At 63.3% G+C, this 112,227-nt stretch carries 108 protein-coding genes, 1 tRNA gene and 2 pseudogenes (2 of these 111 running past the window's edge); 59 read left to right on the top strand and 52 right to left on the bottom strand.

Annotation, left to right across the window (positions count from 1 at the left end; genetic code table 11):
* Both AC3CB8_RS27345 and AC3CB8_RS27350 read right to left on the bottom strand, forming a co-directional pair.
* Positions 1-375, bottom strand: the 5' portion of a protein-coding gene (locus AC3CB8_RS27345; protein ID WP_023770306.1) for a CoA pyrophosphatase. The gene continues 258 nt to the left of window position 1, outside the view; 375 of the gene's 633 nt are visible here — the first part of the coding sequence; the start codon lies at positions 373-375; the stop codon falls past the left edge of the window.
* Positions 375-1,004 carry a DUF1285 domain-containing protein gene (locus AC3CB8_RS27350; RefSeq protein WP_023770307.1) on the bottom strand — a complete coding sequence of 210 codons (630 nt, stop codon included), beginning with the start codon at positions 1,002-1,004 and terminating at the stop codon, positions 375-377. The genes AC3CB8_RS27345 and AC3CB8_RS27350 overlap by 1 nt, the downstream gene beginning before the upstream one ends.
* Positions 1,005-1,162: 158 nt before the next feature.
* Between AC3CB8_RS27350 and AC3CB8_RS27355 the strand changes: the two genes are divergently transcribed.
* From AC3CB8_RS27355 to AC3CB8_RS27370, 4 genes are read left to right on the top strand one after another with little or no spacing between them, the layout of a single operon-like run.
* Positions 1,163-2,167, top strand: a complete 1,005-nt coding sequence (locus AC3CB8_RS27355) for an AAA family ATPase (protein WP_023770308.1) — start codon at positions 1,163-1,165, stop codon at positions 2,165-2,167.
* Positions 2,167-3,132: a DUF58 domain-containing protein gene (locus AC3CB8_RS27360; protein WP_352551856.1), complete on the top strand. Its 966-nt coding sequence runs from the start codon at positions 2,167-2,169 to the stop codon at positions 3,130-3,132. Before AC3CB8_RS27355 ends, AC3CB8_RS27360 begins: the two co-directional genes overlap by 1 nt.
* The gene (locus AC3CB8_RS27365) at positions 3,129-5,951 is read left to right on the top strand and encodes a DUF4159 domain-containing protein (protein WP_023770310.1); all 2,823 of its coding nucleotides are present in this window, start codon (positions 3,129-3,131) and stop codon (positions 5,949-5,951) included. Before AC3CB8_RS27360 ends, AC3CB8_RS27365 begins: the two co-directional genes overlap by 4 nt.
* A gap of 57 nt (positions 5,952-6,008) precedes the next feature.
* Positions 6,009-8,081 (top strand): hypothetical protein, encoded by a 2,073-nt coding sequence (locus AC3CB8_RS27370; protein ID WP_352727216.1) that lies wholly within the window; start codon positions 6,009-6,011, stop codon positions 8,079-8,081.
* Positions 8,082-8,179: 98 nt separating this feature from the next.
* Here the strand turns inward: AC3CB8_RS27370 and clpS are convergent, their stop codons facing one another.
* The 4 genes from clpS to AC3CB8_RS27390 form a co-directional block, all read right to left on the bottom strand.
* Positions 8,180-8,485 carry an ATP-dependent Clp protease adapter ClpS gene (gene clpS, locus AC3CB8_RS27375; protein WP_352567259.1) on the bottom strand — a complete coding sequence of 102 codons (306 nt, stop codon included), beginning with the start codon at positions 8,483-8,485 and terminating at the stop codon, positions 8,180-8,182.
* A 130-nt stretch (positions 8,486-8,615) separates the two neighbouring features.
* Positions 8,616-8,930 carry a hypothetical protein gene (locus tag AC3CB8_RS27380; protein ID WP_023770313.1) on the bottom strand — a complete coding sequence of 105 codons (315 nt, stop codon included), beginning with the start codon at positions 8,928-8,930 and terminating at the stop codon, positions 8,616-8,618.
* Positions 8,931-9,096: 166 nt separating this feature from the next.
* A complete protein-coding gene (locus tag AC3CB8_RS27385; protein WP_023770314.1) occupies positions 9,097-9,390 on the bottom strand; it encodes a hypothetical protein in 294 nt (97 codons plus the stop codon).
* A gap of 38 nt (positions 9,391-9,428) precedes the next feature.
* Positions 9,429-9,728 (bottom strand): hypothetical protein, encoded by a 300-nt coding sequence (locus AC3CB8_RS27390; protein WP_023781409.1) that lies wholly within the window; start codon positions 9,726-9,728, stop codon positions 9,429-9,431.
* Positions 9,729-10,007: 279 nt separating this feature from the next.
* On the opposite strand from AC3CB8_RS27390, the gene AC3CB8_RS27395 reads away from it, so the two are divergent.
* Together AC3CB8_RS27395 and AC3CB8_RS27400 are read left to right on the top strand one after the other, a co-directional pair.
* Entirely contained in the window at positions 10,008-10,724 is a 717-nt protein-coding gene (locus AC3CB8_RS27395; RefSeq protein WP_023770316.1) for a response regulator, read from the top strand.
* The gene (locus AC3CB8_RS27400; protein WP_023781408.1) at positions 10,721-12,130 is read left to right on the top strand and encodes an ATP-binding protein; all 1,410 of its coding nucleotides are present in this window, start codon (positions 10,721-10,723) and stop codon (positions 12,128-12,130) included. Before AC3CB8_RS27395 ends, AC3CB8_RS27400 begins: the two co-directional genes overlap by 4 nt.
* 102 nt (positions 12,131-12,232) lie before the next feature.
* On the opposite strand, the gene choV is transcribed toward AC3CB8_RS27400, so the two are convergent.
* The 3 genes from choV to AC3CB8_RS27415 form a co-directional block, all read right to left on the bottom strand.
* Positions 12,233-13,414 carry a choline ABC transporter ATP-binding protein gene (choV, locus tag AC3CB8_RS27405; RefSeq protein WP_023770318.1) on the bottom strand — a complete coding sequence of 394 codons (1,182 nt, stop codon included), beginning with the start codon at positions 13,412-13,414 and terminating at the stop codon, positions 12,233-12,235.
* Complete coding sequence (choW, locus tag AC3CB8_RS27410) at positions 13,411-14,265, bottom strand: choline ABC transporter permease subunit (protein WP_023770319.1); 855 nt, start codon at positions 14,263-14,265, stop codon at positions 13,411-13,413. Before choW ends, choV begins: the two co-directional genes overlap by 4 nt.
* Positions 14,266-14,401: 136 nt before the next feature.
* On the bottom strand, positions 14,402-15,337 hold the full coding sequence (locus tag AC3CB8_RS27415; RefSeq protein WP_023770320.1) for a choline ABC transporter substrate-binding protein: 936 nt from the start codon (positions 15,335-15,337) through the stop codon (positions 14,402-14,404).
* A 262-nt stretch (positions 15,338-15,599) separates the two neighbouring features.
* Here AC3CB8_RS27415 and AC3CB8_RS27420 point away from each other — a divergent pair, with 262 nt between their 5' ends.
* The 8 genes from AC3CB8_RS27420 to AC3CB8_RS27455 all read left to right on the top strand — a co-directional run bounded on the left by AC3CB8_RS27420 (position 15,600) and on the right by AC3CB8_RS27455 (position 25,917).
* Positions 15,600-16,211, top strand: coding sequence for a thymidine kinase (locus AC3CB8_RS27420; RefSeq protein ID WP_140665126.1), 612 nt, complete (start codon positions 15,600-15,602; stop codon positions 16,209-16,211).
* A 129-nt stretch (positions 16,212-16,340) separates the two neighbouring features.
* On the top strand, positions 16,341-16,730 hold the full coding sequence (locus AC3CB8_RS27425; protein ID WP_023770321.1) for a c-type cytochrome: 390 nt from the start codon (positions 16,341-16,343) through the stop codon (positions 16,728-16,730).
* A 319-nt stretch (positions 16,731-17,049) separates the two neighbouring features.
* Positions 17,050-18,138, top strand: a complete 1,089-nt coding sequence (locus AC3CB8_RS27430) for a hypothetical protein (RefSeq protein ID WP_352566659.1) — start codon at positions 17,050-17,052, stop codon at positions 18,136-18,138.
* Between the two features lie 40 nt (positions 18,139-18,178).
* Positions 18,179-19,324: a hypothetical protein gene (locus AC3CB8_RS27435; protein WP_023794068.1), complete on the top strand. Its 1,146-nt coding sequence runs from the start codon at positions 18,179-18,181 to the stop codon at positions 19,322-19,324.
* A gap of 24 nt (positions 19,325-19,348) precedes the next feature.
* Positions 19,349-21,259: an AAA family ATPase gene (locus AC3CB8_RS27440; protein ID WP_352566656.1), complete on the top strand. Its 1,911-nt coding sequence runs from the start codon at positions 19,349-19,351 to the stop codon at positions 21,257-21,259.
* Positions 21,260-21,396: 137 nt separating this feature from the next.
* Positions 21,397-22,698, top strand: a complete 1,302-nt coding sequence (locus AC3CB8_RS27445; RefSeq protein WP_352566654.1) for a DUF6638 family protein — start codon at positions 21,397-21,399, stop codon at positions 22,696-22,698.
* 103 nt (positions 22,699-22,801) lie between these two features.
* The gene (locus tag AC3CB8_RS27450) at positions 22,802-23,926 is read left to right on the top strand and encodes a DUF2333 family protein (RefSeq protein ID WP_023770324.1); all 1,125 of its coding nucleotides are present in this window, start codon (positions 22,802-22,804) and stop codon (positions 23,924-23,926) included.
* A gap of 311 nt (positions 23,927-24,237) precedes the next feature.
* Positions 24,238-25,917, top strand: coding sequence for a formate--tetrahydrofolate ligase (locus AC3CB8_RS27455; RefSeq protein ID WP_023794064.1), 1,680 nt, complete (start codon positions 24,238-24,240; stop codon positions 25,915-25,917).
* A gap of 63 nt (positions 25,918-25,980) precedes the next feature.
* Here AC3CB8_RS27455 and AC3CB8_RS27460 read toward each other — a convergent pair whose 3' ends face one another.
* Positions 25,981-26,625, bottom strand: coding sequence for a cysteine hydrolase family protein (locus tag AC3CB8_RS27460; protein WP_023770326.1), 645 nt, complete (start codon positions 26,623-26,625; stop codon positions 25,981-25,983).
* 125 nt (positions 26,626-26,750) lie between these two features.
* Here AC3CB8_RS27460 and AC3CB8_RS27465 point away from each other — a divergent pair, with 125 nt between their 5' ends.
* On the top strand, positions 26,751-27,779 hold the full coding sequence (locus tag AC3CB8_RS27465; protein WP_352566652.1) for a GlxA family transcriptional regulator: 1,029 nt from the start codon (positions 26,751-26,753) through the stop codon (positions 27,777-27,779).
* Here AC3CB8_RS27465 and AC3CB8_RS27470 read toward each other — a convergent pair.
* Positions 27,766-28,323 (bottom strand): sugar O-acetyltransferase, encoded by a 558-nt coding sequence (locus tag AC3CB8_RS27470; RefSeq protein WP_023781399.1) that lies wholly within the window; start codon positions 28,321-28,323, stop codon positions 27,766-27,768. The two genes, AC3CB8_RS27465 and AC3CB8_RS27470, sit on opposite strands and share 14 nt — an antisense overlap.
* 214 nt (positions 28,324-28,537) lie before the next feature.
* On the opposite strand from AC3CB8_RS27470, the gene AC3CB8_RS27475 reads away from it, so the two are divergent.
* The 12 genes from AC3CB8_RS27475 (at position 28,538) to AC3CB8_RS27530 (ending at position 40,532) form a co-directional block, all read left to right on the top strand.
* On the top strand, positions 28,538-29,185 hold the full coding sequence (locus tag AC3CB8_RS27475; protein WP_023770329.1) for a glutathione S-transferase family protein: 648 nt from the start codon (positions 28,538-28,540) through the stop codon (positions 29,183-29,185).
* A 112-nt stretch (positions 29,186-29,297) separates the two neighbouring features.
* Positions 29,298-29,759 (top strand): membrane protein, encoded by a 462-nt coding sequence (locus tag AC3CB8_RS27480; protein ID WP_023770330.1) that lies wholly within the window; start codon positions 29,298-29,300, stop codon positions 29,757-29,759.
* A 26-nt stretch (positions 29,760-29,785) separates the two neighbouring features.
* Positions 29,786-31,162 (top strand): FAD-containing oxidoreductase, encoded by a 1,377-nt coding sequence (locus AC3CB8_RS27485; protein WP_352566669.1) that lies wholly within the window; start codon positions 29,786-29,788, stop codon positions 31,160-31,162.
* A gap of 207 nt (positions 31,163-31,369) precedes the next feature.
* Positions 31,370-31,468: a pyrroloquinoline quinone precursor peptide PqqA gene (locus AC3CB8_RS27490; protein ID WP_488377357.1), complete on the top strand. Its 99-nt coding sequence runs from the start codon at positions 31,370-31,372 to the stop codon at positions 31,466-31,468.
* Positions 31,469-31,586: 118 nt separating this feature from the next.
* The gene (gene pqqB / locus AC3CB8_RS27495) at positions 31,587-32,522 is read left to right on the top strand and encodes a pyrroloquinoline quinone biosynthesis protein PqqB (RefSeq protein WP_352566649.1); all 936 of its coding nucleotides are present in this window, start codon (positions 31,587-31,589) and stop codon (positions 32,520-32,522) included.
* Positions 32,519-33,277 carry a pyrroloquinoline-quinone synthase PqqC gene (pqqC, locus tag AC3CB8_RS27500; RefSeq protein ID WP_352566647.1) on the top strand — a complete coding sequence of 253 codons (759 nt, stop codon included), beginning with the start codon at positions 32,519-32,521 and terminating at the stop codon, positions 33,275-33,277. Before pqqB ends, pqqC begins: the two co-directional genes overlap by 4 nt.
* Complete coding sequence (gene pqqD / locus AC3CB8_RS27505; RefSeq protein WP_023781395.1) at positions 33,274-33,570, top strand: pyrroloquinoline quinone biosynthesis peptide chaperone PqqD; 297 nt, start codon at positions 33,274-33,276, stop codon at positions 33,568-33,570. The genes pqqC and pqqD overlap by 4 nt, the downstream gene beginning before the upstream one ends.
* Positions 33,567-34,688, top strand: a complete 1,122-nt coding sequence (pqqE, locus tag AC3CB8_RS27510; RefSeq protein ID WP_352566645.1) for a pyrroloquinoline quinone biosynthesis protein PqqE — start codon at positions 33,567-33,569, stop codon at positions 34,686-34,688. Before pqqD ends, pqqE begins: the two co-directional genes overlap by 4 nt.
* Before the next feature lie 161 nt (positions 34,689-34,849).
* Positions 34,850-36,025: an MFS transporter gene (locus tag AC3CB8_RS27515; RefSeq protein ID WP_023781393.1), complete on the top strand. Its 1,176-nt coding sequence runs from the start codon at positions 34,850-34,852 to the stop codon at positions 36,023-36,025.
* Between the two features lie 87 nt (positions 36,026-36,112).
* Positions 36,113-37,168 (top strand): M14 family metallopeptidase, encoded by a 1,056-nt coding sequence (locus AC3CB8_RS27520; RefSeq protein WP_352566642.1) that lies wholly within the window; start codon positions 36,113-36,115, stop codon positions 37,166-37,168.
* A gap of 221 nt (positions 37,169-37,389) precedes the next feature.
* Complete coding sequence (locus AC3CB8_RS27525) at positions 37,390-39,579, top strand: anthranilate synthase (RefSeq protein ID WP_023770339.1); 2,190 nt, start codon at positions 37,390-37,392, stop codon at positions 39,577-39,579.
* A 5-nt stretch (positions 39,580-39,584) separates the two neighbouring features.
* Entirely contained in the window at positions 39,585-40,532 is a 948-nt protein-coding gene (locus AC3CB8_RS27530; RefSeq protein ID WP_023781390.1) for a cation diffusion facilitator family transporter, read from the top strand.
* 282 nt (positions 40,533-40,814) lie between these two features.
* On the opposite strand, the gene AC3CB8_RS27535 is transcribed toward AC3CB8_RS27530, so the two are convergent.
* Positions 40,815-41,912 (bottom strand): hypothetical protein, encoded by a 1,098-nt coding sequence (locus AC3CB8_RS27535; RefSeq protein ID WP_352595536.1) that lies wholly within the window; start codon positions 41,910-41,912, stop codon positions 40,815-40,817.
* 101 nt (positions 41,913-42,013) lie between these two features.
* Between AC3CB8_RS27535 and AC3CB8_RS27540 the strand changes: the two genes are divergently transcribed.
* From AC3CB8_RS27540 to AC3CB8_RS27555, 4 genes are all read left to right on the top strand, one after another.
* Entirely contained in the window at positions 42,014-42,451 is a 438-nt protein-coding gene (locus tag AC3CB8_RS27540) for a DsrE family protein (RefSeq protein WP_352566637.1), read from the top strand.
* A gap of 71 nt (positions 42,452-42,522) precedes the next feature.
* Complete coding sequence (locus AC3CB8_RS27545; RefSeq protein ID WP_023781387.1) at positions 42,523-43,308, top strand: SDR family NAD(P)-dependent oxidoreductase; 786 nt, start codon at positions 42,523-42,525, stop codon at positions 43,306-43,308.
* Positions 43,309-43,366: 58 nt separating this feature from the next.
* Positions 43,367-43,675, top strand: coding sequence for a putative quinol monooxygenase (locus tag AC3CB8_RS27550; protein WP_023770344.1), 309 nt, complete (start codon positions 43,367-43,369; stop codon positions 43,673-43,675).
* Between the two features lie 79 nt (positions 43,676-43,754).
* A complete protein-coding gene (locus AC3CB8_RS27555; protein ID WP_352566635.1) occupies positions 43,755-44,861 on the top strand; it encodes an AbrB family transcriptional regulator in 1,107 nt (368 codons plus the stop codon).
* Positions 44,862-44,881: 20 nt separating this feature from the next.
* Here the strand turns inward: AC3CB8_RS27555 and AC3CB8_RS27560 are convergent, their stop codons facing one another.
* On the bottom strand, positions 44,882-45,769 hold the full coding sequence (locus AC3CB8_RS27560; RefSeq protein WP_352566667.1) for a LysR family transcriptional regulator: 888 nt from the start codon (positions 45,767-45,769) through the stop codon (positions 44,882-44,884).
* Positions 45,770-45,915: 146 nt separating this feature from the next.
* Between AC3CB8_RS27560 and AC3CB8_RS27565 the strand changes: the two genes are divergently transcribed.
* On the top strand, positions 45,916-47,451 hold the full coding sequence (locus tag AC3CB8_RS27565; RefSeq protein WP_023770347.1) for an MFS transporter: 1,536 nt from the start codon (positions 45,916-45,918) through the stop codon (positions 47,449-47,451).
* A gap of 39 nt (positions 47,452-47,490) precedes the next feature.
* Here the strand turns inward: AC3CB8_RS27565 and AC3CB8_RS27570 are convergent, their stop codons facing one another.
* Both AC3CB8_RS27570 and AC3CB8_RS27575 read right to left on the bottom strand, forming a co-directional pair.
* Entirely contained in the window at positions 47,491-48,267 is a 777-nt protein-coding gene (locus tag AC3CB8_RS27570) for an esterase family protein (RefSeq protein ID WP_023770348.1), read from the bottom strand.
* 3 nt (positions 48,268-48,270) lie between these two features.
* Complete coding sequence (locus AC3CB8_RS27575) at positions 48,271-49,437, bottom strand: ATP-grasp domain-containing protein (protein ID WP_352566633.1); 1,167 nt, start codon at positions 49,435-49,437, stop codon at positions 48,271-48,273.
* A 401-nt stretch (positions 49,438-49,838) separates the two neighbouring features.
* Between AC3CB8_RS27575 and leuA the strand changes: the two genes are divergently transcribed.
* The 4 genes from leuA (at position 49,839) to AC3CB8_RS27595 (ending at position 55,350) form a co-directional block, all read left to right on the top strand.
* A complete protein-coding gene (gene leuA, locus AC3CB8_RS27580; protein WP_352566631.1) occupies positions 49,839-51,578 on the top strand; it encodes a 2-isopropylmalate synthase in 1,740 nt (579 codons plus the stop codon).
* Positions 51,579-51,827: 249 nt separating this feature from the next.
* Positions 51,828-53,603, top strand: a complete 1,776-nt coding sequence (locus AC3CB8_RS27585; RefSeq protein WP_023781379.1) for a tetratricopeptide repeat protein — start codon at positions 51,828-51,830, stop codon at positions 53,601-53,603.
* Positions 53,604-53,824: 221 nt separating this feature from the next.
* A complete protein-coding gene (locus AC3CB8_RS27590) occupies positions 53,825-54,625 on the top strand; it encodes an alpha/beta fold hydrolase (RefSeq protein WP_352552004.1) in 801 nt (266 codons plus the stop codon).
* 110 nt (positions 54,626-54,735) lie between these two features.
* Positions 54,736-55,350 (top strand): hypothetical protein, encoded by a 615-nt coding sequence (locus AC3CB8_RS27595; protein ID WP_352566629.1) that lies wholly within the window; start codon positions 54,736-54,738, stop codon positions 55,348-55,350.
* On the opposite strand, the gene AC3CB8_RS27600 is transcribed toward AC3CB8_RS27595, so the two are convergent.
* Positions 55,334-56,263 carry a metallophosphoesterase family protein gene (locus tag AC3CB8_RS27600; protein ID WP_023770355.1) on the bottom strand — a complete coding sequence of 310 codons (930 nt, stop codon included), beginning with the start codon at positions 56,261-56,263 and terminating at the stop codon, positions 55,334-55,336. The two genes, AC3CB8_RS27595 and AC3CB8_RS27600, sit on opposite strands and share 17 nt — an antisense overlap.
* 53 nt (positions 56,264-56,316) lie before the next feature.
* Between AC3CB8_RS27600 and AC3CB8_RS27605 the strand changes: the two genes are divergently transcribed.
* Positions 56,317-56,814, top strand: a complete 498-nt coding sequence (locus AC3CB8_RS27605) for an NUDIX domain-containing protein (RefSeq protein ID WP_023770356.1) — start codon at positions 56,317-56,319, stop codon at positions 56,812-56,814.
* Here the strand turns inward: AC3CB8_RS27605 and AC3CB8_RS27610 are convergent, their stop codons facing one another.
* Positions 56,815-57,807 carry a glutathione S-transferase family protein gene (locus AC3CB8_RS27610; RefSeq protein ID WP_023770357.1) on the bottom strand — a complete coding sequence of 331 codons (993 nt, stop codon included), beginning with the start codon at positions 57,805-57,807 and terminating at the stop codon, positions 56,815-56,817.
* Between the two features lie 267 nt (positions 57,808-58,074).
* Here AC3CB8_RS27610 and AC3CB8_RS27615 point away from each other — a divergent pair, with 267 nt between their 5' ends.
* The 5 genes from AC3CB8_RS27615 (at position 58,075) to AC3CB8_RS27635 (ending at position 61,727) form a co-directional block, all read left to right on the top strand.
* Positions 58,075-58,599, top strand: a complete 525-nt coding sequence (locus AC3CB8_RS27615) for a GNAT family N-acetyltransferase (protein ID WP_031240082.1) — start codon at positions 58,075-58,077, stop codon at positions 58,597-58,599.
* A gap of 83 nt (positions 58,600-58,682) precedes the next feature.
* The gene (locus tag AC3CB8_RS27620) at positions 58,683-59,444 is read left to right on the top strand and encodes a 3-hydroxyacyl-CoA dehydrogenase (protein WP_023770358.1); all 762 of its coding nucleotides are present in this window, start codon (positions 58,683-58,685) and stop codon (positions 59,442-59,444) included.
* 109 nt (positions 59,445-59,553) lie between these two features.
* Positions 59,554-60,315, top strand: a complete 762-nt coding sequence (locus AC3CB8_RS27625) for a HugZ family pyridoxamine 5'-phosphate oxidase (protein WP_023781374.1) — start codon at positions 59,554-59,556, stop codon at positions 60,313-60,315.
* Positions 60,316-60,486: 171 nt separating this feature from the next.
* A complete protein-coding gene (locus tag AC3CB8_RS27630) occupies positions 60,487-60,831 on the top strand; it encodes an ArsR/SmtB family transcription factor (RefSeq protein WP_352566665.1) in 345 nt (114 codons plus the stop codon).
* Between the two features lie 101 nt (positions 60,832-60,932).
* Positions 60,933-61,727 carry a TrmH family RNA methyltransferase gene (locus AC3CB8_RS27635; protein ID WP_023794032.1) on the top strand — a complete coding sequence of 265 codons (795 nt, stop codon included), beginning with the start codon at positions 60,933-60,935 and terminating at the stop codon, positions 61,725-61,727.
* A gap of 46 nt (positions 61,728-61,773) precedes the next feature.
* On the opposite strand, the gene AC3CB8_RS27640 is transcribed toward AC3CB8_RS27635, so the two are convergent.
* Together AC3CB8_RS27640 and AC3CB8_RS27645 are read right to left on the bottom strand one after the other, a co-directional pair.
* Positions 61,774-62,928 (bottom strand): coiled-coil domain-containing protein, encoded by a 1,155-nt coding sequence (locus tag AC3CB8_RS27640; protein WP_352566625.1) that lies wholly within the window; start codon positions 62,926-62,928, stop codon positions 61,774-61,776.
* Positions 62,929-63,084: 156 nt separating this feature from the next.
* Positions 63,085-63,621 (bottom strand): DUF1134 domain-containing protein, encoded by a 537-nt coding sequence (locus AC3CB8_RS27645; protein ID WP_224530344.1) that lies wholly within the window; start codon positions 63,619-63,621, stop codon positions 63,085-63,087.
* Between the two features lie 386 nt (positions 63,622-64,007).
* On the opposite strand from AC3CB8_RS27645, the gene chpT reads away from it, so the two are divergent.
* Positions 64,008-64,637, top strand: a complete 630-nt coding sequence (gene chpT, locus AC3CB8_RS27650) for a histidine phosphotransferase ChpT (protein ID WP_023770362.1) — start codon at positions 64,008-64,010, stop codon at positions 64,635-64,637.
* 246 nt (positions 64,638-64,883) lie between these two features.
* Positions 64,884-65,252, top strand: coding sequence for a response regulator (locus tag AC3CB8_RS27655; RefSeq protein WP_023770363.1), 369 nt, complete (start codon positions 64,884-64,886; stop codon positions 65,250-65,252).
* Between the two features lie 121 nt (positions 65,253-65,373).
* Here the strand turns inward: AC3CB8_RS27655 and ctrA are convergent, their stop codons facing one another.
* Positions 65,374-66,069 (bottom strand): response regulator transcription factor CtrA, encoded by a 696-nt coding sequence (gene ctrA, locus AC3CB8_RS27660; protein ID WP_006203583.1) that lies wholly within the window; start codon positions 66,067-66,069, stop codon positions 65,374-65,376.
* Between the two features lie 450 nt (positions 66,070-66,519).
* Between ctrA and AC3CB8_RS27665 the strand changes: the two genes are divergently transcribed.
* Positions 66,520-66,897: a flagellar export protein FliJ gene (locus AC3CB8_RS27665; protein WP_023770364.1), complete on the top strand. Its 378-nt coding sequence runs from the start codon at positions 66,520-66,522 to the stop codon at positions 66,895-66,897.
* Positions 66,898-67,001: 104 nt separating this feature from the next.
* On the opposite strand, the gene AC3CB8_RS27670 is transcribed toward AC3CB8_RS27665, so the two are convergent.
* Complete coding sequence (locus tag AC3CB8_RS27670) at positions 67,002-67,169, bottom strand: winged helix-turn-helix transcriptional regulator (protein WP_352595589.1); 168 nt, start codon at positions 67,167-67,169, stop codon at positions 67,002-67,004.
* A 26-nt stretch (positions 67,170-67,195) separates the two neighbouring features.
* Here AC3CB8_RS27670 and AC3CB8_RS27675 point away from each other — a divergent pair.
* A pseudogene (locus tag AC3CB8_RS27675) lies at positions 67,196-67,387 on the top strand (zinc-binding dehydrogenase); the annotation flags it as partial.
* Between the two features lie 61 nt (positions 67,388-67,448).
* Here AC3CB8_RS27675 and sciP read toward each other — a convergent pair.
* On the bottom strand, positions 67,449-67,724 hold the full coding sequence (sciP, locus tag AC3CB8_RS27680) for a CtrA inhibitor SciP (RefSeq protein WP_006203587.1): 276 nt from the start codon (positions 67,722-67,724) through the stop codon (positions 67,449-67,451).
* Between the two features lie 283 nt (positions 67,725-68,007).
* On the opposite strand from sciP, the gene mnmA reads away from it, so the two are divergent.
* Positions 68,008-69,198, top strand: a complete 1,191-nt coding sequence (mnmA, locus tag AC3CB8_RS27685) for a tRNA 2-thiouridine(34) synthase MnmA (RefSeq protein ID WP_023770366.1) — start codon at positions 68,008-68,010, stop codon at positions 69,196-69,198.
* Positions 69,199-69,259: 61 nt separating this feature from the next.
* Here the strand turns inward: mnmA and AC3CB8_RS27690 are convergent, their stop codons facing one another.
* Positions 69,260-70,225 carry a Gfo/Idh/MocA family protein gene (locus tag AC3CB8_RS27690; RefSeq protein ID WP_023770367.1) on the bottom strand — a complete coding sequence of 322 codons (966 nt, stop codon included), beginning with the start codon at positions 70,223-70,225 and terminating at the stop codon, positions 69,260-69,262.
* 239 nt (positions 70,226-70,464) lie between these two features.
* On the opposite strand from AC3CB8_RS27690, the gene AC3CB8_RS27695 reads away from it, so the two are divergent.
* Positions 70,465-70,541 (top strand) — tRNA-Met (locus AC3CB8_RS27695).
* Between the two features lie 720 nt (positions 70,542-71,261).
* Here AC3CB8_RS27695 and AC3CB8_RS27700 read toward each other — a convergent pair.
* A complete protein-coding gene (locus AC3CB8_RS27700) occupies positions 71,262-71,507 on the bottom strand; it encodes a hypothetical protein (protein WP_245273805.1) in 246 nt (81 codons plus the stop codon).
* 469 nt (positions 71,508-71,976) lie between these two features.
* On the opposite strand from AC3CB8_RS27700, the gene AC3CB8_RS27705 reads away from it, so the two are divergent.
* Both AC3CB8_RS27705 and AC3CB8_RS27710 read left to right on the top strand, forming a co-directional pair.
* Positions 71,977-72,633, top strand: coding sequence for an outer membrane protein (locus tag AC3CB8_RS27705; RefSeq protein ID WP_023770370.1), 657 nt, complete (start codon positions 71,977-71,979; stop codon positions 72,631-72,633).
* A gap of 379 nt (positions 72,634-73,012) precedes the next feature.
* Positions 73,013-73,447, top strand: coding sequence for a hypothetical protein (locus AC3CB8_RS27710; protein ID WP_023770371.1), 435 nt, complete (start codon positions 73,013-73,015; stop codon positions 73,445-73,447).
* 1,408 nt (positions 73,448-74,855) lie between these two features.
* On the opposite strand, the gene AC3CB8_RS27715 is transcribed toward AC3CB8_RS27710, so the two are convergent.
* Complete coding sequence (locus tag AC3CB8_RS27715) at positions 74,856-75,596, bottom strand: hypothetical protein (RefSeq protein WP_084056166.1); 741 nt, start codon at positions 75,594-75,596, stop codon at positions 74,856-74,858.
* Positions 75,597-75,915: 319 nt separating this feature from the next.
* Between AC3CB8_RS27715 and AC3CB8_RS27720 the strand changes: the two genes are divergently transcribed.
* Positions 75,916-76,179 (top strand): DUF982 domain-containing protein, encoded by a 264-nt coding sequence (locus AC3CB8_RS27720; protein ID WP_156939343.1) that lies wholly within the window; start codon positions 75,916-75,918, stop codon positions 76,177-76,179.
* Positions 76,180-76,703: 524 nt separating this feature from the next.
* Here AC3CB8_RS27720 and fghA read toward each other — a convergent pair.
* The 9 genes and pseudogenes from fghA to AC3CB8_RS27765 form a co-directional block, all read right to left on the bottom strand.
* Positions 76,704-77,540, bottom strand: coding sequence for an S-formylglutathione hydrolase (fghA, locus tag AC3CB8_RS27725; protein WP_023781367.1), 837 nt, complete (start codon positions 77,538-77,540; stop codon positions 76,704-76,706).
* Between the two features lie 150 nt (positions 77,541-77,690).
* Positions 77,691-78,012, bottom strand: a pseudogene (locus AC3CB8_RS27730) (hypothetical protein); the annotation flags it as partial.
* A 63-nt stretch (positions 78,013-78,075) separates the two neighbouring features.
* Positions 78,076-78,822 (bottom strand): pyridoxal 4-dehydrogenase, SDR-type, encoded by a 747-nt coding sequence (gene pldH, locus AC3CB8_RS27735; RefSeq protein WP_023770375.1) that lies wholly within the window; start codon positions 78,820-78,822, stop codon positions 78,076-78,078.
* A 38-nt stretch (positions 78,823-78,860) separates the two neighbouring features.
* A complete protein-coding gene (gene ppaT, locus AC3CB8_RS27740) occupies positions 78,861-80,039 on the bottom strand; it encodes a pyridoxamine--pyruvate transaminase (protein ID WP_352563760.1) in 1,179 nt (392 codons plus the stop codon).
* Positions 80,040-80,066: 27 nt separating this feature from the next.
* A complete protein-coding gene (gene pldA / locus AC3CB8_RS27745) occupies positions 80,067-80,873 on the bottom strand; it encodes a 4-pyridoxolactonase (RefSeq protein ID WP_023770377.1) in 807 nt (268 codons plus the stop codon).
* Positions 80,874-80,921: 48 nt separating this feature from the next.
* Entirely contained in the window at positions 80,922-81,857 is a 936-nt protein-coding gene (locus AC3CB8_RS27750) for a putative B6 ABC transporter permease subunit 1 (RefSeq protein ID WP_352547732.1), read from the bottom strand.
* Positions 81,858-81,860: 3 nt separating this feature from the next.
* Positions 81,861-82,958, bottom strand: a complete 1,098-nt coding sequence (locus AC3CB8_RS27755; RefSeq protein WP_023770379.1) for a putative B6 ABC transporter permease subunit 2 — start codon at positions 82,956-82,958, stop codon at positions 81,861-81,863.
* Positions 82,955-84,523 carry a putative B6 ABC transporter ATP-binding protein gene (locus AC3CB8_RS27760; protein WP_023770380.1) on the bottom strand — a complete coding sequence of 523 codons (1,569 nt, stop codon included), beginning with the start codon at positions 84,521-84,523 and terminating at the stop codon, positions 82,955-82,957. Before AC3CB8_RS27760 ends, AC3CB8_RS27755 begins: the two co-directional genes overlap by 4 nt.
* Before the next feature lie 77 nt (positions 84,524-84,600).
* Positions 84,601-85,629, bottom strand: a complete 1,029-nt coding sequence (locus AC3CB8_RS27765; protein ID WP_031240072.1) for a putative B6 ABC transporter substrate-binding protein — start codon at positions 85,627-85,629, stop codon at positions 84,601-84,603.
* Positions 85,630-85,728: 99 nt separating this feature from the next.
* On the opposite strand from AC3CB8_RS27765, the gene AC3CB8_RS27770 reads away from it, so the two are divergent.
* The gene (locus tag AC3CB8_RS27770) at positions 85,729-86,154 is read left to right on the top strand and encodes a hypothetical protein (protein WP_023781364.1); all 426 of its coding nucleotides are present in this window, start codon (positions 85,729-85,731) and stop codon (positions 86,152-86,154) included.
* Positions 86,155-86,189: 35 nt separating this feature from the next.
* Here AC3CB8_RS27770 and AC3CB8_RS27775 read toward each other — a convergent pair whose 3' ends face one another.
* The 10 genes from AC3CB8_RS27775 to AC3CB8_RS27820 form a co-directional block, all read right to left on the bottom strand.
* On the bottom strand, positions 86,190-87,200 hold the full coding sequence (locus tag AC3CB8_RS27775; protein ID WP_023770383.1) for an ABC transporter substrate-binding protein: 1,011 nt from the start codon (positions 87,198-87,200) through the stop codon (positions 86,190-86,192).
* Positions 87,201-87,234: 34 nt separating this feature from the next.
* Positions 87,235-88,050 (bottom strand): ABC transporter permease, encoded by an 816-nt coding sequence (locus AC3CB8_RS27780; RefSeq protein WP_023770384.1) that lies wholly within the window; start codon positions 88,048-88,050, stop codon positions 87,235-87,237.
* On the bottom strand, positions 88,047-88,877 hold the full coding sequence (locus tag AC3CB8_RS27785) for an ABC transporter ATP-binding protein (RefSeq protein WP_352563759.1): 831 nt from the start codon (positions 88,875-88,877) through the stop codon (positions 88,047-88,049). The genes AC3CB8_RS27780 and AC3CB8_RS27785 overlap by 4 nt, the downstream gene beginning before the upstream one ends.
* A 60-nt stretch (positions 88,878-88,937) precedes the next feature.
* Positions 88,938-89,867 carry a 5-formyl-3-hydroxy-2-methylpyridine 4-carboxylate 5-dehydrogenase gene (fhmpcd1, locus tag AC3CB8_RS27790; RefSeq protein ID WP_023770386.1) on the bottom strand — a complete coding sequence of 310 codons (930 nt, stop codon included), beginning with the start codon at positions 89,865-89,867 and terminating at the stop codon, positions 88,938-88,940.
* Positions 89,867-91,504: a GMC family oxidoreductase gene (locus AC3CB8_RS27795; protein ID WP_352563781.1), complete on the bottom strand. Its 1,638-nt coding sequence runs from the start codon at positions 91,502-91,504 to the stop codon at positions 89,867-89,869. Before AC3CB8_RS27795 ends, fhmpcd1 begins: the two co-directional genes overlap by 1 nt.
* A gap of 113 nt (positions 91,505-91,617) precedes the next feature.
* Positions 91,618-92,340: a class II aldolase/adducin family protein gene (locus AC3CB8_RS27800; protein ID WP_352547742.1), complete on the bottom strand. Its 723-nt coding sequence runs from the start codon at positions 92,338-92,340 to the stop codon at positions 91,618-91,620.
* Positions 92,341-92,412: 72 nt separating this feature from the next.
* Positions 92,413-92,871 (bottom strand): YbhB/YbcL family Raf kinase inhibitor-like protein, encoded by a 459-nt coding sequence (locus AC3CB8_RS27805; RefSeq protein ID WP_015315976.1) that lies wholly within the window; start codon positions 92,869-92,871, stop codon positions 92,413-92,415.
* Positions 92,872-92,901: 30 nt separating this feature from the next.
* Positions 92,902-93,492, bottom strand: coding sequence for an amino acid synthesis family protein (locus tag AC3CB8_RS27810; protein ID WP_023770390.1), 591 nt, complete (start codon positions 93,490-93,492; stop codon positions 92,902-92,904).
* 67 nt (positions 93,493-93,559) lie between these two features.
* Positions 93,560-94,699 (bottom strand): FAD-dependent oxidoreductase, encoded by a 1,140-nt coding sequence (locus AC3CB8_RS27815; RefSeq protein ID WP_352563758.1) that lies wholly within the window; start codon positions 94,697-94,699, stop codon positions 93,560-93,562.
* Positions 94,700-94,743: 44 nt separating this feature from the next.
* Positions 94,744-95,580 (bottom strand): alpha/beta fold hydrolase, encoded by an 837-nt coding sequence (locus tag AC3CB8_RS27820; RefSeq protein WP_023770392.1) that lies wholly within the window; start codon positions 95,578-95,580, stop codon positions 94,744-94,746.
* Between the two features lie 169 nt (positions 95,581-95,749).
* Between AC3CB8_RS27820 and AC3CB8_RS27825 the strand changes: the two genes are divergently transcribed.
* The 3 genes from AC3CB8_RS27825 to AC3CB8_RS27835 all read left to right on the top strand — a co-directional run bounded on the left by AC3CB8_RS27825 (position 95,750) and on the right by AC3CB8_RS27835 (position 99,577).
* A complete protein-coding gene (locus AC3CB8_RS27825; protein WP_023770393.1) occupies positions 95,750-96,421 on the top strand; it encodes a GntR family transcriptional regulator in 672 nt (223 codons plus the stop codon).
* 153 nt (positions 96,422-96,574) lie between these two features.
* A complete protein-coding gene (locus AC3CB8_RS27830; protein ID WP_023794001.1) occupies positions 96,575-98,122 on the top strand; it encodes a GMC family oxidoreductase in 1,548 nt (515 codons plus the stop codon).
* A gap of 144 nt (positions 98,123-98,266) precedes the next feature.
* Complete coding sequence (locus tag AC3CB8_RS27835; protein ID WP_352563757.1) at positions 98,267-99,577, top strand: Nramp family divalent metal transporter; 1,311 nt, start codon at positions 98,267-98,269, stop codon at positions 99,575-99,577.
* Between the two features lie 125 nt (positions 99,578-99,702).
* Here the strand turns inward: AC3CB8_RS27835 and AC3CB8_RS27840 are convergent, their stop codons facing one another.
* The 8 genes from AC3CB8_RS27840 to AC3CB8_RS27875 all read right to left on the bottom strand — a co-directional run bounded on the left by AC3CB8_RS27840 (position 99,703) and on the right by AC3CB8_RS27875 (position 108,492).
* The gene (locus tag AC3CB8_RS27840) at positions 99,703-100,248 is read right to left on the bottom strand and encodes an invasion associated locus B family protein (RefSeq protein ID WP_352563756.1); all 546 of its coding nucleotides are present in this window, start codon (positions 100,246-100,248) and stop codon (positions 99,703-99,705) included.
* Between the two features lie 74 nt (positions 100,249-100,322).
* The gene (locus AC3CB8_RS27845) at positions 100,323-100,784 is read right to left on the bottom strand and encodes a DUF4189 domain-containing protein (protein ID WP_023770397.1); all 462 of its coding nucleotides are present in this window, start codon (positions 100,782-100,784) and stop codon (positions 100,323-100,325) included.
* 46 nt (positions 100,785-100,830) lie between these two features.
* Positions 100,831-101,499, bottom strand: a complete 669-nt coding sequence (locus tag AC3CB8_RS27850) for a hypothetical protein (RefSeq protein ID WP_352563755.1) — start codon at positions 101,497-101,499, stop codon at positions 100,831-100,833.
* A 13-nt stretch (positions 101,500-101,512) separates the two neighbouring features.
* Positions 101,513-102,061 carry an invasion associated locus B family protein gene (locus AC3CB8_RS27855; protein ID WP_023770399.1) on the bottom strand — a complete coding sequence of 183 codons (549 nt, stop codon included), beginning with the start codon at positions 102,059-102,061 and terminating at the stop codon, positions 101,513-101,515.
* A gap of 91 nt (positions 102,062-102,152) precedes the next feature.
* Entirely contained in the window at positions 102,153-106,964 is a 4,812-nt protein-coding gene (locus AC3CB8_RS27860; RefSeq protein ID WP_352595541.1) for a YadA-like family protein, read from the bottom strand.
* 187 nt (positions 106,965-107,151) lie between these two features.
* Positions 107,152-107,571, bottom strand: a complete 420-nt coding sequence (locus AC3CB8_RS27865; protein ID WP_352563753.1) for a helix-turn-helix transcriptional regulator — start codon at positions 107,569-107,571, stop codon at positions 107,152-107,154.
* A gap of 479 nt (positions 107,572-108,050) precedes the next feature.
* Positions 108,051-108,260, bottom strand: a complete 210-nt coding sequence (locus AC3CB8_RS27870) for a hypothetical protein (RefSeq protein ID WP_352563752.1) — start codon at positions 108,258-108,260, stop codon at positions 108,051-108,053.
* A 37-nt stretch (positions 108,261-108,297) separates the two neighbouring features.
* Positions 108,298-108,492 carry a hypothetical protein gene (locus tag AC3CB8_RS27875; RefSeq protein WP_023770403.1) on the bottom strand — a complete coding sequence of 65 codons (195 nt, stop codon included), beginning with the start codon at positions 108,490-108,492 and terminating at the stop codon, positions 108,298-108,300.
* Between the two features lie 661 nt (positions 108,493-109,153).
* Between AC3CB8_RS27875 and AC3CB8_RS27880 the strand changes: the two genes are divergently transcribed.
* From AC3CB8_RS27880 to AC3CB8_RS27895, 4 genes are all read left to right on the top strand, one after another.
* A complete protein-coding gene (locus AC3CB8_RS27880) occupies positions 109,154-110,617 on the top strand; it encodes a phospholipase D-like domain-containing protein (RefSeq protein WP_023770405.1) in 1,464 nt (487 codons plus the stop codon).
* A 138-nt stretch (positions 110,618-110,755) separates the two neighbouring features.
* Entirely contained in the window at positions 110,756-111,556 is an 801-nt protein-coding gene (locus tag AC3CB8_RS27885) for an endonuclease/exonuclease/phosphatase family protein (protein WP_023770406.1), read from the top strand.
* Positions 111,557-111,666: 110 nt separating this feature from the next.
* The gene (locus tag AC3CB8_RS27890; protein WP_023770407.1) at positions 111,667-111,984 is read left to right on the top strand and encodes a hypothetical protein; all 318 of its coding nucleotides are present in this window, start codon (positions 111,667-111,669) and stop codon (positions 111,982-111,984) included.
* A 120-nt stretch (positions 111,985-112,104) separates the two neighbouring features.
* Positions 112,105-112,227: the start of an ANTAR domain-containing response regulator gene (locus AC3CB8_RS27895; RefSeq protein ID WP_023770408.1), read on the top strand. 480 nt of this gene lie beyond the right edge of the window; the window shows 123 of its 603 coding nt (coding positions 1-123); it begins with the start codon at positions 112,105-112,107; its stop codon lies off the right edge, out of view.

Consider the following 112,227-nt stretch of genomic DNA (forward strand, 5'->3'; position numbering starts at 1 on the left):
GACGTAATCGGGCATCCGGCCGATGATCTCGATGCGATCCTTGCCAAGGCCGATCTCCTCGAAGGTCTCGCGCAGCGCCGCCGCCTCCGGGCTTGCGTCGGTCGCATCGATCGTGCCGCCCGGGAAAGCCACTTGCCCGGAATGATTGCGGAGTTTTTCGGCTCGTTTGGTCAGCAGAACCGTCGCCTCGCCGTCATGGTCGACCACCGGAACCAGCACGGCAGCGTTGCGCAGCGGCTTGCCAGGGTTAAGGCGCGGATGGCCGGGATTGAAGCGGTGATCGCCATAGTCGCCCCCGGCATGCGCCTCCGGCTGCGCGGCAAAGCGCGCGCGAAAATCCGCCGACGAAAACGGCGCCGGAGAGACCTGGTCCATCATGCGCTCAACCGCTTCAACTGATCGGCCGGCATGATCGGAAACACGGCGTTCTTGGAGCGCACCGAAAACATCGTCCTGCCGTCGATTTCGATCTCCTCGCCATGCCCGACCAACTCGTACATGACCGGCCGCGCCACAAGCGCCTCCAGCCTGCCGCGCACCAGCACATAGGGCTTCAAACCGCCGGTCCCGTTCTCGTCGACGAAGCGCAGCGGCCGCTCCGGTCCGGCCTCGATCACGTCGCCGACATTGGTGCGAAAGGTGATGACCTGATCCTCGCCTTCGCCCGAAACATCGATCTCGACGGCGACGAAAGGCGCATCGGCGACGCGGATGCCGACTTTTTCTACCGGCGTCACCAGATAGGTCCTGCCGTCGGCGTCCTTGCGCAGCACGGAGGAGAAAAGCTGCACCAGCGGCATCCGGCCGATCGGCGTGCCCAGGTAAAACCAGGTGCCGTCGGCCTTGATTTCCATGTCGAGATCGCCGCAAAAGTCGGGATTCCAGCGCTCGACCGGCGCCGCGCCCTTGCCGGCGCGGGCCGCGCGCGAGATCAACGCCTCGAGGCCCCGAGCCTCGGTGGCCTGCGTAAGGCTTTGTTGGCGATGTTCGTGGTGTTCGCTCATCGTCACGAAATAGTCACTGTTGTTCCGCTTGTCAGCCTAAGTCTGTGATTTAAGTTCAACCATAGGCGCCCCGCGAGGCCGAATCGCGGCAGCCTATGGTATGGTGCGGGCCAGCATTTCCAAACCATGGCATTTCCAACCGAAGGGATCGATGCGGCATGAGCGTGATGGTCAAGGAAAGCCCGATCAGCGAAACGGACATGGTCGCCGAGGCCGAGAAGGCGCTTGCCGACATCTCCAGGATCCGCGACGGGGTTGGCCGGGTGATCTTTGGCCAGGAGAACGTCGTCGAGCGTACGCTGGTGGCGCTGCTGGCCGGCGGCCATGCGCTTCTGGTCGGTGTGCCGGGCCTCGCCAAGACCAAGCTGGTGGAGACGCTGGGCGTCGTGCTCGGGCTCGATTCGCGCCGCATCCAGTTCACGCCCGACCTGATGCCGTCCGACATCCTCGGCTCCGAGGTCATGGAGCAGGACGAGACCGGCAAGCGCTCGTTCCGCTTCATTTCCGGGCCGATCTTCGCCCAGCTGCTGATGGCGGACGAGATCAACCGCGCCTCGCCCCGCACGCAGTCGGCGCTGCTGCAGGCGATGCAGGAATATCATGTCACCATTGCCGGCGCGCGCTACGACCTGCCTTCCCCCTTCCATGTGCTTGCGACGCAGAACCCGCTGGAGCAGGAAGGCACCTACCCGCTGCCCGAAGCCCAGCTCGACCGCTTCCTGATGCAGGTCGACATCCTCTACCCCGAAATCGAGGCGGAGCGCCGTATCCTGCTGGAAACCACCGGCGTCGAGGACGCGAAAGCCCAGAACGTGCTGCAGCCAGCGCGGCTGAAGGAGATCCAGACGCTGATCCGCCGCATGCCGGTACCCGAAAGCGTCGTCGAGGCGATCCTTACCCTGGTGCGCTCGGCGCGTCCGGGCCAGGGCAATGCCGACACAGACAAGCATGTCGCCTGGGGCCCGGGCCCGCGCGCCAGCCAGGCCCTGATGCTGTGCACCAGGGCCCGCGCGCTCTACGACGGACGACTGGCCCCCTCGGTCGACGATGTCAGGGCGCTGGCCGAACCGGTGCTGCAGCATCGCATGGCGCTGACCTTCGCCGCCCGCGCGGAGGGCACCAGCGTGCGCGACGTGGTGGCAAAGCTTGTGAAAGGCATTTGATGGCGCCTATCGGCGAAGTCCAGGCCCCGGCAGCGACGCGCGATGCGCTCGCCCGAGGCCGGTTGCGGGCTTCGCTGGTTCCCGACCTGCTGGTCGAGGCACGCCGTATCGTCAACACCGTGATCGCCGGCTGGCATGGCCGCCGCAAGCGCGGCATCGGCGAGAATTTCTGGCAGTTCCGGCCCTATGTCGAAGGCGACGCCTCGCGCATCGACTGGCGCCGCTCGGCCCGCGACGACCACACCTATGTGCGCGACCGCGAATGGGAAGCCGCCCACACCGTCTGGCTGTGGGCCGACCCCTCGCCGTCCATGCTCTACAAATCGACGGGAGCCGGCGTTTCCAAGCAATCGCGCGCGCTGGTGCTGGCCTTGGCCATGGCCGAGCTTTTGTCACGCAGCGGCGAACGCATCGCCTGGCCTGATCTGACCGATCCATTCACCGCCCGCAACGGCGCCGAGCGCATCGCCGCCCAGCTCATGCATGCCGGCGAACTGCCGGCAAAACCCGATCTCTCCGACATCAGGCGCTTCTGCGACATCGTCATCGTCAGCGATTTCCTCGACCCTGTCGAGGAAACCATGGCCTGGCTCGACGTGCTCGCCCGCCATGGCGTGCGCGCCCATCTGATCGAAGTCGCCGACCCTGCCGAGGAAACCTTCCCCTATGCCGGCCGCACCGAGTTCACCGATCCCGAGACCGGCGACAAGCTGACCGCCGGCCGCGCCGAGATGTTGGCCGATGAATACCGCCTGCTCTATACCGCTCGCCGCCAGGAGCTGGCCGGCTGGTGCAAGCGGCTTGGCTGGAGCTTTACCGTCAACCACACCGACCGACTCGCGTCCGACGCGTTGGTGCGCCTGCACATGGCGATGACCGCCGATGGCGGGCATACCGGGATGATTGCCGGCGATCAGCCCAGGCTGATCGCCAAGGGCGATCAGCCTGGAAAGGCGGTCGCATGAGCTGGCTGCCGCTCTCCTTCGGCGCCCCCATGGTGCTGTGGGGCCTGCTGGCGCTGCCGGTGATCTGGTGGCTGCTGAGGCTCACCCCGCCAAAGCCGCGGACCGAGGTGTTCCCGCCGCTCAAGATCCTGGCCCGTGTGCTCAGGCGTGAGGAAACCCCGCGGCGCAGCCCCTGGTGGCTGACGCTGCTCAGGCTGCTGATGGCCGCCCTCGTCGTCGCGGCATTGGCCGAACCGGTGTTCAACCCGCGCGAAAAGCTGCCGGCCGAGGGTGCCGCCCTTGCCCTGGTCATCGACAATGATTGGGCAAGCGCCGCCGACTGGAACAAGCGCGTCGCCACCGCCGAGCGGCTGATCAACGACGCCGGCTCGAACGGCGTGCCTGTTGTCGTCGCCTTCACCGCCGAAAAGCCCAATGCCGAGATCGGCCCCTTCGATGCCGCCGCCGCGCTCGACCGGCTGCGCGCCGCCAAGCCGCGGCCGATCCCCACCGACCGGCCCGCCGTCTATGCCCGCGTCGCCGGCATGCTGGAAACCATGCCCGGCGCCAGCGTCGCCGTGCTGGCCGATGGCCTAGCGGCAAAGGGCGACGAGGCCGCCTTCAACACGCTGTTGTCGAAAAATGCCGCCCGCATCGTCTGGGCGGTGGCCGACCGGCTGTCGCTGACTGGCCTGACATTAGCCGAAAACCAGGTTGATGGCTTTGGTTTGACCGCTATCCGCGCGCCCGGCGATCCCGCCCCGGCGCAGGTCACCGCCGGCGCATTCGACGACAAGGGCCGCCGCATCGCCGATGCGACCCTGACCTTCGCGCCGGGCGAAGCCACGGCCACCGGCACCATGGCGGTGCCGTTCGAATTGCGCAACGACTTCGCCTCGATCGCGCTCGATGGCGAACGGCATGCGGGTGCCGTGCGCGTGCTCGACGAAAGCTCCAAACGCCGCCGCGTCGGGCTGTTGTCGCAAGCCGAAGCCGACCAGGCGCAGCCACTTCTGTCGCCGCTCTACTACATCAAGCGCGCGCTGCAGCCCTTCGCCGATCTGGTCGAGCCCTCCAGCGCCGATCTCGCCGACGCCATCCCGCAGATCCTCGACCAGAAGCCGGCGATGATCGTCATGGCCGATATCGGCACCATTCCCGCACAGGTCCGGCAAAGACTGGTCGACTGGGTCGACAATGGCGGCACGCTCGTGCGTTTCGCCGGCTCGCGGCTGGCCGCCGCCGGCAATGACGACGATTTGCTGCCGGTCCGCCTGCGCACCGGCGAGCGTTCGCTCGGCGGCGCGCTGTCATGGACCTCGCCGCAGCCAGTCACCGAATTTCCCAAGGCCGGCCCCTTCGCCGACCTGGCGCCGCCGACCGAGGTCACGGTGACCAGGCAGGTGCTGGCCGAACCGACACCCGACATCGTTGAGCGCACCTGGGCGGCCCTTGCCGACGGCACGCCACTGGTGACCGGGCTGAAGAAGGGCAAGGGCACGCTGGTGCTGTTCCATGTCACGCCCGAGGCGACGTGGTCGAACCTGCCGATCTCGGGCAGCTTCGTGGAGATGCTGCGCCGCATCGTGCAATTGTCGCGCAACCAGGGCGCGGCGATCGCCAATGCCGAAGCCGCCGCGACGTCGCTGGCACCCTATCGGATGATCGCGGCCGACGGCTCGCTGGTGCCGCCGACACCGGATGCAAGGCCGCTGGTGCCGGGCGCGGGACCACTGCCGGTCACCTTCGAGAACCCGCCTGGCCTCTATGGCTCGGAGACCGGCGTCTTCGCCCACAATCTGCTCGACGCCTCAAGCACCTTCGCCCCGCTGGCGCGCCCGCAAGTGACGGTGCCTGTTACCACCGTCCAGTACGCCTTCGATGAATCGCGCAACCTGAAGGGCGCGCTGGTCGCGGCGGCTCTGTTGCTGATGCTGCTCGACACGCTGGCGGTGTTGTGGATGGGCGGCCTGTTTTCGCGCCGGCCGCGCCGTGCCGGTGCGGCCGCGACCACGGCCGCCGTGCTGATCGCGCTTGGCGCATTGTTCGGCCATGCCGATATCGCGCGCGCCGATGATGCCAAGCCGGGCGATCAGGTTGCTATCGAGGCGATTTCAAAAACCCGCATCGCCTATGTGCTGACCGGCGTCCCGGGTGTCGATTCGATCAGCCGCGCCGGGCTCGAGGGTCTGACCCGCTTCCTTATCGAGAAGACGGCACTCGAACCGGGCGCACCGGCCGGCGTCGACATTTCGAAGGACGAACTGTCCTTCTATCCCCTGATCTATTGGCCGGTCGATCCGGCGGCACCGATGCCGAGCCCGGCCGCGATCGCCCGCATCGACGCCTATATGCAGCAGGGCGGCACCGTGCTGTTCGACACCCGCGACCAGTTCGCCAACGGCATCGGCGCCGATTCCACCAGCCCGGCGACCGAGCGGCTGCGCGACATCCTCGGCAACCTCAACGTGCCGCCACTGGAGCCGGTGCCGTCGGACCATGTGCTGACCAAATCCTTCTTCATCCTGCCCGAGTTTCCCGGCCGCTTCGCCGGCAGCCCGCTCTGGGTCGAGGCATCGCTCGATGCCAGCAATGCCGACAACCGGCCGGTGCGCACCGGCGACGGCGTATCGCCGATCATGATCACCGCCAATGATTTCGCCGGTGCCTGGGCGGTCGACGAGAATGGCGACCCGCTGCTGCCGACCATACCGAACGATCCGATGCAGCGGGTGTACGCGCTGCGCGCCGGCGTAAACATCATGATGTACATGCTGACCGGCAACTACAAATCCGACCAGGTGCATGTTCCCATCCTGCTCGAACGGCTGGGGCAGTAGGATGACCTTGTTGCTCCCCACGGCGGTCAACTCTCTCCACAACGGAGGGGATGGAGCATGAACTGGTCGATTTCCTTCGAACCGCTTCTATCCTGGCCGCTGCTGGCCCTGGTGCTGGTACCCTTGGCGCTGCTGGCGCTCGTCGGCCTGTGGTTTCGCCAGCGCGGCGCGGTCCTGCGCCTGGTTGCCCTGCTGGCGCTCGCCGCCGCCCTCTTCAACCCCGTATTCCTCAACGAGGAGCGCGAGCCGCTGAGAAGCGTCGTCGCGCTGGTCGTCGACCGCAGCCAGAGCCAGGACATTGGCGACCGCACCAGGCAGACCGACGAGGCCGTGTCCGGTCTGCAGCAGCGTCTTGGCCGCTTCAAGCAGTTCGACGTCCGTGTCGTCGAGGCCGGCAAATCCGACGCCGCCGAGGAGCGCACGGAAACGCGGCTATTCGGCGCGCTGGAAGGCGCCTTCCGCGACGTGCCGCCCTCGCGCATTGGCGGCGCTATCATGATCACCGACGGCGAGGTGCATGACACGCCGTCGGGCACGCCCGAGTTGAACGCCCCGCTGCATGCCCTGATCACCGGCAACGACCATGAGAAGGACCGCCGCATACGTTTCGAGAACGCGCCGCGTTTCGGCCTTGTCGGCAAGCCGCTCGACATGAGCTATCGCGTCATCTCGACCGAAAACGAGACCGGACCGGTCGATGTGCGCGTCTCGGTCAATGGCGAGCAGGTTTCGGTCGAGCATGCCACGGTCGGCCAGGCCATGCCGCTGCAGGTGACCATCCCGGGTGCTGGGCGCAATATCGTCGAACTGGCCATCGACCGCGAACCGGGCGAACTGACCGACACCAACAACCGCGCCATCGCGCTGGTCGACGGCATCCGCGAGAACCTGCGCGTTCTGCTCGTTTCGGGCGAACCGCACGCGGGCGAGCGCACCTGGCGCAATCTGTTGAAATCCGACGCCTCGGTCGATCTCGTCCATTTCACCATCCTGCGGCCGCCGGAGAAGCAGGACGGCACGCCGATCAACGAATTGTCGCTGATTGCCTTCCCGACCCGCGAGCTGTTCGTCGAAAAGATCAAGGATTTCGACCTGATTATCTTCGACCGCTACCAGCACCGCGACGTGCTGCCGATCCTCTATTACGACTACATCTCCGAATATGTCGAAAAGGGCGGCGCGCTGCTGATCGCCGCCGGTCCCGAATATGCCGGCGAGGCTTCGATCGCACGCACGCCGCTAATGTCGGCGCTGCCGGCCATGCCGACCGGCGAGGTTGTCGACAAGGCCTTTTATCCCCGCCTCACCGAACTCGGTCAGCGTCACCCGGTGACGCGTGGCCTCGACGGTTCGGCCACCGAGCCGCCGCACTGGAGCCGCTGGTTCCGCACCATCGGCGTGCAGAATCCGCAGGGCGAAGTGGTGATGAAGGGCGCCGATAACCGGCCGCTGCTTTTGCTCGACCGCAAGGGCGAAGGCCGCGTCGGCATGCTTCTGTCCGACCAGGGCTGGCTGTGGGCGCGCGGCTTCGAGGGCGGAGGCCCGCATGTCCAGCTCTACCGGCGCATCGCCCACTGGCTGATGAAGGAGCCCGAGCTCGAGGAAGAGCGGCTGACCGCCGAAGGACGCGGCATGGTGCTGGAGATCCGCCGCCAAACCATGGCCGACGATCCGGGCCCGGCGCAGATCATCACCCCCTCCGGCAAGACGCTCACCGTCAAGCTCGACAAGTCCGAGCCCGGCGTCTTCCTCGGCAGCGTCCAGACCAGCGAGATCGGCCTCTTCCAGGTTGCCAATGGCGATCTCACCGCGCTTGCCCATGTCGGACCGGTCAACGCTCCGGAATTCGCCGACGTCGTCTCCACGCAGGAGCGGCTGAAGGCGCCGGCGGAAGCCACCGGCGGCAGCGTGCGCCGGCTGGCGTCCGCCACGGCCAGCGACGTGACGCTGCCTTCCATCGTGCCGGTGCGCTCGGCCGGCGAGGCGTCGGGCAGCGACTGGATCGGCCTGCGCACCACCGACGACAGTGTGCTCAAGGCCGTGTCGCGCGTGCCGCTGTTCGGCGGCTTCCTCGGCCTCGGCCTGTTGCTCCTGGCGATGGGTTCGATGTGGTACCGCGAGGGACGGTAGAGCGGTGCGCTCTTTCTTTCTCCCCGTATACGGTGAGAAAGACGCTGTCGCGAATGGTTTCGCCAATTGTCGAAACCAAGACTATGACGAGCCCCTCCTCACTCCTCCGGTTCCGTCGTGAACAGCAGTGGGTAGCCCTTGGCCTTGCCGGCGTCGGTGGCCCGCGTCGCCTTGGTCTCGGCGACATCCCTGGTGAAGACCGCGACCACGCAGACGCCACGCTGGTGCGCGGTGATCATGACCCGGTGCGCCTGGTCCTCTGAGAGCTTGAACTCGCCTTTCAGCACCGTCACCACGAATTCGCGCGGCGTGAAATCGTCATTGACGAGAATGACCTTGTAGAGCTTCGGCCGCTCTGTCCGCAGCTTGACCTTGGTGCGCGGTTTTGTGGTGATTTCAGGCATTCGAACCGACTGTTTTCGCGATCAGCTGAAGTCCGCATTTTGCCGCGGGCGGCAGTGATCGTCCATTTACTGACCGTCGGCGGGCGGGCCCGGTCCTCCCAGGATCATGTGGGGAATTGTCGGTCGCGGTTCAACGGCCCTGACGGCCGAAGACGCGGCGCGTTTCGTCCCCATCGGCCCGGCGTTCCAGCCATGCCGCGATCGGCCATCCGGCAACGCAGATCAGCGTCACGCCGGCGAGCACGATCAAAAGCCAGGCCTGCACCGGCGTGATGTAATCCCAGTTGCTGGAAATCGCCGGTGCGAACAGCGAAGGCTCGGTGCGCCCGCTTGCAGGGTCCGGCACGGGGCTGGCGGTGAGCAGAATCAGCACCCTGGCGACGCCGGTGGCAACCAGGCCGCCGATCACCATGGAGCGAAAAATGGACGAAAGCCGCTTCTTCATGCGGATTGGTCCTACAGGGCCGGCATTGCAAACGGGTTAAGCACGATCGAGATGCGCGGCTGGAAGCCGCCGGCGTCAGCTCATCGACCGACAGTGCCCTTGGCAGAAGGCCGCCCCAGCCGGTTTGCGGCTGGGGCGGCCTTGCTAGAACTAACCTCGAAGCTGATCAGGGCTTCTTGGCAGCAGCCTTCGCGGGGGCCGCCTTCGCGGGAGCCGCCATCGCGGGGGCCTTCTTGACCGGGCACTTGTGCTTCTTGGTCACCTTGCAGACGGTCTTCTTGGCGACCTTCTTCGGAGCAGCCATGGCCGGAGCGGTGGTCGTCGCGGCAGCAGCCGGAGCGGTGGTCGTGGTGGCAGCGGCCGGGGCAGCGGTCGTGGTCGCGGCAGCGTTGCCGAGAACGGGCATCGAGAAGGCGAGAGCGACGGCGAGACCAAGGGCGGACAGGAGGGATTTCTTCATGGCTTCGTTTTCCTTTTTTGTACGGGTCGTTTTGAGTGTCACTGGACCGGGTCGTTCGGTGTCACTCCAAGCAGCTTCAAAGCATTGGCGAGCATCCGGATGCCCTGCGCCTGTTTCTTGGCGGCGCAGTACCGGTTACCCTTTCTCTGAAGTGCCTTTGCCGCGGTGACCTGCGTTGCCGTGGCATGGGTTTCGAGGGCTTCATCAAATTGGTGGCTGAGATTGGCGCACCGTTCGCTCCGGGTCAGCGGCGCCTTTGCATCGGATTGGCCGACAGCGGCAGTGAGCAGGCCAAGGCCCAGCAAAACTCCCAACGAACTGATCGACAATCTTGGCATCGGTTTATCCGTTAACCCGGAGACTAGCGTCGCAGCCGATGACCTGACCGCCACGGCACCGTTATGCCGGCCTACCTTTTCAGGAGTTTTTCCGGATTGTAGAATTTTGTTTCTGGATTGTGTCTGGCCAGGCCACGCCAATCTGGCCGTTGCTTCATGTGGAGAAGGCGGTATTCATTTTTCCTTGAAAAGCAAGGCACTGGCCAACATACGGCCCGAATTCTATCGTGTGGCTCACCAGCAAAGAATGGCGTGGCCGGCAAACCAGACAGGGCAGCTGTGAAATCCGAGACACACATACTCATCGTCGACGACGACAAGGGCATCCGCGACCTGCTTCAGGAGTTCTTCCAGAAGCGGGGCCTGCACACCTCGGTTGCCGCCGACGGCACCGAGATGGAAACCATCCTGCGCCGCACGCAGGTGGATCTGATCGTGCTCGACGTGATGCTGCCCGGCAGGAGCGGGCTGGAACTGTGCCGCGACATCCGCGCCCAGTATTCGACGCCGATCATCATGCTGACCGCCGTCACCGAGACGACTGACCGCGTCGTCGGGCTCGAGATGGGCGCCGACGACTATGTGCCCAAACCCTTCGACCCGCGCGAATTGCTGGCCCGCATCCGCGCCGTGCTGCGGCGCAATGGCGCCGCCGAGCCCAAGCGCGCCACCACCAAGCAGATTTACCACTTCGCCGGCTGGACGATGGACTGCTCGCGGCGGCGGTTGACCGCGCCTGACGACGTCAGGGTCGAACTGACCATGGCCGAGTTCAACCTCCTGCAGACCTTCGTCAAGAGCGCCCAGCGCGTGCTGACCCGCGATCAGCTCATTGAACTCTCCGGCGGCGACAGTGACTATTCCTTCGATCGCAGCATCGACATCCTTGTCTCCAGGCTGCGGCGCAAGATGGAAGATGATCCCAAGACGCCCAAACTGATCCTCACCGTGCGCAGCGGCGGCTATCAGTTCCTGCCCGAGACGACCTCCGAATGAGACGTTTCCTGCCGCAGACCTTGCCTGTCTGGGTGCTGCTGATCGTCATTGCCGGCCTGCTGATCAGTCAGGTCGCGACGCTGTATATCGTATCGCGCGACCGCGCCGCCGCCAATGACGTGGTCGACCTTTACCGCCTCAACGACCGCGCCTTCTCGCTCGTGCAGCTGATGCACGACGCCACGCCGGACGAGCGCAAGGCGACGGCGACCGGGCTTTTCAACTCCACCTACGCGCTCACCGTCTCGGACACGCCCGCCGTCACCTCCTCGATCGCCGGCGACGACGAACTGGCCGAACTCGAAGACATCCTCGTCGGCCGACTGTCCAAGTTCGGCATCACCGACGCGCGCGTGCGGCGCGATCCGGCGACGCGCGAAGCCGACGATGCCGGCGGCGCGGCGCCGGGACCCGAGATCGGCCAGGTCGAGCGGGATCTTCTGGTGCTGGCCGCCGATTTCGCCCAGAGCGACAAGCTGACGGCTTCGCTGCGCTTCGCCGACGGCCAATGGCTGAATTTCACCGAACCGATCACGCCCGTCGGCCCGATCCTGAGCGTCGATAGCCTGCCGCTCTATTCGCTGATCGCGGGGCTGGTGGTGATCATGTCGATCTGGTCGCTGCGCCGGCTGACCGCGCCCTACCGGATGATGGAAACCGCCGTCAACCGGATCGGCAACGACCTCAAGAGCCCGCCGATCGCCGAGAGCGGCAGCCGCGAGGTGCGCGCCGCCGCCAAGGCGATCAACGCCATGCAGGGGAGGCTGCGCGAATATGTCGAGGATCGTGAGCACCTGGCGGCGGCCCTCGCGCACGACCTGCGCACGCCGATGACCAGGATGCGGCTGCGCCTGGAGCTGTTGCGCAGATCACCGGCGCGCCAGGCCCTCGCCCACGATCTCGCCGACATCGAAAGCATCGCGAGTTCGGTGATAGACTTCGCCAAATTCGAGGTCACGGAAGAGAAGGCCGAACGGATCGATTTCTGGTCGCTCGTTGAATCGGTCGCCGACAGCTACGAGACGGTGTCCTTCGACAATGACGACATCCGCCCGCGCGGCCTGATCTGCATGGCGCGGCCTGTGGCGCTCAAGCGCTGTGTCACCAATCTGGTGCAGAATGCCGTCACCTACGGCAAGCAGGCGCATCTCAGCCTCAGCCGCTTGGACGGCACGATCACGCTCGCCATCCGTGACGAGGGACCGGGCATTCCCCAGGCCCAGATCGACGCCGTCTTTGGCTCCTTCGTCCGCCTCGAACAGTCCCGCAACCGCCAGACCGGCGGCCTCGGGCTTGGGCTGACCATTGCCCGCAACATCGCGCGCGCGGCGGGCGGTGAAGTGCGCCTGTCCAACCATCCGGACGGCGGCCTGCTGACGGAGTTGCGCCTGCCGATGGCGGCTTAGGACGTAGCCGCCTAAGCGCGCCGAAGCGGATCAGGCGACGCGCTTTAGTCTTTGTCTTTGTGCATGTCTTCCCAAACCGAGGTTACGGTTGGGCGACATGCATCAGCGCCGCAGCACCGCGCTCAGCACATCGCGAATGCCGATCGCGCCGACGAAGCGCGACTGGTCGTCGAACAGCGCCACGGGTGCGGTCTGCGACCGGTGCATGGCCAGCATCACGGTCTTGAGCGAGGTGCCGGGATTGGCCCAGAACACCTGCGCCAACTCCTCCGGCTGGCTCTCGACATCGGCGCAGGACACCCACACGGCCGGCTTGCCATCGCGCTCGGCCGCCGCCACCAGCCCGTGCTCGTCGATCTTGAAGCGCGTCGTCTTGCGCCGGTCGAGCCACACCCAGCCGTCCTTGCCCTGTTCGAGATCGCGGCGGTCGCGCATCACGTTCCAGGCGGTCAGCACCGAGAGCGGGTTCACATTGGCGATAAAGTCGCGGACATAGTCGTTGGCTGGGCGCAGCACGATGTCTTCCGGCGCGCCGGTCTGGACAATACGGCCGCCCTCCATGATGGTGATGTGGCTGCCGATCTTCAGCGCCTCCTCGAGGTCGTGGCTGACGAAGATGATGGTCTTCTTCAATTCCGCCTGCAGCTGCAAGAGTTCGTCCTGCAGCTTGGTGCGGATCAGCGGGTCGAGGGCCGAGAACGGCTCGTCCATCAACAGGATAGGCGCCTCGGTGGCGAAGGCACGTGCCAGGCCGACGCGCTGCTGCATGCCGCCCGACAGCTCATGGGCGTATTTGTTCGACCATTGGTCGAGATTGACCAGCTTGAGCTGGCGATGCACCCGCTCCTTGCGCTCTGCATCCGGCACCCCGGCGAGTTCGAGGCCGAGGCCGACATTCTCCTCCACCGTGCGCCATGGCAGCAGGCCGAACTGCTGGAACACCATCGCCACCTGCTTCTGCCGCAGCCGCCGCAAGGTCGGCTCGTCGCAGGTGACGACATCGACCGTGCGGTCACCGTCCTTGACCAGCACCTGGCCGCGCGACACCACGTTGAGCCGGTTGACCGCGCGAAGCAGCGTCGACTTGCCCGAACCGGACAGGCCCATCAGCACCGAGATCTCGCCTTCATGCACGGTGAGGCTGGCGCCGGCGCAGCCGAGCACATTGCCAGTCTTCTCGAGTATTTCGGCCCGGGTGGCGCCGTTGTCGATCATCGCCAGCGAGCCGGCCTGGTCGGCGCCGAAGACGATATCGACATTCCTGAAATCGACGGCGACGGTCATTTCTTGCCTCCAACGCCAATGCGGGTCATCCGGTCGAGCACGATGGCGAGCACGACGATGGCGAGACCGGCCTCAAGGCCCAGATCGATGCGGCGCGAACCGAGCGCCCGGTTGATTTCCGTGCCGAGCCCGCCGGCGCCGATCAGGGCCGCGAACACCACCATCGACAGCGACAGCATGATCGACTGCGTCAAACCCGCCATGATGGTGGGCAGCGCCGAGGGCAGCTCGACCTTCCACAACAGCTGGCTCTTGGTGGCGCCGAAGGCCTCGCCGGCCTCGATGATCGACTTCGGTACCGAGACGACGCCGAGATGGGTGAGCCGGACCGCGGTCGGGATGACGAAGATGATGGTGACGATCAGGCCGGGCGCGTTGCCAAGACCGAACAGCGTCAGCACCGGGATCAGGTAGACGAAGGTCGGCAGCGTCTGCATCAGATCGAGCACCGGCAGCATGATGCGATAGACCTTCGGCTTGTGCGCGGCCCAGATGCCGAGCGGTACGCCGATCGCCATCGCCGCCGCCGCCGCCGCGACAACCAGCACCAGCGTCTGCACCGTCTGTTTCCAAAGGTTCTGGTTGATGATGAAGATCAGCCCGAGGAAAACGCCGATGGCTAGCGGCCGCGAACGCTGCAGCAGCCAGGCGATGACGGCAATCACCAAAGCGAGCACCACCGGCGGCACCATCAGCAGAATGTTGACCAGCCCGTCGAGCAGGAAATTGAGGCCATTCGAGAAAGCCCTGAAGACCGTGTCGAAATTGTCGGTAAGGAAGCCGAAGAACGCCTTTCCCCAGGCGCCGATCGGGATCTTGTGATCGACCATGAACTTGGAAATCGGATCCATCTCACCCCTCGTTTGCCAGAGCTCTGCCTTCGGCCCCGTACTGTCGCGACGTCATCTTGTCACAGGATACGAAAAAGGGCAGCCTTTTCCACAAAGGCTGCCCTCTGTTTCGGTCACGCCGAAATCAAAAGTCGGCTCAGCTTCCGAGGGCGGTCTTGACCGCCGCCGCCGCGTCGCCGCCGTCGAAGGTGGTCACGCCGGCGATCCAGGGCTTGACCGCATCCGGGTTTTTCTTCAACCAGTCGGTTGCAACCTTGTTGGCATCGCTGCCCTTCAGGATGGCGTCCATCATCTGGCCTTCCATATCCAGATTGAACTTCAGGTTGGCGATGAACTTGCCGACATTCGGGCACTCGGTCATGTAGCCCTTGCGCACATTGGTCGAGACGGTGGCCGCGCCGAAGCCGCTGTCGCCCATGCCGTCGAGATAGGTGATCTTCATGGCGCCCATCACCGGATGCGGCGTCCAGCCGAGGAAGGCGATCCACTCATTGCTCTTCATCGACTGCTCGGCCTGCGTCAGCATGCCGGCCTCCGAGGATTCGACCAGTTCGAACCCGTCGAGGTTGTCCTTCGGGTTCTTGATCATGTCGAGGATGATGCGATTGCCGTCATTGCCGGCCTCGATGCCGTAGATCTTGCCATTGAACTTGTCCTTGAACTTGCCGAGGTCGGTCAGCGACTTGACGCCGGCATCCGCGACATAGGTCGGCACGACGATGCCGTAACCGGCGCCGGCCAGGTTCTGGCTGACGGTCTCGACCGAACCGTCGGCCGTATAGTCCTTGATGTCATTGGTCATCGACGGCATCCAGTTGCCGAGGAAGACGTCGAGGTCCTTGTTCTTCAGCGACGCATAGGTCACCGGAACCGAGAGCTGGATCACCTGCGGCTCGTAGCCGAGCGCGGTGAGCAGCACCGAGGCCAGCCCGGTGGTGGCCTGGATGTCGGTCCAGCCGACATCGGAGAGGCGAACCGCCTTGCAGCTTGCCGGATCGCCCGCGAAGGCGGCGCTCGTGGACAGGTAAGCGGCCAAGCCTAGGCCGGCGACGAAGGAATTCATACGCGACATCTGTATTCTCCCATTTCAATTCTTTGGCGACGCGAAGTTACGTTTTTTGTGCCCGCCTTGTTTCGTCAGCCAAACACCATTCTGGAGTGGTTTCAAGCGCTAAGACAATCACGATCAACGGCGCTGGCTGGCCCATCAGCGACACCGCTGACGCTTTCCGTGCCGAGCCCAAGCCCAATCTGGCTCGGCAACGGCGGCTTTTTCAGGGGAATGCGGCGCCGGCCCCTCCCCGAGGCGTGGCAAGTCGGCTTAAAAGGGCGGCATGGCCAAGCTTTACTTCCACTACGCGACGATGAATGCCGGCAAGACGACCATGCTGTTGCAGGCGTCGTACAATTACCGCGAGCGCGGCATGACGACGATGCTGTTCGTCGCCGGCCACTACCGCAAAGGTGACACCGGCCTGATCTCGTCGCGCATCGGTCTGGAAACGGAAGCCGAGATGTTCCGCGACGGCGACGACCTGTTCGCCCGCGTCGCCGAGCATCACCAGCACACGGCGGTACATTGCGTCTTTGTCGACGAGGCGCAGTTCCTGGAGGAGGAGCAGGTCTGGCAGCTTGCCCGCATCGCCGACCGGCTCAACATCCCGGTCATGTGCTATGGCCTGCGCACCGATTTTCAGGGCAAGCTGTTTCCCGGCTCGCGCGCGCTGCTGGCGATCGCCGACGATCTGCGCGAAGTGCGCACCATCTGCCGTTGCGGCCGCAAGGCGACGATGGTCGTGCGCCTCGGTCCCGACGGCAAGGTGGCCCGGCAGGGCGAACAGGTGGCGATCGGCAAGGACGTCTACGTCTCGCTCTGCCGTCGGCATTGGGAAGAGGAAATGGGCCGCGCGGCCCCCGACGACTTCATCGGCTTTATCAGCCGCTGAAGTGGCTCGCTGGGGCGTCGGCGTCTGGTAGCCGGCTGCCACCCCTTGCAGTCGCGCCGTTCTATGGTGCCTTTGTTAAGGTCAGCGCCCTATTTTCCCGTCCTCAGTCAGAGCTTCCCGGGGTTAGCCATGCTTCGAGCCGTCTTGTCCGCCAGCCTTCTTCTGCTTGCCACCTCCGTTACCGCCCAGGCCGGGGGCGACCCTGTGCTGGGCAAACATGTTTTTAACCGATGCATGGCCTGCCATGAGGCGGCGACCGACCGCGACAAGGTCGGCCCGCATTTGATGGGCGTCGTCGGCCGCAAGGCGGGAACCGCCGAAAGCTTCCTCGGCCATTATTCGGACGCCATGAAAAGCGCGGGGGCTGCCGGTCTCGTCTGGGACGAGGCAAATCTTGCCGAATACCTCAGATCGCCAAAGCTGAAGGTGCCCGGCAACAGGATGGCCTTTGGCGGCCTCAACAATGACGACGACATCGCCAACGTCATCGCCTATCTGAAGGCCGACCCCAAACCCTGAGCAGACGCCGTTCGTCGTCGGACGGGCGGACTTGCGCCGCCGTGTGGGGCTGCAAATGGCCAGTTGTTGTCGGGGTTAGGAGCCATTCGCTTCCGCGTGGACTGATTGCTTTGCCGGCATCAAAGTTCAAAATCAGCTGAACAAGGTTCGGCCTGCCAGTTGATCACGCCATGACCACGGCTCCATTGGCTTTCAAGGGTTCGGCCGGATATTTGTTTTCGCGTCGTGCACTGTCTTCACGTCTTTCAATCCCCGGATACCCCACATATATTCGCCGCTGTTCGCAACCAGCGAGCGGAAGCCGAAGCGGGAGGCCCCTATGGCGACATTGCAGAATTTCGATGCCGAAATTGCCAAGACCAAGCAGGTCGTCCAGGACATGCGCACCAAGATCGAGCAATCCGGAACCGTGCTCGACACGCTCGCAACCGCCGACAAGAAGATCGGCGACGCCAATTTCGACATCGAGAACGCCCGCATCGAGGATGTACTGAAACAGCAGAAGGTGATGGAAGGCAACATCGCCGACCTCATCATCGGGCTGGAGGACGCCACCAACGTCTTCGGCGCCGAGTTCGAGAGCATGAAGAACTATACCGGCTGGGAAAACTTCGTCGGCGTTTTTTCGGCGCAGCGCAAGCAGCGCATGCGCACCGACCGCGTCCGCAACATGTCGCTCGCCGGCAACCTGCAGGAGCTGCTGGCCAAGTCCGATACCATCGTCGGCATATTGAAGGCGCAGAAGGAAATTCTCGACCAGCGCTACAAGACCTCCGAGGCCAGCCTGTCGCAGGTGATCGAGCGCCGCAAGACCACCATGACCAACCTCGAAACCGTGCAGAAGCGCATCGAGGAGCTCAATCCGATGCTGCTCGACATCGAAAACAGGATCGCGGCCTCGACCAGCCAGAAGGACCGCACGCAGCTCGAGGGCGAGCGTTCCAAGCTCGCCACCGAATACAATGAAAAGCAGGCCAAGGAACAGGAACTGCTGGCCGAAAGCCAGACGCTGGAGCGCTATACCTCGATGTTCCAGACCTTCGTGGATTCGCTCAACAACCAGATCGCCGCGCAGTCGACGCTAATCAACAAGCTGACCATCGATACCGAACAGCGCATCGTGCTCTACAAGGCGCTCGAGGACTCGCTGAAGACCGCCGCCCAGCAGGACGTTGCCCACAAGATCAACACGCTGGGCAGCCAGGTCGACAACACGGCCGAGGAAACCATGGCCGGCATCGGCGCCGCCTCGCAGAAGCACATCGGCGATCTCTTGGAGATGCACGAAAAGAACATGGTCGCCAGCGCCGACATCCAGCGCCGCAAGAAGCTGGCCGACGATGCCTTTGCCCGCCGCTTCAACGAGGTGCTGAAGAAGCACAATTCGGCCAACTACGTGCAGTCATAATTGCCGCGCGCACCGGTGCGACAATCCCAGGACTGATAGCATGACCCCCGAAAACGACGCCGCAGCGCGGTATTTCTCGGCAATCACGGCCGCGCTCAGCGGCCTTGAAGTGTTCATGCGCGACGACCGCTCGCCGCTTTACCGGCACGGCATCGTCGCCAAGATCGTTGCCGAGTACATCGCCCGGCTCGACAAGTCCTTTTCCTGCTGGCGCAACCGGCTGGGCTTCATGGACACATTCCGCATTTCGCGCGCCGAGAGCGGCTACCCGGTGTTCCAGAACCTGCTTGAACTGGAAAACGACCGCCTGCAGGCCGACGCGCGGCTCGCCAACATCCCCCAGGCCGGCGAGCTGCGTGAGGAGATGGCCGACTTCATCCTGCGCCACAAGGAGTTCCCCGAGGCGCTGCAGAAATCGATGGCCGAGCGACTCTATCTCGAAGACGTCAAGAGCGAGCAGACCTTCGGCCCGTTCACGCTGGCGCAGACGGCCAAGGTGTCGGTCAATCCGAAGACGGCGCGGCCTTATTATCTCGTCCACTGGGCAACCTTCGACGGCAGCGCCAACCTGCCGCTGGTCTACATGGTGACGGTGGAGGATTCCTCGGAAAGCATGGTCCGCCAGCTTGTCGACCGGAGCGGCAAGCTCAATGACAAGGTCGACATTCCGCTGCCCGTCGACGGCCTGCTCAACCCCGAGCTTGCCCACCGCTTCGACGATTTCACCGAGAAGAATTCGGCCTATACGTTGTCGCCGGCGACCATCGCGGTCAATCTCGACAAGGATTTTGAGCCATTGCACCCCAAGCAGCTGAGGCGGGTGGTACTTGGCCCCTTCTACTCTGCAGGCATCACCGACAACAATTCGACGGTGACGGAAGTGCTGGCCAAGGTGCGCAAGCCCGAAAATGCCTGGCTTTTGACCTGGACCATCCAGGAAGTCTATTCCAAGGGCGAGAAGCCCGGCCGCAAGGGCCTGTTCTCCAGCGAGAAGACGACGCAGGAATTCTTCATCAACACCGACGACCTGGAAGCCGCGCGCCAGGGCGTGTCGAGCTATGAAAACCACGCGCTGATCCCGCACGAAGCCTACCAGGCGCTTTACGCCGCCGGCGAAGCACAGAAGATCTTTGGCGGCTACAAGGTTCACATCCTGTCGAATGGGCAGGTCATCTCAGACGTCTGACCGTCACACCACGGAGCACCCTTCATGGACACCGGCCTGACCACCATCCCGGAAGCGGCTATCGAAAAACACCGCGCCACCGCGCAGAGCTTCATCACCCGCATCGTCGTGCTGGAGGATCCATCACGCGAATCCGGCACGGCATTGGCCGGCACCAACCGCCGCTTCGTCTCCACCGTTTCGGTCGGTTCGGTGCGCCGCACCCGCGAGGTCGAGCTGTCGAAGACGGTCGGCGCCGTTCATCCCGACGACCAGTTGCTGACCATCCCGCAGCACACGCTTTTGTTTCGCGCCAGGCGCGGCACGGCAATTGCGCTGGCGGTATCGGACGTCTTCGCCGAAGGCTCCGATCTCGAAAGCCTTCAGGCCAGGAATGTCCGCGCGCCGCTCGAAGGCGACGAGGCGTCCACCTTCAAGAAACTGCTGTCGGCTTCTGCCTATATTTCGGCCTTCAGCCTGGCCTCGTATCTGTTCCAGCTCATCGACAGCGATGGCGAGGCGCCCAACGACATCCCCGAGCCGGATTTTCTCTTCGACACGCCACAGGATGCGGTGAAGTCGATCCTGGCCGGTCTCGACAAGGCGGTTACCGGCGCATCCGACGACACCGACCTAATGACCAGGTCGCGCGCCTTCGCCCGCGTCGCCATCGACGGGCTTTTGGCGCGCAAAAGCCGCTTCGACGGCATCGGCCCATTCGAGAACGCCCATATCCGCATCGACGCCGACGACTTCACCCTCGACGGCTTCGACGTCGCGCCCGGCAAGCGCTCCAAGCCGCTGGTGATGACCTTCAAGAAGCCGGAAGAGGTGGTCGGCAACCACATCGCCAAATACCAGTCGGTCAAGCTCGCCAAGATGCTGATGGCCTATGATTTCGAGCGTGAACTGAACCCGTTCGTCGAGCTCGGCGGCTTCCTGTTCACCTTCATCGGCGACGGCGCGCCCGGCACCGGCAAGACGACGCTGATCCAGATGATCGCCGGCCTCGTCAACGGCTATTGCCAGGTCGCCGGCTACCCTTTTGCCTATGAAAATTTCGGCGTCGACCAGATTTCGTCCTACCAGGGCAAGTCGGGCCAGAACTGCCGCCAGTTCATCAACAATGTCCTGAACCCGCGCGTCATCGGCTTCGGTACCATCGATGACATCGACCAGGTGGCCGCCCGCCGTTCCGACGATCGCGCCTCGGCCGGCCAGCAGGAGATCACCGGCGTGCTGATGGACGCCTTCGCCGGTGCTGCCACCGTGGTGCGCGGCAATTGCTCGTTCGGCATGTTTTCCAACTATCCCGAGAATGTCGACGATGCCCTGCGCCAGCGCGCCGGCGCCCGCTGGCTGGTCGACGGGCCGCAGACCCGCGACGACTATATCGACATTTTTGTGCTGCTCGCCGGCAAGAATCACGAAATCCCCCTGGGCAAGCACGAGCTCTACGCCGCGCAGGAGATCCAGCGCGCCGTGACCGAGGCCTATGAAGAGCATGAAAAGCCGCGGGAGGACGGACTGGTGAGGGTCTACGAGCGCTATATGAAGGAAAATGGCGCGCCCAAGACCATGGCCGACATTGGCACCTACCTGCACCTGATCAAGGATGCCGAGCCGCGCTTCACCGGCCGCGCCATCAAGAACGTCACCGACGCCATCAAGATGCGTGCCATGGACATCGAGCTTCCCGACGACTGGTTCGAAAAGCCGGAAGCCTTCATGCACAAGGGCTACGACGACAAGAAAGCGATGATCGAGGAATTGCGCGGGCCGTTCTCGATGGACATGGTCATGCAGGAGATCAATCGTTACGCCGATTCCGAGTTCCGCTATTCCGACAAGTCCGACGATGCCGCGGTGGAGAAGCTGCTGCGCGACGCAAGGCTGCGCGAACGCGCGGCGCGTGAGATGGAGGAGATGAAGAAGAAGGGTCTGTGGAATGCGTGAATTTGCTTCGTTGCCCACGGGTGCCGAAAACTGTGGCTCCAACGTCGATGCCCCCCTCTCCCCGTCCTTCACGGGGAGAGGGGGACGTCAACGTTGGCGCTTCGCCTTGTCAGGCAAAGCCTTTCGGATTCTTTGACATGACCGTCCGCAAACCCGACCTTCTCCGTGACAACGAGCTCATCTATGGGCGGCTGCTCACGGTCGACGAGCCGCATCTCATCCAGCGCTACAACAAGGCGCTGGCGGCTTTCGGTCTCAAGCCGACAAAGTTGAAGAGCTTCCAGATCGACCGCACCGGCTTTTCTCCTGAAGTTGCGGAGGAATGTGGCGACCACGATTATCTCGATCCCAACGAGGTCAACCGCCGCTTCATCATCCTGACGCCTTCGCAGATCGACCTGCCGGTGGTGCACACGGCCTTCTCGAACACCTCGCAGTTGATGTTCGAATTCATGTCCACGAACCAGCGCGCCATAGACGCGCTGACCATCAAGGACGTGATCTACGGCGAGATCGAGGATTCCGTTCCCAAGGTGAACGACATCGAGGACCTGCTGTCGATCAGCCAGGTCGAGTTCAAGGTGCTGTCGGCCGAGGACGTGTTGGGCAAGGCTGCTGAACTCGGCAAGCTCGTCGACCGGCTGAAGCAGGAGCCCGACGCCTGGCGCGACAATGCCATGCTGACCCGCATGGTGGAACTTGCCAAGATCTGCGGCGACATCAGAGAGAACGCGCTGGTGCCCGACCAGGTGATCTTCCGCCACAACGCCTACTGGACCAGCCATTTCGGCGGCCTCTACGTGTTCGTCGATCCCGACATGACGACGGTGATCAGCGATCCGGCCGCCCCCGGTTTCCGCCGCTCGCGGCCCTGGCAGGTGAGCTATCTCTCCATCAAGGACGCCGACAAGGTGTTCAAATTCCTCGCCGCCACCGGCCGCATCGAACTGCCGCGCGCCTCCTGGATCGAAACCTCGGGCTATCTTGAGCACCGCGCCGAAATGGTGGTGCGCGCGCTGATCCGCGACGCCGAGCCGAACCGCAATTTGACCGATGTCGACAAGGTCTGGCTGCAGACCTGGATCCAGAGCCATGCCGACCTGATCACCAGGGACGGCAATTTTCCCTTCCTCAACGCCGCCAAGCGCGAGATTGCCCAGCTCGGCCATCTCAAGATCGAGGACGTCTTCCCGCAACAGCGCTTCCTGGTGGTCCGCGCCAAGCCTGACCATCCCGACGCCTGGCTGACCAACCGGCTGATCTCGGATTTCGTGCCGTCGGACTTCGTGTCCCGCTATATCTTCAACAAGGACGGCTTCTACAAGGACTATGACGGCTTCAGCGACGCCTGGCGATCTCATGTTGTGGACGTTCTGAAAACCACATATTTGAAGGAAAAGGCGGCGTTTCGCACACGCCTCTACGGCCTGACCGACTAGAACGATATGAACCGTCATTCCGTTCTAACTTGTTGTTTTGGTGCATGATGTTATCCAAAAAGTCTGCAACTTTTTGGCATCGTGCCGAGGGGGTGATACAGCCATGCTCGACCCGATCGTGAACTTCTTCGTCAGGCTGTTCCAGTGGATCGGCCGCGGCATCGGCCTTCTGATCGGCGTGATCCTGTGGCCCTTCATGTGGGCCGGCCGCTGGTACACGCAACGCGGCTGGATCCTGAAGGCCGTGGTCGGGCTGGCTCTTTTGGTGCTGATCGGCCTTTACGCCAACTTCTTCTACGCCACCCAGTGGTGGAACAAGTTCAATCCGAACTATCCCGACACCTACACGTTCGAGAAGCGCAACGTTTCCGCCGGTGAGCAGGTGTCCGCCGGCGCCGGCACCGACACGGCCAAGACTTGCGGCAACTCCGGCATCGCCCAGGTGGCGGCGGACCTGACTGACTTCAACGTCAACCAGAATGCCTGGATCTCGTCGATGATCCTCTACAAGCTCGGCCTGTTCGGCATCGACTGGGACAACACCCCGTGGATGGACAACAAGGCCTCTTTCCAGCGCGGCATCAACCAGGCGGTGCGACGCACGGCGACCGAGCTTGCCGACAATCTCGGCCGCGTGCGCACCACCTCGCAGATCGATGCCGACCTGCAGGACGCGCGTGGCAATCTGCAGTTCGACGAGTATACTTGGTATTTCGGCGTGAGCCCGTTTGGACCGAAGACACCGACGCCGAGCTACTATCGCGACGCCGTGCGCAAGCTGCGTTCGTTCAATGCCCGGCTCGCCACCTGCCAGGCCACTTTCGATGCCCGCGCCGACAATCTGAAGCAGTATATCGATCGCATTGCCAGTGACATCGGCTCGACCTCCGCCATCCTCAAGGAGCGTGCCGAGAACCACAACAATGGCTGGTTCGATACTCGCGCCGACGACCGCTACTGGTTCGCCTATGGCCAGCTCTATGCCTATTACGGCCTGATGAAGGGTGCCCAGGCCGACTTCGAGGACGTCATCAAGGAAAAGCACCTGCAGAGCCTGTGGGACACGATGGACGCGCAGTTCGTGTCGGCCTTGCGCATCCAGCCCTTCATCATCGCCAATGGCCGCGAGGACGGCTGGCTGCTGCCCACCCATCTGACGACGATGGGCTTCTACGTGCTTCGGGTGCGCTCGAACATGGTCGAAATCAGCAACGTGCTGACGCAGTAGCGCTGCCCACAGCACACTCGCGATGGCGGATTTGCGTCGTCGCGTCTGTCGCATTCCGTGCATTGTGCGGCTGTTTTGAGACGGCGGAAGTGCCCCTGCTCTGGCTTCTATACGGCGCGGCAAGCGGAGCCATAAAGAACCGGGGATAGGTCGGCCCGCCGCAGAGGAATTTTCTCTATAGGAAACATAGTTGCATGAAAGTTGACGCCGCCGCAGCGACAGGGTTAGATGCCCCGCGCGTCCGGCTCCAGCCTTCTTGCGAGTAAGATCAACCCCGTCCCCTCCACCGTCCAATCCAGAGGAACGCCGTCATGGCCGAAGTGAAGTCCGACATCGAGATCGCGCGTGGCGCCAGGAAAAAGCAGATCCAGGAGATCGGCCAGAAGATCGGCATCCCGACCGAACATCTGCTGCCCTACGGCCACGACAAGGCCAAGATTTCGGCCGAGTTCATCAAGTCGGTGAAGGGCAACAAGGACGGCAGGCTGATCCTCGTCACCGCCATCAACCCGACTCCGGCCGGCGAGGGCAAGACCACCACCACCGTCGGCCTCGGTGACGGCCTCAACCGCATCGGCAAGAAGGCGATCGTCTGCATCCGTGAAGCTTCGCTCGGCCCGAATTTCGGCGTCAAGGGCGGTGCCGCCGGCGGCGGTTACGCGCAGGTCGTGCCGATGGAGGACATGAACCTCCACTTCACCGGCGACTTCCACGCCATCACCACGGCGCACAACCTTTTGTCGGCCCTGATCGACAACCACATCTACTGGGGCAATGAACTCGGCATCGACACCCGCCGCGTGGTGTGGCGCCGCGTCATGGACATGAACGACCGGGCGCTGCGCGAGATCATCTGCTCGCTCGGCGGCGTTGCCAACGGCTTTCCGCGCGAAGCCGGCTTCGACATCACCGTCGCCTCGGAAGTGATGGCGATCCTCTGCCTCTCCACCGACCTGAAGGATCTGGAAAAGCGCCTCGGCGACATCATCGTCGCCTATCGCCGCGACAAGTCGGCGGTCTATGCCCGCGACCTCAAGGCCGACGGCGCCATGGCCGTCCTGCTCAAGGACGCCATGCAGCCCAATCTGGTGCAGACGCTGGAGAACAACCCGGCCTTCGTGCATGGCGGCCCGTTCGCCAACATCGCGCATGGCTGCAATTCGGTCGTCGCCACCACGACGGCGCTCAAGCTTGCCGACTACGTCGTCACCGAAGCCGGTTTTGGTGCTGATCTGGGTGCCGAAAAGTTCTTCGACATCAAGTGCCGCAAGGCCGGACTGAAGCCGGCCGCCACCGTCATCGTGGCCACCGTGCGCGCCATGAAGATGAATGGTGGCGTCAAGAAGGAAGACCTTGGCAAGGAGAATGTCGAAGCCGTCAGGAAGGGCTGCCCGAACCTTGGGCGCCACATCGAGAACATCAGGCAGTTCGGCGTCCCGGCGGTCGTTGCCATCAATCACTTCTATTCCGACACCGATGCCGAGATCCAGGCTCTCAAGGACTATGTCGCCTCGATGGGCGAGGAAGCGATCCTGTGCAAGCACTGGGCCAACGGCTCCGCCGGCATCGAGGAGCTTGCCAACAAGGTGGTGGCGCTCGCCGAATCCGGCGCCTCGCAGTTCGCGCCGCTCTATCCCGACTCCATGCCGCTGTTCGAGAAAATCAACACTATCGTTCAGCGCATCTATCGCGGCTCGGAAGCCATCGCCGACAAATCGGTGCGCGACCAGTTGAAGGCCTGGGAGGATGCCGGTTACGGTAACCTTCCGGTCTGCATGGCCAAGACACAGTACTCGTTCTCGACCGACCCGAACCTGCGCGGCGCGCCGACCGGCCACACCGTGCCGGTGCGCGAGGTCAGGCTGTCCGCCGGCGCCGGCTTCGTCGTCATCATCTGCGGCGAGGTCATGACCATGCCTGGCTTGCCGAGCAAGCCGTCGTCGGAAAAGATCTTCCTCAACGAGGCCGGCCAGATCGAAGGCCTGTTCTGATCTTTTATCTCGACAAAACAAGAAGGGCGCCGCACCGCTGCGGCGCCCTTTGCGCGGATCGTGCTACGCGGCGCTGCGCGACAGCGCCCGCTGGTTGGACGCATGGATCGTGTCGCGTTCCGGCAGCGCGCCGGTCTTCAGGCAGTCGATCCATTCGGCGGTCTTGAGCACCGCGGCGAAGCGCGACTGCAGGATAATGCTCACCACGCGATGGATCTCCTCCGCGGAGGCGTAGCCGGCGCTGTTGGCATAAGGCACCGAACCGGTCGCGTCGGACAGGAACTCGACCGCGAAGCCCATGTGCACGGCATGGATGATGGTCGACAGGTCGCAATTATGCGTCATGTAGCCGACGACCGCGATCGTATCGATGGCGTTGGCGCGCAACCAGTCCTCGAGGTCGGTGCCGGTGAACGCGCTCGGCAAATTCTTCTCGACATAATGGTTGCGGCCACGCCTGGCGATCTCGGGATGCAGTTCGCCTCCATGGCTGCCCAGGGCGAAGATCGGCGACATCTCGGGCGCCATCTGCTTGACGACCACGACCTTGATGCCTGCTGCCGATGCGGCATCCATGGCGCGCGTCACGTTGACGACGCTGTCGCGGAACGGCGGATGCTGGATGGCCAGGTTACCGCCGTCATAGTCATTCTGGACGTCGACGACGATCAGCGCGCGGCGTGCCGCGGTGTTGGCTGGGGCAGACATGATGTTTCCTTTCAGGCTTGAAGGCGATGGGCCGAAAATAGCCTGCTGGCCTAGGCGCCGACAGTGGCCCGATTGACATCATCCGAAAGAATTGGGACAATCCTCTTACAAACTGGAAACGCCTCATGACCGCCCCCATCATCGCCGTCCTCGCCTTCGACGGCATCAGCCCGTTCCATCTCTCCGTCCCGTGCCTGGTGTTCGGCGCCGACCGCACCGGGCTCGGCCTGCCGCGCTTCGACTTCCGAGTCTGCGGGCTGGAAGAAGGGTTGATCCAGACCGACGCCGGATTGAGCGTCCTGGTCCCGCATGGGCTTGCCGCGCTCCAAGACGCCGATATCGTCATCATCCCGAGTTGGAAGGATCTCGGAGCGCCTCTTGCCAAACCGCTCGAGGATGCGCTCGGCCGTGCCCACCGGCGCGGCGCGCTGATCGTGGGGCTCTGCCTCGGCACCTTTGCCATCGCCGCCGCCGGCCTGCTTTCGGGACGGAAGGCGACCACGCATTGGGCCTATACGGATCAGCTACAGGCTCTCCATCCCGACATTTCGGTCGATGCGGACGTGCTCTACGTCGACGGCGGCGACATCATCACCTCCGCCGGCGTCGCCGCGGGGCTCGACTGCTGCCTGCACATCGTGCGCGCCCGCTATGGCGCCGAGGCGGCACTGCGGCTCGCCCGGCACATTGTGCTTTCACCGCACCGGCAGGGCGGGCAGGCGCAGTTCATCGAGCGCCCGGTGGCGCCGAGCCCGGCCGCCGACCGCTTTACCCAGGCTCTCGACAAGGTGCGCGCGACCCTCGACGAACCGCACGGTCTCGATAGCGTCGCTGACGCAGCCGGTCTCACCCGCCGCACCTTTACCCGCCGTTTCCAGAAGACGACAGGTACCAGCTTCGGCGACTGGCTGGCCGACCAGCGCATCACGCTGGCGCAGAGGCTGCTGGAGACGACGGACAAGCCGGTGGACATGGTCGCCTTCGAGGCCGGCTTCGGCAGCGCAACATCCTTGCGCCAACATTTCGCCGCGAGGCTAAGGACATCGCCGGTGCAATACAGGCGCGAGTTTTCCAGGCGGGCCGGTGTCGGCGAGCGCAGGGCGCGCCTGCCGGCTGAATCGATTGGGCACGCAAGCGCGCTCAGCCCCGGCTGACCACCCGCGCCGGATTGCCGACCACGGTCGTGTGTGCCGCCACGTCGTGCGTCACCACCGCCCCGGCGCCGACGATGGCGCCCTCGCCGATGCTGACGCCGCCAAGGATGACCGCGCTGCCGCCGATCCAGGCATTGTCGCCGATCGTGACCGGCCTGGCGATCTCCAGTCCCGCCTGCCGCCCTGCCGCCTCCTTATGGTGCTCGGCGCAATAGATCTGCACATTGGGGCCAAGCAGCGTCCCCTTGCCGAGGCGCACCGGTGCGGTGTCAAGAATGATGCAGCCGGCATTGAGGAAGGTGCCGGGGCCGAGAAAGATGTTGAAGCCGTAGGCGCAATGGAACGGCGCCTCGATGCGGGCACCCTCGCCCACGCCGCCCAGCAGCGCCCGCAGGGCCGGCCCGAGGTTCCCGCGTTGACGAGGCGGCAGCGTATTGTGCTCGAACACCGCATCCGCTGCCACGCCGCGCAACGCGCCAAGATCGTCATCCAGGCACGCATACCATTCACCATCAGCCATTTTAGCGCGTTCGCTTTGAACCATGGCAGTGCCTTCGTTTTTTACATCATTGCGAACAGCGCCAAGGCGAGGACTAACGTCAAATCCATAAACCAGGATACGCGGCCTTGCTGATTGGCGGCCATTCGCGATCTGCTCCAGCAATGAAAATAGTTCAAGACCGATGTCGATTTCCGGGAAGCTCATTCGTCCTCGGTAGGAAGCTGAAAGAAATTCGCCCACGCAAGGAACAAATGCGATGACAATCACCATCACGGCATTTGAACGATCGCCCGATGGCGGCAAGGGACTGGCCCGCGATACGCGTGTTCGCTGGGCGCTGGAAGAAGTGGGGCAGCCTTACGCGGTCCGTTTTGTTTCCTTCGCCGGCATGAAGGCGCCTGACCATCTGGCCATCCATCCTTTCGGCCAGATCCCCACCTATGAGGACGGTTCTCTCTCGCTGTTCGAGACCGGCTCGATCGTCTTTCACCTTGCCGAGCAGCATGCGGGCCTGCTGCCGAAGGAGCGCGACGCCCGCGCGCGAGCGATCACGTGGATGTTTGCCGCGCTGAACACCATCGAGCCGCCGATCCTCGAACTGACCACGGCAAGAATTTTCGAAGCCGACAAGCCCTGGAGCGAGGCGCGCTTGCCGTTGGTAAAGGATCGTGTTCGCGCCCGGCTCGACCGCCTCTCGGCTCATTTGGGCGTCGCGGATTGGCTCGATGATGCGTTCAGCGCCGGCGATCTGTTGATGGTGTCAGTGCTGCTGCGACTGAGAATGTCAGGCATTCTGGACGAATACAAAAACCTGGCCGCCTACGTGGCGCGCGGAGAAGCTCGGCCCGCTTATATCAGGGCTTTCGCCGCGCAATTCGCGATCAACGCTCCATCAGCCAACTGACTCGCCTCGATCCGCTGTGGCTGTGCGCTTGTGAGTCTGCGGCCTAGCCAAATATCCGGCCTATGGTAGCTTGCCGTTTCAAGGCTGTACCGGCCTTCGAGGGGGATCGACCATGCTCTACATTCTTGCACTTCTGATCGGCGTCATTGCCGGACTGCGCGCCATGACGGCACCTGCCGCCGTTGCCTGGGGCGCCTATCTCGGCTGGCTGCCGGTTGCTGGCACCTGGGCGAGCTTCATGAGCCATTGGGCGGCTGTCGGCATCTTCACCATCCTGGCCATCGTCGAACTGGTCACCGACCAGCTGCCGTCGACGCCAAGCCGCAAAGTGCCGCAGCAGTTCGGCGCCCGGATCCTGCTCGGCGCCTTCAGCGGCGCGGTGATCGGCGCGACCAGCGGCGCCACCATCGTGTGCCTGATCGCCGGAGCGATCGGCGCCGTCATCGGCACGCTGGGTGGTGCCGAAGCGCGAGGCCGGCTGGCGGCCGTTTTCGGTAAGGATCCGCCCGCGGCCTTCATCGAGGATGCGGTGGCGATCATCGGCGGCTTGCTGATCGTGGCGGCGGTCGTATGACGGCCCAGACCTTAAACGCAAAGACCATAAACGCAAAGACCTTCGACGCCATCATCATCGGCGCTGGCCAGGCGGGATCGCCCCTGGCGGGCCGCCTGACCGCCGCCGGCATGAGCGTGGCGCTGATCGAGCGCAAGCTGGTCGGCGGCACCTGCGTCAACACCGGCTGCATGCCGACCAAGACCATGGTCGCCAGCGCTTATGCCGCGCATCTGGCGCGGCGCGCCGCCGACTATGGCGTGACGTTCCCGGGCCCCGTCGGGGTCGATTATAGCAGGATCAAGGCGCGCAAGGACAAGGTCACCGACGACGCCCGTGGCAATCTGGAAACCTGGATCGCCGGAATGGAGCGCTGCACGCTCTATCGAGGACATGCGCGCTTCGAATCCGCCAACACGGTGCGTGTCGGCGGCGACCTGTTGACCGCCGAAAAGATCTTCCTCAACACCGGCGGCCGCGCTTCGGTGCCGGACCTGCCCGGCATCCACGACATCGACTATCTGACCAATTCGTCGATGATGGATCTTGACGTTTTACCGCGCCACCTGATCGTCGTCGGCGGCAGCTACATCTCGCTCGAGTTCGCGCAGATGTTCCGCCGCTTCGGCTCGGAAGTCACCGTCATCGAAAAGAGCCCGCGCCTGACCGGCCGCGAGGACGAGGACGTCTCGGCCGCCATCCTCTCGATCCTGGAAAATGAAGGGATCGCCGTTCATGTCGGCGCCGATGATATCGGCTTCGCCAAGCAGGGTGGGGACATTGCCGTGAGTTTCTCCGCGGGCCAGCCGCCCGCGGTCGGCTCGCATGTGCTGCTGGCGCTGGGCCGAACGCTCAATACCGACGATCTCGGTCTCGACAAGGCGGGCGTCGAGGTCGACGGGCGCGGCGCGGTTGTCGTCGATGACCAGCTGCGCACCAGCGTGCCAGGCATCTGGGCGATGGGCGACTGCAACGGCAAGGGCGCCTTCACCCACACCTCCTACAACGACTATGAGATCGTCGCCGCCAATCTGCTCGACAAGGATACGCGCAGGATCAGCGACCGCATCGAGGCGTACGCGCTCTATATCGATCCGCCGCTCGGCCGCTGCGGCATGACCGAGACGGCGGTGAGGAAATCCGGACGTCGCGCCCTGGTCGGCCAGCGGCCGATGACCCGTGTCGGCCGCGCCATCGAGAAGGGCGAGACGCAGGGCTTCATGAAGATCCTCGTCGATGCCGACACCAGAGAGATCCTCGGCTGCTCGGTGCTCGGTCCCGGCGGTGACGAGGCGGTGCATTGCGTGCTCGACCTGATGTACGCCAAGGCGCCGGTCGACACACTGGCGCGCGCCGTGCACATCCATCCCACCGTCTCGGAGCTGCTGCCCACCATCGCCCAAAAGCTGAAGCCGCTGGCGTGAGACTGTCAGCCGACTTCCTGCCTCTTCAGTCCTCGCCTATGCTTGCCGAAGGCACCGTGATTTCACGGTCGTCATCACGCGATTATCGCTGGGGCCTCGGCCGGCTTCAAGATATCGTGTCGGCAGCAAACGGAACTGAGACTAAGCAACATCGTTTCAGCCCTTGAAGGATCGGCCTGCGTCGGGCTGGTGTAAGAGGAGAAGAGCATGATGAGGAAGAACTGGACGAAGCCAACAATGTGCCAGGTCGCCGCGAGCTTCGAGATTTCGCGCTATCTGCCGGCTGAAATTACGCGCAAGAAGTAGTTCCCCAAGGTGCATGCCCTTGGCGACACGGGCATGCACCTTTGTCGATCAGGTGAACGCCAGGGCCAAGCGTATGCCGCGTGGCTCGTTGTGAAGCGCCTTTGGAGCAGAAATCGCCATGCGCTTGAAGATCATCGGATCGGCGGCGGGCGGCGGTTTTCCGCAGTGGAACTGCAATTATCGGCTGAGCAGCGCCGCGCGGACAGGATCAAGCGGTCTGCGACCTCGGACCCAGTCGAGCCTCGCGGTCTCGTCGGATGGGGTGGGTTGGATCCTTTTTAACGCTTCGCCCGACATACGCCAGCAGATCGCGCAGACACCGGAGCTACAGCCACCGCCGGATGGACCCGTGCGCTGCACCCCTATCCGCGCCGTGGTGCTGACGAACGCCGATGTCGACCACATTGCGGGCTTGCTCAGCCTGCGCGAGCGACAGCCCTTTGCGCTCTATGCGACCAAGGAGGCATTGGCGACGCTGGAGGCAAATTCGATTTTCAACGTTCTGGATCCCGAGATCGTGCCGCGACGGACACTGCCTCTAGCAGGGGAAACGGAGATTTGCGACGCGCAGGGGCGAGAGGCCGGCGTGACAGTGGAGAATTTCCCAGTCCCCGGCAAAGTGGCACTGTACCTCGAGGACAAAAGCCGTCCGGAGGCCAATTTCGGCTCCGACAGAGGAGACACGATCGGCGTGCGCATCAGTGGGGCGACAGGCAAGTCGGTTTTCTACATCCCCGGTTGCGCGCGGATCGATGCGCTGCTGCGCGCTCGTGTCGAGGGCGCCGACTGCCTCTTGTTCGACGGCACCGTCTACACCGATGACGAGATGATCGCCGCCGGCGTCGGTGAAAAGACCGGGGCGCGCATGGGTCATCTGGCGATGACCGGGGATGCGGGCTCGATCGCCGGCCTGGCGAACGCGAACATTGCCCGCCGCGTCTTCGTTCACATCAACAACACCAACCCGGTTCTTGACGAGAACTCGGCTGAACACGCTGAGGTCAGGGCAGCCGGTTGGGAAGTTGCCCATGACGGCATGGAGTTGGAACTTTGAGCACCTTCCGCGATGCGGCCAAGGACGGCCTCTCCAAAGGCGATCTGGAAGCGGTTTTGCGACAGGTCGGCGTGGAGCGCTACCATCACCTGCATCCCTATCACCACAGGATGGTCGAAGGAGCATTGTCGAAGACGGAAATGCAGGCGTGGGCGCTGAACCGCTATTGCTACCAGGCGATGGTGCCGCGCAAGGACGCCATGATCCTGGCGCGTGCAACCGACCCGGCGTTTCGCGCCGCGTGGCGAATGCGCATCGAGGACCATGACGGCGACGATGGCTGGAGCGGCGGCATTGCGCGCTGGCTGCACCTGGCAACGTCGCTCGGCCTCGATGCGGACAGTGTGAAGAGCGAAAGGCTGGCGCTGCCAGCCACGCGTTTTGCCGTCGGTGCGTATCTCACCTTCTGTACCGACAAGACCTTGCTGGAAGCGGTCGCGTCCTCTCTGACCGAAATGTTCTCGCCCGTCATAATCGGCGAGCGCATGTCCGCGATGCTGGCAAGATACGATTACGTCACCGAAGACACGCTGGCCTACTTCAAGCATCGCCCGAAACAAGCGTCGCGCGATGCCGATTTCGCCCTCGCCTATGTGCTCGACCACGCCGACACGGCTGAGCGACAGCAGGCTGCCATCGACGCGCTGGTGTTCAAGTGCGACATCCTGTGGACGATGCTCGACGTGCTTCAGCATGCCTATGGCGAGGATGGCAACATACCGCCCGGCGCTTTCCGGCCGGAGCACGTGCAATGACGGCGTTGCGCGAAAGGACGATCGTCTCGCCGCATTCGGTGCCTTCGCTGCCGAAGCACGTTCGCATCCAGTACGATCCCGTACGCCAGGCCTTTGCGGTGCTTTCTCCCGAAAAGATTTTTTGGCCAAACGAAATCAGTCTCGACATCTTGCGGCACTGCGACGGAAACTCGACGGTCGCCCAGATCATCGCCGGCCTCTCCGCCGAATATGATGCTGGTCCTGAGGATATTGCCGGCGACGTCATCTCCTTCCTGCAGGAATGGTCCGACAGGCTGCTGGTGAGGTCATGAGCGGGCCGCTTCTTCCACCGATCGGCATGCTGGCGGAACTCACCCATCGCTGCCCGCTGCAATGCCCCTATTGCTCCAACCCGCTCGCATTGCTGAAAGCCAATCGTGAGCTCGACACCCGGGCTTGGCTCGACCTGTTTGGTCAAGCCGCGGATCTTGGCGTGTTGCAGGTGCATTTGTCCGGCGGCGAGCCGACATTGCGCCGCGATCTCGAACAGCTGATTGCCGGACTGGCGGATCGCAATGTCTACACTAACCTGATCACGGCCGGCGTCGGCATCGCGGACGGCCGCATCGAGGCTTTCGCCGAAGCAGGGCTCGACCATCTGCAGCTGAGCTTTCAGGGCGCGCGAGCGGCGACCACGGAACTCATCGGCCATCACCGCGGCAGCCATGAACAGAAACTGGAAACGGCAAGACGCGCCCGGGCGGCAGGGTTACCGCTGACCATAAACGCGCCGATCCATCGCCACAACATCGCGGAGGTTCCGGAACTCATCGAGCTGGCACTTTCGCTGGGCGCGGAGCGGCTGGAAATTGCCAACGTACAATATGGCGGCTGGGCGTTGGCCAACCGGGACATGCTGATGCCCGACCGGTCGGCGGTCGACCGGCAGGCCGACATCGTCGAGGCGGCAAGCCAACGGCTGAAGGGAATCATGAACATCGATTTCGTCACGCCAGACTATTTCGCCCACTATCCGAAGCCGTGCATGGGCGGGTGGGCGCGTGACGCCTTCATGGTGGCGCCCGATGGCGCGGTCCTGCCGTGCCACGCCGCGCAGACAATTTCCTCTCTCCGTTTCGAGCGGTTCGGCGAGCGCTCGCTTTCGGAAATCTGGACAGATTCGCCGTCATTCAATGCGTTCCGCGGCACGGACTGGATGCAGGAACCTTGCCGCGGCTGCGACCGGCGCGAGATCGACTGGGGCGGTTGCCGCTGCCAGGCCATGGCGATCGCGGGAGATGCCGCCGCCACGGACCCCGCATGCGCGAAGTCGCCGGTTCATGATCGTATGGCGGCACTCATCGATGAGGCTCGCCACGCTGCCGCCTCTCCCGGTGGAGGAAACGCCTTCCTCTACCGCCGCATGGGTACCGCGCCAAAACCCGTCTGATGGCTGGTTCGACCGGCGGCCCCATCCGCGGCGGCCGTCATTGCTCCGCCTCTTGGCGTCCGCTCCACGCTTTCTGCATTGCTGCATTGCGGCAATGTCTGTTGCCCCCGGCAGGGGTCCTCGCGCAGTCTGGAATTGAACCGATTCAGTCTGGACCTCCCATGCCTTTGCCGATCCTTGCGCTTGCCATTGCGTCCTTCTGCATCGGCACCACCGAATTCGTCATCATGGGCCTGCTGCCCGAGGTCGCCGCCGATCTCGGCGTGACGATCCCCGCCGCCGGCCTGCTGGTCACCGGCTATGCGCTGGGGGTCGTCTTCGGCGCGCCTGTCGTGGCCATGGCCACCGCGCATCTGCCGCGCAAGCCCGTGCTGGTGGGACTTGCGGCCCTGTTCGTCGTCGGCAACCTCTTCTGTGCCATCGCGCCCAATTACTGGCTGCTGATGGCCGCGCGCGTCTTCACCGCTTTCGGCCATGGCGCCTTCTTCGGCATCGGCTCGGTCGTCGCGGCAAGCCTTGTGCCGCGCAACAAGCGCGCCAGCGCCATCGCGCTGATGTTCGCGGGCCTGACGCTCGCCAACATCCTCGGGGTTCCCGCAGGCACCGCACTCGGCGAAGCCTTCGGCTGGCGCGCCACCTTTCTGGCCGTGGTCGGCATCGGCCTGATCTCGGTCGCGGCCATCGCGTGGCTGGTGCCGTCCGACGTCACGGAACCGAGCGGCGGCGGTCTGCGCGCCGAAGTCCGCGTGCTCGGCAAGCTGCAGGTATGGCTGGCGATGCTGATCGCGGCGCTGACCTCGGCCAGCCTGTTCGCCGTTTTCACATACATAAAGCCATACCTCACCGACGTGTCGGGTCTGTCGAGCGCGGCCGTCACCTGGGTGCTTTTGCTGTTCGGCGCCGGCATGACCATCGGCAACATCATCGGCGGCAGGCTTGCCGACTGGAAACTGATGCCGACAGTGATCGCCACCTTGCTGCTGATGGCCCTGCTGTTCGTCGGCTTCATGCAGTTCGGGGCGATCGCCAGCATTGCCATCGGCATCGTCTTTCTCTGGGGCCTGCTCATCTTCGTCGTCGTGCCACCTCTGCAGATCCGGGTCGTCGAGGCGGCTTCCGAGGGACCGAACCTTGCAGCCACGCTCAATCAGGGCGCCTTCAATGTCGGCAATGCCGGCGGCGCATGGATCGGCGGCGTGGCGCTGTCATCAGGCGTTTCCTACGCCGATTTGCCGCTCGTCGGCGCCGTGCTAGCCCTGGTGGCGGTCGCCGTTGCGGTACTGTCGGCGGCGCTGGACAGGCGCGCGCCTGTCCCGCTTCACGCTGCCGCGGAATAGGCCCTTGCGCCCATAGCGCGGCGGGCTGGACCAATCGACATCGGCACCTTCCAATGGGCATGTCTTCTCGCATTCATGGAGAATGTCATGCAGAAATCGATCGAACGCATCGCCGGCGACAGCGACGGCGTTTCCTACGAATTCCCGGTGCTCCGCTTGGCCGGCGCCGACAAGACAGCGCCTTCGGCCTACCTGCAGGCGGCGCTCCATGCCGGCGAATTGCCTGGCGTCGTCGCCATCGATGCATTGATGCCGATGCTGAACAAGGCCGAGGCCGAGGGTCGCATCAGGGGCAACATCACCATCGTGCCCTGGGCCAACCCGATCGGCCGCGCGCAATACCATTTCGGCGAGCACCAGGGTCGCTTTCATCTGGGCACCCGCACCAACTTCAACCGCGGCTTTCCGCTGCTGGCCGCGCCCGACGCCAAGCTCTTGCCGGACGCCACCTTTGGTGGCGCCGACCAGCGGCTGAAGTCGCGCCTGGTGCAGCTTTCGCTCGGCCATGACATCGTGCTCGACCTGCACTGCGACGATGAGGGCCTTGCCTATCTCTACGTCCATACCAGCCTGTGGCCTGAGATGGCTGATTGCGCCGCCGCCATGGGCGTCGAGGCCGTGGTGCTGTGGAGCGAGGACACCGACGGCACCTTCGAGGGCGCTTCGATCATGCCCTACCAGAACGCATCGGCCGATGTGGCGAAGTTCGACAGGCGCGTCGCCACCACTGTCGAATATCGCGGCATTCTCGATGTCGACGGCGCGCTGGCCAAGTCCGACGCCGAAGGCCTTTACCGGCTGCTGGCGGCGCGCGGCGTGATATCCGACACCGACCTGCCCGCGCCCGGCCCCTTCAAGGGCGTCGCGGCACCTCTGGAAAACATCGACATGATGCCGGCGCCCCGCGGCGGTGCGGTCCTCTACGACGTCAAGCCCGGCGACCGCGTCACCAGGGGCGCGCGGCTCGCCACCATCGTCCACGCGCCAGGCGAAGTTGATGGCCGCACGGAAGTGTTCGCGCCGCAGGACGGCATCATCCTGACCCGTCGCTCGCGCCGCATCATCCGCTCCGGCGAAGACCTGTTGAAACTGGTCGGCGACAGCAAGAGCGCCGATGCAAGGTCGGGTACGCTGGAGGATTGAGCCTGCGTCGAATCCAGTTGCGCGGCCGCCCAATCGCCGCTAAGGGAATCGCCATGAACATGCGTTCGATCAAGACCATTTGGTGGTGGGCCTGCTGACAGCGGCCTGTTCGAACGCGTGTGCGTGAAAATAGTGGGTGGCCGCAACGGAATGTCCGGGCGGCCATTTGTTTTTTAAAGCCATTCCCGGGTCCGTTGCCCAAGTAGCTGATGGAGACGGCAATGACGTTGAAGGTTCTGGAAAACGGCGCTGAAAGCTTCGTGACGGCGGGTGGCATCACCATCACCCGCGAGCGCCACGACCGCCCCTATGAAGGCGCGATCGACGCTTATGTCGAGGGGCTGAACTCGCGCCGGGGCGCGGTATTTTCCTCGAACTACGAATATCCTGGCCGCTACACGCGCTGGGATACGGCCATCATCGATCCGCCGCTGGTCATCTCGGCACGCGGCCGCGCCATGCGTATCGAGGCGCTGAACAGCCGTGGCGAGGCGCTGTTGCCGGTCATCGGCAGGACATTGGGCGGCCTCACCGAGGTCACGATCGCCGAGACCTCGAAAAAGCTGATCCGTCTCGACGTCGCCCAGCCTGGAAGGGTCTTCACCGAGGAGGAACGCAGCCGCGTTCCCTCCGTCTTCACCGTGCTGCGCGCTATCACCGCCCTGTTCAAGACGGCCGAAGACGCCAATCTGGGCCTCTACGGCGCCTTCGGCTACGACCTTGCCTTCCAGTTCGACCCGGTCGACCACACGCTCGTGCGCAAGCAAAGCCAGCGCGACCTGGTGTTGTTCCTGCCCGACGAGATCCTGGTCGTCGACCACTACTCGGCCAAGGCCTGGACCGACCGCTACGACTATGCGGGCGAAGGTTTTTCGACCGAAGGCCTGCCACGCGACCAAATCGCCGAACCGTTCAAGACCGCCGACCGCATCCCGCCACGCGGTGACCATGAGCCCGGCGAATATGCCAATCTGGTGCGCCGCGCGATGGACTCGTTCAAGCGTGGCGACCTCTTCGAGGTTGTCCCCGGCCAGATGTTCTACGAGCGTTGCGAGACCCAGCCCTCCGAGATTTCGCGCAAGCTGAAGTCCATCAACCCGTCGCCCTATTCCTTCTTCATCAACCTGGGCGAGAACGAATACCTGATCGGTGCGTCACCGGAGATGTTCGTGCGCGTCAACGGCCGCCGCGTCGAGACCTGTCCGATCTCCGGCACCATCAAACGCGGCGACGACGCCATCTCAGATAGCGAGCAGATCCTGAAGCTGCTTAATTCGAAGAAGGACGAATCCGAGCTCACAATGTGCTCGGACGTCGATCGCAACGACAAGTCCAGGGTCTGCGAGCCGGGCTCCGTACGCGTCATCGGCCGCCGCCAGATCGAGATGTATTCGCGCCTGATCCACACCGTCGACCACATCGAGGGCCGCTTGCGTGAAGGCATGGACGCTTTCGACGCGTTTCTCTCGCACGCCTGGGCGGTCACCGTCACCGGCGCGCCGAAACTGTGGGCCATGCGCTTCATCGAGCAGAACGAGAAAAGTCCGCGCGCCTGGTATGGCGGCGCGATCGGCATGGTCAACTTCAACGGCGACATGAATACCGGCCTTACCTTGCGCACCATCCGCATCAAGGACGGCATCGCCGAGGTACGTGCCGGCGCTACATTGCTCTTCGACAGCATTCCAGAGGAAGAAGAAGCTGAAACCGAACTGAAGGCATCCGCCATGCTCTCCGCGATCCGCGACGCCAAGACGGGCAATTCGACCAGCACCGAGCGCACCACGGCGCGCGTCGGCGACGGCGTCAACATCCTTTTGGTCGACCACGAGGATTCCTTCGTCCACACGCTGGCCAACTACTTCCGCCAGACCGGCGCCAATGTCTCGACCGTGCGCTCGCCGGTGCCGGAGGAAGTCTTCGACCGGCTGAAGCCCGACCTCGTCGTGCTGTCACCCGGACCCGGCACGCCGAAGGACTTCGACTGCGCGGCGACCATCAAAAAGGCTCGCGCGCGCGACCTGCCGATCTTCGGCGTGTGCCTCGGCCTGCAGGCACTGGCGGAAGCCTATGGCGGAGAACTCAGGCAGTTGCACATTCCCATGCACGGCAAGCCATCGCGTATCCGCGTCTCGAAGCCGGGCATCATCTTCTCCGGCCTGCCCAAGGAAGTCACCGTCGGCCGCTACCACTCGATCTTCGCCGATCCGGTACGCCTGCCCGACGATTTCATGGTTACGGCCGAGACGGAAGACGGCGTCATCATGGCCTTCGAGCACCGCAAGGAGCCGATCGCCGCGGTGCAGTTCCACCCGGAATCGATCATGACGCTCGGCCACAATGCCGGCATGCGCATCATCGAGAACATCGTCGCGCATCTGCCGCGAAAGGCCAAGGAAAAGGCAGCCTGACGCCAATGGCCGAAGCCGAGAACACGATGGCGATCGCAGCCAGGGCGGCCGCGAAGCGCAAGGTCGCCAACCTTGCCTTCTGGTCGATCGTGGTCGCTTTTGTCGTGCTCGCGCTGAAAGCCGCCGCCTGGTACGTGACCGGTTCCGTCGCGCTCTATTCGGACGCGTTGGAATCGATCGTCAACGTCATCGCGTCGATTGCCGCTTTCTGGGCGATCCAGGTCAGCCACAAGCCGGCCGACCAGGATCACCCCTTCGGCCATCACAAGGCCGAGTATTTCTCCGCCGTGCTGGAAGGCGTGCTGATCGTGCTCGCCGCGCTTTTGATTCTGAACGAAGTCTGGCGCTCCTGGCAGGCCCCGGCGCCGCTCGAACAGCCTTGGAAAGGCCTTGCCGTCAACGGCGTCGCCACCGCCATCAACGCCTTCTGGGCCTGGATGCTGATCCGCACGGGCCGGGCCGAGAAATCGCCGGCGCTGGTCGCCGACGGCAATCACATCATGACCGATGTGGTGACCTCGATCGGCGTCTTCGGCGGCCTGGTCGGAGCGATCCTGACTGGCTGGCAGATCCTCGACCCGGCATTGGCTGTCATCGTCGCGCTCAACATCCTGTGGCAGGGCTGGCATGTGATCGGCTCGTCGATGAACGGCCTGATGGACCGGGCCGTCGACACGGCGGAGCACATGCGCATCCGCGACATCATCTCGGCCAATTGCAAGGGCGCCATGGAGGTGCACGATCTCAAGACCCGCATCGCCGGCCGCGCCACCTTCATCGAGTTCCATCTGGTCGTCGACGCCGACATGTCGGTCGGTGCCAGCCATGTCATCTGCGATCGCATCGAAGACGCGCTGAAGGCCGAACTCCCCTCGGTGCGGGTGACCATCCATGTCGAGCCCGACGACGAAGCTAAGCTGCCCAAGGGCACGACCGCGGTGCCGTTCGCCTGAGGCGGGTCACTGTCGCGACCTTGGAGAGCAACTCCAGGAAAAGCGTGAGCGTTTTTCCGTCCGGAAGTGCGTAAAACAAAGAGCTAACCGGAGTTTCTCGACTTCGTCATCCTTGGGCGAAGCAGGAGCGCAGCTCCGTAGCGGAGACCCAAGGATCGCCATGAAGTGTGGCGGAGCAGAACTTTGCACCGTCGCAGCGCCTCGAAGTCACGGCATGGATCCCATGGTCCGCGCTGCGTCGCTTCGCTCCTTGCTCCGCCATGGGAGGAGACGAAACGCTGCTCACGGCGCGCAGGCGGATTGTGGCATTGGCTCCAGCCGATAGACCTTGTCGTCGGACGTCGTCTTGCCGTCCGCGGCCTTCGAGCACAGGTCGACGATCGCCAGGCTGCTGTTGGGGTTCGCAAGCGTGATGGCGCCGTTGGCACCACGCTTGAGGAAGATCTCCTTTTGCGCGATGTCGCAGGAATAATTGCTCGTCTTTGAACTCGCGGCACAACGCCACTGGTCGGCCTCGCCCTGGCACGAATAAGTCTGCGTGACCTTGGCCCCCTTCTGCCGCGTCGTGACCGAGACCGCGATGTCGGCGCCGTCGGGCCAGTTCGCGTCGTCGCCTGCCGAGGCGAAGGACGCCAGTTGCACCGGTCCTCGAAACACCCGGATCGACTGCGTCAGTTGGTCGGGATGCGAACCCATATGCGCTGCGTCATAGTCGCGCCCGTAGCAGAAGGCCTGGTCAGGCTTCAGCCGCTCGCGCAGCAGCGGCCCGAGCGCCGGGTCGATCGGATCGATGCGCGCGAATTCCGCCTTGCAGGTCACCGCCGGCATCGGATCGAGGCGGAAATTGTCGTCTTCCTTGCCAAGCGCCTGCCTGTCGTACTCAGCCGCGCCGAGTTCTTCTTCCGAACCGGCGTCGAGGTAGATATCGGACGACAGGTCCGACAGGATCAACCGGCCCTTGCCGTCGACCTTCAGCGACGCCAGGGTACGGTCGCAGTCCATGCCGCAACGGATCGGGCCCGATTTGCCATCCTCGGACTCGTGATTGCACCAGCCTCCGGCCCATTCCGGCGCCTTGGCGCCACGCACCGTGGTGGTGAGGAATCCATTGTAGGAAGTATCGGAATTCGCGTTCGGTTCCTCATTCGGGCGGCTGACCGGATCATGGCCGTAGTAGAAGAAAATCCGCGTCACCTTCTGCTTCGGATGTGCCTTAAGGTGCGCCGCGTCATAGACCCGGCCGAAACAGGCGTCCGCCCCGTTGGGGCTGAGTTCGGTGAGTTTGAGCATATTGTCGGCAAAAGCAGAACCTGTAAGTCCGACAATCAGTGCGGCGCCGAATCCGGCGCTGGCAAACGTCTTCCATTCCCTGGACGTCATGTGCCCCCCTCCGCGTCGACAAGACGTAACGTCAATTTATGCTAGTATTGCGGTCGCGGCCACGCAAATCGCGCTGAGCCGGCAAGCCAGGGAGGCACGCCATGCGCCGACGTGACATGTTCCACGCGGCTCTCGCCGGAGCCGGGACGCTTCTCGGCCTGCGGGCGGTGCAGGGGGCAACGACCGAGCCTGCCAGGCTGAAGGTCGCCTATCACCTCAGCGACCTCGACAAGGTCAATTTCGTGCTCGGCAACATCAAGAACCACTATGAGGGCACCGGCGGCAACGTCGATATCGCGCTGGTCGTGCATGGTCCGGCGCTTGCCGGCTTCAAGTCGAAGGGCATATCGGCGGCGATTTCGGGGCGCTTTGCCGGTCTTGTCCAGCAAGGGCTCGACCCGCACGCCTGCGGCAACACCATGCACGGCATGGATATCACGCTCGCCGATTTGCTCGACGGCTTCCATGCCGCCGACAGTGGCGGAGTCGTCAAGCTCGCCGAACTGCAAAGCCAGGGCCATGTCTATCTCAGGCCTTGAAGCGGCACTGACTTGAATGCAAGGGTGGCAACACCCGCCAAGAATCTCGGAAATCCCCCGGAGGAACAGCAGTGTCAGAGACAGCCCTTGGTCTTGTCATTCCCGATCTCGCCGGCAAGGCGGTGCTGGTCACCGGCGCCTCGACCGGCATCGGCGCGGCGCTCGCGCTCGCTTATGCCGAGCAGAAATGCAAGGTGGCGCTGCACTATAATTCCAGCCGCGACGCCGCCGAGAAACTCGGCCAGACCATTCGCGGCGGCGGCGGCGAGGTCTTCCTCGTCCAAGGCGACTTTTCTCTCCCCGCCGATGTCGAACGCGTCGTCGAGGACAGCGCGCGGCAGTTCGGCCGGCTCGACGGGCTGGTCAACAATGCCGGCGGTATGCTTGGCCGCGTGCCCTATGCCGAGCAGACCGAGGCGCACTACGACGCGGTGATGGACCTCAACGCACGCTCGGTGCTGACCGCCTCGCGCAAGGCGATCCCGTGGCTGAAGAAACAGGGCGGCTTCATCGTCAACACCTCGTCGATCGCCGCGCGCAACGGGGCGGGCGGCGGCGCCGGCCTTTACGGCTCGGCCAAGGCCTTCGTCTCCAACGTGACACGCGGCATGGCCAAGGAACTGATCGGCTTCGGCATCCGCGTCAACGCCGTGGCGCCGGGCACCATCCTCACCCCCTTCCACGAACGCTATTCGACCGACGAGCAGATGAAGGGCATGGTCGCCACCATTCCGCAGGGCCGCGCCGGCACGGCGCAAGATTGCGTTGGTGCCTATCTGTTCCTCTCATCGGATCTGTTGAGCGGCTACGTCACCGGCCAGGTGATCGAGGTCAATGGCGGCCAGTTGATGCCTTGACCGGCGACCGGCATACTGGACACACTCCTTTCGCGCCAACCAAGGGGGAGACGAGGACATGTATGGACTGATCGGCAAGATGCGGGCGGCGCGTGGCCAACGCGACGCTGTCATGACCGTGCTGCGTGAGAGCACTGGCGCCCTGCCCGGCTGCCTGAGCTATATCATCGCCACCGACCCGGCCGACGCCGACGCGATCTGGGTGACCGAGGTGTGGACCGATCAGGCAAGCCACAAGGCCTCGCTGCAGCTTCCCGAAGTCCAGGCGGCGATCGCCAAGGCACGCCCCTTCATCGGCGGCTTCGAATTCCAGGTGGAAACGCATCCGGTGGGCGGCTTCGGCTTGGCTGAAGCCAAAACGGGCTAAGGCGGGCGCCCGAGGCGGAAACATGCTTTTCAGGCGCACTTGCGTTCGCGTTTTTCGCGTCTGGGGTTAAGACCAGAACATGGATTCCGAGGCCGAGCAGCCATCTTCCAACCACCCCGCCATCGAGCGCATGAAGCGGCTGAGCAAGCCTTGGCAGTGGCTCTTCCTGCTGGTCATCTCCGCGCTCTTCGCCGGCGCGCTGGAACTCGCCGCTTTGCCGGCGGCGCTGCTGATCGGACCGATGCTAGCGGCCATCGTCGCGGGCACCAACGGCGCCACGGTGCGTGTGCCGCGGCTTCTGTTCGGCGCCGCCCAGGCTGTCGTCGGCTGCCTCGTCGCGGCTTCGATCTCGGCCGATATCTTCCCGGTCTTCTACAAGGAATGGCCGCTGTTCCTCGGCGTGGTGATCGCCACCGTCGCGGCCTCAAGCCTGCTTGGCTGGCTGATCAGCCGCTGGCGCATCCTGCCGGGCACCACCACCGTCTGGGGCTCTTCGCCGGGGGCCGCCACCGCCATGGTGCTGATGGCCGGCGCCTTCGGCGCCGATCAGCGCCTTGTCGCCTTCATGCAGTATCTGCGCGTCATCCTCGTCTCGATGACGGCAGCCCTCGTCGCCAAGATGTGGGTCGACACCTCGGGCATCGAGGTCCCGCCCGTCGTCTGGTTCCCAGAGATCGATCCGCAACCCTTCGCCGCCACCATCGGCATGGCGCTCGTCGGCGGCCTCGCGGGCAGGCTTTGCCGGCTGCCTTCGCCCTTCTTCCTCGGCAGCTTCATCTTCGGCACAGTCATCCATCTCGGCCTCGAGGTGCCGATGCAATTGCCGCAATGGCTGCTGGCGGCCAGTTACGCGATGGTCGGCTGGGCGATCGGCCTGAACTTCACCAGGCCGATCTTGCGCCACGCGGCACGCGCTTTGCCGCAGATCATCGCTTCGATCGTCGCGCTGATCGCGTTTTGCGGCGGCCTTGCCTTCCTCATCAGCCGGCTCGCCGGCGTCGACCCGCTGACCGCCTATTTGGCGACCAGCCCTGGCGGCATGGACAGCGTCGCCATCATCGCCGCCGCCGCGCGGAACGTAGACATCTCCTTTGTCATGGCACTGCAGTCGGCGCGCTTCCTGATCGTGCTGCTTGTCGGCCCGAGCATTGCCCGGCTGGTAGCCAGAAGCATCAGGGAAGGATGAGGGCTGCCACCAGGGCACCGCTATCGCTCGGCTGCAAGGCGTTCGGGAAGAAAGTCGACGAAGACGCGCACCTTTGGCGACAGATGGCGATTGGAGGGCCATAGCATCCGGAACTGGCCGCGGCCGTCGACATGATCGTCAAGCACGGTGCGCAACCGGTCCTCGCGCAGCGCATCCCGCACCAGGAAATCGGGCATGCAGGCGATGCCGAGTCCGGCGATCGTGGCGCCTTTCAAAGCTTCCATGTTGTTGCAGGTCAGCATCGAACGGATCAGCGGTTGGGCGCTCCCGGTAATGAACGGCCAGTCCAGCAGCCTGCCGCTGTTGAGATAGCGGAAGTTTATGCCGAAATGCCTGATGAGATCCGCCGGCACGCTGGGAGTGCCATGGCGCTCGAGATAGGAGGGTGCCGCGCACAGCAGCATGCGGAAGGGCGCAATAGGTCTTGACACCAATCGTGAATCGGGCAGCTCGCCGCTGCGGATGGCGACATCGATGCCCTCCTCGATGACGTCGACGATCCGGTCGTTGAAATCGATATCGAGCTCGATCTCGGGATAGCGGGCCATGAACTCCGACAGCACCGGCAGCAAAAGATGGTAGGTGACGATCGGGGTCGAGACGCGCAACCGTCCACGCGGCGTCTCCCTTGTCCGCGACAGCATCGCCTCGGCATCGTCGATGTCGTCGAGGATGCGCCGCACGCGCTCGTTGAACAGCTTGCCCTCCTCCGTCAGTCCGATCCGCCGCGTGGAGCGCTGCAGCAGCCGAACGCCGAGTTCCTGTTCGAGCCGCGCGACGCTTTTGCCGACGGCCGAAGCAGAGATGCCGAGCGCCCGGCCGGCGGCGACGAAGCTGCCGAACTCGGCGGTGCCGGCGAAAGCCAGAAGGCCGCTGAGGCGATCCACCATGCTGCTCCATTCGAGCGTTTCAGTCCGTTATATCAGGATATTTAATAGTATTATTCCTGATCTGTCTCTGACCTATCTTGGTCCGCATGATCGGCGCCGCGGTTTCCCGCATGCCGGCGCGGACCGCTCAGATGGGAAAACCCATGACCTTGAAGACCATAACCGGCCCGGCCGATAGATGGCTCGTGCTCTTGTCGGTATGCCTTGCCGCTATGACGATGCCTCTGACCTTCACCGGCCCGGCCGTCGCGCTCTCCCGGATCGCGGCCGATCTCGGCGGCAGCCCGATTGCGCTCAACTGGGTGACCAACGCCTTTATGCTGACCTTCGCCGCCAGCCTGATGGCAGCCGGAGCGCTCGCCGATAATCATGGCCGCAAGCGAATCTTCCTCGTCGGTCTCGCCCTCTACATTCTCGCCTCGCTCGGCGCGATGCTGGCGTCCGACATCGCCTGGTTCGACATCTTCAGGGCCGCGCAAGGGCTCGGCAGTGCCTTGGCCTTCGCCGGCGGCGCCTCCGCGCTTGCCCAGGAATTCGAGGGACCATCGCGGCTGCGCGCCTTCTCCTTTCTCGGCACCAGTTTCGGCATCGGGCTGGCCTTCGGCCCGATCGCCTCCGGCCTGCTCATCTCCGCCTTCGGCTGGCGGTCGATCTTTGTTCTGGTCATGGCACTCGCGGCTGCCTCGGCAACCCTCGGCCTGCGCACCATCAGGGAATCGCGTGATCCGGATGCGACCGGCCTCGACTGGGCGGGCGCCGCCACGTTCACCTTCGCGCTGGCCTCGCTGACCTATGGCGTGCTCCAGGCGCCCCAGAGCCGCTGGGCCGATCCGCTGGTGGCAACGCTTCTCGTCGTCGCCGTCCTTTGCTTTGTGCTGTTTGTCGTCGCCGAGAGGCGCGCGCGCCGGCCGATGCTCGATCTCACCCTGTTTCGCTTTCCTCGCTTTGTCGGCGTCCAGTTTCTTGCGGCGGCGCCCGCCTATGGCTTCGTCGTCCTGCTCGTACTTTTACCAATCCGCTTCATCGGCATCGAGGGGATGAGCGAGATCAAGGCCGGGCAATTGATGATCTGCCTCTCCGGGCCGTTGCTGTTCCTGCCCTTGCTCGCCGGCCAGCTGGCGCGCTGGATCGCTCCGGCCACGATCTGCGGCGTCGGCTTGCTCGTCGCGGCGGCCGGCCTTGTCTGGCTGAGCCTGACGCCACCGGTTGACGTTGCGCTGGTCGCGCCGCTGACCCTGATCGGCGTCGGCATCGCCTTGCCTTGGGGGTTGATGGACGGGCTCGCCGTCAGCGTCGTGCCGACGGAGCGGGCCGGGATGGCGGTCGGCATCTTCAACACCACCCGTGTCGCTTGCGAAGGTGTGGCGCTGGCCATCGTCATGGCGACGCTGTCAGGCTTCACCGCCGCGCAACTCACCGGTCGAGGCGCTGCGTCTTCCAGCGACGCGGGCGGCGCGGCGCAATTGCTGGTGACCGGCAATGTCGGTGGAGCCGCGCACCATTTGCCGGCGGCCGGCGCCGTCGTGCTGGTCGAGGCCTACGAAACCGCGTTCGACAGGCTGCTGGTCGTGCTGGCGGCAATCACCATCGTCACCGCCCTCGTCGTCTTTCTCGGCCTGCGCCGCGGATCGGCGGCGGAGCACGACACCGAACCGCTGCCGGCCTGCCAGGAAGGGTAGGCGTCAGCCATTCTCAGGCCAGCTGAATATCAATGCACCTTAGTCCAGCCTGTGCATCAGATCGTCATCCAGCCAGCGGCCGAAGAAATAAGCCAGCTGCTTGTGCCACCACGGCCAGTCATGGCTGACGTCGCCGCCCCAATAGTCGACCCAGGCCGGAATGGATTTGTCGCGCAGGATCTGTTCCAGCTGGCGCGTCTCGACCAGCATGCGCTCCTCCCATGCGCCCTGCCCGCAGCAGAAGATCAGCCTGAGCGCCTTCAGCCGCGCCAGCAGTTTCGGGTCGACGATCCCTGGCAGATAATCCAGCGGCGAGTTGTAGAAGATGTCCCCGTCGAGCGCCTTGCCGAAAAAATCGCGGGCCGAATAGACCCCCGACAGCGAGATGACGCCGCTGGCGAGCTCGGGAAAACGGAAGACGAAGTTCGAGGAATGGTAGCCGCCCATCGAACAGCCCGAGAAGAGCGGTTTCAGCCGCCGTCCGCCATTGGCTTGCGCGGCGGTTTCCAGAAATTCCGGCAGCGCCTCCTCGCGCAGATAGCGGAAATAGGCCTCGTGCCGGTCGATGCGATGCACGGCATCGACATCCCTGGCGAAGAAGGATTCTGTATCGATGCCGTCGACGGTGAACAGCTGGATGCGGCCGGTATCGACGAACTCGGCGAGCGCCCCCACTCCGCCGGAATCCTCGAACTGGTAGAACCGGCCCTGAGAGGTCGGGAACACCACGACCGGCCGGCCGGCATGCCCGTAGCGCTTGTACTCCATGTCGCGGCCGAGATTACGGGCGAAAACCTTGTGATAGGAAATGTCCATGCCTCAAGCCTTTTCGGCGTGGATATAGGCCACCGCTTCGCGCAGATCAGCCTGATCCTTCGAGCGCATCTGGTAGGCGTAATTTCCCATGGCCCGGCTGAAAACCTCTTCTATCGGCTGATGATGGACGATCTTGTCGCGGTGGGCGGCTAGCACGTCCTCATGGCTGTGCGAATAGTCGATGTGGCGCTTGCGGCTGGCATAGGCGGTGAAATACTTGCCCTCATAAGGGCCGCCGGCAGCATCCTTGACCACCATGTCTGCCCATGCCGCGTAGACATCGATGTCAAAGGTGTAGTTGATCGCGTCGGTCATCCAGGCGCCGGGCGGCCGCATGTTGACCTCCAGCGCGATGATGCGGTCGTCCCTGGTCTCGAACAGTTCGATATGGAAAAAGCGTTCGCGCACGTCGAACGCCTTCAGGATCTTGCGGCCCGCCTCCTCGACGACGGGCCTGATCCGGGGAAAGCAGGTGTAGCTCATGTGGCGGTCCTTGTTGACCACGTCCATGACACTCTGGTCGTAGCGATGGCTGGCCGCCAGTACCACTTCGCCGTCGCGGTTGATCAATCCGTCATAGGTCACCACCAGCCCTTCGATGAACTGCTCCATGACGAAGGTCACGTCCTCCGGCTTGTCCCGGAAGAACTGGTCGAGCTCTTTCGCATTGGAGATCTTGAACGTGTTCGACGCGCCGGAGCCCGAATCCGGCTTCACCACCACGGGGTAGCCGACGCGGCGGATGAAGGTCATGGCGCCGGCCCGGTCGGAGCATTTGCGCTGCGCGATCGTCTCGACCCCGCTCTTGCGGAAGAAGGCGCGCATGCGGCTCTTGCGCTTCAGATTCTTCACGAAATCGAGCTTGGTGCCGTAGATGTTGAAGTCGGTGCGGATGTTGGCTTCCAGTTCCAGCCAGTGCTCGTTGAGCGATTCGAACCGATCGATGCGGCCCCATTTTTGGATGAAATGGCCTATCGCCCGGAACACCGGCTCGTAATCCTCCATGTCGGCAACGCGGTAGTATTCCGAAAGCGCCTGCTTCAGCTTGCCGTCGAGCGCATCATAGGGCGCATCGCCAATTCCGAGCACGGTCGCGCCGGCCTTCTTCAGCCGGTCGCAGAAATCCGCGCCATTGGCGGGAAAATGCGGCGAGAAGAACACGAAATTCATGAACGCCCCCTGCCGACGACACCCGCCGGTTCGCAAGTCTGGCCCATTTGCGGCGCGCGGGGAAGAGCATCCGCGCCAGGGATGATGTTCGACAGGGTCGGCACCGCTTGCCTCCCAAGGGCCGCTCCTGTATGAGAGCGGCCATGAACATGCGCGCCACCACCGCTTCCCGTCAGACCGGCTTTGCCGGCGAGACCGTGCGCGCGCTTGCCTCGACCCTGCTTCTTCTCGGCCTTATCGGCGATCGCCGGGTTCGCTGAAGGAGCGCCCGGCGGTCGAACCGCCGCGCAAGCGCATGCTCCTTGGCAGATCATATCAAGCGAACGAAATTCTGGTAAAGGCGCCGCTTGGCTCCACATCCGCCTGAAAGGTGGACCCGCCAGCCGCCGGGAGAAACGACGATGAACGCACGAGAAGACATCCGCGCCAGCGAGGCCGCGACCGGCAAGCAAATTGGCCGGGGCATGCCGGACGCAGCCCGAAAATATCAGCCCTACCCGACCGTCGGCCTCACCGACCGGACCTGGCCCTCGAAGGTGATCGACAAGGCGCCGATGTGGTGCTCGGTGGATTTGCGCGACGGCAACCAGGCGCTGATCGATCCTATGGGCCACGAGCGCAAGGCGCGCATGTTCGGCCTGCTGCTCGACATGGGCTTCAAGGAAATCGAGATCGGCTTCCCGTCCGCCTCGCAGACCGATTTCGACTTCGCGCGCTGGTGCATCGAGCAAGGCAATGTGCCGGCCGATGTGTCGTTGCAGGTGCTGGTGCAGTGCCGGCCCGAACTGATCAGCCGCACCTTCGAGGCGCTGAAGGGCGCCACCAACCCGATCGTGCATTTCTACAACTCGACCAGCGAGTTGCAGCGTCGCGTCGTCTTCGAGAAAGATGTCGGCGGCATCAAGCGCATCGCGACCGACGCGGCCAAGATGATCACCGACATGGCTGCCAGGGCTGGCGGCGGCTATCGCTTCGAATATTCGCCGGAGAGCTTCACCGGCACCGAACTCGAGGTCGCTCTGGAGATCTGCAACGCCGTCACCGAAATCGTCAGGCCGACGCCCGACAACAAGCTGATCATCAACCTGCCGTCGACGGTCGAGATGTCGACGCCCAATATCTATGCCGACCGCATCGAGTGGATGTGCCGCAATCTCGACAACCGCGAAAACCTGATCATCTCGCTGCATCCGCACAATGATCGTGGCACCGGCATCGCCACCACCGAACTCGGCCTGATGGCTGGTGCCGACCGGGTCGAGGGCACTCTGTTCGGCAATGGCGAGCGCACCGGCAACGTCGACATCGTCACCTTGGCGCTCAACATGTACACGCAAGGCGTCGATCCGGGCATCGACTGCTCCGACATCAACCGGATGAAAGATGTCTACGAGTATTCGAACCAGCTGAAGATTCCCGAGCGTCACCCCTACGTCGGCGAACTCGTCTACACTGCCTTTTCCGGCTCGCACCAGGACGCCATCAACAAGGGCATGAAGGCCTTGAAGAAGGCCAACACGCCGCACTGGGAAGTGCCATACCTGCCAATCGATCCGGCCGATGTCGGCCGCAGCTATGAGGCCATCATCCGAATCAACTCGCAGTCGGGCAAGGGCGGTATTGCCTATGTTTTGCAGGCCGATTACGGCCTCAATTTGCCGCGCAACCTGCAGATCGAATTCAGCCAGGCTATCCAGGCGATCACCGACGCCGAAGGCAAGGAAGTGCCGGCAAAGCGTATTCATGACCGCTTCCTCGAAACCTATGTCGACCAGCCTGGCGCCCGCCTGAAATTCCTCGATCATCACACTTATCCGGCCACCGAGGTGAAGGGCCGGCGCGTTGTCGAGGCGGTCATCCTCGACAACGGCAAGGAAGTGACGATAATAGGCACGGGCACCGGCCCGATCGACGGCTTCATCGATGCGCTGTCACGCCATGTCGGCGTCGAGATGTCGGTGCTCGATTATTCCGAGCATTCGATGCAGCGCGGCTCGAATGCGTCGGCCATCTCCTATGTCGAGATGGAATATCCCGGCGGCAAGCTGTTCGGCGCCGGCATCAACACCAACATCGTCGCCGCCTCTCTGGAAGCGGTAACGTCAGCGGCCAATCGTATCGTCGGCCGCAACGCGCGATAGTTCGCCGTCGGCGCGAGAGCCGGGATTGCTCTCGCGCCGCCATTCTTCGGCCTGAACAAGGTCTTGGCATCCATGGGATTCGATAAGGACTGCTCCGGCTTCCTGGCCATCCTGTCTCGCGCTGCTCATTAACCACCGGCAAAATATCCGGTGGGGTAGGCGATCGCATAATGGGTGTATACTTGTATGGCGGTGCGGGCATTATATGATCAGTGCCTTAACCTGTGCCGACTTCGAGAGGATCGACACTTGCAGCATGCCACGCCTGCCGCCCCCGCAGTGCGCGAAACATTGGAGCGACTGCTTGCCAGCGAAACGTTCGGAAGATCCGAGCGGGCACGCAAGCTGTTGCGCTATCTTGTCGAGCGCGAACAGGCGGGCGAAGCCGACAGGCTCAAGGGCTTTTCCATCGCCATGGATGTCTTCGGCAAGGACGGCGATTTCGATCCTTCGACTGATGCGGTGGTGCGGGTTCAGGCCGGCCGGCTGCGCGACTTGCTGCAGCAATATTTCGCCAATGAAGGTGTTGCCGAACCTGTCCGCATAGCCATTCCGCGTGGCGGCTACGTCCCGGCCTACGAGCTCAACGCGATCCGCTTGCCGGAGACGGCCGAACTTGCCACCCAGACGGGAGCGGCGGCGGCTCCATCGGCGCAACGCGGCACTGCCGAGAGCGCCACTCCGGCCCCTGCCTTATTGGCGCCGATTGTCGCGCCGGCGCCGTCGGTGGCGCGTCACCTCCGATTCTTCTGGATGGCGATCGCTGTCGTCATCGCCATGCTTGGTGTTTTGATCCTGCGTCAGGGCGGCGGTGCGCTGCTGGCAGGCGGCGACTTTGCGGCCACGCTCGAGACCGCGGGCCTGGCCGGCGGCGTCGCGCCGTCTCCCGCCAGCGAGGCCTTGCCGCTCGTCTACATCGCCGACAAGGCCAGTGGCACGGATGCCAGCCGTGTCGCCGCATCGCTGCGCGCCGGCCTGAGCGGTTTCGATACGATCGATTTCATCGGTCGCGACGCGGTCGCCACAACCGATCCGGCCACCAATGCCACGAGCTTCATCTTCGCTATTCTGCCTGGGCCGGATACGGGCGAAATCACGATTGAACTGCAGAGCGTGGCGACCGGACGGGTGCTTTTGTCGCGCAACCTGACCGCCGCCGACAGCGCACCGGCCGCCGTCGAGAACCGTATAGCCGGCATCTTGACGTCCACTCTTCCCGCTTCCGGCACAATCTACAGCTATCTCGAACAGAGCGGCATTCAGACCGTCCTCACGCAATGCCTGACGCTCAACGACAAATATTATCTCGACCAGAACGCCAGGACCCACGAAGCCGCCTATCGCTGCCTCGAAACCCTCGCCGAACGCGGCGCCAAGTCACCACTGGTCTATTCGGAACTCGCCTCGCTGCACCTGGAGGCCGTGAACGACCACTACGCCTATCCGCCGGATGCCACGATCGAGAAGGCGATGACATTTGCCCATCGCGCCGTACAGATGGGACCGACCAGTCCTTATGCGCATCGCTCCTACGGCTACATCAACTCGCGTCTTGGCAACGCTGACGAGGCGCTGCGCTGGATGCGCAAGGCCTATGACCTCAATCCCTACGATCTCGCCATGGCCGCCGCTTACGGTTATGGGCTGATTTTCGCCGGCCGGTATGCCGAGGGGACGCCGATCCTGGCCCAGGCGGTGGACGCCTCCAGCGGTCATCCGACATGGTGGGATTTCGGACTTTTCGCCGGCGAACTCATGCTTGGCGACACGAACAAGGCCGCCATCGCCAGTTCCTCTTTGAGAACAACCGCAACCAAGTCGCACTATCTTGCCGCCCGGCTGATCGGCGCCAAGATCGCCGGCCGGGACAATCTGGCGCGCAAGCTGCTCGACGAGCTGACCGCCAAATTTCCGAAATTCGCCGCCGATCCGCGCGCGACCTTCGTCGAACGAAAATATCCGCCCGATCTGACCGAGCGGCTGGTTGGGGCCCTGCGCGCGGCGGGCCTCGGCAACGCGAGCTGACGTCCCACCAACGGGTTGTTTGGACCAACCGAATTGTTGCCCGCCGAAAGCAGGTGGCAAACCCCCGATTCGACTGATTTGCCGCCTTTGTCAGACGACTTCGCGAGGTCGAGAGCTCGCAACCGCCAGCCGTCGCGAAAATTTTACTGGCCATCGTGCTGGACAAGGAGCAATCCAGCCGCATTCCCATCTTGCCGTCCCGTCATAAGCTTTCACATTTCATGATCGCATCGCTTCACGCCACCGAACAGGGTACTGGCTCGAAGGCCATCGCCTTGCTGCATGGTTTTGGCGGCTGCCATGGTGTCTGGCACGAAGTGATCCCGTCGCTGTCGCCTGCGGTGCGCACACTGGCTTATGATTTGCCGGGGCACGGGCTGTCGCTCGATCTGCCCGGCGCCGGCCCGGCCAAGGGGGCGGCAAGGGCCGTCCTGGCCGATCTCACCGCGCGATCGGTGAAGCGCGTTCATCTGGTGGGCCACTCGATGGGCGGCGCGGTGGCGACGCTGATGGCACTGGCGGAACCCGAGAGGGTGGCCTCGCTAACACTTCTGGCGCCGGGCGGCTTCGGCCCCGAGATCAACGGCCCGCTGTTGCGCCGCTTTGCCGCCGCAAGGGATTCCTCCGACATCCGGGCGTGCCTAAGCGCGATGTCGGGACCGCTGACGCGCCCTGTCGATGACACCGTGGACGCCCTCCGCGACATGCGCGGGCGACCCGGCCAGGTGGAGAAACTGATCGAGATTGCTGCCGCCATGACCAGCGACGACCGGCAGGGCGTCATCCCGCGCGACCGGTTGGACACACTGACCATGCCGGTGACGGTGGTATGGGGGAGCGATGACCCGATGCTACCCGTTACCCAAATGGATAGTCTACCCGCGCGATTTCACGTGCACCACGTGCTGGAGGCTGGCCATATGCTGATCGAGGAGGCGCCCGATCTGGTCGCCATGATCATACAGCGCAACATGAACCGCCGCGCCAGGCCCTTGCGCCCGAAACTCGCCGCCACCGGCTGAGAGGTCCCGCGCGGCACCGAGCGGGAGCCCTGCCATTTTGATCTCGCCAGTGCATTTTGCCTTCGGCTGTGTTAACTGCCTGTTAACCAAAACCCCGCGAGGCCACGCCGATGAAGGACGCAGGCGAAAAGATCGATCCGTCAAAGAAACTGTCCGATGCCATCCGTGATGTGAAGAATGCCTTCGCTGACCGCGACGATGTCGTCGTCGACATGCGCGAGGCGCACCGCATGCGCCTGGACCTGCTGGCCGCGGACCTCGCGCCCATCTTTGCCGACGTTCCAGCCGACATGGACAATTTCGACTTTGTCGTCTCCTCGGGGCTGCAGCCGCGCCTGTGGATCGATGCCGTCAGCCATGTCGCGATGGGACGCGACCGTCGCACCTACCGCTTCCTCAAGGATACACGCATTGGCCGGGTCGTGCTTGCCGAGTCGACCGAGATGAAGCCGGTCGCCGATTCCGTGACGCGTTATGTGGCCGAGCGCATCGTCGAGCGCCAGAGGATGATGGAAGGTGGCGTCGAGCCGGCGGTCGCCGGTTTGAAACGCGCCGAGGTCGGGGAAGCCGAGCCACCGCTGCGAGCATCGACGCAAGGCAAGGGCTGGTGGGCCTTCCTGTCCGGGCTTGGGCTGGTCGCCGCCGGCGCGCTGGTTGGTCTGGCGTTGTCGGCCGCGCTGCTGTGGGACCGCATCTCGGCCATGGTTCTCAACTGGCGGCCATAGCCTCGCCGGGCTCGACCCCGAGTTCCAGGCTCTGCAGATCGGAAGGCGGTATCGACGGTCCGGTCAGACCGCGTCGCGTCAGGTGGATACGCCAGTTACCCTTTTCGCCGTCGATGTCGAACAGATTGTACTGTGCTGCCGGGTGATTGCCGCCCGGCGCCTGGCCGGCGGCGGCGACCCCGACGACCGGGATCTTTGCACCGCGAAGCCCAATCTGGAACAACGACGGCAGATGCGAATGGCCGTGCAGCACAAGCTCCGCGCCATGGCGACGGACGATTTTGTGGAAGCGGGCGATGCCGAACAGCCGCTTGTGCTGGGAGACGGCGCCCCGTAATGGCGGATGATGGATCATGATCGCGCGGAAAAGCCCTTGCTTCGCCGTGCTCTCGAGTATCTTGCCGAGCCGAGCCGCCTGCCCCTCCATGAAGAAACCATTGGCCATGAAGGGCGCCGTGGCGCGCGCCGTCGAGACCCCGATCAGCGCGATGTTGCCGCGCACGCGCAGATATGGGAAGGCATTGCGGTCGACCGGCGTGTTGACACCGTCGCCGCTCATCCACGCCGCCCACGACCGGCAGACCTTGTCGAAGGCGCCGGGCACATAGGCATCATGGTTTCCCGGCACGACCGAAACGTCATGCGGTGGCCCCAGCGTCTCGAGCCAGTGTTTGGCCATCTCGATCTCACCGTCGAGGGCGAGGTTGACGAGGTCGCCGGTGATGGCGAGATGGTCGGGGTTTTGCGCCTTGATATCGGCGACGATGGCGTCGATGACGGCATCGTGCATGTGGCGGCGGCGGTTGCGCTGCCAGTTGACGTAGCCGAGCACGCGCTTGGAGGCGAGATCGCGATAGGATACATCGGGCAGCGGCCCCAGATGGACATCGGAAATATGCGCGAGCCTGAACATCCCTCCTTCATAGGCGACGTGCGCGCCCCTTTCCACCCAAGGTTTCGCTACTGATGGCGAGCGACGAGGAGGCTCCTTTCCGCCAGACCGGCTGGGCGGGTTTGAGGGCCTGGCTGTTCCACCTCTATTTCGTGCTGCGGCGGCCGATGACGCTCGGTGTGCGCGGCCTCATCCACGATGCCGGCACCAATTCCGTCTTCCTCATCCGCCATACCTATGTGCCCGGTTGGCAGCTTCCCGGCGGCGGCGTCGAGGTTGGCGAGACGATGGCCGAGGCGCTGGCGCGCGAACTTTACGAGGAAGGCAACATCCAGATCACGGACGCGCCCGTTCTCAAATCGATGCATTTCAACCGCCGTGCCAGCCGGCGCGACCATGTCGGCTTCTATCTCGTCGAACAGTTCAGCCAGACCGCACCGAAACTGCCCGACCATGAAATCGCCGAGGCCGGCTTTTTCCCGCTCGATCGCCTGCCGGAGGGCACGACGCCGGCAACGCTGCGGCGGATCGCCGAAATTTTCGCAAACGTGCCGGCATCGCCCTATTGGTAGTCAGGCGGCAGCCCTTCCAAAACGCGCCCGATCATGCGGCGCGCCATAGTCGAGCGCCGGCCCGACCGGCACGATCCGGGTCGGGTTGATGGTCTCGTGGCTGCCGTAATAATGCGCCTTGATGTGGCGCAGGTTCACGGTCCCGGCGACGCCAGGCACGCTATAGAGGTCGCGCAGATAGTTCGAGAGGTTCGGATAATCGGCGATGCGGCGCAGGTTGCACTTGAAGTGACCGACATAGACCGGATCGAAGCGCACCAGGGTGGTGAACAGCCGCCAGTCGGCCTCGGTGATGCGATCACCCACCAGGTAGCGTTGCCTGGAAAGGCGATGTTCCAGAGTGTCGAGCGCCGAAAACAGCGCGCCGAACGCCTCCTCATAGGCCGCTTGCGTGGTGGCAAAACCGGCACGATAGACGCCATTGTTGACGGCGGGATAGACCAGCGCGTTGATCGCGTCGATCTCGCCGCGCAGGGCCTCGGGGTAGAAGTCGAAGCTGGCGTTGCCCCATTCGTCGAAGGCCGAATTGAGCATCCGGATGATCTCGGAGGATTCGTTGGAGACGATCGTCTGTTCCTTCTTGTCCCACAGCACCGGCACCGTCACCCGGCCTGAATAGGCAGGATCGGCCTCGGTGTAAATCTGGTGCAGAAAGTCGAGACCATAGAGCGTGTCGCCGGTGGCGCCGTCCTCGGCGAGAAACGTCCAACCGTTCGCACCCATGAAATGGTGAACCACCGAGACGGAAATGATGCCTTCCAGCCTCTTCAGTGCGCGAAAAATTAGCGTCCGGTGCGCCCAGGGACAGGCGAGTGAGACGTAAAGGTGATAGCGGCCGGGCTCCGCCTTGAAGCCGCGGCTGCGGCCTTCGGCGGGTTTGCCGTCGTGCGTGATCCAGTCGCGCCATTGCGACTGCGCCCGCACGAACTTGCCGCCACTGTTCTTCGTGTCGTACCAGCGGTCCTGCCATTTGCCATCGACGAGCAATCCCATGAATTGTCCTTTCGCGTTTCCCGTCATGTAGGGCGCGCTACGGTAAGGCGGAAATCATCCAGGGCTGAACAGATCGTCAATCGGTAGTGCCGGCGAACGGGTCGATTGCGGCGGCGCAAAATTGATGCTAGCGGACACTCCGCATGTTCGACTTTGCCTTGATCCGGTTTGACCGACGACGAAAGGGCGCCCGCGCTTGATGAAGCGCTGACTGGCGAATGCTGCCGTTTGCAGCAATCTTTCCTCCTCTACCGGAACGCAAAGACCATGAGCCTTGCCGACGTGAAATACCTGCCGGAAACCCCGGCGCATGACCCTCAAATCGAAGCCATTAACGACGAGGCCTTCGGCCCCGGCCGTTTCGTGCTGGCCGCCTACAAGATCCGCGAGGCCGGCGGCCATGAGCGCGCCCTGTCCTTTGTCGCGGTCGACGGCGACCTCGTCGTCGCCTCTGTGCGCATGACGCGCATAGCGGCCGGGGCCGGCCGGGCGCTGATGCTTGGGCCACTCGCGGTACGGCCCGCCTTCAAGAACCTCGGCATCGGCCGCCGGCTGGTAGCGATCGCGCTGGAGGCGGCCGGCAAGGCTGGCGCGCCGGCCGTCATCCTGGTTGGCGACGAACCTTACTACGGGCCGCTCGGCTTCAAGCGCATCCCCCGTGGTCAGATTTCGATGCCAAGGCCTGTCGACCTCGACCGCCTTTTGTCGCACGAGATCACGCCGGGCGCGGTTGCCAGGCTTTCCGGCGAGGTTGGTCACGCCAGCCAGGCCAGGGCCGCCGAGCACGTCTAGGCGATGGCTTGACCTGGCCCGTCGATCCGGGCCTGATCCGTCCTATTTGATAGCAAGCCCATTCTCGCGGGAAGGATGACGCCATGAACCCCAGCGGCCAGATAGCAATCGTGACCGGCGGCGGCTCCGGCCTTGGCGAGGCAACGGCACGCGCGCTCGCCGCCAAGGGAGCCCGCGTCGCCATCTTCGACATTGGCATCGAGCGCGCGGCCAAGGTCGCGGCCGAGAGCGGCGGCATCGCCGTCCAGTGCGATGTCGCGAGTGCCGACAGTGGCGTCGCCGCCCTGGCCGAGGTTGCCGCCAAGCTGGGCGAGCCGCGCATCCTGGTCAATTGCGCCGGCATCGCCATCGGCGTGAAGACGATCGGCAAGGATGGACCGCATCCGCTCGACCAGTACCGCAGGGTGATCGAGGTCAATCTGATCGGCACGTTCAACATGATCCGCCTGGTCGCCGACCGCGCCGCGAAACTCGAGCCGCTACGGGGCGGCGAGCGCGGCGTCATCGTCAACACCGCTTCGGTCGCCGCCTATGACGGCCAGATCGGCCAGGCGGCCTATTCGGCTTCGAAGGGCGGCGTCGTCGGCATGACGCTGCCGGTGGCGCGCGATCTCGCCCGTTCCGGCATTCGGGTCTGCACCATCGCGCCCGGCATCTTCAAGACGCCGATGATGGCCGGCATGCCGCAGGACGTGCAGGATTCGCTGGGCGCCGCCGTGCCTTTCCCGTCACGGCTCGGCGAACCATCCGAATATGCCGCGCTTGCCCTGCACATCATCGAGAACCAGATGCTGAACGGCGAGACCATCCGCCTCGACGGCGCCATCCGCATGGCGCCGAGGTAAGGCGTGTCGCCCCAAGCTGCGAAGCGGTTTGCGCGGGTGGCTCCCCTTGCCAAGTCCGGCATCATCGGCTGACAAGCGGAATAGGAAATCAACTTGGCAGGGCGAGAACTTGGACGATCGAAAGAAGGATGTCATCCGCGAGACCGACGCCGAGGCGATCCGCTTGGCGAAAACGCTTCTGCGCAGTGCCCGTTTCGGCGCCCTGGCGGTGCTGGAACCGGGGACCGGGGCGCCGCTGGCCAGCCGGGTCGGCGTCGCCACCGACATTGACGGCGCACCGCTCATCCTGGTGTCGATGCTCGCGGCGCACACGCCAGCCCTGCTTGCCGATCCGCGCTGTTCCCTTCTGCTCGGGGAGCCCGGCAAAGGCGATCCGCTGGCACATCCGCGGCTGACGCTGGTCTGCCAGGCATCGCGGCTGGAGCGCGGCTCGCAGGCGCATGCCCGCGCCGAGCGCCGCTATCTCAACCGCAATCCCGAGGCGAGCCTCTATGCCGGGCTCGGCGACTTTTCGATCTTTCGCCTCGAGCCGCAGCGCGCCAGCCTCAACGGCGGCTTCGGCAGGGCTTATCTGCTCGACCGGTCCGATCTGGTCACCGCCGGGCCGATTGTCGGAGAGCTCGCGGCGAGCGAACAGTCGGCCGTCGAGCACATGAATGCGGACCATCTCGACGCGATCGCCAACTACGCCCATCACTTTGCCAAGGCGCCAGGTGATGGCTGGACCATCGCCGGGTTGGATGCCGATGGCATGGACCTGGTGTCTGGGAACGATGTTTGCCGAGTGTTCTTCCCGCGACCACTGGTAGACGCGAATGAATTGCGTCCCGCTCTGGTTGAAATGGCGAGGGCCGCCAGGGCGGCATCCTAGGCGCAAAGGGAGATTTAAATTGCATTTGATCAAAAGCAACGCTTGAGATTTGAAAGAAATGTTCTAGGCTTTAGGTGTGGTGCTGACTCGTTAGCACCTTCACAGTGAATTTATGGATTCAGGCACCATCGCCCCCATGGCGCCTCGATGAGCAAAAAGCATGGGGCATCAATGGTCTCGACAAAGCTAATCGCCAACCCCGAATCAGCTGCCGAATTTCTGATGCTGATGGGCAACGAAAAACGGCTGTTGATCATGAGCTATCTGATCGACGGCGAAATGTCGGTCGGCGCCATCGCCGAAAAGGTGATGCTCAGCCAATCCGCCCTCTCGCAGCACTTGGCCAAGTTGCGGGCGCTCGACCTCGTGGATACCCGCCGCGATCGCCAGATGATCTACTATTCCTGCAAATCCGATGCTGTACGCGAACTGCTTGCCATGCTGGAAGGCATTTTCGGTGGCGGTAAGGAGGATCTGTCCCAAATGGCGCAGAGGTTGCGCCGCGCCGGGACTTGACCGGGCGCTGCCGCGGCCATTTACCTCGCTGACGATTTCCGGAGCGTGGTTGGTGTGTCTTTCCCGGCGCACCAACCACGCTTTCGATTGTTGAGCGGGACATGGACCCAATTCGCATCGACGATCCACGCGATCCGCGTGTCGCAGCCTATCTCGATATCCGCGAGCGCGATCTGGCGGGCCGGCAAGGCCGCTTCGTCGCCGAAGGCAAAGTGGTGCTCGACCTGCTTTTGTCGTCGAGCCGCTTCAGCGCGGAATCCGTCCTGATCTTGGAAAACAGGCTTGGCGGTGTGGAAGAGGTTCTGCGCAAGGCACAAGCGGACCTACCGGTCTACGTCGTCGCCAGTGGGGTGATGGACGCGATTGCCGGATTCCACATGCATCGCGGCGTCCTGGCCATCGGCCGCAAGGAGACGCCGCATCCGCCCGGGTCATTGCTGGATGCCTTGCCCGCTCAAGCCCTGATCGTCGTGCCTGTCGGCATCGCCAACCACGACAATATGGGTTCGATCTTCCGCAACGCCGCCGCTTTCGGGGCCGATGCGGTGCTGATGGACGGGACATGCTGCGATCCGCTGTACCGCAAGGCGATCCGAGTTTCGGTCGGCGCCGCGCTCAAGATCCCTTTTGCGTCCTTCACGGACACCGCGGACTTCACCGCGGAGCTCGACCGCCGGGGTTATCACCAGTTCGCATTGTCACCGCGCGGCCGGATCGACATACGCGATGCACGGCGCGGCGAGCGGCTGGCACTCTATCTCGGCACCGAAGGCGAAGGCCTGCCCGAAAGCCTGCTTGCCCGCTTGCAAACGGTGCGGATCACCATGTCGAAAGGCTTCGACAGCTTGAACGTCGCTGCCGCCTCAGCCATTGCCCTGCATCATTTCTCGCGCTGACGATCATGTGAGCCAGGACATGGCGAACGCGTCAGCCTGCACCGCGTCAGTTGGCTTCTGCTTTCTGCAAGGCGCGCACGCGATCGGCGAGGCTGCGGTCGTGGCCGGTGGAGCGGTTGTCCTGGGGTGCGGCGAGCACCTTGGCGATTGGTGAATCGGGCCCCTCGAGCTTGGCCGTCAGGTGGACCACCTCCGCCGCCAGCTCATTCATCTGCTCACGGAGCGCGGCACCATTGCCGTTCGTCAAACCCGACGATGCCGCGGCGCCGAGATCCGCCTTGAGGCGCTTGTTCTCGCGCGCCAGTGCCGTCAGCCTGGCCTCCAGCCGTTCGCGGTCGCCGTCAAGCTTGGCAATCGCCCGGTCCACGTCGTCGCGCCTGCCGGCCTCCTCGTGCCGGCCCGGCTCATCGGGCTTGCCGACCAGCCGCAGGGCCGGTGCGCCGTCCTCGGTTTTCGATTTTTCCCGCAACCGCGCCAATTCCTTTTCTCGCCGATCAAGCTTGTCCTCACGGTCAGCGAGCGCTGCCAGCAGCCGCTCGACCTTCTTGTCGAGCTCGGCGACCCTTTTCTTCTCGGCCTTCAAGGCATCGCGCGCGGCCTTGCTTTCGGCCGCGATCTCCTGGCTGCGCCGATCCGCTTCCTTGCGCTGGCCGCGCAGCAGCGAGATGTCGCTGGCAAGCTTCTGCAATTCGGATTCGCGGGCCACGAGTTCGATCTGGCGGCTGCTAGAGGCAAAACTGGCGTCGTCATACATGTGCTCCAGCTTCTCGAGATCGAGCGCCCGCCTTTCCAGCTTTCGTTCGGTTTCCTTGAGCCGCTCCGAAAGCTCATGCAGTTCCTCTTCGCGCTGTCGAAGAGCTTCGTTCTTGGCGCCGAGTTCGGCGAGCGCGTGGTTCTTGTCCGTGCGCTCCACCGCCAGCGCCTTCAGCGCCTCGCGGCCGCGATTGATCTCGACGAGTTGTTCGGCCGCCTTCTCGCGCAACGTCTTGACGTTGATTTCGAGGCGCCGGGTCGTCATGGCGTATTCGGCCCGGATCCGGTCCTTGTCGGCCTGAATCTCGGCTTGCGTCAGCGGAATGGAGGCTTCGATGCGCCTGCGGGTCAGGGCGACGGCACGCCGCCAGACGGCGGGAGCCACCATCAGCGCCAGAAAGCCGGCACAGAGAAAGCCGAGGGCAAAGAACAGGACCGACTGAACCAAAGGACTACCCGTTATCGACGACAACTTGGAAGGCTGGACCGTGCCATCTTGGCATGGCGGAAATCCGGCACCGCGGCAAGGGCTTGCCGCGGCCGATTCGGGTCGTAGGTTGAGGAATCCGATCGAACCGTCCGTGGCTCGCTCATGTCGGCCGGATCAGAACGGGTTCCAGGTCGCCCGCTCGGTCAGTTTCAGGTAGCCCAGATTGACGCCGAGCCGGGCGCCGACGCCGGTACGGATCGGCACCAGCAGCACATTGTTGTTCTTCAGCACGTTGAAGCCGACGCCCGCCACCACATAGGCCGATCCGGCGACGCCGCCATAGCGATTATAAAGGTTACCGACATCGTCGAGATTGTAGACCAGCATCATCACGCGTGACCCCTCGCCGCCGAAATCCCAGCCCAGCGACGGGCCTTGCCAGAACACTTTGTGATCGCCGGCATTCTTGGTGTAGAGCGTACCTTCCCCATAGGTCAGGCCGCCGATCAGCGCACCGGATCCCTCCTCCCCAAGCAGGTAGCCATTGGGCAGACCGTAGGAGGCGAAAATCTTCTCCACGACGGTGGCCAACCCGCCCGACGTCGCGCCGAAGAACTTGTGGCCGGAATCGACAATCTCCTGAGCGGTGTACTCCTGCGCCCGCAGGGGCGATGTCGAGAAGACGAGAACGCCCATGAGCGCGATCGCCATTGAGAGGACACGGAAAAAACTCCGGTCATAGATTCGGGAAAACATGCTTCCAATCTCCGTCATGAAGCACTTTCGCCGACGCCTCGCATCCGTGCGGCTCTTTTTAGGCGGCCGTTAAGGATGACTGTTAGGGGCAAACTATGCCGTAATCCTTTTTCAACCATTAAATTCCCACATGAAGATGGCGGTTCGAAGGCTCCTGGCCGCTCGAGGGACACGCAGCCTGCGTGAACGCGCCATATGCCACGACGACAATTTTGGATTTGTTGCTGCACGCGCGGGCGCTGTGTATTCAGAAAGCCTTGGGTTGAAGCGTGATTCGTGTGGGCAGGCGCGAAGATCGACCGCTCGGCCGTCAACTTGAAGATTTTGCAGGGATTTCGCCGATGGCCGATCTGTTCACCCTTACCGCTCCCGACCTGGCGGCGCTTTTGTGCAGTCGGGTCTGCCACGACATCATCTCGCCGGTCGGCGCGATCAACAACGGGCTTGAACTGCTCGACGAGGGCGGTGCCGACGAAGACGCCATGCGGCTCATCCGTCAGAGTGCAAAAAACGCTTCGGCCCGTTTGCAATTTGCCCGAATCGCCTTCGGTGCGGCCGGCTCTGCGGGCATGATGATCGACACCGGAGATGCCGAGGCCGTCGCCATTGCCTTCCTCAAGAACGAAAAGCCGGAATTGGTCTGGAAGGGAACCCGCGCGCTGCTGCCCAAGAACAAGGTCAAGCTGCTGCTCAACCTGCTGCTGGTCGCCAATGCCGCCATTCCGCGCGGCGGCAAACTGGTCGTGACGCTTGAGAATCTCGAAACCGAGCCGCGTTTTTCGCTTTCCGCAAGCGGTCCGATGCTGCGTGTTCCGCCGAAATTCCTCGAACTGCATTCCGGCCACAAGCCGGAAGAGCCGATCGACGCGCATTCGGTGCAACCTTATTACACGCTGCTGTTGGCCCGCGAGGCCAACATGACGATTTCGATCCACGCTACGCCTGAAGAAATCGTCCTCTCAGTGGCCTGAAAATCGGAGCCGGCAGCGCGACCGAATAAAGTATTTCAGTCTGAAATACTCATTGACGACGCAATCGCGGCGCGGTGACCTTTGCCCGCTCGTCAACACCGAAACATCCGCAAGGAAAAACCCGCCGAACGGCATCTTTGCAAAAATTTTACCTAACGGCTTTTCGGCTTCTTTACCAGATCGGTCTAGGCTGCGCCGTAGATGCCCCGCACGACCGGATCGCCCAACGGCAAAGAGGACGCGGAAATGAAGCGCTGCATGTTTGTCGACGATTCAAGCGTCATCAGGAAGGTTGCAAAACGCATCCTGGGCGGTTCCGACATGACTGTCATCGAGGCGGCCAGCGGGCTTGACGCACTGGAGATGTGCGCCGCCGACATGCCCGACATCATCGTCATCGACGGCGCCTTGCCGGACGTGCAGGCGGTCGACCTCATCCGGCGCGTGCGCGCCATGGAGAGCCCGATCAGGCCACAGATCCTGATCTCGCTGGTCGAACTCGATATCGCGTCGATCATGCGAGCCAAGCGCGCCGGCGCCCAGGGCTATCTGTTGAAGCCCTTCAATCGCCCGCAACTGCTCGAACGTTTTCGCGCCTTGAAAATCGCTGCCTGAACGGAAGCCGTTCCAGGCAAACCGCGCGGAGGTCTGTCGTCGGCACGCAAAAACAAATGATGGTCCACAATACAAAAACCCGGCCAAGCCGGGTTTTTTAGAAGTGCGCTGCCGACTGCGCTCAGGCGCTGACGCGGATATCTTCCGGTTCGCGCAGCACATAGCCGCGACCCCAGACAGTCTCGATGTAGTTCTGGCCCCCGGACGCGGCGTCGAGCTTCTTGCGCAGCTTGCAGATGAAAACGTCGATGATCTTCAATTCCGGCTCATCCATGCCGCCATAGAGATGGTTCAGGAACATCTCCTTGGTGAGCGTGGTGCCCTTGCGCAGCGAGAGCAGCTCCAGCATCTGGTATTCCTTGCCGGTGAGGTGCACGCGCTGGCCGCCGACTTCGACGGTCTTGGCATCGAGGTTGACCACCAGGTCGCCCGTGGTGATCACCGACTGGGCGTGTCCCTTCGAGCGGCGCACGATGGCGTGGATGCGCGCGACCAGCTCGTCCTTGTGGAACGGCTTGGTCATGTAGTCGTCAGCGCCGAAGCCTAGGCCGCGTACCTTGTCCTCGATGCCGGCCATGCCGGAGAGGATGAGGATGGGCGTCTTTACCTTGGAGAGGCGAAGCGTTCTCAGGACCTCGTAGCCGGACATGTCGGGCAGGTTGAGATCGAGAAGGATGATGTCGTAGTCGTACAGCTTGCCTAGATCGACACCCTCTTCGCCGAGGTCTGTCGTATAGACGTTGAAACTTTCCGATTTCAGCATCAGCTCGATGCTTTGTGCGGTTGCACTGTCATCTTCTATCAGCAGAACACGCATTTAATTCCCCTTTTCTGCCGCCGGACCATTTCACGACCCGTCCTGTCCCGGAGCAGTGGTTGCCTTGTGCAGAGGCTGCCATCGAATGGTTAACAAAACCTAATTTCCCGTCCAATACGGTATCAGATTTTTTAACCCCTTTCTACACCCTCTTGAATCCAATAACGAATCACAGACCAAATTCCTAATGCAGCACATTAATTACCTGGACTAAGTGACTCCAGGGACTCATCGACGCGGCTTCGCTTCGGCGGCCGGAATTTTTACCCGGCCTTAAGCCCTGACCCGTATGATTAACAATGCCCGTAAACGAATGGTTACCGTCGGCAAAAAACTTTAGGGTTTTGTTTCCCATAGTGCGGGGAAAGCCGGTGGATACGGGCAGCGCTTGGACCTTTCCAGGTGGTTTGGACGATATGTGCGGATGTGCGTTTCCGGGAGTACCGAATCATGAAGTCACGTGAAAACCTCGTTCGGCTGAAGCAATTTCAGGTGAATGAGAAGCGGCGCCAGCTGTTGCAGCTCGACATGATGATCGCCGAGTTCGAGCGCATGGCCGTCGAATTGGAGCTTCAGATCACCGCCGAGGAAAAGAAAGCCGGCATCACGGATATCAATCATTTCGCCTATCCGACCTTCGCCAAGGCGGCGCGCCTGCGCCGCGACAATCTCAGGAACTCGCAAGGCGACCTCGCCCAGCAGCGAAGCGCCGCCGAATCATTACTCGGCGAAGCTGAAGCGGAGCTTTCCAAGGCTGAGATGCTGGAATCACGCGATACCAAGGTCCGCGAGGCCGAAACAGGCGGCCGCAGCGCCATGATCGGCTGAGTCGGCCGACATCGGCGCTATCTGGCGCGCAAGCGAGCCCTGTCGGGCGACAGCCTGAACCGGCAACAGAAAGCCGCCGCGAAAGCGTTGCTGGCACGCAAGACCTAGGCCGCCCAATCCTCCTCATTTCTGGCGCTCGCCCTTGCCCGGGCATCCCTGATACCAGGCGCATGCTGCTCCGCCCATGATCTGATCTGGGTAAGCAGTCCGGCCAGGTTATGGCTGAGTTCGGTCAGTTCATATTCGACGCGTGGCGGAATGACCGGATAGATTTCGCGCCGCCACGCGCGCCGACGCCAGCTCGCGTAATATCAGGGTCGAACGCATGTGGGCGGTGCCCGACCGCGAGGGCCTGCTGGCGCTCGCCCGTTTGATCGAGGCGCAAAAGCTTGTCGTCCATGTGGCCAGGACCTTTCCGCTCGACCAGGCGGGAGCCGCCCACGCCTTTCTCGCCACCAAGCCGATCGGCAAGGTAGCGCTGACGGTCTGAGCGGCGACACTGACAGCAAAGGGCGCGGCATGCCGCGCCCTTTGTTTGTGGTGAGACCGGGCTAGTGCCGGTATTGCTGGATACGCGTGGTGCGCAGCCCGGCAAGGCCATATTCGTCGATCGACGCCTGCCAGGACAGGAATTCCTCCGTGGTCAGCTTGTAGCGCTGGCATGCCTCTTCAAGGCTCAAAAGCCCGCCGCGCACCGCTGCAACCACCTCCGCCTTGCGCCGGATAACCCAGCGACGAGTGTTCGTCGGCGGCAGATCGGCAATCGTGAGAGGGCTGCCGTCAGGCCCGATAACATATTTGACTCTAGGTCTAACCAGATCGGTCATCGTACTCTCTACAAAAAACTCAAAGACCCAATCCCCGCCACGTTACCGCCACAGCTTTAAAAATTGCCTAAGCAGACCCTAATGACTAGGTAAGGATCGTGAACGCCGCGTTAGTCTTTTAGCGGGCATTTGAAATATACGGCCGGAAGCCCTGTTTTAGCCGGGAGAAATGTGTGCCTCACAGCGTCCGCCACGCCGGTGTCGTCCTGCAAGCTGGCGCCGCATGAAAGCTTGACCTATATTCTCGACATTGGCATTTGAGCTGCCGCGAAATGAAAGCACCATGAACAGTCTCGACCTTCCCAGACGTCCCGAAGAGACCCGCGTCGTCGTCGCCATGTCGGGCGGCGTCGATTCATCGGTGGTCGCCGGCTTGTTGAAGCGCGAGGGCTACGATGTCGTCGGCGTCACCTTGCAGCTCTACGACCATGGTGCGGCAACGCATCGGGCCGGCTCATGCTGCGCCGGCCAGGACATCGACGATGCCCGCCGCGTTTCCGAGACGCTGGGTATTCCCCATTATGTGCTCGATTACGAGGAGCGGTTCCGCAAGGCGGTCATCGATCCCTTCGCCGAGAGCTATGTCGCCGGCGAAACCCCCATTCCTTGCGTTTCCTGCAACCAGACGGTCAAGTTCGCCGATCTCCTGGCCACGGCCAAGGATCTCGGCGCCGACGCGCTGGCCACTGGCCACTACATCCGCTCCGGCGCCAATGGCGCCCACCGGGCGCTTTACCGGCCGGTCGATGCCGACCGCGACCAGAGCTACTTCCTGTTCGCCACCACGCAGGCGCAGATCGACTATCTGCGCTTTCCGCTCGGCGGCCTGTCGAAGCCCCAGGTTCGAGCCATCGCCGAGGAGATGGGGCTGACGGTCGCCGCCAAGCAGGACAGCCAGGACATCTGCTTCGTGCCGCAGGGCAAATATTCCGACATCATCGCCAAGCTGAAGCCGACCGCGGCTAACCCGGGCGACATCGTTCATATCGACGGCCGCGTGCTCGGTCGCCACGAGGGCATTTTGCGCTACACGATCGGCCAGCGCCGTGGCATCGGCATCGCGTCCGGCGAACCGCTCTATGTCGTCCATCTCGACGCCGAGCGCGCCCGTGTCGTGGTCGGCCCGCGCGAGGCGCTGGAGACGCACAAGATCTATCTGCGCAACATGAACTGGCTGGGAGACGGAGGCCTCGCCGATGTGCCCGCCAGCGGTATCGAGCTGTTCGCCAAGGTGCGCTCGACCAGGCCGCCACGGCCGGCCGTGCTGCGTCACGAGGCAGGTGTGGCCTCGGTCGAATTGGCCGACGGTGAATCCGGCATCGCGCCTGGACAGGCCTGCGTGCTCTATTCGGACGACGGCAACGAGGCCCGTGTCTTCGGCGGCGGCTTCATCGTGCGCTCCGAGCGCGGCGCCGAAGCCGAAGCGATGCTGAGCCGGCTGGCCGCGAAGCCGGCGCAAGTTCCCGCCGAGTAGCTCTCCCCGGCCCGCCGTGCCAGGAGTGCGACGTACCAGGAGTACGACCTAGCCTTCCCCCTCAGGCCGTGGATTTGGTGTGGGTGACGGTGCCAGCCGTCAGGATGCGCAGCACCCTGATCGCTTCCTCGCCGCTGGTGCGCGGTTCGGCACGCGTTTCGATACAGTGGATGAAGTGCTCCAGCTCGCGCGTCAGCGGCATGCCCTGGGCAACCGCGACATAGGACGGCTCATTGGTGGTGAATGCCCACTGGCCGCTGTCCTGCCACACGGCGTGGCGGTAGACCGCAAGCTTGCGCTCCCATGGCTCGACATCGTCGAACACCGCCATCGCCTTGGTGCCGACCACGGTCAGCCGCCGCTCGCGATAGGGGTTGAGCCGCGACGTGAAAAGATGGCTGCGCAGTCCGTTGGGAAAGCGCATGTGCAGATGCGCGAAATCGCTGAGATTGTCGAGGAGTGCCGCTCCCTCCCCGCGCACCTCGATCGGCTCGGTGCCAGTGATGGCCAGGATCATCGACAGATCGTGCGGCGCCAGGTCCCATAGCGCATCGTTCTCGGTATGGAACTTGCCGAGCCCCAGCCGGTGCGAATGGATGTAGCGGACCTCGCCGAGCTCGCCCTTGTCGATCAGCCCTTTCAACGTCTCGAAGGCAGGATGGAAACGCAGGACATGGCCGACCATGAACACGCGCCCATTGTCCTTGGCCGCCTGAACCGAACGCTCGGCATCGGCCACCGTCAGCGCGATCGGCTTTTCCACCAGCACGTCCTTGCCGTTCTCGACGGCGCGCACGGCGAGATCGGCATGGAACTGCGGCGGCAAGGCCATGATGATGGCGTCGATGTCATCGCGGACGAACAGTTGGTCCGGCTCGATCGCCAGGCAGTCCTGTTCGCTGGCGAAGCCTTCGGCGCGAGCTCGATTGGTGTCGGAAACCGCGTGCAATGCGCCGAGCGCCTTGAGGGTGCGGATGTGGTTGGAGCCCCAGTATCCGCAACCGAGGACTGCAATGCGCGGCTTCATCTGTTTCAAACTCTAAAAACTCGTGGCCGAGACATAGCGACGTGCCCCGTCGAACTCAACCCCGGCGGCGCCAACCAGCTGTTCGTGCGGCAAAGCTTTTCCCCGTCGAGAATAGCCCCGATGTCGAATGCATCGAAGCTTGACAGGCTCGCCCTCCCAACCTTATATCCGCGCGACCTTGGCGAACGCCTCGAAATGCCTTTCGATTTAAGGCGGATTTTCGGGTCTGTCGCCGCCCTGGCGGGGTAGCTCAGTTGGTTAGAGCACGGGAATCATAATCCTGGGGTCGGGGGTTCAAGTCCCTCTCCCGCTACCATTACTTTCTGCAACGAACCCAACGATTTGACAGAGCGCTGGTCTTCTTAGCTGGCCGCTTTCATGTGGCGTCATGTTGCAATCGGTTACCGTTGATTTCCAAGGGTTTCCTACGACTCTCGGCAAGTCGACGCGACATGAAACGCGACGCGTGGCGAGGAACAATGTGAAACGCAATCGACCGGCGTCGAGGAGTTGATTGCGCGAATGGCCTGATCGGCCGAAAGGCCGGTCCCTCCGTCGCTCGCACCAGTGCATCAGGATCATCCAGACATCTGCGCTGGATCCGCTTCAACGTCAGCTACACTCGCAGCCGATGAGGCCTTGAAGGCGCAAAGGCCGGCAGCAGACCCGGTTGGGCCGAACGGTTAAGGCACCGGTCTTGAAATTCGCTTGTGGCCGTCCCGCTTTGTACCATCGCCTGCCCTACAAGCCCGGCCTTTCCGGCGTTTGGGCCGGTTTGCTGCCGTTCTGTCCCGCCTTGATTTAAGCATACCGTAGCGTTGCCTTGCTAAAAGCGTAGCAAGGTGTTTTGACATGTTCTCCCCTGACGGTTTCCGATAAAAAGGCCCGGTGCCCCGCCAAGTCAGACACACGCAAGCGCCGCGGTCGACCATGTAGCGGAACGCGTCTTCCTTGGTCTCGAAGGTATCCACGATGGTGCTGCCGTCGACCACCTGCCAGCCGCGTTGATATGCGAGACGAACCTTCAGGCGCTCGCTCATCCCCGGAACCTTTCGGTGTACCAGGTGATCTTGCCATCTACCTTCATCGGCTTGTGGATCATCAGCCTCTTGGGAAGGTGCTCGGGATGGACCTCGAGGAGCGTGATCTTGATCGATGGCTTGCACCGGTTGCAGTCGAATTTCAGCTTCATGGGATCGATGCCGCCGCCATAGACCATCATGAGATCGGCTGATCCGCAGTAGCGGACATTGCCGCAGTTGCATTCCACTTTCACAAGCATATTGTGCCGGGCCGCCTTACCCAGCGTGTCGATCGGATCGTGCGCCATGAGAACAGAAAAGGAACAAATTCCTTGTTCGTCAAGCCGTCCTGTGGAGTCTATCCGCGGATGAGTGACGAACCGATAAAGCTTGCCGAAGGCACAACGGCGGCACCGCGCGAGCGCCAGGGTACTCGGTCATGGCTGCGAGCATGATGGATGCGGCAGGCATGCCGGCTTTGGCTTTGCCCGGCCGCGTCAAGAACAGCACTGGTTCTGTTTCGAGCACAAGGCAGACGTTGAGCGGTACCTGTGAGGAGGATAGCGGCAGACCTAGCGGGGGTTGCGATTGGCGCAGTTGCAAGTTGTAGAGTGTTGCGCAGCTGCAACGCGCCGGACTGTTTGCCGAACGCTACTAGAATCCGGGTTGGCTACGCCTCTGAAGGAAGGTACTAGGCTGCTAACTGCATTCGATCGAAGGGGCTTTTCCATGAAAACCATTCTGCTTGCGACCACCATTCTGGCCGTAGTGTCCGGCAGCGCTTATGCGGCCGATGCCATAGTCTCGGAGCCTGTACCGGTTGCTGCCTCTTTTGACTGGACTGGCGCTTACATCGGCGTGAACGCAGGCGGCGGTTTTGGCACGTTTAATCTTGCTCCTTCTGGCGGCGCCCCTGGCTCGATCGACATTGATGCGAGCGGCTTCCTGGGCGGCGTTCAGGCCGGTTACAACTGGCAGGTTGGCCAATTCGTCTACGGCGTCGAAGCCGACTTCCAGGGTTCCGACATTAAGGCCGACCTATCTTTCGGCGGCCCCGGTGGTCTCGAAACAAAGGTTGACTGGTTCGGCACGGTGCGTGCTCGCCTTGGCTACACGCCCGTCGATCGTTTCATGGTCTATGGCACTGGCGGCTTGGCCTACGGTCACGAAAAGATTTCTGCCCCTGGGCTCGACTTGTCCAAGACCAGGGTCGGCTGGACCGTTGGCGCGGGCGCTGAATACGCCATCACCAACAATTGGTCGTTCAAGTCTGAGTATCTTTACACGGACCTGGGTAAAGAGACGTTCAACCCCGGCGGTTTGGGTGGTGTTGACGTCAAAGTCCCCTTCCACACCGTTCGCGTCGGTCTGAACTACAAGTTCTAGTACGTCGGCAAGCACGATAGATGGCCCCGGCACACCGCCGGGGCTTTTTCTTTTTGTGATCCCTTGCGTGAGTGTTCGTCGCGATATGGCGCATGCTTGCTCGCCTGTGCGCAGGCGCGATACTCCTTACCGACCGCCATCCTCGAAAATCCTGCATTGACGCATGGCGTAGGTCCTCCTCGCCGCGCAAGTGCTTCACACGGCCGATAAGGCCCGACTTCACCCATTGCGTCCGGGCCGCTTCAACCCTTTCGGAGGCGGCCCGGCACGCTCCTGCACACGCTTCCACAGCCGTTCTCGGATGGATCGCGAAGTACGGCAACGACCGCGACACGCTGGAACGTGAGGCGAAGAACCTCAGGGGTCGCTGAGCACCCAAATGACGAAGTATCAGGTGGAAGAGATCTACGGCGACACGGTCGTGTCATTGGGCATCGTGGTGGAGAACGATCCCATGAAGGCCGCCGAAGCGACGCCAGAGCCAAAGGGTCTCGCCGAGGGCACTGCAGGACCATTGGTTCTGGGTGATCATGAAGAGCAAACCGCCGTATACGAGTACAGCTTGGCCGGACCCGATCAGCGCCTAGACCTCTTGGAACGGAATGAGCTCACCGACCTTGGCCCGCCACTCCCCGGCAAACTGCACGGCGCCCCGGTGCGGGATGAGCGAGACCATTTCTATGCTTGCCCGAGTTGCGGTCAAAAGGTCGACATGCGCGATCTGCGGCAAGTTATCTGGCATGAAGAGCCGGGGCACGAGCCGCTGGAGCCGCAGCCTGAGGCGAAGGTGATCGAATTCCCAAAGCGGAAATAACAAAGTACGGGAGGTTAGTCCCCAGTGTCGCGCGGACCGGCACCCAACCTGAAAATCTCAAGTTCTTCTCCGTGTCAATGCGAGGTTGGACGCCGAGCAATGAGATTGACGACGTGACCTTTGCGGCAAATTGCCCGCCGCCCCATTCACGGCAGCGGCGGGCGTCCCTAGGGATGAATCAAGGGACTGCCCGGGCGTTGGTGACCCGGGCCGAGGATAGGATGCAATTCGGTGCACTCGAAACTGTGCCGCGATGAAACTGCGTCACCAGTTCGGCGGCAAGCGAGTCGCCGCAGCCTGAAACTCGGAACGAACCGGTATGCAGTGAGTTAACACCTAATGATGAACAGCACGAAACCCGACAAAGTCGACACATTGGCGTTGGAACAGCGCATTAGCCGGACTGAGCTCGCAATCGAACGCTCTGAAAAAATGCTGGCCGACAATATCGCCCTGCGCAACAGGATGCGAACTGTAGTCGAGGCCGCGGGCCGCTCCGTAAGGAAGACTTACAGCAATCGCGCGGGTTGACCCTCCAGCCCGGTCTCTCGTTTGTCGCGCCCGTTCGGGAAGCGCCTATGCCCTGTTCCAGCACCGCTGCCAGCGGCGTGCGCCTAGCGTCAAGGGCTTGGTCCATCCATATTCCAGTTGCCTGATAGGCGGCAAAAACCGCTCGCCTAGAACAGCAGCACCACGATTTCGAATAGAATGGTTGGCCTACGAGACCCGTCCGAAAAAGCCCGCTGGCTCGGCCAGCGGGCAGGTGACTTGGGAAGGCCGCTGGAGAGGGACGGCCCGCTCCCGAACCTTGGTCTCTGATATATGTTCCGCAGCTAAATTAGCTATCCATGAATCCGGGTTGCGTGCGCCGCGATGAAACAGCATTAAGAAAGCCCGCCGCGCGCGCTCCGGCGACGGGCCTCCTTATGGAGTGGCTACATCCCGGAGGGAATCGACCACCGTATGGTTTAACCTTCCTACGGGACAATGTTCCCGCACGTGAAAAAGCCCGCTGACCGGAGCCAGCGGGCCTAATTGATTGCATTATCGATCGGGTCAGACCGCGCTCGGGCCGGATAGGATGACCAGGGCTGCTGCGATGCTGCCCAAGCGCTCCGGCTTCTTCAGTTCTGGCTTTTCGTATTGCTTTTTCAAATGGTGCTCCCCGCGTTTTCCTGGGAGAGAAAATGCCTTGCGTCTGCGCTGTCTGTCAACCGCCAGCGATCAGGAGTTCGACCGCCACCAAAAGCCGCTTGCCATGAAGAGCAGCACCGCGATTGCGAACAGAACGATCCGCATGACATGCGTTCCTGGTTAGCACGCCCGAAACAAAAAGCCCGCCACCTTTCGGCAGCGGGCTCTTCGCAAGGCTTTGGAGAGTGCTGATAAGGCCCTGCGTGTGGTGTGCCTATCGGCGAGCGATCAACAGACAGAGCTGGCGCAGGTCGCGGTCATAGGTGCTTTCGCTGCTGAGTACGTCAGCGCAGCGCTTTTTCATACGAGCAACCTTGCTATCCGACATTTGAGCCACGACGGCTGTCAGGTGCGTGGTTGGGGTGGAAGGGTTGCTCGGGTTCGACGGATTGGACGGATTGCTTGGAGTGGTGACCCCACCGACCCCCAGGCCTATGCCGGTGCCGATGCCGCTGGTTCCGCCGACATCTGCGCCGAGCCCGGCAGTCACGCCACCAGCACCGCCAACGTTGGCACCCGCGCCGGCACTGACACCACTATTGCCACCGACCGATGCTCCAAGACCGGCTCTGACGCCACTCGCGCCGCCAACCGACGCACCTGCACCAGCCCTCAGGGTGGTGGGACCTCCCACTGTTGCGCCAAGTCGGGCCTTTAAGACCTTTGGGCCGCCCACCGTCGCGCCAGCGCCAGCAGCAATGCCATTGCTGCCGCCCACCGATGCTCCAACGCCAGCGTTGACGCCACTCGCCCCGCCGACTGAAGCACCCAAACCAGCGTTGACGCCGCCCGAGCCACCAACCGATGCTCCGACACCCGCATTCACACCGCCGCTACCACCCACGGAAGCACCTGCACCGACGCTTAGGCCGCCGGCGGTCACTGGAAGCGACAAGGAAATAATGAAAGCACTGCTAGCCAGAGTTCTGGCGAAGGTCTTCATGAAAGGCTTCATGATACTCTCCTGTTGCGTTGCCTCGACAGTCGGAATGTTGACTGTGCATTAGCAACGATGCAGAGAGCAATTCGGGTGCAACACAGCCGTGTTTACTGGGAACACAGCTTATCAGCAGTGAAGGCGACCGCTAAACTCTTAATGAGATTCACAGCGAAGGCGGCGGCAAATCGCCTTGCGAGAGCCAGTCCTGTCAACTGTGGGCAATCACCATCTCGGAGGCGAGCGACAGCCGGTCTGCAACAAAAAAGAGCGGCTACTGCAACCAATCTCGGCCTGAAAAGTTTGCAGGGCCTATCGCCGTCAAGGAGGATTGACATTGAGCGCTTTCCTGCCTGTGCGGATTGCATTTATGAACCTCCAAACGACGACGGCCATCTCGTCGGTGGCCGAAGCCAGAGCGGCAATGAATGGCGAATGGAAGAACAAGAACTTGCATTCTTATCGACAGGCATTGCGTTTGCTGGAGGAGGCTCAGGCAGGAACCTGCCGGCAATCCGTCGCGTTTGCAGCCTTTGTCAAAGCCGCGAGGGATCAGGACATGGTTGGTCAGATCAGCCGAGTGAGGCGCTCAAGCGCCTAGACGTGCTGGCCATCCATGCCCAGGATCGCCAGTTGCCGCGCTCGGTTTGAGCGCGCGCCCTGCGACCCCGGAAGCCCGCGCCCCTCGGCAGAAAAGCGCGGGCCGACCAAGGTTATGCCGAACGTTGGCCAGCAGCCGGCCGCTGAAGCACCTGCCGCCTCTCCCGCCACCAATTTCTACAATGTTCTCAGATATCTAATGAGCTTGGGCGGAAGGTGGCTTGGTTTGTTATCCACGCAGCCATACCCGTTTGAGCGCCTAACGATCGAGTTCGCGGCGAATTTCCGCGCCGCCGTCTCAGCATCGGCGTGCTCAGGCTCTTGCCCTGCGGATCCCGCGCCAGCGACCGCATCACCTCGCCACCCAGCGGCAGATATCCGAACAGTTCGGCATGTCGCCGCGCGGCGTGCGCGCTAACAAAGGCTACAGGCTGTCCAGCGACGTAGCCGATGGAGGGCCGACACCGCGTATGGTTTGCCGGACTCGAACTCGATCCTGACGGAGTGATGGCCCCTGGCGTGCTCCTACTTGGCAAGGCGCGCGGCGTGCCATTTCAAATGGTCGTCCATGAAGGTCGAGATGAAATTATAGGAGTGATCGTAGCCTTCCTGCATGCGCAAAGTGAGCGCGATGCCGGACTTCTTGCAGACGTCTTCGAGAAGCCATGGCCGCAGGCCGTCCTTGAGGAAGCCATCGGCGGTGCCCTGATCGACCAGGAATTCGCCGAAGCGGTGCCCGTCTTCGATCAGCGCTGTTGCGTCGTAGGCGCGCCAGGATTTCTCGTCCTTGCCGAGATATTTTTCCAGAGCCGGTCGCGACCAGTCTGCCGTCATCGGCTGAACGATCGGCGCGAACGCCGAGCAACTTCTGAAGTGCTCGGAGTTCTTCAGCGCGATGGTCAGCGCGCCATGCCCGCCCATGGAGTGGCCAAAAATCGACTGGCGCTCCATGTCGGCGGGGAACTGGCTGGCGATCAGGGCCGGCAGCTCGTCGACGATATAGGAGTACATCCGGTAGTTCCCGGCGAATGGCTGCTGCGTCGCGTCGACATAGAAGCCGGCGCCCGAGCCGAACTGCCAATTATCCTTTTCGTCGGCCACGCCCTCGCCGCGTGGGCTTGTGTCCGGGCAGACCACGATCAGTCCGAGCTCGGCCGCCATGCCCCGGTATTCGCCCTTGTCCATGACATTGGCATGAGTGCAGGTGAGGCCCGACAGATACCAAAGCACCGGCAGCGGCCCATCCTTGGCCTGCGGCGGCACGAAGACGGCAAAGGTCATGTCGCAGGCGCAGGCTTCGGAAGCGTGCGAATAAACACCTTGCACGCCGCCATGCGACTTGGACGTGGAAACAACTTTCATCAGCTCTGCCTTCTCGTCAAGAGATCCCGGCCCGGCATAGCGGCCGGATGCATCGCTCGCAACCGCGCGCCGCTAATCAGTCCCGGCGGCGTTATCGAGGTGCACCCTGATAACGCCGCCGGTAGACGCAAGGCTTTGGGACACGCTGACCTAGCCGGGAGGCTGGGGGCCAACGAAAAGCCAGACGTTTCGATGGCCGGCCATTCTAGGCCGGCAGGGCGCCGACTTCTTGGCCGTCCAGGTGGCGATGTAGTCCATCAGGCCCGGATTGAGGCAGTCATAAGGCTCCAGCCCGATCGTCCTCAGCCTGCCGCGTGAGCTTGTCGCCTCTCTCGGTGTCGGTGACATCGCCGGTGCCGGCGACCGCCGTCACCGAGGATACAGCACCTTCGGCTTCCAGCATTTTGGTGCAGCCGCAGGCGTGGTTGTGGGCGCTCAGGCGGTAGCAGCGAAGCCGGAACGGACGGTTCGAAGAGGGTGGGAAGGGCGGTAACGCGATCTCGCTACCGAAACATCGCTAAATCTGCGATTGCCCTTAGTGCCTGATCATCCCGGCGTCGACATTCAACGTCTGGCCGGTGATCCAGCGGGCGTCCTCGCTGGCCAGGAACGACACGACATCGGCGATATGTTCGGGCTGGCCCTTGCCCTTCATCGCCTGCAGCATCTCGACGAAGCCGAACGCCTCGTTGTGCGGGCTCGCCTTGACGCCATCGCTCTCGATCAGGCCGGGTGTCACCGCATTGGCCGTGATGTTGTACTTGCCAAGCTCGGTGGCCAGCGCCCGGGTGAAGCCGATGACGCCGCCCTTGGCCGCGACATAGGCCGCCATGTTCGGCGTGCCGGCGAAGAAGGTGTTGGAGGCGATGCTGATCACGCGTCCGGCCTTTCCCGCCGCCCGCATCTGGTCGGTCGCCGCGCGGGTGACGATGAAGGTTCCCGTCAGGTTGACGTCGATGATCTTGCGCCAATGGTCGAGGTCGACATCGTCCCAGGCGACGAACGGCACGATGCTGGCATTGTTGACCACGATGTCGACGCCGCCGGTGAGCGACTGTATCTCGCCAAACAGCGCTTTCACCGAGGCCGGATCGGCGATATCGGCTGCAATCGCCTTCGCCTTGCCGCCGATTTCGGCGGCCGCGGCCTTGGCGCCCTTGGCATTGATGTCGCTGACGATGACAGTCGCGCCGTCGGCCGCCAGCCGCGCCGCGATCGCCTTGCCGATGCCCTGTGCCGCCCCCGTCACCAGCGCCGTCTTTCCCGCAAGCCGTTCAGTCATGAAATTTCTCCCTCGATGCGTAGTCTGTTGATGTCTGTTCAGGCGTCGGCGTCGATCACCGCGAGCGCCGCGTCTATGCCCTTGCCGACAGCAAGCTTCTGGCCAGCCGCGTTCATGGCGCCGCCAAGCGCCGTCAGCGCCGCGATCGCATAGATCGGCTGTGCCGTCGGGCCCATATGGCCGATGCGTGTAAGCTTCCCCAAAGTTTCCCCGCGACCCGACGAAAACACCACGCCGTAGCGGGCGCGCGCTGCCTGGCGAAGTGCTTTCTCGTCGACACCATGGGGTGTGCGAACGGCCGTGGTGCTCGGCGAGGCGATTGCATCGCTGGCGGCCCAGATCGACAGGCCCATGGCGACGACGCCGGCCCGCATCGCCTTGGCCGTCAGTGCATGGCGCGCCCAAACCGCTTCCGGCCCCTCGTTGAGATAAAGATCGAGCGCCACATCGAGGCCGTTCACTTCGGCCACCGAGGGCGTGAAGGGGAATGGCTTGTCACGCGACCAGGCGTTCTCCCAGTCGACGATGCTCAGCATCGAGGCCCGGGGCGCCGCCTTGTTGGCCCTCATCTTGGCCCAGGCGCGGTCGCTGACGCCCATGATCGTAAGCGCCGGCGGCGCGCCAAGACATTTGCCCGGGCCGGTCACATAGATATCCGCCTTGCAGTCCTCCGGATGCGTCTTCATGCCACCGAAAGACGAGACGGCATCGACGATCAGGTAGCCGCCATGCGCCGACACCAGCGCGCCGATGGCATCGATCGGGTTGATCGTGCCCGACGGGGTGTCATGATGGCAGACGGAGACGACAGTGATTTCCGGATGCGCCTTCAGCATGGCGGCAACCGCCTGTGGGTCGATCGCCTCATTGTAGGGCACTTCGATTTCGAGGAGATGCGGTGAATAGCGCTTCGCCCAATAGCCGAACCCCTTGCCGTAGACGCCCGAGGCAAGGTTGAGCACGACGTCGTCCGATGTGATCAGCGACGCCGCCGCCGCCTCGAGACCCAGCACCGGCTCTCCGTGCAGGATGACCGGCTTGTTGGAAAGCCGCATCGCTTTTTGAGCCTTGTCGACGACCCTCTCGTAGAAGAGCTGGAAGGCCGGGTCATAGTCGTAGAGCACCGTGCGGCCGAGGCCCCGCAGCACCTCGGCATAGGCATTGACTGGCCCCGCCGTCAGCGTGAGGACCGGATCCGCGTGATCGGGATAGCGCATGGTCTTGGTCTCCGGGATTGGCGGCGATCAGCCGTAGAACTGTGTGCCGGTTTTGTAGGTCTTGAAGTTGTCCATGTCGTGCGAGTACATCAGCTCGGCGCCGTGATCCTCGGCAAGTTTCTTCACCCTGCGCATCGAATTGACGCCCGCGACCGGGTCGATATGGAAGGCCGCCTGGCAAAGCGTTTCCAGGCTCTTCTGCGTGTAGGCGGCGTCGATCGTGAACATGATCGGCTTGCGCTTGGGAAACTCGACCAGAAGGCTGTAATGGCCGATCGAGTGGCCGGGGGTCGAGATCAGCCTGACCCCTTTGGCAAGCTCGACGTCGCCGTCTATCCCCTCGAAAGTTGAGTTGGCGCGTGTCGTGCCTTCCAGCAGCTGGGCGGTCGCGCCGCGCGCTTCGGCGGCCTCGGCCGAGAAGCTGAGGTCCGAATAGCCGAGATGTTCGAAGGGCTGCGGATTGCAGGCCTGCGGCACCTCCGAACGGTGGCAGATCTTCTTGGCATGCGGAAAATACTTGTTGCCGCCGCAATGGTCGAAATGGAAGTGCGAGTTGACGACGACGTCAATGTCCTTCGGCTCCAGCCCGAGCAGCGCCAGCGCGCCGGGAATGGTCTGGTGCTTTTCCTGGATCGGCTTCTCGAAGGGCAGCACCTTCATGACGTGGTCGTAGTCATAGCCGGTATCGATGAGGAAGCGGCCCTCGGCATGCTCGATCAGGATCGAATAGACAGGGAAGCGCACTTCGCCGCCTGGGCCGCGGTTCCAGAACACATGATAGCCGTCGAGGACAAGCGAGCCGCCGTCGAGCAGGTAGACCTTGGTATCCGACATTGTTGCCTCCTTTTTCCGGCGCGGGTTCATCCGCGCGTCTGGTTTTTCTCAGCGCGCGCCGCGCTCGTATGGAATGCCCAGTGCCGCAGGCAGGCTGGCTCGCCGCCCGAACAGCACCAGCATGATCATCACCGCCAGGAAGGGCAGCATCTGGATGACATCGGTCGGTATGTTGATGCCGGCCACCTGCATGGCCGTCGTCAGCGACAGACACACGCCGAACAGAAGAGCGCCGAACAGCACCCAGATCGGCCGTCCCCGCGCCAGCATGGCCAGCACGATGCCGAGGAAGCCGGCGCCGTTGGTGATGAACGGAATGAACAGGCCAGCTCCGACATTGGCGAGATAGGCGCCGCCAAGCCCAGCCAGCGCGCCGGTCGTCAGCACGGCGGCGGTGCGTGTCCTGATGACGTCGATGCCGGCGACATCGAGGGCGGCCGGCTTGTCGCCCGCTGCCTGCAGATTGAGACCGAGCTGCGTGCGGCGGTAAAGGTAGCTCATGGCGAACACCAGGGCGACCGCCAGGTAGACGATCAGGTGATGCCTGAACAAGGCCGGGCCGATCACCGGAATGTCGGACAGCAGCGGAATGACGGTTGCGTCCGCCGCCGGCAGGCGGGGATAGCTGCGCGAGAACTGGAAATGATGGAGCAGCGCCGTCAGGCCTTCGAGACCAAGCGTCAGCGCGATGCCGATGACGATCTGGTTCAGCCCGATGCGCACGCAAAGCAGCGCCATGATCAGCGCTACCGCGATGCCACCCGCAGCGCCAGTGAGGAAGCCCAGCCACAGCGATCCCGAATAGAACGCGCCGACGAAGCCGAGATAGGCGCCGGCCAGCATCATGCCCTCGATGCCGATGTTGAGCACGCCGGCCTTTTCCGACATCTGCTCGCCAAGCCCGGCAAGCAGCAGCGGGATAGCGGCCGTGACGGCGCCAAACAGCAATGCGCTGAGAAAGACTTCGCTGAAGAGCCCGGTCATGCCCTACGCCTTTCTCGACTGATGATAGCGGTGATCGACATATTCGGCCAAGGCGAGCACGATCAGCACGATGGAGACCAGCACCAGCGTGAAGTGATTGGGCACGCCAAGCCGCCGCGCCGCGCTCTCGCCGCCGATCGACAGCACGGAAAGCAGAAACACGAAGCCAATCGCGGCAAAGCCGTTCATGCGGGCGAGAAACACGGCCGGAATGACCGCCAGCCCATAGGCTGGATTCCAGTCGGCGCGAACATTGCCTTGCACGCCGATGATGTCGACGGCGCCGGCAAGGCCGGCGAGCCCGGCGGAAATGGCAAAGACGGCAATCGTCAGGCCGGGCACGCCCAGCCCCGCATGAACCGCGGCGCGCGGATTGGCGCCGACGATCCGCAATTTCAGCCCAAATGCCGTTCGCGTCATCACCAGGTGCACGATGATGATTGCCGCCAGGCCGAGCAGCAGGCCACTGGTAATGGTGGTTTCGAACAGGCGCGGAAGCCGGTCTTCCACCGGCAGCGTGCGGGTCTGCGGCACGGTCGTGCCGGGATCGCGAAACACCAGCTTGACCAGCACGTTGGCGAGCGACGTGCCGAGGAACGTCATCATCAGCGTGGTGATGATCTCGTTGACACCCTGATAGGCGCGCAGCAGCGCCGGCACCAGCGACCAGATCATGGCGACCACCATTGCGATCAGGAACGCGCAGAACAACGCCAGCCAGGCTGGCATGACCTGCACCAGCACCGGAGCACTGGCCGCCGCCGTGACCGCGCCGAGCAGGAACTGGCCGTCCCCGCCGAGATTCCACATGCCCGCACGGAAGGCCACGATCAGGCCGGCGGCGAGAAACAGCAGTGGCGCCATGCGCGTCAGCGTCTGCTGGATGCCGAGCGGCGAGAACAGGCCTTTTTCCAGCACGTAGCCATAGTAAGCGAGCGGGTCGACACCGACGGCAAGCAGGATGCAGCCGGCGATGACGAGAGCGGCAAGGATCGGCCCAAGCGTCATCAGCAGCCGGCGCACTATGTCTCGCCGCGTGGCGGCGGCGCTTGTGGCATCGAGTGCGGTGGCGCCGCCGGTGGGTGCTGTGTCGATGCTCATGCGGCAAGTCCGATCATCAGGCGGCCGACCCTGGTACGGACGTCGTCGGCATTCGCCACGGCGCCGACCAGCGCGCCATTGGCAATGACGGCGATACGGTCGCACATGCTGAGCAGTTCCTCGAGGTCGGTGGAGATCAAGAGTACGGCGAGGCCCCGCGCCGCCGTGTCGCGGATGCGCTGGCGCGAAGCCAGTGTGTTGGCAAGATCGAGCCCATAGGTCGGCTTGTTGAAGATCACCACCTTCGCGCCTTCAGCCAGTTCCCGCGCCAGCAGCACCTTCTGGATATTGCCGCCGGAGAGCCGCGCAACGGGCGTCTTCAAGCTTGGCGTGCGCACATCGTATTCGCGCACGAGCTCGGCGGCACGCCTGTCGATCTCGGCGCGCTGCTCGACGCCGCTGCGCCAGAAGGGCGCCGCCCCGACCTGCTTGAGGAAGAAGTTGATGGAGACCGGGAACGTGCCGACGGTGCCCTCGCCCAGCCGGTCGTCGGTCAGGTAGCGAAGGCCGCGCTGGCGGCGTTCGCCGACACTCAGCGCTTCGATGGCGATGCCCTCCAGCCGGACCGAGCCGCTGGTCGCCGCCCGTTGACCGGCCAAGGCTTCCGCCAGTTGTTTCTGGCCGTTGCCATCAATTCCCGCGATGCCGAGTATCTCGCCCGGGCGAATGTCGAAGGAGATCGACGACAGGCCGGGTGCATTGTCGGTCGGCGCGACCGTAAGATCCGCGACCTGAAGCAGAGGCGCGGCACTGGCATCGACCGCGCGGGGCGGACGTTCGACCGCTTCGGGATCGTCCTCCTGCTTGCCGAACATCAACTCCACGATCTCGGAAATGATCTCCTGCTCGTCGTGTGCGCGAAACCGCTCGGGCGGGATCTCGCCCACCTTGCGACCGAGCTTGAGAACCGAGATGCGGTCGCCGAAAGCGGCCGCCTCCTTGAGCTTATGGGTGATGAAGACGATAGCCAAACCCTGTTCGACGAGGCGGCGCATCAGCGCGCCAAGTTCCTCGATCCCCTTCGGCGTCAGCATCGAGGTGGATTCGTCGAGGATCAGCAGTCGGCTGTTGCGCACCATGGCGCGCAGGATTTCGACCTGCTGCTGCTCACCCAGCGAAAGTTCCGAAACCTTGGCATGCAGTTTTACCGTGATGCCGAGGCTGCTGGTGATCTCGGCGACGCGGGCCGCAAGCTCTTCGGTCCTGGGGCGCTGCCACCAGGGCCCGCCAAGAAGCAGGTTCTCGGCGACCGTCAGGGTGGGCACCAGCATCATGTGCTGGAACACCGTTCCGATGCCAAGCGCCAGCGCATGGCGCGGCGACGTGATCGGCGTCGGTTTGCCGTCGACAAGGATGCGCCCCTCGTCCGGCTGCTGCAGGCCAGACAGCATGCCGATCAAGGTGGATTTTCCCGCGCCGTTCTCACCGAGCAGCACATGCACCTCGCCAGGGCGGATCGACAGGTCGATGCTGTCGTTGGCGATAATGCCGGGAAAGCGTTTGGTCACGCCTTCAAGCGCGACGATGTCGCGGCTGTCGAGGGACGATGAAGAACGACTGCTCATGAAAGCCCAGCACTGGAAACGGGAATGGTCCGGAGGGGCGGACCGATCGCCCCTCCGGCAGTCGACTTCTGATCGCCCTACTGGGCGACGCTTGTCATCAGCGCCCTGACGGCGGCAGCGTCAAAGACTGGCTCGACCTTGATCTTGCCGGAGATGACGTCCTCGCGCAGCGCCTGGATTTCGCTCCAGACCTTGTCGGGGATGGCGGCGGTCTTCAGGAGCTGCACGGAATCGTCCTTGAGGCCGATCGAATAATGCTTGGTACCGAACGTGTCGGCCTTCAGGTCGGCGATCATCGCCGCGTAGACCGGTTCGATGTTCCACACCACCGACGACAGCAGGAAGCCCTTGTCGATTGGCGACTTGTCGCCGATGACGTCGATGAAATAGACCTTGCCGCCATCCGCTGCCTTGGTCGTCTCCACCGCCTGCAGCATGCCGAAGCTGGAGCCGTTGCCCTGGCCGAAAATGATGTCGGCGCCCGAGGCGATAACGCTTTCGGTGACGCGCTTGCCGCCGGCCGCGTCGCTGTAGGCGGCCGGCCCGATCACCGCATAGGTGATCTTGACGTCCGGGTTCTCCGCCTTCACCCCTTGCGCGAAAGCCGCTGACTGCGAGTTCCACGATGGCGGTTCGCCGGAGACGACGATGCCGACCGACTTCGAGCGCGACATCTTGGCGGCGAGACGGCCGGCCAGATAGGCACCCTGGTGACCGCTCAGCGTGTAGTCGGCGACGAGGCCTTTCTCCAACCCGTTCGGCGTGTCGACGATCGCTACCGGAACCTTCAGTTCCTTGGCGATCTCGGGCGCCGAGGTGTTGTAGCCGCTGGCATGCGCGATCAGCAGGCTGGCGCCGTCGGATGCGAGTTCGCGCAGCGTCGGACGGACATCGCCATAGCCGAGGCCCTGGGCCACGACCACCTCGACGCCGGCTGCCTTGCCGGCTGCTTTTGCAGCATCGATGCCTTGCTGGTTCCAGCCATAGTCGGTGCCTTCTTCAGGCGTGAGGATGGCGATCGACTTGACTTCGCCGGCAAGCGCGCCGCCCATCAAGATACCAGACAGTATTAATGCACTTACGCTGCTCTTCAGGATCTTTAACATGTTACCCTCTCTGTTTGCTTTTCCAATCAATATTTTTATTGTTATTGCGCACGAGCGAGATAGACTGCCTGAGAAAACTACCCATGGAGCTCAGGCAAAGTGAAAATCCGTTACGTTCTCCCCGTGATGTTGGCGTTCACATCGCTTGCCAACGCGGTTGAGTTGCACCAGGTGATCGTCCGCAAGGGCACCGATGGGCTCGACATGGTGCCGTTGACGATTTCGAATGCCGGCCAGGAAGGCGTGTCCTGCAACGCCGATTTTGCCCACTGGTATTCAGAAGGGATCGCCACGATAGAGCCGGGCATGAGCGCTCGCCTCGAACTCTGGTTCGATCCCAAGACCGGCACCTTCACCATTCTCAACGACAAGCGCGAAAACCTGCCGGTCGAGCGCCTGTGGTGTGGCCTGGCGGGTCGCGCATATGCCACGCGCGTGCAGATCGCGCTCGACCGAACCGACGCCGCCAAAGGCGAGCGCGAGGTGTCCTGCGGCATGGAGCAGGACAGCCTGGCATGCCGGTAGGGGCTCATTGATCGGTCGGTCCGCGCCATCGTGCCCTATTCCTTCGCCAGGAACTTGTCGGTGAAGACATCGTCGGCCGACAGCGCCGCTTTGAGCACGCCCTGGTCGGTGAGCGTCTTCAGCGTTTCCTCCCACTGCGTCTTCGTCATCCAGCCGAGGCCATGGTCCTTGGTGTCGGGGCTGGTGAAGGTGGAGGCGATATCGGCGTTGATCTGCGCCAGCAGCACATCTTTCTTGTCGGCATAGCCTGGAGCAGCCTTTGCCGTGATCTCGGCGGCTTCTTCCGGATGGGCGACGACATAGTCGAAGGCTTCCCTATAAGCCTTGACGAAACGCGCAACGACGTCCGGCTTGTCCTTGATGATTGTCTCCGAGGTGAACAGGCCGGAGCCATAAGCCTTCCAGCCATGGTCGGCGCCCATCATGATGCTGAGCGAACCGGGACCACCCGCCTTGGCCTCCAGTTCGGGAACCTCGGCGTCGACATAGCCGACCACCGTCTGGACCCGGCCGAGAAGCAGATAGCTTTCATAGGGCGGCGAGACACTGTTCAGCGTCATGTCCTTTTCGGTCAGGCCGTTAGCCGCCAGGAAACCCTTGAAGAAGATGTAGGTCGAGCCAGCTGGATGAATGCCGATGGTCAGGCCCTTGAGATCGGCCGGCTTGGTGAGTTTCACCGTCTTGGCGAGCGACATGATTGCCAGCGGCGAGTGCTGGTTGACGGCGGCCAACGCCACCACCGGAACGCTCTGCGAGCGGGCCACGGCGAGCGTGGGAAGATCGCCGAAACCGAAATCCGCGTTCCCGTTGCCCACCAACCGCATGGCATCCGGCGAACCCGAACCCTTGCGGATTTCGGCGACGTCGATGTCGTTCTTGGCGAAGAAGCCTTTTTCCTTGCCGACGAAGAACATGGCGTGGTTGCCACGCACCACCCAATCGAGCTGGACGGTGACCTTGTCAGCCGCCAGCGCCGCGTTCGAGAAGCCAAGCGCGCCGGCAAAGGCCGCGAGCGTTGCTACCTTGATAAGTGAGCGTCTCAGCATTTTTGTTCCCTTTTATTGACGGTGGTTGATCGGCCTAAGCCTGGCTGAATTTCGGTGCCCATGGCACCACGATGCGTTCGAGGATTTCGGCGGCGTAGTAGAAGGCGATGCCGAGCACGGAGACGAGCAGCAGCGCCGCGAAGACCAGCGCGGTGTCGAGCTGGGTCGAGGCGAACTGGATGACGTAGCCCAAGCCGTCCGAGGCGCCGGCGAATTCGCCGACAATGGCGCCGATCACGCTCAGCGTGGCCGCGATCTTGGTTCCCGCCATCAGGTTGGGCAGCGAATGCGGGACGCGGATCCTGAACAGGATCTGCGTCGGGCTGGCGCCGACCGAATTCATCAGCGACAGCAGCGAACGGTCAACCGACTGCATGCCCGCCAGCATCGACAATGTCACCGGGAAGAAGGCGATGACCAGGATCAGCCCGATCTTGGGCGCGAGCCCATAGCCGAACCAGAGAATGAAGATCGGCGCGAGCGCCACCTTCGGCACGTTCTGGAACAGCACCACCAGCGGATAAAGCGCTCGCCCCAGCCAGTCGAAGCGCACGATGACCAGCGCAATGGCGACGCCGACCACGACGGAGACAAGGAACCCGAACAGGATCTCGCCGGCCGTCACCAGTGTCGCCTGCATCAGCGTAGCCCATTGCGCGACCAGCGATTGCGCGATCTCTGACGGGGCGGGAATGATGAAGGCGGAGATAGCGAAAATCCGCACCACGGCCTCCCATACGACGATCGTCGCCAGCAAAAGTATGACCGCCGGCAGCCAGCTCCCGGTCGCGGCCACCCAGCCGGGGGCGCGCCGCGAGTCGGAGGGGTGGGTGAGGGGTTGATCGCTCATGACGCGCCTCCAGGTTGGTGGCTGGCGCGCAGCATCGTGCGCAGTTGAACCACCAGCCTGACGAACTCCGGATCTTCCGTCACCGACAGATCGCGCGGATAGGGCAGTCCAATGTCGAGGCTTTCGGTGATCCGGCCTGGCTTGATCCCCAGCACATGAACATGGCGAGACAGGTGAATGGCCTCGTCGATGGAGTGGGTGACAAGAACGATGGTCTTGCCGGTGCGCTGCCAGATCTCCAGCAGCGACTGACCCATCTGGTCGCGGGTGATGGCGTCGAGCGCGCCGAACGGTTCGTCCATCAGCAGCACCGCCGGATCGAGCGCCAGCGCCCGCGCGATCGCGACGCGCTGGCGCATGCCGCCCGACAATTCGTTTGGTCGCTTGTGGGCGCTGTCTCCCAGGCCCACCAGTTCAAGCATCTCCTGGCCGCGCGCCCGTAGTTCCGCGCGCGAAAGCGACTTGTCGGCGATTCCGAGCAGCATGGAAGCGTTGTCGACGGCGTTCTTCCACGGCAAAAGGTTGGCATCCTGGAAGACGAGGCCGATCATGCGCTTGCGCGCCGCCTCGACCGGCGCAAGCCCGGCGATCGAAACGCTGCCGCTTGTCGGAGTTACAAGTCCGGCCAGCACCTTGAGCAAGGTGCTCTTGCCACAACCGGAAGGCCCAATGAGAGAAACAAACGAGCCCTTCGGTACCGAAAGATCGATGTTCTGCAGCACCAATTGCCTGGCCATGACAACCGAAACGCCTTTGGCGGAGATCAGGTCGTCGTGACGTATATGGGCCGGCCGGCCGCCGGCTGCCCGAATGGTTTCAACACGCATGGCTTGGCCCTCCATGCGGCGCCCCAGCCCGACCGGCCTTGTGAGCACGATGTGCCATGGCTACTCCCGGCCCTCCAGGATGCGCCGCACCGCGACGAGCTTGCGCGCCCGTTCGCCTTGCAGCGCCTTTGTCTGCTCGGGCGTGTAGGAGAACATGCCCTCCCCCGACTTGATGCCGAGCTTCGACGCGTTCGTCTTTTCCAACACCATCGGCGCGACATCGTCGCGATTGGAGAGATCGGCGTTGAGGAAGGACGAGACGGACTTGTAGATATCGAGGCCCGCCATATCGAGCAGCGCCATCGGCCCGATCACGGCGATCTTGTAGCCGATGCCCCAGGACACGCAGGTGTCGAGATCTTCCGGCTCGATGACACCGCGCTCGACAAGGTCGACCGCCTCGCGCAGCAGCGCATAGAGCACGCGGTTTTCGACGAAGCCCGGAACATCCTTCTTCACCACCACCGGCAAGAGGCCGATCGAGCGGATCAGGTCGCGAATCGTCGTCACGATATGCGGCGCGGTCTTTTCACCGGCGATCACCTCGATCATCGGGATGATATGCGGCGGGTTCGACCAGTGCATGCCCACCATCCGCTCGGGATGGGAGATGTGCGCCTGCAGCTTGGTGATCGGGATGCCCGACGTGTCGGACGCCACGATCGTGTCCGATGCGATCAGGCTGTCGATCGTGCGATAGACATCGGCCTTGATCGAAATGTTTTCAGGAACGTTCTCGATGACGAGGTCGGCGCCCGATACCGCGTCTGCAATGTCATCCGTGAAGCGGACCGTTCCGGCGCCGGCCGGAGGCACCGCGATACCCAGGGCGTCGAGAACGCCCTCGGCCACGCCCAGCATGGACCCCGCGCGCTCGATCGCGCCCGGGGCAACATCGTAGGCGACGACCTGCAGGCCGCCCCTGGCGAGCCGAGCGGCCATGCCAGGCCCCATCGTACCCAGACCGATGATGGCGATACGCTGGATCATTATGCTGCCCTGCTTTGCGTTGCTGCTTTTGATGCCGCGATGAGATCGGCCGCTTTCTCGGCGATCATGATCACCGCCGCATTGATGTTTCCGCAGACCAGGTCGGGCATGACGGAAGCGTCCACCACCCTCAGGCCCTCGACGCCGCGAAGCCGCAATTGCGGATCGACGACCGAGGCCGCGTCGGCGCCCATCCGGCAGGTTCCCGCCGGGTGATGCACGGTGATGGAGGTCTTGCGGATATGCTCATCGATCTCATCGTCGCTCTGGCACTTCGGGCCAGGGAAAAACTCCGCCTCGATGAAGGGCTGCATGGAGGGCTGCGACGCGAGGTCCCTCGCCACTCGGAAGCCGGCCCGAAGCGACTCCCAGTCTTTCGGTGAGGCGAGGAAATTCTGGTGGATCAGTGGCGCCGCGAGAGGATCGGCCGAGGCCAATTTCACCGCGCCCCGGCTTTCAGGCTGTGTCGCCACGATCCGTGTGGCGAACCCGTCCGGAAATGGCGCCTTGAACGGCTCGAAATACGGCCACGCGGCGAGCGGGGCGGCCGTGAACAGCAGTTGCACATCCGGCAACGGACGCTCCGGGCCGCTTTTCAGGAACGCGACCACCCCGCCTGGCACATCTCCCGAGAACCCTCGTCCCGTGAAGTAGGTCTTGGCGAAATCGAACCCGATCCGATCAGCACGCATGTTGCGAAGGAAAGGGCCGCCCGGCCCGCGGCGCCGGTACATGAGGATGACCGAGACGTGATCCTGCAGGTTCTTGCCGACAGCCGGCAGGTTGACCCGCGTCTGGATACCGTGCGCCGCGAGTTCCTCTGGCGCCCCTATGCCGGACAGCATCAGAAGTTGCGGCGTGTTGACGACGCCGCCCGAGAGCAGGACTTCCTTGCGGGCGACGACCGACCGTTGGCCGCCGCCATGGTTCACAACCACCCCGGCGGCGCGCGTGCCCTCCAGCGTGATCTTTGTCGCCATCGCTCCGGTCAGGACAGTCAAATTGGGCCGCTTCAGGGCCGGCCGCAGATAAGCGGACGCGGTCGAGCTGCGCCGACCGTTCGAGATCGTCATCTGGAGGCGGCCGAAACCTTCCTGTCGCTCACCATTGTAGTCGTCCGTCTGTGGATATCCTGCCTGCACGCTCGCTTGCGCAAAGGCGTCGATCAGCGGGTCCTTGTAACGGCAGAACTGGGTGCTGACCGGGCCAGTGCCGCCGCGAAAGTGGTTCGCGCCTCCTTCCCAGCTTTCCTGCTTGCGGAAATAGGGCAGCACCATGTCGTATGACCAATCACGGAGCCCGCTGGCCGCCCAACGGTCGTAATCGCCGCGATTTCCCCGCACATAGGCCATGGCGTTGGTCGATGAAGACCCGCCGATCACCTTGCCGCGGGCGCACTCGACCCTGCGTCCGCCGACATTGTCTTCCGGTTCGCAGAAATACATCCAGTCGTGGCGGCGCTCGGTCAGGATCTTGCCCCAGCCAAGCGGTATGTGGATCATGGGGTCGCGATCCCAGCCGCCGGCCTCGAGCAGCAGCACCGAACATCCGGGGTCGGCGCTCAGCCGGTTGGCGAGCACGCAACCGGCCGATCCGGCGCCAACGATGATGTAGTCGTAACTTTCCGTGTGCGGCATGGTGCGTTTCATTGCCTTGGTCCGGCGCTCCTGCGCCAGGGAACTATTGAAGCCGAGCCTGGACCATCCCGGCCACGGCCGGATGGACTAGGTATTCCTCAAGGCGGCCGGCACTAGGCCAGGCCGGCCTCTCTCAGACGCTGCGACCAGTGATTCCATCCTCGATCGATCTGGGCGCCGACGAGTTTTCCTGCCGTCTTTATCTCGCCCGGCGATAGATATTTGACATTGCCGATCCGCAGGCCGGCCGTGAGCGCTGCCGCTTCCTGCTCGAGATAGAACGCCCGGAAGACGACCTCACGCACGGAGTTGCCGACATTGACGACGCCATGCCGAGCCATGAGCACCACTGTCTGGTTGCCGAGACTTTCGGCGATATCCGCGCAAATCCCAGGGCTGCCGCCGAAGAGATCCGTCTCGTCGCCATTCTTGTCGCGAATCTCGTAGACCGGGACTTTCTCGCCGATGAAAGCTCCCATGTGGGTGACCGGCCGAAGCGGCGTATCGACGAAGCAGTACGGCAGGACAGCCGGAGAATGGGTGTGGAGCACACACTGAACGTCGGGCCGCGCCTTGTAGATCTCGCTGTGAATGTAGCGCTCAAGATAGGACGGGCGATTGTCCGACGTCTCGCCGTCGAGATTGAAACACTGGATGTCGTCGACCGTTATCAGGCTCGGAGCAAGCTTCTGCGCCAGGAAGAAGCTTTGGGGATCCTGGGGGGCACGGGCACTGATATGCCCGAACGTATCCATGATGCCTTCGTTCAGAAGGATCTTCGTCGCCGTGACCAGCTCTTCGAAGACCGTCTGGTGCGCTGGGCTGTTGTCTTTCATATCCAAATTCTCCCATTGCGCGGCGCTGGCGACCATTTTTATTCTTGTTATCGGTCGCCGATGCCGCGGACTTCACTTGTTTTCGTAGAGGCCGACGATCCGATTTTGCTCGATGATGTTTCCGGCATATTTCTGCAGGAACTCCTCCCTGGTAGGCGTCCCTTCGACCTTGGTGTCTAGGGCATAGACCCAGAAGTAATAGTGATGTTCTCCATGGCCTGCAGGCGGCTGGGGCCCGTAATACTGCTTGCCGCCGGCGCCGTTTGGCCCGACGCGAAATTTCTCCTGCGCGTCCGAAAGATCGGTCGTCGACGGATCGATGCCGTAGACGACCCAATGCGTGAAGCCGTTGGGCAAGGGAGCGTCGGGATCATGGCAGATGACCGCGAGTTCCTTCGTGCCTGCGGGGACGCCGCTGACCGTAAGCCTGGGCAACACATTACCTTTGTCGCCGGCATGCTCGTCGCGCAACTTCCCGAGCGGCTTGAAATCCGCCGACGTAATCTTGAGGTCCTTGATGTTCAGGGGCATGGAATTCGTCCTTCGCCAATTTCGATCGAACTAGACACCGGCCTTGAGGTCGGCGACGGATTTGCCCCCTACGCGCTGATGAACGCGCGGACCCGATGCGACGGCCACGCAGATCAAAAGCTCATCGGGGCGCGGGCCATCCGGCACGGAAAATGTGACAGCATCATAGTGGGAACGGATGTAGAGCTCGTCCTTATGGGCAAGCGGGATATCGATGGATGTGCCGGCTGCGGCGACCTTGCTGACCGACGAGATCCAGGCCTTGCCGCCGCCCACTTGTTGGCGAAGCGGATCTCCGAACACCGTGGTGATGCAGGCCACGACATGTTCCTGCTCGCCGGATGTGCCAGCAATACCACCCTTGCCATAGCTTTCGACCGGCCTGTTGCCGAGCAGCGCCACGGCCCGCTCGCCGAGCGCATGACCGATGGCTGAACTGGGATTGGTAAGGTCGGACAGTTCGGCGACGAACTTTCCGGCGAACGGATTGCGGATGACCACGCCAGTCGCGACTTTGACGAGAGTCTCGCCAGGCTCGCCGCCATCATGCCGGCTTTCCTGGACCGAGGCGTACCAACCCCTGACATCGTAATCCCGTTCGACTTCACTGGAATAGTTCATCTTGGTCTCCTGAAGGGAGCGCAGCTTGCGCGCGCGCCGACTAATTCGTTGAGCGGCTCGTCCGATGCTACTGCGGCCATGAGAAGACGCCGCGCAGCGGGTCGTAGCGGGCTGCTTCCAATGCCGCCGGCGTGAACATGTTTCCCTTCGAGAGCGAGCGGTTCGCCGCATAGTCGCCGGACAGGGCCTGGCAGCGATCGGTGATCGGGCGAATGCGCTTTTCCCACGCGACGAGCGCGTCCTCGACCGAAGAGCCAGTCTCCAAATCTTGCGACAGGCTGAAGGCATTGACCATCGCGCAACCGGCGCCCTGGGCAAGAGCCGGACACATCGCATGGGCGGCATCTCCCACCAGGGCGACCTTGCCTCTTGTCCAGCTGTCAAGCTTGGTCGTTTCGTACTTGTCGTACCTGGCGGTTTTCAGCTTCGCCGCCTCGACCAGGCACGGCTCCAGGAAAGGGAACATCTCGACCCAGACCTCAAGGTCGATCGGCACCTGCGATCCCCGCGGATCGGCGGCTGGCGCCATGAGGCCGAGATAAAGTTCATTCTCGTTGCAGGGCGAGTAGAGTATCCGCTGAACGCGCGGCCAGAAGTTCCACATGTCTATTGTGTTGTCCCACTCGCCGTGACCGAGTTCCTTCTTCTTGCGAGGCACGATCAGCCGGATGAGACCGTCCTTGGAAACCCATCGGTCCTGCTTGAAACCTATGGAGTCCCTGACCTTGGAGCCAACGCCGTCGGCACCGACGATCAGGTCGGCTTCGAGGACCTCTCCGCTCTGAAGCGTCATGCGGCCATCCGGATCGGCGGCGACCGCTTCCGAGTTGACCGATATGTCGACGCCCAGCGCGCGGGCGCGGTTGACCAGGGCATCATGCAGGTGGCTCCGGGTCATGATGCGCCAAGGGAGACCGTTGAACGTCTCCTTGGAAACCGACTTGTTATGCATCCAGGTCTCGTAGGTCGGGGGCGTGTGCGAACCTTGGAGAACATCATCCAGGGCGCCCAGTCCTTCGAGCACGCGAAGACCATTGTGCCAGAGATAGATGCCCGCCCCGAATGCCCGCAGCTCCGAGCTCTTTTCGTGCAGCCTGACATCCCAACCGTTCTGCCTCAGAGCGATGGCGGCCGTCAGGCCGGCAAAGCCGCCGCCAGCGACCTCGGCACGGCGCGCCTTACCCTGGGTTTTATTTACATTGGCCATTTTCTATCCTGATGCTGCGTACAAGAAGACGGCATGGTGGGCCGTCAGGCGTCGATGAAATTCGTGATCGCTTTCAGCGTGATCTCGGGAGATACCTCGTTGACGTAATGGTCGGCGCCCGGAACGACGACCACGGGCAGATCGGGCCGCAGCCGGCTTGTTTTCGCCAGCGCCGCCGCCGAAACCAATTTGCTCGCCTCGCCTCGAACGATGAGGACGGGCTTCGCCACATCCCGATAGGCGGGCACTAGGTCTGATCGCAGGCCCTTGGCCGTCTGGGCCATGGCCGCGGGTGACGCCAATGGCCGCAGCCCGCCGTCGACCCGATGATAGCCGCTCTCGGCTCGGATCCTGATGGCGTCGCCGGGAATGTTCGGATAACGGCCGGCAAGATATGCTTCTACGGCCTCGGTATCCTCGAAAAGCTGGCTTCCCGCGTTGACCCGGGCTTCCAATGCATCCAACGCTTCGGTCTCGATGTAGGGCGTGAAGTCGATTGCGATGACCGACCGCACCAGATCTGGATGTCGCACGGCGGCCGTGACGGAGTTTCTCGCGCCAAGCGAATGTCCGACGAGGATTGCAGGACCCCGGTCGAGGGTACGGATCAAGCCGGCAATGTCGTCGGCGTAGTCATTCGCCTCGTAACCGCCTTCCGGCTTGTCGCTGAGGCCGTGCCCCCTCTGGTCGACGGCCACGGTCGTGAAGCGATCCAAAAGCCGAGCCATCAACGGCGTGAAGACCGCGGAATTGGAGGTAATACCATGGAACAACAGCATCAACGGGCCGCTGCCCGCCTCGCGCACATTCAGGGCAATACGGCCGGTGTCGATGCGTCGCGAACCAAATTCGTCGCAAGCTATCTCCGCCGCAATGTTCATGATCCTCACCGTCACTGCCCGTCTCGGTCAAAAGGATCATACAGCCAGAAGGACGTCAAGCCGATTGTCTGACATTCTTGCAATCTTCAGATTTGACAATCTGGCTATTTCCCACGGCGTGACGTATGCTGCTTGAGAGATTGCGACTCAAACCGATGAGACGTTAGAGATGCCTCCAGATTTGAATTTGCGAATTTCCCCACGAACAGTTCAACGAGAGACCGTCGACAAGTTACGGCTCGCCATCTTCTCCGGATTGTTCCAGCCGGGAAGCCGCCTCATCGAAAGTCAGCTGTGCACGCAACTCGGAATCAGTCGCCCTTCGTTGCGTGAGGCCTTGCGCAGTCTCGAGGCCGAGCGCCTGATCGAAATCGTCCCCAACCGCGGGCCGTCGATACCGTCGCTTACGTGGGAGGTGGCAACCGCCATCTACGAGGTTCGAGAGCTGCTGGAAGTCGAGGCCGCGGGACGATGCGCGTCGAGAATTTCCCCGGAGCAGTTGCGCGAACTCGAGAAATCTCTTTCCGCATTCGAAGCGGCCGCGTCCAGCAATGACAGCCTGGCGCAGGTCATGACCGCCGCGGACTTCTATTCGATCATACTGGCCAATTGCGGCAACCCGATCCTGGAGGAGGTCCATCGGGGCCTGGTGGCCAGGATCAGCTTCTTTCGCGGACGATCGATGTCATTGGATGGCAGGGCACAGAGCAGCCTGGCGGAGATGAAGGAGATATACGAATCCATCGCTGCCGGCGACGAGAAGGCCGCCCGCAAAGCCTCCAAAAATCACCTGTTGAAGGCCAAAGCGGCAGCGAAGATGTCCATGGACAGCGCGACTTGAGTTTTGCGAAAGACAGTTGCTCCGCCTGAGACCCGAAGCCTTTGACGAGGTCGCGGAACGACTGTCCGCGAACAGCTCGATACGGGGGCCCACCTCGTGTCAGGCGCCACCCTTGCCGACCATCCAAATACGCAAGCGTCAGTTGGAGTGATGATGACCTGGGCGAGTTTTGAGCGCGAACGGGATGCCGATATCGTCATCGTCGGCGGCGGGTCGGCGGGCGCATTGCTTGCAGCGCGACTGAGCGAAAAGCCGGACAGCCGCGTTCTGCTGATCGAGGCAGGCGAAGAAGCGGCGGATCCCGATATCTGGAACCCCGCCGCATGGCCGGCACTTCAGGGTCGCGGCTACGATTGGGACTATCGCACGGAGCCGCAGGCTGGGACCGCGGGCCGGGTGCATCGCTGGGCGCGCGGGCGGGTGATCGGCGGTTCGAGTTGCCTGCACGCGATGGGCTACATGCGCGGTCATCCCCGGGACTTCCAGGCATGGGTCGACGCGACTGGCGATAACAGATGGAGCTGGGATGAATTGCTGCCTGTGTTTCGGGCTATCGAGGATCACCCGCTCGGCGGTAACGGCCTTTACGGCAAGGGCGGACCAATGCCCGTCCATTTGCCGACCGACGAGGTGAGTCCGGTCGCGCGCGCGTTCGTCGAAGCCGGCGCTTCGCTCGGCCTGCCGCGTCTTGAAGGTCACAACAGCGGAGAGATGATCGGCGTCACCCCGAACTCCCTGAACATTCGGGATGGGCGGCGGGTTACGGTGGCGGACGCCTGGCTCACGCCGGCTGTTAGAGGCCGCAAGAACCTCACCATCCTCACGGCAACGCGAGTGCGGCGGCTTAAGCTGGCGAGCAATCGGGTCCGCGGTCTCGAAGTCGTGGGGCGACAGGGTCCCGTCGAAATCCTCGCGGATCAAATTGTGCTTTGCGCCGGCGCGCTGGAAAGTCCCGCTTTGCTGATGCGCTCGGGCATCGGTCCGCACGACATGCTCGATGCCGCCGGCGTTGGCTGCCTGATCGATATGCCGCAAGTCGGTCGAAACCTTCAGGATCACCTGCTTGGCGCCGGCAACCTTTATGCGGCCCGCAGGCCCGTTCCTCCATCGCGGCTCCAGCACTCGGAATCGATGGCCTATATGCGCGCCGACGGGTTCACCGGTACCGGTCAGCCCGAAATTGTCGTTGGTTGCGGCGTCGCGCCGATCGTCTCCGAAAGCTTTCAGGCGCCTGCCGCCGGTACGGCATATACGCTGCTGTTCGGGATCACCCATCCAGCGAGCCGCGGCAGCGTGCGCATAAGCGGACCGGAGCTCGATGATCGGTTGATCATCAACCCCGCATATTTGCAAAGCGGCCGGGACCGCGTCTTGTTTCGCCAGGCGCTCGAGGCAGCCCGGACGATCGGACATCGGGATGAACTCGCCGGCTGGCGCGAGCGCGAACTCCTGCCAGGCAGCCTGAACAGTGCGGCTGACATGGACGACTTCATCGCGCAGTCGGCCATCACGCACCATCATCCCTGTGGCACTTGCAGGACGGGCAAGGACCCGGACGCCGTCGTCGATGCGGATCTGCGGCTCAAGGCGCTCGACAATCTTTTTGTCGTCGACGCTTCGATCATGCCCAGTCTCACCGCCGGACCTATACACGCCGCGGTTCTCGCGATCGCCGAGACCTTCGCGCGATCCCGCGCCTGAGAAATATCATATGGCCGGCAAAGCAAGAACCACCTGGCGACACGGCACAACGGCATTTCAGCGATTGCTAACGGAACCGAATGGCGATCGTTGAATTTTGCTTCATGCGGATTACGGAAGGGACCCCGTTTCTGGAGCACCTGCATGAGCAACATAAGCGCCGAAGTCTCTGGGAAACAGAGCAACCTTCGGGCAAAGGGGCCGTTCCAGCGATTGTTGCGCACAATCGGGCCCGGTTTCATCACTGGCGCTTCGGACGACGATCCTTCGGGCATCGGCACCTACAGTCAGGCGGGCGCCCAGCTGGGCTTCAATGTCGGCTGGACCATGGTCTTCACATTTCCGCTCATGGTCGCGATCCAGGAGATAGCAGCGCGAATAGGCCGGACGACAGGTCGAGGTGTTTCCGGCAACCTCGCCCGGCACTACCCGTCTCCGCTGATGTATTTTGTAGCCTTGCTTTTGTTCGCCGCCAACGTGATCAACATCGGGGCGGACCTGAGCGCGATGGCTGACGCACTGCGATTGCTGGTGGGCGGCCCAAGCTCGCTCTATGTCGTTGCGTTTGGCGTGGCATGCGTTTTGGCCATCGTCTTTCTCGACTACAGCCGCTACGTGACGGTCCTGAAATGGACAACGCTGAGCCTCTTTGCCTACGTGGTGGCCGCGTTTCTGGCTGATATTCCATGGGCCGAGGCGTTCAAGGGAATCTTTGTTCCTCACGTGGAATGGAGCCGGGCGTTCTTCACGACGCTTCTGGCCATACTCGGCACCACGATTTCTCCCTACCTGTTCTTCTGGCAAGCATCGCAAGAGGTCGAAGAGGAGAAGATCGACCCAAAGGCCAAGCCGCTGAAATGGGCGCCGTGGCAGGCGCCGCGCGCGTTCCAGCGCATTCGCGCCGACACCCTGGTGGGCATGGCCTTTTCGAACCTGATCGCCCTTGCGATCATCGTCACGACGGCCGCCACCCTGCATAAGGCGGGGGTGACCGATATCGCTTCCTCCACCGACGCAGCCAAGGCCCTGGAGCCGGTCGCGGGCAAATTCGCCTTTGTGATTTTTGCGATGGGGATTATCGGCACTGGCCTTCTTGCCGTGCCGGTTCTCGCCGGCTCGGCCGCCTTCGCCGTCGGCGAGGCGCGCCGCTGGCCAGTGGGACTGGAGCGCAAGCCGAAGCAAGCGATGGCATTCTATGCCACCTTGGCCGCCGCGGTAGCGCTGGGAATGGGGATCATGCTGACGCCGATCGATCCCATCAAGGCGCTATACTGGAGCGCCGTCATCAACGGCATATGCGCGGTCCCCGTAATGGTGGTCATGATGCTGATGACCGGGCGTTCCGACATCATGGGCGAATTCCCCGTTGAGGGCTGGCTGCGCTTGCTCGGCTGGCTCGCGACAACAGCAATGGGACTGTCCGTTATCGGCCTCGCGCTGCAATGGATCTTTTGAAATGACGCGATCGGATCAGGCTCCGGTATGATGCTGAGCGCCTGCGGGGAACCAGGACCTTGGGTATCGGCCGGCAGTAGCGTACCGGCACCATCGTCGGTGACGGGCCGCTGAGCATCTTCTCGTCAACGTGCGCTCAGCGCGACCATGCGATCGAGGGCGGCGCCAAGGCCTTTCAGCGACACCGGAAAACTCAGCTTGGTGTCGGCCGCGGTGGTGACGTCGAGTTTCAGCTCGCTGCCCGCCTTGAGCTTCTGCATCAGCGCCCGGTCGATCGGAAACAGCGCCACGCAGCCGTTCGGCAGGCAGGTCCTGAACTTCAACGGCCCGACGGGCGGCTGGTCGTCGATCTGAGGCATCACGCCGGGCTCGAACAGGATGCCGAAGGGCAGCAGCAAGGTTCCGATCAGCCCGCCCTTCTGCCCCACGCGCAGTTCCACGGCCAGAAGCCTCTGGCCGTTTTTCTGCGTCTGGTCCTGCGTGACCGTGCAGACCCGGGCATTGTCCTGCATGCCGCAGGCCAGCTGCCAGTCCTGATAGGTTTCCTGGAGCGACGATGCGCCATTTGGAAGCGACGCCTGCTGCTGTTGCGCGAAAACGGCCGGCACCCAAGCTGAGAAGGCAGCCGCGCAGATCACGGCTGCCTTCAGGAAAAGCTGTCTACGAACCAATAAATGCTGCCTTCTCTTGGGTGCCGGGCAAGTGCAGTGCCCCGAAGTTGCGGCTTCCAGGGCCGTGTTTACCGTCACGTACAGACCCATTCGCGGATCTTGCATTGGGTCCCCCCTGCCTCGCAGGCTTGCAGGGCGAGATCCTCCGCTTCCCGGCGGGTTTCGGCTGAATTGACGCCCCAGGGGGTGAACCGATTCTCCACCTTTTCGGCCACGGCGAGCGCGCCGCAATGCTTGTAGGGGAATCCGGTCCTGTCATCGTCCTTCCAGTGGCGGTGATTGCGGAACACCGTAACGACGTTGCAGGCCTTTCCACCAGCATTCTCGCAATATTTCTGCGCTATGTCCTTCGCTTCCTGCCGTTTGTCGGCGCCCCAGAAGAAGCCGTATTTGGTATCGGTTTGGGAGTAGGCGATTGCCGCCCAGATGCCTTTCTCCTCCTGCGGTGGCTCGGACGGCTCCGCCAGATCGGCCGAGACGACCTGTCCGCTCCACAGCAAGGCCATGCACAAGACTGTCAACCGTCGCGATTTCATGGTCCGCAATCCTTTCCAGGGCGCCTCGCCCATTCGCCTGACATTCTCACTTGGCCGCCGATGCGATGGAAATCACCACGCATGTGTTGCCCGTCGGCAGCAGAAGGGCTTCGCCCGTGTTGCCACCAAGCTCGTACACTTCGACCTGTCCGAGATGATCCGTGATCTTGCTGCCCTGCGGAAAAACCGACGGAATGTCCGCGCACGGGCTGGCGAATGGCGCCACCCGCACCATCGCCCCCTCGCAGCCCGATGCGGTTGGCGAAGCGAAGACCACGCCGGCGGCCGGCCCGCTGTAACGGTCCGTGGCATAGTCCATGCCGACAAAAGCCTGGACAGCGTGCTTGTCGGCGGCCTGGTCGTTCCACAGGGATTTGACGCTATACTTCGTGCCGGTCGTCAAAAGCTGCCCGAGCACCGGAAAGACGGTCGAGCAGGCCTGCACGCCAGCCTGCTTCACGTGCTGGAGGAAGGGCGAGTCCGGCAGCGCGGGAGCGGCGGCAACCTCGGCCTGTGCGGCCGTCGGACTGCCGACCAGACCGGCGATCGCGGCATAGTTCGCGCCGGCAAAACCGATGCCGATCATGATCAGCCCCAACAGCGACAATCCGACGATGCGCGGCCAACGCCGCGGCGGCTCGACGGTCCTCTTGCGGTCCGGTTCGACGGTCGGGTTGCTGCGCGTAGCGGAGATGAACGGGTCTTGCTGGCTCACGGTGCTGCCTCGGTTATTTGACTGGCGCAAGGGCCTCGGACAGCCCCTTGAGCGTTGCGGTTACGGTAATGGTCTGGCCATCGACGGTCGGATAGGAAATCGCCGGCGTCGCCTTCTGCGCTATCTCCTGGCGCATCAGGGGTCCCACCGGCAGCATGCCGACACAGACCATTTCGTTGCAGCCGTTCAAATGCACGTCGATGGATTCGGCGCGCCCCTCGAACTTCAGCGATACCAGCCCATCGCTCCTGGCGTTTGGGGCGGTGCGCAGGATCATGTAGGGTTTGCCGTCCTGAGTGGCGGCGAGCGACCAGCTGAACGCCATCTTGCCCGCCCCGTCCTCGATCACCTGCGAGACGTTGCAGACCTTCTTGCGCGCCTTGAGGTTCTCGTCGCAGATCAGCGTCCAGTTCTCGAAGGGACGGATGGTGCGCTGGTATTGTCCGAGCTTCACGCCCGGCGGCACCACCACGTCGGACGGCTTGACCCTATAGGGCGAAGCCGCCTGCGCGGCAGCCGGCGCCAGCCCGCCGGCAAGCGCCAAGCAGGTCAGGAATGCCATGGCTAGTCCGGGAAAACCAAACGGGTTTCCCGGATTCGCGCCTGGCCTGTCATGGCCGGTTCGCCTGTTCATTCCCGCCCCGGGTCCCGCATCAGTTCAAGGTAAAGCTCAGCCCGGCGCCGACACCGACATTTCCACCCGCCGCCGTGCCGGACACATTGCCACGGATGCGGCCGTCCTCGCTGGTGTAGCCGGCGCCGAAGGCAAAGGCGCTCGAGTCCCGCCAGAAGCCACCGCCGGCCGCCACGCTCAGCTTGCCCGGGCGGTCGTCATAGCGCAGCGAGGCCGCCGCCAGTCCGATTGCCGCCGCCTGCCGTGCTTCGTCCCTGATGCCGCTTATGTCGGAATTGAGCTGGCTGAATTTCTGGTCGGTATAAGTGTTGGCCTGTTGCAACGTCGTGACAGCCACCTGGTCGGTATAGGTCTTGCTCTGAGCCAGGTTCAGATTCAGCTGGTTGACATTAACCGCGTCGGTGCCGGCAACACCGGGGCCGACATTAGAGATGACGACAGGCGCATTCGGATCGCCGCCCTGCAGCGTGATCTTGTTGGTCTTGGTCGTCGATCCGTCCGGATTGGTGACGGTGTCGTATTGCACGGTGTTTTGGACGGTGCCGCCGATGCCGCCGATCGTTTTGGTCAGGTCTTCGATCGCCGTGTTGGTGGCGTAGAGCTGCGAACCGTTGATGGCGTCGGTACTGCCGGAGGAAATGCTTCCGGCGGCGACATTGGTGATCGTCCTCTCCGCGCCGGCATCGCCGACGCTGACGGTGCCGACCGGGGCCGTGCCGGCAAAGGCGTAGGTCTTGCCGTTGATTGTGGTGCTGGGGGTGCCGACGGCGGTCTGCGAAACCGAGCCGGAGCCGAGCGCCACATCGTTGGTGTTGTTGGCCTTGGCGCCCTGGCCTAGCGCGACCGCGCCCTGCCCGGTAGCCGTCGAGCCATGCCCAGCGGCCAGGCTGTCGGTGCCGCTCGCCACGCTCTCCGGCCCGATCGCCACCGCGTCGGTGCCGCCGGCGATGCTGTCGGCCAGCGTCGAATTGGCGTGGAAGTATTTGATGCCGCCGCCATTGTTGATGGTGGTCAGCGCATTGTCGACGGCGGTGAAGCCGTCATAGACGGTCGAGTAGTTGTTGCCCTGGATATTGTAGGTCGGGCCGGTGATCGAGCCGTCGGGATTGACCGTGGTGCCGCCGCCGAACAGGTTGGTCACGTTCTGCGACACGCCGCGCAGCTGCGAGACGTTGACGCCGTCGGTATCGGCCGAGCCGGCCGCGACATTGGTGAGCTTGCGTTCGGCCCCGGCGGCGCCGAACGACACCTCGCCGGCCGAGGTCTGCGCGGCGGTCAGGGCAAAGGCCGTATAGCCGGCCTGCGCGCCAACCGTCGTGATGGACGAGGCGCCCAGCGCCACGCTGTTGGCGAAGGTGCTTTGCGCGCCAGCGCCGAGTGCCACCGATTGGACGCCCGCCGCGAGAGAATCGGTGCCGAGCGCGATACCGTCGGCCAGCATGACATGGGCGTTCTGGCCGATGGCCGTTCCGCCGGGCGCCGTCTGATCGACGATAGCGCCATTGCCGATCCCAACGCCATTGTCGCCGTTGACGACGGTGGTCGGGCCGACCGCGACCGACTCCGCGCCCACCGCAAGCGAATCGCCCGCCGTCGAATTTGCATGGAAGTATTTGGTCGAGGTGGCCGACACGGCAGCGATGGCGCCGGCGAGCTGGCGCACCGTCACCGCATCCTGATCCTGCGTGCCGTCGGCGACATTGGTGATCTGGCGGTACGAAGTGCTGGTGCCGACCGACACGGCGCCGAGCAGCGTCTTGTCGGTGGTGTTGTACTGGATGAAGTTCGATGGGCCGGCCGCGATCTGCCCGGAAGCGGGAGCGATCGCGCGATCCGAGACCGAACCGGAACCGAGCGCCACGCTGTCGTCGATGCTGGCCAGGGTGCCGCGGCCAAGCGACAGCGCGCTGTCCCCGGTTGCGGTCGCCGCGTAGCCGACGGCGGTGGAGCCGACGCCTTGTGCGAAGGAGTCCGTCTGCGCCAGCCCGGCCTCGTTGGTGCGGGCGTAGCGGATGCCGATGCCATTGGCATCGGTGTAGGCGGTCGAGGTGTCGCCGGCGATGTTGTCGATGATGTTGCCGAGATTGGTCACGCCACTGCCGATATTGGCGATGTCGGTGGTGTTCTGCGTCACCTGCTGGTTGGTGGCGAAGAGCTGCGAGCCGTTGACGGCATCGGTCGAACCGCCGTTCAACTGCCCAGCCGCGACATTCTGGATCTGGCGTTCGGCGCCGGTCGAGCCGACCGAGAAGGCGCCGGCCGGCGAGCCGCCGGCGAAGGCATAGTTGACGCCGCCGATGGTCGCGCCGCCGGTCGCGGTGGTAGCGCCAGACGTCGAATTCAGGCCGATCGCCACATCGCCGGCATTGTTGGCCACCGCATTGGGGCCAACCGCGACGGAATCGGTGCCCAGCGCCTGGGAGTCCGCCAGGGTCGAGTTGGCATGGAAATATTTGATGCCGCCGCCGACATTGATGTTGGTGATGGCGGCACCGATGGCGTCGACGGCCTGGTTGGTTGCGGCGAGCTGCGAGCCGTTGATCGCATCGGTCGAGAGCGCGCTGATCCGCCCCGCGGCGACGTTGGTGAGCGTGCGTTCGGCGCCGGGTGCGCCGACGCTGACCGTCGAAGTTGGGGTGGTGCCCTGGAAGACGTAGGTCGTGCCGTTGATGACCGCATTAGCCGTGCCGACCGCCGCCGTGGTCACCGAGCCCGAGCCAAGCGCCACGTCGCCGGAGCTTGCCGCCGCCGTCGCGCCATTGCCCAGCGCGACATTGCCGGCGAGACCGGCGGCGCCCGCCGTCGAGCCGTTGCCCAGCGCCACGGACCCTTGCCCGATGGCCTTGTTGTTGTTGCCGACGGCAACCGCTCCAGCGGCCATGTTGGCGGCGGTGGCGCTCGCCGTACCATCGCTGTTGGCGATGTTGTTGGCGCCGCCGGTGAACGCGCCCGTGCCGCTGGCGTAGCTGGGATCACCGATGGCGACCGCGCCGTCGCCGTAAGCGGTATTGCCCGCACCGATGGCGACAGCCTTGCCGCCGTCGGCCACCGCGCCCGTGCCGATGGCGACGGAATCGGCGGTGATCGCGCTGGCGGCGGTGCCCATGGCGACCGCGTTTACGTCTTGTGCCACCGCGCCCGCTCCAACTGCCGTCGAGGCTGCCCCTGAAGAGACGGAAGTCGTGCCGATGGCGATGGAATCGTCGCCTGCGGCCGTGACCGAACGGCCGCCCGCGAACGCACGGGCACCGGTGGCCTTGGCTGCGGAACCCGTCGCGACCGAATAATCGCCGCTGGAGTTGGCACCGGCGCCGGTAGCAACCGAACTGACGCCGCTGGAATTTGCGTTGTTGCCAACGGCGACGCCCGAGGTCGCGGTGCTGGCAACGATTGCGCCCGAGCCTACCGCAACACCACCACCGGCAGCGAGCGCCTGTGCCTGGTTGCCCAAGGCAACGCCGAAGGCTCCCGACGCAACGGTGCTGGAGCCGACGGCGACAGAGTTAATCGCCGATGCAGCGGCTGACTTGCCGAGGGCAGTGGCACTGTCCGCACTGGCGACGGAGGACCAACCTCCTGCAAAGCCATAGGTACCGGTGGCTTGGGCCGCTGTTCCGATCGCAACTGCGTTGTCGGCTCCCCCGTTCGCGTTGATGCCCAGAGAGACCGCTTGAAGCCCGCTGGAGACCGACCCACCGCCAATTGCTGTGCTGTTCACACCTTTGGCAGTGGAGGCCTCACCCAAAGCCAGACCGTTTACCTGGTTCGCGACCGCGCCCTGGCCCAAGGCGATTGCATTAACGGCGCTGGCTTTGGCGAGGTACCCCATGGATACGGCCCCCGTCGCCGAGGCGGCCGCTCCGTTACCAATCGCTGTGGACTGATTGGCCGACGCCGTGGCAGATGTGCCGAAGGCGCTGGCTCCGGTCGCCGTTGCAGACGCGCTCGAACCTACGGCGGCGGACCATGCCCCCGTCGAGGCTGCGGCTGTGCCGAGCGCAACGGCCTCGAACGTGAAGCCGACAGGAGCGGTGCCGCTCGCATTTGCATTCGTGCCAATGGCAACGGGAGAACCGCCGCCAGTTCCGGCGTTTGCCTTGGCGCCGACCCCCATGGCTATGGCCGCACCATTTGAAGATGAAGCGTTGGACGACAACCCAATCGCCACCGAGGCCCCACCCGAAGCGCTGGCCGTTGAACCGAGAGCGACGGCGTTCGCGCCGTTTGCGGTGCTGTTGACACCAAAGGCTGACGCTCCGTCCACCAGCGCGCGGGCGTTCCCGCCCACCGCGAGCGCGTTGACACCGGTCGCGTTCGCGAAGACACCGATGCCTATGGCGTTGAGGCCATTGACACCCATCGAATAGCCGATCGCGATCGAAGCATCGCCGGTAGCGGTGATAGCGGTGCCCAACGCCACGCCGTTGTTGCCATTCACGTGGGCGTTAGAACCTATGGCGGTTGAGGCGGCGCCGGGAGCGGTGCTAGCGCAACCGATAGCAATGCTTTGCCCCCCTGCGGAGGGAGTCGTGCAGTTCGCGACGTTGGTCACAACACCGTTGCCAATGGCGACCTGCGCGAAAGCTGATTGCGGGATCATGATCCCCACCACGGCAAGCTGCGCCCCGAGCATCCCGCCGACGCCCAGCGTTCCCAGCCCCAGGCGCTTGCGCCGCATGCCGAGCACGCAATGGGCCATCCGCAGCACCGCCATCAGGCGGCGGCGAGCCGAGCGAGAGCGGGGATCGGCGTTCGCGATCCACAGACTGGCGAAGTGCGCCGCGCGATGCCGAACAGGAAGCGAGCCGCTCGAAATGCGATTGTCGGTCATGGGTCCCTCCGCTGGCCGGCACGAAAATCAATTCCAATGCCATCAGAAAGACATGATTCCTCTCAGCCGTATTTCACGAAATTGCTGCCTTGTCAGCAAAGAGCCGAGCAACCCGGGGGAGGTTAACGGCTAGTTACTTTAGCTGATGCTTAAAACAAAGTAATCAAGAAGAGATGTGAGCGACGCCTCATCTAATGTTGGCGTTAAGCTTCTGCACCCGCGCCTGCAATGGGGTCACCTGCCGGTATTTCTTCATCACGGTGGTAAAATGGCTCTGGCTTGAAAATCCGCTGGAGTGAGCGATGTCGGCGATCGTCATACGGCTGTCGGCAAGCAGCCTTTCGGCGAGGTCCAGCCGCAGGTCGAGAATGTATTGATGCGGCGGCACACCGAAGGTCCTGGCAAACGCCCGCACAAAATGAGAGGGCGAAAGCCCGCACACCGAAGCCATCTCGGCAAGCGCAAGCTTGCGGGTGAAGTTCTCGTGCAGGAAATCCTGCACCTTGCGTGCGGCCCGGGGAGAAAGCCCGCCTTTTGCAGTGAGCGCCGGCTGCCGTGCCGCATTGATTCGGGTAACCGACCCGGGGAAACCATCATCGCCCGGCATTCTTCGGCCTCCTGATAAGTCTCAGACAAAGTTCAACCCGAGGCCTCCCTGCCCGTTCCCCCCAAAAACAATTCGTGATTGCCCGATGCGGGCCTGCGTCTTCGTTGGGCCCGTTCCTGTGATCGGTCCGTCCGGACGGTGAACGATGCGCAGGCTGCATGGGCGCAAGCACGATTCCTACCGAGTATTCCTTGGCAAGGAATGTCTGGGAGCCGGGCCCGCGAACGGAACAAATCACGTTTTCTTGCGCTGTGGCCCTGAGCGGACCTGCACTTTCAGGAATGATGTTTAGGACGTATCGAGTTGTCCGCTCTCGATCGATGCCTCGGAAAACGCCGCTTTCCCGTGCCTCGTCCGCATTTTTCATTCGCACTGCCTCAGCCGTCTCGACGACGCCTCAAATCCTCTTTCCCGGCCCGGAGACAGCGTAACGCAGCCACCTTCGCTTGGGAAGAAGTCCCACGCGCAAAGAAAAATCTTTATTCGAGACAAGAAACAAAGAATGGCGATGAATGGGAGTTGACGAGCGTTTCATTTTTCGCTCGGCGCAAGGTTTTCGCCATCCAGGAGTTCGCCAATCGGGTGCTGACACGCCCGGTCGAGCGCGATTCTGTATTCTCGTCAACCAGTGATGGCAAGTGCCTGGCGCAGCCTGCGATGATCCATAGCTTGCCGGCGAAGTCGAGCATGGGAGCCGCCGCTCGGAGCCGGTGATGGCAGCCATGGCTACAGATCACCGCGCGGGTTCTCGTACAGATCCCAGGCGAGTTCCACGAAAGCCAGAAGAACATCGTCCCGGTTCCAGCCGGCCGCCACCGCAGCCTGGACAATCTCATTGACGAGAGGCAGCAACTGGTCCTGGCAATCGGCCGGCGCATCGCCGTCGCCCACTGGTGGACCCTCGAAGTTGAACGTCATCATTCGGCGCCCCCCTCGCCAGCAATCGAAGTGTTACATCGCTAATTTCATTCCCTCTGATATACAATGGATGCGGCACCAAAGTACAGGAAGCCCTCGAGGACCAAAGCAGCACGGGACGACGCCGGATCGCACCGGCTCTATGCTTTCCCGCGCGGTCGGGCTGGGCTCTCTCAGGTGGGATTTATCGCGGATTGGTCGAGCCAGCGGCTCAATCCTGAAACGAACGTTCCCACCAGCGGAAGAGCCACGCTTGGCGGCTCTCGCGATCAACGGCGGCCTGCCCTGCGCCGCCTCGTGACGGTTGGTTACGGTCCGGTGCCGTCGCCGATGCTTTTCGATCAACCGCCAAACCGCGGTTCGGCGATGCCCTTGATGTCAAGACCGGTGATCGCGAACAGGCTGCCGCGCAGGACGCCGTCGCCCGGAAAGCGCGGCATCGCGCAGCTTGGCCGGCACCTGGCGGCCACTCGAACAGGCCAACGCGGCGGGAGACGTCAAATCCCACCCGCGCGCCAACTACGCCTTTCATTTCTCCATCTATCGGGCGGCGGGCTCCGAGAACATCTCAAATAGCCGTGCGCCGGCCGTTCTCGCGCTTGCAGAGACGTGGATTTGGCCGGCTGCATTGCCTTCCGCGGGCGCTCGCTGGATAGTCCCGGCAATGTTCGAGACCCTGGCGATTCACTGGCCCCAAATACTGGCGATCATCTCGGTGGTGATGGCGACCATCGGCATTGCCCATGCTGTCATGACCAAGGAGGACGTCCGCGCCGCCACCGGCTGGGTCGGCATCATGGTGCTGTCGCCGATCGTCGGCGTGCTGATCTATGCCGTGGCCGGCATCAATCGCATCCGCCGCGCCACGATCAGCGCCCAGCGCCCGCTCGCCGATGGGCTGGTGTCGGCCAAGCATGAGCGCGACGTCGCCCTTGAAGAGGCGTTGATCATCGAGCGCTATGGACAGCGGTTCACCGGCCTTAGGACGCTGGGCGACAGGGTGGCGCGGCGGACGCTCAACCCGGGAAATGCAATCGAGGTGCTGGAAAGCGGCGGCGAGGCCTATCCGGCGATGTGCGCGGCGATCGATGGGGCCGAGCGCAGCGTTCTGCTCGAGACCTATATTTTCGACAACGACGCCGTCGGCCTGCTTTTCGTCGAAGCGCTGGCCGGCGCTGTCCAGCGCGGCGTCACAGTCCGTGTGCTGATCGACGCCGTTGGCGCCCGCTACTCCGTCCCCAGCATCCTGGGCCACCTGCGCCGCGCCAACATCACGGCGGACGTCTTCAACGGCAACATCGTCATGGGCCTGCGCTTGCCCTATGCCAACCTGCGGACCCACCGCAAGATCCTGGTGGTCGACGGCACCGTTGCCTTTACCGGCGGCATGAACATCCGCAAGGGTTTTTCGGCGGAGTTCGCCGGGTCGAAAAGCGCCAGGGATACGCATTTCCAGGTCACCGGCCCCGTTGTCGCCGATCTCTTCTCGGTAGCCGCTGAAGACTGGCGCTTTGCCACCAAAGAGGCGCTGAAGGGCGATACCTGGCGGATCACACCGGTTTCGCCACCCGCCGGCCAGCCGATGCTGGTGCGCGCGGTCGCGTCCGGACCGGATGCAAGCAACGAAACCAACCACAAACTGCTGATCGGCGCCTTCTCGGTCGCGCGCAAGTCGATACGGCTGATGTCGCCCTATTTCCTGCCGGACCGGGAACTGATCAGTGCCTTGATCACCGCGGCTAGGCGCGGCGTCGAGATCGATGTCGTGGTGCCGGCGGTGAACAACCTCTTCCTTGTCGACCGCGCCATGACCGCGCAATTCGACCAGATCCTGAAGAATTATTGCCGCATATGGCGCACGGAAGGGCCCTTCGACCATTCCAAGCTGCTTGCGATCGACGGCGTGTGGGCCTTTGTGGGGTCCTCCAACCTCGACGCCCGCTCGCTGCGGCTCAACTTCGAGATCGATCTTGAGGTCCTCGACGCGGGTTTTGCCACCGAGATCGAGACCCGGATCGGATCGGCGATCGAAACGGCGGTCCCAGTCACGCTGGCCTCCTTGCGGGCGCGTCCCTTCATCATCCGGCTTTTCGATCGCATGCTCTGGCTGGGATCGCCCTATCTCTAGGACAACCATCTCTGGGAAAAAATCTGTCTTTAAGAAAACGACGTGTTTACCGGATAGCGTGTCGCCAACCATGGAACATCGGCCGAAAGACTCTATTTCTAGGTGCATGGTGAGAACAGCAAGGACGATCGGCGCGCGATGCGAATGAACGGGCGCAGCCTGCCGGCCAACATGCTCCTGTCCATTCGCGACCGGCGGATGCGCAGGGCCAACGCCTTCTCGGCGAAGAAGGACGGCGTCACCGGGACGCTAGTCGCCTCCTACAACGTCCACAAATGCATCGGCGTCGACCGCAAGTTCGATCCCGACCGTACCAGCCGCGTCATCCGCGAGATCGCCCCCGACGTCATCGCCCTGCAGGAGGCCGACAATCGTTTCGGCGACCGTGACGGGCTTCTCGACCTGCACCGTCTCGAACTCGAAACCGGCCTCGTGCCGGTGCCCATTTCCGCAACGGGCAAAGGCCATGGCTGGCACGGCAATGTCCTGCTGTTCAAAAGGGGCGTCGTTCGCGACGTGCATCAGATCAGGCTCCCGGGTCTCGAACCGCGCGGCGCGGTGGTCGCGGAAATCGATCTCGACGGAAATCAGTCCTTGCGCATCATCGCGGCCCATCTGGGCCTGCTGCGCCGCTCCCGCTCGCAGCAGGCCCAGGTCGTGCTGGATATCATGAACAGTCCCGACGAGAAGCCGACGCTCCTGCTCGGCGACCTGAACGAATGGCGGCTCGGCAACCGCTCCGCGCTGAATACGCTGCACGCGAGCTTCGGCCCGCAGCCACCTGCGGTCCCTACCTTTCCCTCCAATTTGCCGCTGCTGGCGCTCGACCGGATCATGGCCAACCGGCACGGCATGATCGCGACCGTCGAGGCGCATGACACACCGCTGTCGCGCGTGGCCTCCGACCATCTGCCGCTGACCGCCTTCGTCCACTTGTAGTATGTGACCGATAACGGCTTGATGTCGCCAGCGTCGCAAAGCGTGTGGATGTGAGCGGAACACCCGGTTCTTCCGCGAGTTTATGTGTGTTGAACAACCAGGAGGATGGAATGAAAAAGTTGATTTTGGCTTCGGTGCTGGCGTTTGCCGCGACCGCCGCGGCGATTGCGCCCACGCAGGCCGCCAGTGTGACTATCCAGTCCGACGACGGCAACCAATATTCCTCGGACGACGATTCGGGAATTGTCGTGCGCCGTCATCACGAGCGCCGCTATGACAACGAGTATGATGGCGACCAGAGCGTTCAGTATGACGGTGAATACCGGCGTCACCACCGCTATCACCGCTATCACCGCTGCCACATCGAGACGGTCGTGCATTGGCGCCACCACCACAGGGTGGTGGAAGACGTTCGCGTCTGCGGCTGATCGGCGTCTCCTGCCAGGCTATACTTTTCGCCGCTAGGCATTCTGGCATAGCCCCCGACCTTCTAAGGTCGGTGGCTATGCTGCATTGCACAAATTTGCGGCCTTGCTCATAATGCGGGCATGGTCCGAACTTCCCTCGCCGTCCTGGTGATCGACGAAAACCGCATCCGCGCTTCGATAATCGAAGCCGGATTGCGCGAGGCCGGCCATGAGCGGGTCACCGTCATCCATGACGTCTCGGGC

The organism is Mesorhizobium sp. P160927 (assembly GCF_057766385.1).

What these genes read in the sequence shown, in the direction of transcription:
- AC3CB8_RS27870 (WP_352563752.1), bottom strand. Translation starts at nt 108,260, where the DNA reads ATGCTCGACTTCGCCGGCAAGCTATGGATCATCGCAGGCTGCGCCAGG.
- AC3CB8_RS27885 (WP_023770406.1), top strand. Translation starts at nt 110,756, where the DNA reads ATGCGAATGAACGGGCGCAGCCTGCCGGCCAACATGCTCCTGTCCATT.
- AC3CB8_RS27575 (WP_352566633.1), bottom strand. Translation starts at nt 49,437, where the DNA reads ATGAATTTCGTGTTCTTCTCGCCGCATTTTCCCGCCAATGGCGCGGAT.
- AC3CB8_RS27750 (WP_352547732.1), bottom strand. Translation starts at nt 81,857, where the DNA reads ATGACCGGGCTCTTCAGCGAAGTCTTTCTCAGCGCATTGCTGTTTGGC.
- AC3CB8_RS27515 (WP_023781393.1), top strand. Translation starts at nt 34,850, where the DNA reads ATGCCTTTGCCGATCCTTGCGCTTGCCATTGCGTCCTTCTGCATCGGC.
- ctrA (WP_006203583.1), bottom strand. Translation starts at nt 66,069, where the DNA reads ATGCGTGTTCTGCTGATAGAAGATGACAGTGCAACCGCACAAAGCATC.
- AC3CB8_RS27865 (WP_352563753.1), bottom strand. Translation starts at nt 107,571, where the DNA reads ATGCCGGGCGATGATGGTTTCCCCGGGTCGGTTACCCGAATCAATGCG.
- AC3CB8_RS27550 (WP_023770344.1), top strand. Translation starts at nt 43,367, where the DNA reads ATGTATGGACTGATCGGCAAGATGCGGGCGGCGCGTGGCCAACGCGAC.
- AC3CB8_RS27490 (WP_488377357.1), top strand. Translation starts at nt 31,370, where the DNA reads ATGATGAGGAAGAACTGGACGAAGCCAACAATGTGCCAGGTCGCCGCG.
- AC3CB8_RS27665 (WP_023770364.1), top strand. Translation starts at nt 66,520, where the DNA reads ATGAAGTCACGTGAAAACCTCGTTCGGCTGAAGCAATTTCAGGTGAAT.
- AC3CB8_RS27570 (WP_023770348.1), bottom strand. Translation starts at nt 48,267, where the DNA reads ATGGACATTTCCTATCACAAGGTTTTCGCCCGTAATCTCGGCCGCGAC.
- AC3CB8_RS27875 (WP_023770403.1), bottom strand. Translation starts at nt 108,492, where the DNA reads ATGATGACGTTCAACTTCGAGGGTCCACCAGTGGGCGACGGCGATGCG.
- AC3CB8_RS27825 (WP_023770393.1), top strand. Translation starts at nt 95,750, where the DNA reads ATGCCTCCAGATTTGAATTTGCGAATTTCCCCACGAACAGTTCAACGA.
- AC3CB8_RS27860 (WP_352595541.1), bottom strand. Translation starts at nt 106,964, where the DNA reads ATGACCGACAATCGCATTTCGAGCGGCTCGCTTCCTGTTCGGCATCGC.
- AC3CB8_RS27540 (WP_352566637.1), top strand. Translation starts at nt 42,014, where the DNA reads ATGCGCCGACGTGACATGTTCCACGCGGCTCTCGCCGGAGCCGGGACG.
- AC3CB8_RS27845 (WP_023770397.1), bottom strand. Translation starts at nt 100,784, where the DNA reads ATGAAATCGCGACGGTTGACAGTCTTGTGCATGGCCTTGCTGTGGAGC.
- AC3CB8_RS27430 (WP_352566659.1), top strand. Translation starts at nt 17,050, where the DNA reads ATGGCGACATTGCAGAATTTCGATGCCGAAATTGCCAAGACCAAGCAG.
- AC3CB8_RS27600 (WP_023770355.1), bottom strand. Translation starts at nt 56,263, where the DNA reads ATGTTCAGGCTCGCGCATATTTCCGATGTCCATCTGGGGCCGCTGCCC.
- AC3CB8_RS27360 (WP_352551856.1), top strand. Translation starts at nt 2,167, where the DNA reads ATGGCGCCTATCGGCGAAGTCCAGGCCCCGGCAGCGACGCGCGATGCG.
- AC3CB8_RS27830 (WP_023794001.1), top strand. Translation starts at nt 96,575, where the DNA reads ATGACCTGGGCGAGTTTTGAGCGCGAACGGGATGCCGATATCGTCATC.
- AC3CB8_RS27355 (WP_023770308.1), top strand. Translation starts at nt 1,163, where the DNA reads ATGAGCGTGATGGTCAAGGAAAGCCCGATCAGCGAAACGGACATGGTC.
- AC3CB8_RS27525 (WP_023770339.1), top strand. Translation starts at nt 37,390, where the DNA reads ATGACGTTGAAGGTTCTGGAAAACGGCGCTGAAAGCTTCGTGACGGCG.
- AC3CB8_RS27520 (WP_352566642.1), top strand. Translation starts at nt 36,113, where the DNA reads ATGCAGAAATCGATCGAACGCATCGCCGGCGACAGCGACGGCGTTTCC.
- choW (WP_023770319.1), bottom strand. Translation starts at nt 14,265, where the DNA reads ATGGATCCGATTTCCAAGTTCATGGTCGATCACAAGATCCCGATCGGC.
- AC3CB8_RS27450 (WP_023770324.1), top strand. Translation starts at nt 22,802, where the DNA reads ATGCTCGACCCGATCGTGAACTTCTTCGTCAGGCTGTTCCAGTGGATC.
- AC3CB8_RS27470 (WP_023781399.1), bottom strand. Translation starts at nt 28,323, where the DNA reads ATGGTTCAAAGCGAACGCGCTAAAATGGCTGATGGTGAATGGTATGCG.
- AC3CB8_RS27465 (WP_352566652.1), top strand. Translation starts at nt 26,751, where the DNA reads ATGACCGCCCCCATCATCGCCGTCCTCGCCTTCGACGGCATCAGCCCG.
- AC3CB8_RS27435 (WP_023794068.1), top strand. Translation starts at nt 18,179, where the DNA reads ATGACCCCCGAAAACGACGCCGCAGCGCGGTATTTCTCGGCAATCACG.
- AC3CB8_RS27380 (WP_023770313.1), bottom strand. Translation starts at nt 8,930, where the DNA reads ATGAAGAAGCGGCTTTCGTCCATTTTTCGCTCCATGGTGATCGGCGGC.
- AC3CB8_RS27800 (WP_352547742.1), bottom strand. Translation starts at nt 92,340, where the DNA reads ATGAAAGACAACAGCCCAGCGCACCAGACGGTCTTCGAAGAGCTGGTC.
- AC3CB8_RS27705 (WP_023770370.1), top strand. Translation starts at nt 71,977, where the DNA reads ATGAAAACCATTCTGCTTGCGACCACCATTCTGGCCGTAGTGTCCGGC.
- AC3CB8_RS27535 (WP_352595536.1), bottom strand. Translation starts at nt 41,912, where the DNA reads ATGACGTCCAGGGAATGGAAGACGTTTGCCAGCGCCGGATTCGGCGCC.
- AC3CB8_RS27855 (WP_023770399.1), bottom strand. Translation starts at nt 102,061, where the DNA reads ATGGCATTCCTGACCTGCTTGGCGCTTGCCGGCGGGCTGGCGCCGGCT.
- AC3CB8_RS27390 (WP_023781409.1), bottom strand. Translation starts at nt 9,728, where the DNA reads ATGCCAAGATTGTCGATCAGTTCGTTGGGAGTTTTGCTGGGCCTTGGC.
- AC3CB8_RS27350 (WP_023770307.1), bottom strand. Translation starts at nt 1,004, where the DNA reads ATGAGCGAACACCACGAACATCGCCAACAAAGCCTTACGCAGGCCACC.
- AC3CB8_RS27565 (WP_023770347.1), top strand. Translation starts at nt 45,916, where the DNA reads ATGACCTTGAAGACCATAACCGGCCCGGCCGATAGATGGCTCGTGCTC.
- AC3CB8_RS27420 (WP_140665126.1), top strand. Translation starts at nt 15,600, where the DNA reads ATGGCCAAGCTTTACTTCCACTACGCGACGATGAATGCCGGCAAGACG.
- AC3CB8_RS27815 (WP_352563758.1), bottom strand. Translation starts at nt 94,699, where the DNA reads ATGGCCAATGTAAATAAAACCCAGGGTAAGGCGCGCCGTGCCGAGGTC.
- AC3CB8_RS27590 (WP_352552004.1), top strand. Translation starts at nt 53,825, where the DNA reads ATGATCGCATCGCTTCACGCCACCGAACAGGGTACTGGCTCGAAGGCC.
- AC3CB8_RS27610 (WP_023770357.1), bottom strand. Translation starts at nt 57,807, where the DNA reads ATGGGATTGCTCGTCGATGGCAAATGGCAGGACCGCTGGTACGACACG.
- AC3CB8_RS27645 (WP_224530344.1), bottom strand. Translation starts at nt 63,621, where the DNA reads ATGGCGATCGCGCTCATGGGCGTTCTCGTCTTCTCGACATCGCCCCTG.
- AC3CB8_RS27425 (WP_023770321.1), top strand. Translation starts at nt 16,341, where the DNA reads ATGCTTCGAGCCGTCTTGTCCGCCAGCCTTCTTCTGCTTGCCACCTCC.
- AC3CB8_RS27890 (WP_023770407.1), top strand. Translation starts at nt 111,667, where the DNA reads ATGAAAAAGTTGATTTTGGCTTCGGTGCTGGCGTTTGCCGCGACCGCC.
- AC3CB8_RS27530 (WP_023781390.1), top strand. Translation starts at nt 39,585, where the DNA reads ATGGCCGAAGCCGAGAACACGATGGCGATCGCAGCCAGGGCGGCCGCG.
- AC3CB8_RS27775 (WP_023770383.1), bottom strand. Translation starts at nt 87,200, where the DNA reads ATGCTGAGACGCTCACTTATCAAGGTAGCAACGCTCGCGGCCTTTGCC.
- AC3CB8_RS27655 (WP_023770363.1), top strand. Translation starts at nt 64,884, where the DNA reads ATGAAGCGCTGCATGTTTGTCGACGATTCAAGCGTCATCAGGAAGGTT.
- AC3CB8_RS27385 (WP_023770314.1), bottom strand. Translation starts at nt 9,390, where the DNA reads ATGAAGAAATCCCTCCTGTCCGCCCTTGGTCTCGCCGTCGCTCTCGCC.
- AC3CB8_RS27445 (WP_352566654.1), top strand. Translation starts at nt 21,397, where the DNA reads ATGACCGTCCGCAAACCCGACCTTCTCCGTGACAACGAGCTCATCTAT.
- mnmA (WP_023770366.1), top strand. Translation starts at nt 68,008, where the DNA reads ATGAACAGTCTCGACCTTCCCAGACGTCCCGAAGAGACCCGCGTCGTC.
- AC3CB8_RS27810 (WP_023770390.1), bottom strand. Translation starts at nt 93,492, where the DNA reads ATGAACTATTCCAGTGAAGTCGAACGGGATTACGATGTCAGGGGTTGG.
- AC3CB8_RS27480 (WP_023770330.1), top strand. Translation starts at nt 29,298, where the DNA reads ATGCTCTACATTCTTGCACTTCTGATCGGCGTCATTGCCGGACTGCGC.
- AC3CB8_RS27795 (WP_352563781.1), bottom strand. Translation starts at nt 91,504, where the DNA reads ATGCCGCACACGGAAAGTTACGACTACATCATCGTTGGCGCCGGATCG.
- AC3CB8_RS27755 (WP_023770379.1), bottom strand. Translation starts at nt 82,958, where the DNA reads ATGAGCATCGACACAGCACCCACCGGCGGCGCCACCGCACTCGATGCC.
- AC3CB8_RS27760 (WP_023770380.1), bottom strand. Translation starts at nt 84,523, where the DNA reads ATGAGCAGTCGTTCTTCATCGTCCCTCGACAGCCGCGACATCGTCGCG.
- AC3CB8_RS27595 (WP_352566629.1), top strand. Translation starts at nt 54,736, where the DNA reads ATGAAGGACGCAGGCGAAAAGATCGATCCGTCAAAGAAACTGTCCGAT.
- chpT (WP_023770362.1), top strand. Translation starts at nt 64,008, where the DNA reads ATGGCCGATCTGTTCACCCTTACCGCTCCCGACCTGGCGGCGCTTTTG.
- AC3CB8_RS27455 (WP_023794064.1), top strand. Translation starts at nt 24,238, where the DNA reads ATGGCCGAAGTGAAGTCCGACATCGAGATCGCGCGTGGCGCCAGGAAA.
- AC3CB8_RS27475 (WP_023770329.1), top strand. Translation starts at nt 28,538, where the DNA reads ATGACAATCACCATCACGGCATTTGAACGATCGCCCGATGGCGGCAAG.
- fhmpcd1 (WP_023770386.1), bottom strand. Translation starts at nt 89,867, where the DNA reads ATGATCCAGCGTATCGCCATCATCGGTCTGGGTACGATGGGGCCTGGC.
- AC3CB8_RS27400 (WP_023781408.1), top strand. Translation starts at nt 10,721, where the DNA reads ATGAGACGTTTCCTGCCGCAGACCTTGCCTGTCTGGGTGCTGCTGATC.
- pqqB (WP_352566649.1), top strand. Translation starts at nt 31,587, where the DNA reads ATGCGCTTGAAGATCATCGGATCGGCGGCGGGCGGCGGTTTTCCGCAG.
- AC3CB8_RS27765 (WP_031240072.1), bottom strand. Translation starts at nt 85,629, where the DNA reads ATGTTAAAGATCCTGAAGAGCAGCGTAAGTGCATTAATACTGTCTGGT.
- AC3CB8_RS27710 (WP_023770371.1), top strand. Translation starts at nt 73,013, where the DNA reads ATGACGAAGTATCAGGTGGAAGAGATCTACGGCGACACGGTCGTGTCA.
- AC3CB8_RS27365 (WP_023770310.1), top strand. Translation starts at nt 3,129, where the DNA reads ATGAGCTGGCTGCCGCTCTCCTTCGGCGCCCCCATGGTGCTGTGGGGC.
- pldA (WP_023770377.1), bottom strand. Translation starts at nt 80,873, where the DNA reads ATGTCGGATACCAAGGTCTACCTGCTCGACGGCGGCTCGCTTGTCCTC.
- fghA (WP_023781367.1), bottom strand. Translation starts at nt 77,540, where the DNA reads ATGAAAGTTGTTTCCACGTCCAAGTCGCATGGCGGCGTGCAAGGTGTT.
- AC3CB8_RS27785 (WP_352563759.1), bottom strand. Translation starts at nt 88,877, where the DNA reads ATGCGTGTTGAAACCATTCGGGCAGCCGGCGGCCGGCCGGCCCATATA.
- AC3CB8_RS27690 (WP_023770367.1), bottom strand. Translation starts at nt 70,225, where the DNA reads ATGAAGCCGCGCATTGCAGTCCTCGGTTGCGGATACTGGGGCTCCAAC.
- AC3CB8_RS27805 (WP_015315976.1), bottom strand. Translation starts at nt 92,871, where the DNA reads ATGCCCCTGAACATCAAGGACCTCAAGATTACGTCGGCGGATTTCAAG.
- AC3CB8_RS27615 (WP_031240082.1), top strand. Translation starts at nt 58,075, where the DNA reads ATGAGCCTTGCCGACGTGAAATACCTGCCGGAAACCCCGGCGCATGAC.
- pqqE (WP_352566645.1), top strand. Translation starts at nt 33,567, where the DNA reads ATGAGCGGGCCGCTTCTTCCACCGATCGGCATGCTGGCGGAACTCACC.
- AC3CB8_RS27415 (WP_023770320.1), bottom strand. Translation starts at nt 15,337, where the DNA reads ATGTCGCGTATGAATTCCTTCGTCGCCGGCCTAGGCTTGGCCGCTTAC.
- AC3CB8_RS27460 (WP_023770326.1), bottom strand. Translation starts at nt 26,625, where the DNA reads ATGTCTGCCCCAGCCAACACCGCGGCACGCCGCGCGCTGATCGTCGTC.
- clpS (WP_352567259.1), bottom strand. Translation starts at nt 8,485, where the DNA reads ATGCCTGAAATCACCACAAAACCGCGCACCAAGGTCAAGCTGCGGACA.
- AC3CB8_RS27605 (WP_023770356.1), top strand. Translation starts at nt 56,317, where the DNA reads ATGGCGAGCGACGAGGAGGCTCCTTTCCGCCAGACCGGCTGGGCGGGT.
- choV (WP_023770318.1), bottom strand. Translation starts at nt 13,414, where the DNA reads ATGACCGTCGCCGTCGATTTCAGGAATGTCGATATCGTCTTCGGCGCC.
- ppaT (WP_352563760.1), bottom strand. Translation starts at nt 80,039, where the DNA reads ATGCGCTATCCCGATCACGCGGATCCGGTCCTCACGCTGACGGCGGGG.
- AC3CB8_RS27700 (WP_245273805.1), bottom strand. Translation starts at nt 71,507, where the DNA reads ATGCTTGTGAAAGTGGAATGCAACTGCGGCAATGTCCGCTACTGCGGA.
- leuA (WP_352566631.1), top strand. Translation starts at nt 49,839, where the DNA reads ATGAACGCACGAGAAGACATCCGCGCCAGCGAGGCCGCGACCGGCAAG.
- AC3CB8_RS27440 (WP_352566656.1), top strand. Translation starts at nt 19,349, where the DNA reads ATGGACACCGGCCTGACCACCATCCCGGAAGCGGCTATCGAAAAACAC.
- AC3CB8_RS27880 (WP_023770405.1), top strand. Translation starts at nt 109,154, where the DNA reads ATGTTCGAGACCCTGGCGATTCACTGGCCCCAAATACTGGCGATCATC.
- AC3CB8_RS27780 (WP_023770384.1), bottom strand. Translation starts at nt 88,050, where the DNA reads ATGAGCGATCAACCCCTCACCCACCCCTCCGACTCGCGGCGCGCCCCC.
- AC3CB8_RS27620 (WP_023770358.1), top strand. Translation starts at nt 58,683, where the DNA reads ATGAACCCCAGCGGCCAGATAGCAATCGTGACCGGCGGCGGCTCCGGC.
- pldH (WP_023770375.1), bottom strand. Translation starts at nt 78,822, where the DNA reads ATGACTGAACGGCTTGCGGGAAAGACGGCGCTGGTGACGGGGGCGGCA.
- pqqD (WP_023781395.1), top strand. Translation starts at nt 33,274, where the DNA reads ATGACGGCGTTGCGCGAAAGGACGATCGTCTCGCCGCATTCGGTGCCT.
- sciP (WP_006203587.1), bottom strand. Translation starts at nt 67,724, where the DNA reads ATGACCGATCTGGTTAGACCTAGAGTCAAATATGTTATCGGGCCTGAC.
- AC3CB8_RS27835 (WP_352563757.1), top strand. Translation starts at nt 98,267, where the DNA reads ATGAGCAACATAAGCGCCGAAGTCTCTGGGAAACAGAGCAACCTTCGG.
- AC3CB8_RS27630 (WP_352566665.1), top strand. Translation starts at nt 60,487, where the DNA reads ATGGTCTCGACAAAGCTAATCGCCAACCCCGAATCAGCTGCCGAATTT.
- AC3CB8_RS27635 (WP_023794032.1), top strand. Translation starts at nt 60,933, where the DNA reads ATGGACCCAATTCGCATCGACGATCCACGCGATCCGCGTGTCGCAGCC.
- AC3CB8_RS27555 (WP_352566635.1), top strand. Translation starts at nt 43,755, where the DNA reads ATGGATTCCGAGGCCGAGCAGCCATCTTCCAACCACCCCGCCATCGAG.
- AC3CB8_RS27820 (WP_023770392.1), bottom strand. Translation starts at nt 95,580, where the DNA reads ATGAACATTGCGGCGGAGATAGCTTGCGACGAATTTGGTTCGCGACGC.
- AC3CB8_RS27370 (WP_352727216.1), top strand. Translation starts at nt 6,009, where the DNA reads ATGAACTGGTCGATTTCCTTCGAACCGCTTCTATCCTGGCCGCTGCTG.
- AC3CB8_RS27715 (WP_084056166.1), bottom strand. Translation starts at nt 75,596, where the DNA reads ATGAAGCCTTTCATGAAGACCTTCGCCAGAACTCTGGCTAGCAGTGCT.